Origin of the sequence: Promicromonospora iranensis (genome assembly GCF_028994805.1) — a bacterium.
Lineage (GTDB): Bacteria > Actinomycetota > Actinomycetes > Actinomycetales > Cellulomonadaceae > Promicromonospora > Promicromonospora iranensis.
The window spans coordinates 167,580-282,922 of sequence record NZ_JAJQQP010000005.1 but is presented as its reverse complement, the minus strand read 5'-3'; the positions used below and the strand labels follow the sequence as shown (position 1 = coordinate 282,922).

Annotated in this window: 98 protein-coding genes (2 of these 98 cut by a window edge); 38 read left to right on the top strand and 60 right to left on the bottom strand. The window is 71.3% G+C overall.

The window, feature by feature from the left end; genetic code table 11:
• The 4 genes in view from LUM46_RS10485 to LUM46_RS10470 are tightly spaced (each overlapping or abutting the next) and all read left to right on the top strand, a layout consistent with a single transcriptional unit that may run on beyond the window.
• Window positions 1-212, top strand: partial view of an ABC transporter ATP-binding protein gene (locus LUM46_RS10485; protein ID WP_274993803.1) — the 3' portion only. Its footprint begins 733 nt before the window's first position; the window shows 212 of its 945 coding nt (coding positions 734-945); its start codon lies beyond the left edge, outside the window; its stop codon occupies window positions 210-212.
• Window positions 209-1,045: an ABC transporter permease gene (locus LUM46_RS10480; protein ID WP_274993802.1), complete on the top strand. Its 837-nt coding sequence runs from the start codon at window positions 209-211 to the stop codon at window positions 1,043-1,045. Before LUM46_RS10485 ends, LUM46_RS10480 begins: the two co-directional genes overlap by 4 nt.
• The gene (locus tag LUM46_RS10475) at window positions 1,045-1,827 is read left to right on the top strand and encodes a response regulator transcription factor (protein ID WP_274993801.1); all 783 of its coding nucleotides are present in this window, start codon (window positions 1,045-1,047) and stop codon (window positions 1,825-1,827) included. Before LUM46_RS10480 ends, LUM46_RS10475 begins: the two co-directional genes overlap by 1 nt.
• The gene (locus LUM46_RS10470) at window positions 1,824-3,314 is read left to right on the top strand and encodes a sensor histidine kinase (RefSeq protein WP_274993799.1); all 1,491 of its coding nucleotides are present in this window, start codon (window positions 1,824-1,826) and stop codon (window positions 3,312-3,314) included. The genes LUM46_RS10475 and LUM46_RS10470 overlap by 4 nt, the downstream gene beginning before the upstream one ends.
• Window positions 3,315-3,364: 50 nt before the next feature.
• Here the strand turns inward: LUM46_RS10470 and LUM46_RS10465 are convergent, their stop codons facing one another.
• A complete protein-coding gene (locus LUM46_RS10465; protein WP_274993798.1) occupies window positions 3,365-4,012 on the bottom strand; it encodes a cytochrome b in 648 nt (215 codons plus the stop codon).
• Between the two features lie 81 nt (window positions 4,013-4,093).
• Window positions 4,094-5,608 (bottom strand): MGH1-like glycoside hydrolase domain-containing protein, encoded by a 1,515-nt coding sequence (locus LUM46_RS10460; RefSeq protein ID WP_274993797.1) that lies wholly within the window; start codon window positions 5,606-5,608, stop codon window positions 4,094-4,096.
• 176 nt (window positions 5,609-5,784) lie between these two features.
• Here LUM46_RS10460 and LUM46_RS10455 point away from each other — a divergent pair, with 176 nt between their 5' ends.
• The 4 genes from LUM46_RS10455 to LUM46_RS10440 all read left to right on the top strand — a co-directional run bounded on the left by LUM46_RS10455 (window position 5,785) and on the right by LUM46_RS10440 (window position 10,343).
• On the top strand, window positions 5,785-7,509 hold the full coding sequence (locus tag LUM46_RS10455) for an alpha-amylase family protein (RefSeq protein WP_274993796.1): 1,725 nt from the start codon (window positions 5,785-5,787) through the stop codon (window positions 7,507-7,509).
• A complete protein-coding gene (locus LUM46_RS10450; protein ID WP_274993795.1) occupies window positions 7,506-8,462 on the top strand; it encodes a TIGR03885 family FMN-dependent LLM class oxidoreductase in 957 nt (318 codons plus the stop codon). Before LUM46_RS10455 ends, LUM46_RS10450 begins: the two co-directional genes overlap by 4 nt.
• Window positions 8,463-8,527: 65 nt before the next feature.
• Window positions 8,528-10,027: a lipase maturation factor family protein gene (locus LUM46_RS10445; RefSeq protein WP_274993793.1), complete on the top strand. Its 1,500-nt coding sequence runs from the start codon at window positions 8,528-8,530 to the stop codon at window positions 10,025-10,027.
• Window positions 10,028-10,148: 121 nt separating this feature from the next.
• Window positions 10,149-10,343, top strand: a complete 195-nt coding sequence (locus tag LUM46_RS10440) for a zinc ribbon-containing protein (RefSeq protein ID WP_274993791.1) — start codon at window positions 10,149-10,151, stop codon at window positions 10,341-10,343.
• Between the two features lie 101 nt (window positions 10,344-10,444).
• Here the strand turns inward: LUM46_RS10440 and LUM46_RS10435 are convergent, their stop codons facing one another.
• The 14 genes from LUM46_RS10435 to LUM46_RS10370 form a co-directional block, all read right to left on the bottom strand.
• Window positions 10,445-12,205: an HNH endonuclease signature motif containing protein gene (locus tag LUM46_RS10435; protein ID WP_274993790.1), complete on the bottom strand. Its 1,761-nt coding sequence runs from the start codon at window positions 12,203-12,205 to the stop codon at window positions 10,445-10,447.
• Between the two features lie 211 nt (window positions 12,206-12,416).
• Window positions 12,417-12,791, bottom strand: coding sequence for a DUF2200 domain-containing protein (locus tag LUM46_RS10430; RefSeq protein ID WP_274993789.1), 375 nt, complete (start codon window positions 12,789-12,791; stop codon window positions 12,417-12,419).
• Window positions 12,792-12,863: 72 nt separating this feature from the next.
• Window positions 12,864-13,829, bottom strand: coding sequence for a hypothetical protein (locus tag LUM46_RS10425; RefSeq protein WP_274993788.1), 966 nt, complete (start codon window positions 13,827-13,829; stop codon window positions 12,864-12,866).
• Window positions 13,830-14,004: 175 nt separating this feature from the next.
• Window positions 14,005-18,402 carry an FtsK/SpoIIIE domain-containing protein gene (locus LUM46_RS10420; protein ID WP_274993787.1) on the bottom strand — a complete coding sequence of 1,466 codons (4,398 nt, stop codon included), beginning with the start codon at window positions 18,400-18,402 and terminating at the stop codon, window positions 14,005-14,007.
• A 1-nt stretch (window position 18,403) separates the two neighbouring features.
• Window positions 18,404-20,284, bottom strand: coding sequence for a discoidin domain-containing protein (locus LUM46_RS10415; protein ID WP_274993786.1), 1,881 nt, complete (start codon window positions 20,282-20,284; stop codon window positions 18,404-18,406).
• Complete coding sequence (locus tag LUM46_RS10410) at window positions 20,271-21,989, bottom strand: LysM peptidoglycan-binding domain-containing protein (RefSeq protein WP_274993785.1); 1,719 nt, start codon at window positions 21,987-21,989, stop codon at window positions 20,271-20,273. Before LUM46_RS10410 ends, LUM46_RS10415 begins: the two co-directional genes overlap by 14 nt.
• Window positions 21,990-22,052: 63 nt before the next feature.
• Window positions 22,053-22,748: a hypothetical protein gene (locus LUM46_RS10405; RefSeq protein ID WP_274993783.1), complete on the bottom strand. Its 696-nt coding sequence runs from the start codon at window positions 22,746-22,748 to the stop codon at window positions 22,053-22,055.
• On the bottom strand, window positions 22,745-23,389 hold the full coding sequence (locus LUM46_RS10400) for a hypothetical protein (RefSeq protein WP_274993782.1): 645 nt from the start codon (window positions 23,387-23,389) through the stop codon (window positions 22,745-22,747). The genes LUM46_RS10405 and LUM46_RS10400 overlap by 4 nt, the downstream gene beginning before the upstream one ends.
• Window positions 23,389-24,804 carry a hypothetical protein gene (locus LUM46_RS10395; protein WP_274993780.1) on the bottom strand — a complete coding sequence of 472 codons (1,416 nt, stop codon included), beginning with the start codon at window positions 24,802-24,804 and terminating at the stop codon, window positions 23,389-23,391. The genes LUM46_RS10400 and LUM46_RS10395 overlap by 1 nt, the downstream gene beginning before the upstream one ends.
• A 60-nt stretch (window positions 24,805-24,864) precedes the next feature.
• Complete coding sequence (locus LUM46_RS10390; protein WP_274993779.1) at window positions 24,865-25,146, bottom strand: hypothetical protein; 282 nt, start codon at window positions 25,144-25,146, stop codon at window positions 24,865-24,867.
• 4 nt (window positions 25,147-25,150) lie between these two features.
• Window positions 25,151-25,447 (bottom strand): WXG100 family type VII secretion target, encoded by a 297-nt coding sequence (locus LUM46_RS10385; RefSeq protein WP_274993778.1) that lies wholly within the window; start codon window positions 25,445-25,447, stop codon window positions 25,151-25,153.
• A gap of 254 nt (window positions 25,448-25,701) precedes the next feature.
• The gene (locus tag LUM46_RS10380; protein ID WP_274993777.1) at window positions 25,702-26,328 is read right to left on the bottom strand and encodes a DUF6580 family putative transport protein; all 627 of its coding nucleotides are present in this window, start codon (window positions 26,326-26,328) and stop codon (window positions 25,702-25,704) included.
• The gene (locus tag LUM46_RS10375) at window positions 26,307-26,750 is read right to left on the bottom strand and encodes a DUF4430 domain-containing protein (protein ID WP_274993776.1); all 444 of its coding nucleotides are present in this window, start codon (window positions 26,748-26,750) and stop codon (window positions 26,307-26,309) included. The genes LUM46_RS10380 and LUM46_RS10375 overlap by 22 nt, the downstream gene beginning before the upstream one ends.
• 77 nt (window positions 26,751-26,827) lie before the next feature.
• Window positions 26,828-28,951: a DNA gyrase/topoisomerase IV subunit B gene (locus LUM46_RS10370; protein WP_274993774.1), complete on the bottom strand. Its 2,124-nt coding sequence runs from the start codon at window positions 28,949-28,951 to the stop codon at window positions 26,828-26,830.
• Between the two features lie 200 nt (window positions 28,952-29,151).
• Between LUM46_RS10370 and LUM46_RS10365 the strand changes: the two genes are divergently transcribed.
• Complete coding sequence (locus LUM46_RS10365; protein WP_051109391.1) at window positions 29,152-29,391, top strand: DUF7455 domain-containing protein; 240 nt, start codon at window positions 29,152-29,154, stop codon at window positions 29,389-29,391.
• A gap of 108 nt (window positions 29,392-29,499) precedes the next feature.
• Here LUM46_RS10365 and LUM46_RS26620 read toward each other — a convergent pair whose 3' ends face one another.
• From LUM46_RS26620 to LUM46_RS10345, 4 genes are all read right to left on the bottom strand, one after another.
• Window positions 29,500-31,089, bottom strand: a complete 1,590-nt coding sequence (locus LUM46_RS26620) for a SpoIID/LytB domain-containing protein (RefSeq protein ID WP_310243122.1) — start codon at window positions 31,087-31,089, stop codon at window positions 29,500-29,502.
• Between the two features lie 91 nt (window positions 31,090-31,180).
• Window positions 31,181-32,857 (bottom strand): RNA polymerase sigma factor, encoded by a 1,677-nt coding sequence (locus LUM46_RS10355; RefSeq protein ID WP_274993772.1) that lies wholly within the window; start codon window positions 32,855-32,857, stop codon window positions 31,181-31,183.
• Between the two features lie 357 nt (window positions 32,858-33,214).
• Window positions 33,215-33,580: a universal stress protein gene (locus LUM46_RS10350; RefSeq protein ID WP_274993771.1), complete on the bottom strand. Its 366-nt coding sequence runs from the start codon at window positions 33,578-33,580 to the stop codon at window positions 33,215-33,217.
• Between the two features lie 40 nt (window positions 33,581-33,620).
• The gene (locus LUM46_RS10345; RefSeq protein WP_274993769.1) at window positions 33,621-34,970 is read right to left on the bottom strand and encodes a DUF4192 domain-containing protein; all 1,350 of its coding nucleotides are present in this window, start codon (window positions 34,968-34,970) and stop codon (window positions 33,621-33,623) included.
• Window positions 34,971-35,099: 129 nt separating this feature from the next.
• On the opposite strand from LUM46_RS10345, the gene LUM46_RS10340 reads away from it, so the two are divergent.
• Window positions 35,100-35,687, top strand: a complete 588-nt coding sequence (locus LUM46_RS10340) for a hypothetical protein (protein WP_274993767.1) — start codon at window positions 35,100-35,102, stop codon at window positions 35,685-35,687.
• A gap of 9 nt (window positions 35,688-35,696) precedes the next feature.
• Complete coding sequence (locus tag LUM46_RS10335; RefSeq protein ID WP_274993766.1) at window positions 35,697-36,845, top strand: polyprenyl synthetase family protein; 1,149 nt, start codon at window positions 35,697-35,699, stop codon at window positions 36,843-36,845.
• Between the two features lie 56 nt (window positions 36,846-36,901).
• Here the strand turns inward: LUM46_RS10335 and pknB are convergent, their stop codons facing one another.
• The gene (gene pknB, locus LUM46_RS10330; RefSeq protein WP_274993765.1) at window positions 36,902-38,803 is read right to left on the bottom strand and encodes a Stk1 family PASTA domain-containing Ser/Thr kinase; all 1,902 of its coding nucleotides are present in this window, start codon (window positions 38,801-38,803) and stop codon (window positions 36,902-36,904) included.
• Window positions 38,804-38,920: 117 nt separating this feature from the next.
• On the opposite strand from pknB, the gene LUM46_RS10325 reads away from it, so the two are divergent.
• Together LUM46_RS10325 and LUM46_RS10320 are read left to right on the top strand one after the other, a co-directional pair.
• Window positions 38,921-39,286 (top strand): Rv2175c family DNA-binding protein, encoded by a 366-nt coding sequence (locus LUM46_RS10325; protein WP_274993764.1) that lies wholly within the window; start codon window positions 38,921-38,923, stop codon window positions 39,284-39,286.
• A 249-nt stretch (window positions 39,287-39,535) separates the two neighbouring features.
• Window positions 39,536-41,515, top strand: coding sequence for an AfsR/SARP family transcriptional regulator (locus tag LUM46_RS10320; protein ID WP_274993762.1), 1,980 nt, complete (start codon window positions 39,536-39,538; stop codon window positions 41,513-41,515).
• Between the two features lie 18 nt (window positions 41,516-41,533).
• Here LUM46_RS10320 and LUM46_RS10315 read toward each other — a convergent pair whose 3' ends face one another.
• The 7 genes from LUM46_RS10315 to LUM46_RS10285 all read right to left on the bottom strand — a co-directional run bounded on the left by LUM46_RS10315 (window position 41,534) and on the right by LUM46_RS10285 (window position 48,172).
• Window positions 41,534-42,502, bottom strand: coding sequence for an alpha/beta fold hydrolase (locus LUM46_RS10315; protein WP_274993761.1), 969 nt, complete (start codon window positions 42,500-42,502; stop codon window positions 41,534-41,536).
• Window positions 42,502-43,305, bottom strand: a complete 804-nt coding sequence (locus LUM46_RS10310) for an SDR family oxidoreductase (protein ID WP_274993758.1) — start codon at window positions 43,303-43,305, stop codon at window positions 42,502-42,504. Before LUM46_RS10310 ends, LUM46_RS10315 begins: the two co-directional genes overlap by 1 nt.
• Entirely contained in the window at window positions 43,305-44,459 is a 1,155-nt protein-coding gene (locus LUM46_RS10305; protein ID WP_274993757.1) for an alcohol dehydrogenase catalytic domain-containing protein, read from the bottom strand. Before LUM46_RS10305 ends, LUM46_RS10310 begins: the two co-directional genes overlap by 1 nt.
• The gene (locus tag LUM46_RS10300; protein ID WP_274993756.1) at window positions 44,456-45,469 is read right to left on the bottom strand and encodes an ROK family protein; all 1,014 of its coding nucleotides are present in this window, start codon (window positions 45,467-45,469) and stop codon (window positions 44,456-44,458) included. Before LUM46_RS10300 ends, LUM46_RS10305 begins: the two co-directional genes overlap by 4 nt.
• On the bottom strand, window positions 45,466-46,143 hold the full coding sequence (locus LUM46_RS10295) for an HAD-IA family hydrolase (RefSeq protein WP_274993755.1): 678 nt from the start codon (window positions 46,141-46,143) through the stop codon (window positions 45,466-45,468). Before LUM46_RS10295 ends, LUM46_RS10300 begins: the two co-directional genes overlap by 4 nt.
• 12 nt (window positions 46,144-46,155) lie before the next feature.
• Window positions 46,156-47,349 (bottom strand): MFS transporter, encoded by a 1,194-nt coding sequence (locus LUM46_RS10290; RefSeq protein WP_274993754.1) that lies wholly within the window; start codon window positions 47,347-47,349, stop codon window positions 46,156-46,158.
• Window positions 47,350-47,437: 88 nt separating this feature from the next.
• Window positions 47,438-48,172 (bottom strand): SDR family oxidoreductase, encoded by a 735-nt coding sequence (locus LUM46_RS10285; protein WP_274993752.1) that lies wholly within the window; start codon window positions 48,170-48,172, stop codon window positions 47,438-47,440.
• A gap of 161 nt (window positions 48,173-48,333) precedes the next feature.
• Here LUM46_RS10285 and LUM46_RS10280 point away from each other — a divergent pair, with 161 nt between their 5' ends.
• On the top strand, window positions 48,334-49,035 hold the full coding sequence (locus LUM46_RS10280) for a 4'-phosphopantetheinyl transferase family protein (protein WP_274993750.1): 702 nt from the start codon (window positions 48,334-48,336) through the stop codon (window positions 49,033-49,035).
• On the opposite strand, the gene LUM46_RS10275 is transcribed toward LUM46_RS10280, so the two are convergent.
• The 8 genes from LUM46_RS10275 to LUM46_RS10240 form a co-directional block, all read right to left on the bottom strand.
• Window positions 49,036-50,646, bottom strand: a complete 1,611-nt coding sequence (locus tag LUM46_RS10275; protein ID WP_274993749.1) for an FAD-binding oxidoreductase — start codon at window positions 50,644-50,646, stop codon at window positions 49,036-49,038.
• A gap of 138 nt (window positions 50,647-50,784) precedes the next feature.
• Window positions 50,785-51,813, bottom strand: a complete 1,029-nt coding sequence (locus tag LUM46_RS10270; protein WP_274993748.1) for a ketoacyl-ACP synthase III family protein — start codon at window positions 51,811-51,813, stop codon at window positions 50,785-50,787.
• A gap of 27 nt (window positions 51,814-51,840) precedes the next feature.
• Window positions 51,841-52,905, bottom strand: coding sequence for a zinc-dependent alcohol dehydrogenase (locus tag LUM46_RS10265; RefSeq protein WP_274993746.1), 1,065 nt, complete (start codon window positions 52,903-52,905; stop codon window positions 51,841-51,843).
• An 8-nt stretch (window positions 52,906-52,913) separates the two neighbouring features.
• Entirely contained in the window at window positions 52,914-54,128 is a 1,215-nt protein-coding gene (locus LUM46_RS10260) for a sedoheptulose 7-phosphate cyclase (protein WP_274993745.1), read from the bottom strand.
• Between the two features lie 45 nt (window positions 54,129-54,173).
• Window positions 54,174-55,874, bottom strand: coding sequence for a (2,3-dihydroxybenzoyl)adenylate synthase (locus LUM46_RS10255; protein WP_274993744.1), 1,701 nt, complete (start codon window positions 55,872-55,874; stop codon window positions 54,174-54,176).
• Between the two features lie 28 nt (window positions 55,875-55,902).
• Complete coding sequence (locus LUM46_RS10250) at window positions 55,903-61,089, bottom strand: type I polyketide synthase (RefSeq protein ID WP_274993743.1); 5,187 nt, start codon at window positions 61,087-61,089, stop codon at window positions 55,903-55,905.
• A 202-nt stretch (window positions 61,090-61,291) separates the two neighbouring features.
• Window positions 61,292-62,677, bottom strand: a complete 1,386-nt coding sequence (locus LUM46_RS10245) for a class II 3-deoxy-7-phosphoheptulonate synthase (RefSeq protein WP_274993742.1) — start codon at window positions 62,675-62,677, stop codon at window positions 61,292-61,294.
• Between the two features lie 31 nt (window positions 62,678-62,708).
• Window positions 62,709-63,935, bottom strand: coding sequence for a pyrophosphate--fructose-6-phosphate 1-phosphotransferase (locus LUM46_RS10240; RefSeq protein WP_274993740.1), 1,227 nt, complete (start codon window positions 63,933-63,935; stop codon window positions 62,709-62,711).
• A 244-nt stretch (window positions 63,936-64,179) separates the two neighbouring features.
• Between LUM46_RS10240 and LUM46_RS10235 the strand changes: the two genes are divergently transcribed.
• On the top strand, window positions 64,180-64,713 hold the full coding sequence (locus tag LUM46_RS10235) for a GNAT family N-acetyltransferase (RefSeq protein WP_274993738.1): 534 nt from the start codon (window positions 64,180-64,182) through the stop codon (window positions 64,711-64,713).
• Window positions 64,714-64,898: 185 nt separating this feature from the next.
• On the opposite strand, the gene LUM46_RS10230 is transcribed toward LUM46_RS10235, so the two are convergent.
• Window positions 64,899-66,731, bottom strand: coding sequence for an AMP-dependent synthetase/ligase (locus tag LUM46_RS10230; RefSeq protein ID WP_274993737.1), 1,833 nt, complete (start codon window positions 66,729-66,731; stop codon window positions 64,899-64,901).
• 165 nt (window positions 66,732-66,896) lie between these two features.
• Between LUM46_RS10230 and LUM46_RS10225 the strand changes: the two genes are divergently transcribed.
• Window positions 66,897-67,841, top strand: coding sequence for an ROK family glucokinase (locus tag LUM46_RS10225; RefSeq protein ID WP_274993736.1), 945 nt, complete (start codon window positions 66,897-66,899; stop codon window positions 67,839-67,841).
• 147 nt (window positions 67,842-67,988) lie between these two features.
• Here the strand turns inward: LUM46_RS10225 and LUM46_RS10220 are convergent, their stop codons facing one another.
• Window positions 67,989-68,633, bottom strand: coding sequence for a hypothetical protein (locus LUM46_RS10220; RefSeq protein WP_274993735.1), 645 nt, complete (start codon window positions 68,631-68,633; stop codon window positions 67,989-67,991).
• Window positions 68,634-68,688: 55 nt separating this feature from the next.
• Here LUM46_RS10220 and LUM46_RS10215 point away from each other — a divergent pair, with 55 nt between their 5' ends.
• The gene (locus LUM46_RS10215; protein ID WP_274993734.1) at window positions 68,689-69,453 is read left to right on the top strand and encodes a lysophospholipid acyltransferase family protein; all 765 of its coding nucleotides are present in this window, start codon (window positions 68,689-68,691) and stop codon (window positions 69,451-69,453) included.
• Window positions 69,454-69,520: 67 nt separating this feature from the next.
• Here LUM46_RS10215 and LUM46_RS10210 read toward each other — a convergent pair whose 3' ends face one another.
• Both LUM46_RS10210 and LUM46_RS10205 read right to left on the bottom strand, forming a co-directional pair.
• The gene (locus LUM46_RS10210; protein ID WP_274993733.1) at window positions 69,521-70,426 is read right to left on the bottom strand and encodes a carbohydrate ABC transporter permease; all 906 of its coding nucleotides are present in this window, start codon (window positions 70,424-70,426) and stop codon (window positions 69,521-69,523) included.
• A complete protein-coding gene (locus LUM46_RS10205; RefSeq protein ID WP_274993732.1) occupies window positions 70,416-71,375 on the bottom strand; it encodes a carbohydrate ABC transporter permease in 960 nt (319 codons plus the stop codon). The genes LUM46_RS10210 and LUM46_RS10205 overlap by 11 nt, the downstream gene beginning before the upstream one ends.
• A gap of 186 nt (window positions 71,376-71,561) precedes the next feature.
• Between LUM46_RS10205 and LUM46_RS10200 the strand changes: the two genes are divergently transcribed.
• Together LUM46_RS10200 and LUM46_RS10195 are read left to right on the top strand one after the other, a co-directional pair.
• The gene (locus LUM46_RS10200) at window positions 71,562-72,890 is read left to right on the top strand and encodes an ABC transporter substrate-binding protein (RefSeq protein WP_274993731.1); all 1,329 of its coding nucleotides are present in this window, start codon (window positions 71,562-71,564) and stop codon (window positions 72,888-72,890) included.
• A gap of 11 nt (window positions 72,891-72,901) precedes the next feature.
• Window positions 72,902-74,446 (top strand): MGH1-like glycoside hydrolase domain-containing protein, encoded by a 1,545-nt coding sequence (locus LUM46_RS10195; RefSeq protein WP_274993730.1) that lies wholly within the window; start codon window positions 72,902-72,904, stop codon window positions 74,444-74,446.
• A gap of 15 nt (window positions 74,447-74,461) precedes the next feature.
• On the opposite strand, the gene LUM46_RS10190 is transcribed toward LUM46_RS10195, so the two are convergent.
• Window positions 74,462-75,859: a glycoside hydrolase family 5 protein gene (locus LUM46_RS10190; protein ID WP_274993729.1), complete on the bottom strand. Its 1,398-nt coding sequence runs from the start codon at window positions 75,857-75,859 to the stop codon at window positions 74,462-74,464.
• Window positions 75,860-75,920: 61 nt separating this feature from the next.
• Window positions 75,921-76,928 carry a LacI family DNA-binding transcriptional regulator gene (locus LUM46_RS10185; protein WP_274993728.1) on the bottom strand — a complete coding sequence of 336 codons (1,008 nt, stop codon included), beginning with the start codon at window positions 76,926-76,928 and terminating at the stop codon, window positions 75,921-75,923.
• Window positions 76,929-77,123: 195 nt separating this feature from the next.
• Here LUM46_RS10185 and LUM46_RS10180 point away from each other — a divergent pair, with 195 nt between their 5' ends.
• The 6 genes from LUM46_RS10180 (at window position 77,124) to LUM46_RS10155 (ending at window position 84,686) form a co-directional block, all read left to right on the top strand.
• The gene (locus tag LUM46_RS10180; RefSeq protein ID WP_274993727.1) at window positions 77,124-78,401 is read left to right on the top strand and encodes an extracellular solute-binding protein; all 1,278 of its coding nucleotides are present in this window, start codon (window positions 77,124-77,126) and stop codon (window positions 78,399-78,401) included.
• A gap of 2 nt (window positions 78,402-78,403) precedes the next feature.
• Entirely contained in the window at window positions 78,404-79,294 is an 891-nt protein-coding gene (locus LUM46_RS10175; RefSeq protein ID WP_274993726.1) for a carbohydrate ABC transporter permease, read from the top strand.
• A complete protein-coding gene (locus LUM46_RS10170; protein WP_274993725.1) occupies window positions 79,294-80,142 on the top strand; it encodes a carbohydrate ABC transporter permease in 849 nt (282 codons plus the stop codon). Before LUM46_RS10175 ends, LUM46_RS10170 begins: the two co-directional genes overlap by 1 nt.
• Window positions 80,143-80,152: 10 nt before the next feature.
• Window positions 80,153-81,340 carry a glycoside hydrolase family 1 protein gene (locus LUM46_RS10165; RefSeq protein WP_274993724.1) on the top strand — a complete coding sequence of 396 codons (1,188 nt, stop codon included), beginning with the start codon at window positions 80,153-80,155 and terminating at the stop codon, window positions 81,338-81,340.
• 89 nt (window positions 81,341-81,429) lie between these two features.
• Window positions 81,430-82,998, top strand: coding sequence for a glucoamylase family protein (locus tag LUM46_RS10160; RefSeq protein WP_274993723.1), 1,569 nt, complete (start codon window positions 81,430-81,432; stop codon window positions 82,996-82,998).
• A 77-nt stretch (window positions 82,999-83,075) separates the two neighbouring features.
• The gene (locus LUM46_RS10155) at window positions 83,076-84,686 is read left to right on the top strand and encodes an alpha-amylase family glycosyl hydrolase (RefSeq protein WP_274993722.1); all 1,611 of its coding nucleotides are present in this window, start codon (window positions 83,076-83,078) and stop codon (window positions 84,684-84,686) included.
• 11 nt (window positions 84,687-84,697) lie between these two features.
• Here LUM46_RS10155 and LUM46_RS10150 read toward each other — a convergent pair whose 3' ends face one another.
• On the bottom strand, window positions 84,698-85,666 hold the full coding sequence (locus LUM46_RS10150; RefSeq protein ID WP_274993721.1) for a phosphotransferase family protein: 969 nt from the start codon (window positions 85,664-85,666) through the stop codon (window positions 84,698-84,700).
• 95 nt (window positions 85,667-85,761) lie between these two features.
• Here LUM46_RS10150 and LUM46_RS10145 point away from each other — a divergent pair, with 95 nt between their 5' ends.
• The 3 genes from LUM46_RS10145 to LUM46_RS10135 all read left to right on the top strand — a co-directional run bounded on the left by LUM46_RS10145 (window position 85,762) and on the right by LUM46_RS10135 (window position 88,813).
• Window positions 85,762-86,592, top strand: coding sequence for a phosphoribosylaminoimidazolesuccinocarboxamide synthase (locus LUM46_RS10145; RefSeq protein WP_274993719.1), 831 nt, complete (start codon window positions 85,762-85,764; stop codon window positions 86,590-86,592).
• A 101-nt stretch (window positions 86,593-86,693) separates the two neighbouring features.
• Complete coding sequence (locus tag LUM46_RS10140) at window positions 86,694-88,538, top strand: DEDD exonuclease domain-containing protein (RefSeq protein ID WP_274993943.1); 1,845 nt, start codon at window positions 86,694-86,696, stop codon at window positions 88,536-88,538.
• On the top strand, window positions 88,532-88,813 hold the full coding sequence (locus tag LUM46_RS10135; RefSeq protein ID WP_116676031.1) for an Lrp/AsnC family transcriptional regulator: 282 nt from the start codon (window positions 88,532-88,534) through the stop codon (window positions 88,811-88,813). The genes LUM46_RS10140 and LUM46_RS10135 overlap by 7 nt, the downstream gene beginning before the upstream one ends.
• A 69-nt stretch (window positions 88,814-88,882) precedes the next feature.
• Here the strand turns inward: LUM46_RS10135 and qcrB (LUM46_RS10130) are convergent, their stop codons facing one another.
• From qcrB (LUM46_RS10130) to ctaE, 6 genes are all read right to left on the bottom strand, one after another.
• Complete coding sequence (gene qcrB / locus LUM46_RS10130) at window positions 88,883-90,562, bottom strand: cytochrome bc1 complex cytochrome b subunit (RefSeq protein WP_274993717.1); 1,680 nt, start codon at window positions 90,560-90,562, stop codon at window positions 88,883-88,885.
• 215 nt (window positions 90,563-90,777) lie between these two features.
• Complete coding sequence (locus tag LUM46_RS10125) at window positions 90,778-91,407, bottom strand: superoxide dismutase (protein ID WP_274993716.1); 630 nt, start codon at window positions 91,405-91,407, stop codon at window positions 90,778-90,780.
• A gap of 165 nt (window positions 91,408-91,572) precedes the next feature.
• A complete protein-coding gene (gene qcrB / locus LUM46_RS10120) occupies window positions 91,573-93,285 on the bottom strand; it encodes a cytochrome bc1 complex cytochrome b subunit (protein ID WP_274993715.1) in 1,713 nt (570 codons plus the stop codon).
• Window positions 93,282-94,352 (bottom strand): cytochrome bc1 complex Rieske iron-sulfur subunit, encoded by a 1,071-nt coding sequence (gene qcrA / locus LUM46_RS10115; RefSeq protein ID WP_274993714.1) that lies wholly within the window; start codon window positions 94,350-94,352, stop codon window positions 93,282-93,284. Before qcrA ends, qcrB (LUM46_RS10120) begins: the two co-directional genes overlap by 4 nt.
• Window positions 94,349-95,128, bottom strand: coding sequence for a cytochrome bc1 complex diheme cytochrome c subunit (gene qcrC, locus LUM46_RS10110; protein ID WP_274993713.1), 780 nt, complete (start codon window positions 95,126-95,128; stop codon window positions 94,349-94,351). Before qcrC ends, qcrA begins: the two co-directional genes overlap by 4 nt.
• A gap of 106 nt (window positions 95,129-95,234) precedes the next feature.
• Window positions 95,235-95,888: an aa3-type cytochrome oxidase subunit III gene (ctaE, locus tag LUM46_RS10105; RefSeq protein WP_274993712.1), complete on the bottom strand. Its 654-nt coding sequence runs from the start codon at window positions 95,886-95,888 to the stop codon at window positions 95,235-95,237.
• Window positions 95,889-96,066: 178 nt separating this feature from the next.
• On the opposite strand from ctaE, the gene LUM46_RS10100 reads away from it, so the two are divergent.
• Entirely contained in the window at window positions 96,067-96,504 is a 438-nt protein-coding gene (locus LUM46_RS10100; RefSeq protein ID WP_274993711.1) for a response regulator, read from the top strand.
• Window positions 96,501-97,550 carry an anthranilate phosphoribosyltransferase gene (gene trpD, locus LUM46_RS10095; protein WP_274993710.1) on the top strand — a complete coding sequence of 350 codons (1,050 nt, stop codon included), beginning with the start codon at window positions 96,501-96,503 and terminating at the stop codon, window positions 97,548-97,550. The genes LUM46_RS10100 and trpD overlap by 4 nt, the downstream gene beginning before the upstream one ends.
• Window positions 97,551-97,587: 37 nt before the next feature.
• On the opposite strand, the gene LUM46_RS10090 is transcribed toward trpD, so the two are convergent.
• The 4 genes from LUM46_RS10090 to ctaC form a co-directional block, all read right to left on the bottom strand.
• Window positions 97,588-98,445, bottom strand: coding sequence for an SCO4651 family lipoprotein (locus tag LUM46_RS10090; RefSeq protein ID WP_274993709.1), 858 nt, complete (start codon window positions 98,443-98,445; stop codon window positions 97,588-97,590).
• A 206-nt stretch (window positions 98,446-98,651) separates the two neighbouring features.
• Window positions 98,652-99,053, bottom strand: coding sequence for a cytochrome c oxidase subunit 4 (locus LUM46_RS10085; protein WP_274993708.1), 402 nt, complete (start codon window positions 99,051-99,053; stop codon window positions 98,652-98,654).
• Window positions 99,050-100,870, bottom strand: a complete 1,821-nt coding sequence (gene ctaD / locus LUM46_RS10080; protein ID WP_274993707.1) for an aa3-type cytochrome oxidase subunit I — start codon at window positions 100,868-100,870, stop codon at window positions 99,050-99,052. Before ctaD ends, LUM46_RS10085 begins: the two co-directional genes overlap by 4 nt.
• Window positions 100,870-101,781 (bottom strand): aa3-type cytochrome oxidase subunit II, encoded by a 912-nt coding sequence (ctaC, locus tag LUM46_RS10075; protein ID WP_274993706.1) that lies wholly within the window; start codon window positions 101,779-101,781, stop codon window positions 100,870-100,872. The genes ctaD and ctaC overlap by 1 nt, the downstream gene beginning before the upstream one ends.
• 270 nt (window positions 101,782-102,051) lie before the next feature.
• Here ctaC and LUM46_RS10070 point away from each other — a divergent pair, with 270 nt between their 5' ends.
• Window positions 102,052-103,248 carry a cysteine desulfurase family protein gene (locus tag LUM46_RS10070; protein ID WP_274993705.1) on the top strand — a complete coding sequence of 399 codons (1,197 nt, stop codon included), beginning with the start codon at window positions 102,052-102,054 and terminating at the stop codon, window positions 103,246-103,248.
• Entirely contained in the window at window positions 103,248-103,481 is a 234-nt protein-coding gene (locus tag LUM46_RS10065) for a sulfurtransferase TusA family protein (protein WP_274993704.1), read from the top strand. The genes LUM46_RS10070 and LUM46_RS10065 overlap by 1 nt, the downstream gene beginning before the upstream one ends.
• Window positions 103,482-103,592: 111 nt before the next feature.
• Here LUM46_RS10065 and erpA read toward each other — a convergent pair whose 3' ends face one another.
• Together erpA and LUM46_RS10055 are read right to left on the bottom strand one after the other, a co-directional pair.
• Window positions 103,593-103,946, bottom strand: coding sequence for an iron-sulfur cluster insertion protein ErpA (erpA, locus tag LUM46_RS10060; RefSeq protein ID WP_108495706.1), 354 nt, complete (start codon window positions 103,944-103,946; stop codon window positions 103,593-103,595).
• 142 nt (window positions 103,947-104,088) lie between these two features.
• Window positions 104,089-104,688, bottom strand: coding sequence for a hypothetical protein (locus LUM46_RS10055; RefSeq protein ID WP_274993702.1), 600 nt, complete (start codon window positions 104,686-104,688; stop codon window positions 104,089-104,091).
• A 41-nt stretch (window positions 104,689-104,729) separates the two neighbouring features.
• On the opposite strand from LUM46_RS10055, the gene nadA reads away from it, so the two are divergent.
• The 3 genes from nadA to LUM46_RS10040 are packed head-to-tail and all read left to right on the top strand — an operon-like array spanning window position 104,730 to window position 107,144.
• A complete protein-coding gene (nadA, locus tag LUM46_RS10050) occupies window positions 104,730-105,944 on the top strand; it encodes a quinolinate synthase NadA (RefSeq protein WP_274993701.1) in 1,215 nt (404 codons plus the stop codon).
• Between the two features lie 14 nt (window positions 105,945-105,958).
• The gene (locus LUM46_RS10045) at window positions 105,959-106,567 is read left to right on the top strand and encodes a DJ-1/PfpI family protein (RefSeq protein WP_274993700.1); all 609 of its coding nucleotides are present in this window, start codon (window positions 105,959-105,961) and stop codon (window positions 106,565-106,567) included.
• A 31-nt stretch (window positions 106,568-106,598) separates the two neighbouring features.
• Window positions 106,599-107,144: an acyl-CoA thioesterase gene (locus LUM46_RS10040; protein ID WP_374726977.1), complete on the top strand. Its 546-nt coding sequence runs from the start codon at window positions 106,599-106,601 to the stop codon at window positions 107,142-107,144.
• Here the strand turns inward: LUM46_RS10040 and LUM46_RS10035 are convergent.
• Window positions 107,141-108,520 (bottom strand): dipeptidase, encoded by a 1,380-nt coding sequence (locus tag LUM46_RS10035; protein WP_274993699.1) that lies wholly within the window; start codon window positions 108,518-108,520, stop codon window positions 107,141-107,143. The two genes, LUM46_RS10040 and LUM46_RS10035, sit on opposite strands and share 4 nt — an antisense overlap.
• 56 nt (window positions 108,521-108,576) lie before the next feature.
• On the opposite strand from LUM46_RS10035, the gene LUM46_RS10030 reads away from it, so the two are divergent.
• The gene (locus LUM46_RS10030) at window positions 108,577-109,197 is read left to right on the top strand and encodes a DUF3043 domain-containing protein (RefSeq protein WP_274993698.1); all 621 of its coding nucleotides are present in this window, start codon (window positions 108,577-108,579) and stop codon (window positions 109,195-109,197) included.
• Window positions 109,198-109,309: 112 nt separating this feature from the next.
• On the opposite strand, the gene LUM46_RS10025 is transcribed toward LUM46_RS10030, so the two are convergent.
• The 3 genes from LUM46_RS10025 to yczE form a co-directional block, all read right to left on the bottom strand.
• A complete protein-coding gene (locus LUM46_RS10025) occupies window positions 109,310-110,323 on the bottom strand; it encodes an aldo/keto reductase family protein (protein ID WP_274993697.1) in 1,014 nt (337 codons plus the stop codon).
• Window positions 110,324-110,421: 98 nt separating this feature from the next.
• Window positions 110,422-112,275, bottom strand: coding sequence for a SigE family RNA polymerase sigma factor (locus LUM46_RS10020; RefSeq protein ID WP_274993696.1), 1,854 nt, complete (start codon window positions 112,273-112,275; stop codon window positions 110,422-110,424).
• A 55-nt stretch (window positions 112,276-112,330) separates the two neighbouring features.
• The gene (gene yczE, locus LUM46_RS10015; RefSeq protein WP_274993694.1) at window positions 112,331-113,023 is read right to left on the bottom strand and encodes a membrane protein YczE; all 693 of its coding nucleotides are present in this window, start codon (window positions 113,021-113,023) and stop codon (window positions 112,331-112,333) included.
• Window positions 113,024-113,083: 60 nt separating this feature from the next.
• Between yczE and yczR the strand changes: the two genes are divergently transcribed.
• Window positions 113,084-114,601 carry a MocR-like transcription factor YczR gene (gene yczR / locus LUM46_RS10010; protein WP_274993693.1) on the top strand — a complete coding sequence of 506 codons (1,518 nt, stop codon included), beginning with the start codon at window positions 113,084-113,086 and terminating at the stop codon, window positions 114,599-114,601.
• On the opposite strand, the gene LUM46_RS10005 is transcribed toward yczR, so the two are convergent.
• Window positions 114,574-115,230 carry a TetR/AcrR family transcriptional regulator gene (locus LUM46_RS10005; protein ID WP_274993692.1) on the bottom strand — a complete coding sequence of 219 codons (657 nt, stop codon included), beginning with the start codon at window positions 115,228-115,230 and terminating at the stop codon, window positions 114,574-114,576. The two genes, yczR and LUM46_RS10005, sit on opposite strands and share 28 nt — an antisense overlap.
• A gap of 90 nt (window positions 115,231-115,320) precedes the next feature.
• Here LUM46_RS10005 and LUM46_RS10000 point away from each other — a divergent pair, with 90 nt between their 5' ends.
• Window positions 115,321-115,343, top strand: partial view of an MMPL family transporter gene (locus LUM46_RS10000; protein WP_274993691.1) — the 5' end (the start) only. Its footprint extends 2,296 nt past the window's final position; the window shows 23 of its 2,319 coding nt (coding positions 1-23); it begins with the start codon at window positions 115,321-115,323; its stop codon lies beyond the right edge, outside the window.

Genomic DNA, 115,343 nt, shown 5'->3' with positions numbered 1-115,343 from the left:
TCGCCCGCATGCTCACGGCCGCCGGGGCGACCGTACGGGACGGCCTCGAGTCCTCGCTCGTCGTGGCGGGCCTGACCGGTGCCGAGATCGGCCGGCTCGCCGCCTACAACGACATCGTGCTCAGCGAGCTCGCCCCGCAGCAGGCCTCCCTGGAGGACGCCTTCATGGAACTGACCAAGGACAGCCTCGAGTACCTGGGAGCCACCTCATGAGCACGCTCGCCGAAGCCCGCAGCGCTGCCTCGCCCGAGGCCCGCCACGAAGCCCGCACCACGCCGTTCACCCGCACCCTCCACACCGAGTGGATCAAGTTCCGCAGCCTGCGGTCCACGTGGTACACCCTGGCGGGCCTTGCCCTCGCGGGCCTCGGCATCACCGCCCTGGGTATGGGCTCCGTCGGTGCGGAGTACGCGGGTCTGACCGACGCGGAGCGGCTGGACTGGGACCCGACCAGCCAGAGCCTGACGACGTATCTCGTCGCCCAGCTCATCATCGGCGTGCTGGGCATCCTGGTCGTCACCTCGGAGTACGCGACCGGTCTGATCCAGACGTCGCTGGCGGCCACGCCCCGCAGGCACCGGCTGCTGGCGGCGAAGGCGGTGCTGGTCACCGTCGTCGCCGCCGTGGCGGGGCAGACGCTCATGTTCGCCTCGTTCTTCCTGGGGCAGGCGATGCTCGGCACGCAGGGGGTGCCGAACGCCAGCATCAGCGACCCGGGAGTGCTCTCCGCGGTGGTGGGGGGCGGCGTCTATCTCGCGGCGATCTCGCTGCTCGCGCTCGCCCTGGGGGTGATCCTGCGGGCCACCGCCGGGGCACTGGCCACTCTCGTGGCGATCATCTTCCTGATCCCCGGGTTCGCGGGCCTGCTCCCCGGGTGGCTCGGGTGGCTCCTGGACTTCTGGCCCACCCTGGGCGCCGCGGAGGTCCTGGCCACCGTGCCGGACCCGGACTACCCCGCGCCCTGGCTGAACCTGGCCGGGATGTGCCTCGGGGTCGCGGCGACGCTCGCGGTGGCGTTCGTCCTCTTCCGGCGTCGCGACGTGTGATGCTCCGTACCCTGATCGAGGTGGACCGGATCGACGGGGAGCGAAGCAGCGTGGAGCGAACAGGTGGGGCGAGCGGGCCGCCCGTGGGCGCCCAGCGCCTGCTGGTGGTCGACGACGAGGACACGGTCCGGGAGCTGCTCTCCGCGACCCTGCGGTTCGCCGGGTTCGAGGTGTCGTCCGTGGCCACCGCCGGTGCGGCGGTGGCCACGGCCCGTGCCGAGCCGCCCGACCTGGTGCTGCTCGACGTGATGCTGCCGGACATGGACGGCTTCGAGGTGGTCCGGCGGCTGCGCGAGCAGCATCCCGGTGGCCGCGGCCGCCCGGTGCCCGTCCTCTTCCTCACCGCCCGGGGCCGTCAGGCCGACAAGGTCACCGGCCTGTCCCTCGGCGCCGACGACTACGTGACCAAGCCGTTCGACCTGGAGGAGCTGATCGCCCGGATCCGCGCGATCCTGCGCCGCACCTCCGACCATCCGGCCGACCTGCTGGCGGTGGGCACACTGGTGCTCGACGCGGAAGGGCACCAGGTGACGCGGTCCGGCCAGCCCGTCCGCGTCTCGCCCACCGAGTTCCGGCTGCTCCGCTACCTGATGGAGAACGCCGGGCACGTGGTCTCCAAGGCGCAGATCCTCGACCGGGTCTGGAGCTACGACTTCGGCGGCGACGTCAGCATCGTCGACACGTACATCTCCTACCTGCGGCGCAAGGTGGACACCGAGGAGCCCAAGCTCATCCACACCGTGCACGGGGTGGGCTACGTGATGCGAGAGCCGCGGCGGTGACAGCGACGGCTGTGCGACCAGGAGCGCGGCCGCTGCGGAGACTCTCCCTGCGCGTCCGGCTCCTGGTGATCACCACCGCCCTGCTGCTGACCGGGCTGAGCCTCATCAGCGCGCTGCTGTCGGAGCACCTGGAGCGCTACCAGCTCGACCGTATCGACGACACGCTGCGCTCCTTCACCGAGCTCGCCTCGCACGCGTCCCTGGCCCCGCCGCCGGAGCTCGAGACGGCCGGCGAGCTCTTCGGGCCCGCGCTCGACCTGCTCGGTGCCCCGTACCTGGCGTACCTGGACGCGGAGGGCGGCATCACCAGAGAGCTGCGGTCCTCCGGGCTCGAGAGCGCGACCCTGCCGACGCTCGACGACCTGCGCTCCGTCCCGGCCGACGGCAAGATCGTCGACCTCCCGGGCGCCGAGGGTTCCACCCGGTGGCGCGCGGTCGCCCGGACCGCCGTCGGGTGGGACGGCACGGTGATCGCGGCCGCGCCGCTCGCGGAGAGCGATGCCACGGTCGACGCGCTCCGGCGCAGCAGCGTGCTCAGCGGTGCCGCGCTGCTGGTCCTCCTGACGGCGGTGGGCTGGCTCGCGCTCGGCCGCGGCCTCAGGCCGTTGCGCCAGATCGAGCACACGGCCGCCGCGATCGCCGGTGGCGACCTCACCCAGCGCGTGCCCGACCTCGCGCCGCCCGGGACCGAGATCGGCCACCTCGCCGGATCGCTGAACACCATGCTCGGCCAGCTCGAGCAGGCCTTCGCCGACCGCGCCGCGTCCGAGACCCGGATGCGCGACTTCGTCTGGGACGTCAGCCACGAGCTGCGCACCCCGCTCTTCGGCATCAAGGGCTCCACCGAGCTCTACCAGATGGGCGCCCTGCCCGAGCGGGCCGACGTCGACGAGACCATGCGCCGGATCAACCGCGAGGCCACCCGGCTGGCCGCGCTCACCGAGGACCTGCTGATCCTCGCGCAGCTCGACGAGGCACCCGGACAGCTCGACCGGACGCCGATGGACCTGCGCACCCTGGCGAGCGACGGCCGGCTCGACATCCGCGCGCTCGACCCCACCCGCCCCGTCGAGCTGACCGGACCCGGGGGCCACGGACCTCCTGGTCCCGCCCCGGTCCGCGCCGACGAGGCCCGGCTGCGGCAGGTCGTCACCAACCTGGTCGGGAACGCCGCAGCCCACACCCCGGCCGGCACACCCGTCCGGATCGGCGTCGGCACGGCGGGCGGCCGCGCCGTCCTCGAGATCGCGGACCAGGGACCGGGGATGAGCGCCGAGCAGGCCACCCGCGCCTTCGACCGCTTCTACCGGGCCGACCGCTCCCGAAACCGCGAGGGCGGGGCCGGCGCCGGGCTGGGGCTCGCCATCGTGCGTTCGATCGCGCGGGCCCACGACGGCGACGTCGAGCTCATCACCGGCCTCGGCGAAGGTGCGTGCTTCCGACTCACGCTGCCCCTGTCCGCGATGGGTGCCACGGACGCCCCGTAGCCGGCCGTGCGGGTCAGTGCCTACGGTGAGTCAGTGCCCCCGGTGGTGAGTCAGTGCCCCCGCGGTGCGACGAGCATCCGGCCGACGACGCGCCGACGGACGACCACGCCGACGTGCGCGACCAGCGCGACGTAGAAGCACACATGGGCGGCGATGTGGAGCGGCACAAGGTCGTCGCTGCCGACCACGAGCGCGATCCCGGTCGCCGGGACGACGAAGAGCAGCGCGAGCAGAGTGCGCTCGGCCCAGTGCAGCACCACGCGGTCGGTAGCGGTGAGCCGCGGGTCCCAGGGCGGCAGCGTCGTCGTGCGGCGCCAGACGACGCGGGCCACACCGATCGCGACGATCGCGAGCCCGAGCAGGACGTGCCAGCCGGGGAGCGTCAGCTCGCCGCCGAACAGGTCTCCGCTCCACAGGTCGGACCAGGCCGAGCCGACGGCGTCCTCGGTGTCCTCCGCGCGGGCCTCGTGCGCCTGCTCGCACCGCTCCTCGAGCGCGTCGAGGCGCTGCTCCTCGGCGTCGGACGTGTCGCCGCCGCTGCGGTCCTCACCGGTCGGGTCGCAGTCGACGTCGGGCACGTCGGGCTTGTCGTCCATCACGTACCCGACGGCGAGCTGCCCGAGCAGCAGCGCGACGGTCGACCAGTGCAGGACCTTCGTGACGATGCCGTACCCGTGCTCGCCGTTGCGCCACCTCATGCGCGCTACCTCACCGCAGATCGGCGCCGCCGTCCAGCCCGGTGCTCGGCCCTGTGCTCAGCCCTGTGCTCGGCCCTGTGCTCAGCGCCGGCCGAGCGTCAGGTCGACCGTGTGCACACCGGTGAGACCCGCCGGGACCTGCGCGGCGCCGTCGCTCACGCGCTGCGGCACACCGTCGAGCGCGAACGACCCGACCCGGTCGCCCGAGCCGTGCAGCTGGACGGTCAGCTCGGCGTCCCGGTAGCGGACGCCGCCGAGCGTGGCGTCGCCCCAGCCGCCGGGCAGCACGGGTGTCAGCGTCATGCCGTCCCGGGCCGGGCGCATCCCGAACACGCCCCCGTGGATCATCCGCAGGAACGCGGTGGCCGACCACGTCTGCTCGGGCTGCGACTCCCACACGTGACCGGACTGGTACCCGCCGTCGACGGCACCCGTGGCGGCGTCGTAGATCTCGTAGTAGCTGCTGGTGCTGGCGTACAGGCGGGCGAGGTGCGTGACCTCGGCGGCGAACGCCTCCTCGTTGCCGCTCCTCGCCATCGCCTCGGCCCAGAAGCCCTGGACGACGGGCCAGACGATGTCGTTGTGCCGGCCGGCGTGCCCCGCCCGCGCGTAGCGGTCGAACCGAGGGTGGACGTCGGTGATCCCGTGCGGCGAGACGTGGGCGCGCGCGGCGATCGAACGTGCCTGCGCCGGGTCCGCGATCCCGAACAGGATGGTGAAGGCGAGACCCGCACCCTCCTGATAGTCCTGCAGCTCGCCCGCGGCCGGCCCCTCGGTCGGGATCGTGTACCCGTAGCTGCCCCGGTCCGGCTGCCAGAAGTGACGGTTGATCGACGCCGCGAGCCGGGTCGCACGGTCGGCGTGGCTCCGCGCGCCGTCGGCGTCCTGACCGAGCTCCGCGGCCATCGCCGCGAGACCGGCGTACGCCTGGTGGTAGACGGCGTTGGTGCTCAGGGCCAGCTGGGTCGGCATGCTGGCGTGATCGAGCACGAAGCTGCTGTCCGGCTCGCCGGCACCGGCGGCGTCGAGCATCGCGTCCGGGTAGCCGGCGATCCCGTCGTTGAAGAAGGACGGGCCCATGAACAGGCCGTGGTCGGCGTTCCACTGGCCGGCCTCGCGCACGGACATGGTCGTGGCCGCCGTGTCGTACGCGTCGCCCAGGAACTCCCGGTCACCGGTGACGAGGTAGTGGTTCCAGGCCGCCGGGACCCAGACGACCTGGTCCCACCACTGGTCGTCCTGCTGGACCACGAGGTCGCCGTCCTGCTGCTGTGTCCCCCGCCTGGTCCCCCGCCTGGTCCCCAACGTGGTCCCCAACCTGGTCACGACCGACCAGAGGGTGTTCCGGGCGACGTCGGGAGCGAGCAGGCTCCCGGCGTTCCACGAGTTCACCGCCGCATCGCGCGTCCACGGTTGCTCGTACCCGCCGCCGGCCCGGAAGAACGTGCCGACGCCTGGGTCAAGCAGACCCGACGTGTCGTAGACGGCCGGGTCATAGCGCACAGTGTTGGTGTCGAGCAGGTTCATGAGAGCACCCGAGTACGCAGGGCCCAGCAGGGCCTGCGTGTCCGCATCGGTGAAGGTGAGGGTCGGCACGCGGCAGGTTTTCACCGCGCCGACAGCGCTGTCAACAGGGGCACGAGGAGGGAAGTGGTGGAGCGGGCCAGTACACCCCCGCCACCAGCCACGATGCGAGCAAAGCGGACATGTGGCACGGTGCGAGAACCCAGCGGTCCAGCATCGGCCGCACGCACGCCGAGACCGAGGTGACCATGCGTTCCTCCTGGCACTCCGACGCGATCATCTACCAGCTCGACCCCCGGCTCTTCGCCGACTCGAACGATGACGGCTGGGGCGACCTGCGTGGCGTCACCGAACGCCTGCACTACCTGCGCGGGCTCGGCGCCACGTGCATCTGGCTGCTCCCCTTCTACGTCTCCCCCTTCCGCGACGGCGGCTACGACGTCAGCGACCACCTCGCCATCGACCCACGCCTGGGCGACCTGGCCGACATGGCCCACCTGCTCGAGACCGCCGAGGACCTCGGCCTGGACGTCCTCGTCGAGCTGGTCACCCAGCACACCTCCGACCAGCACCGCTGGTTCCAGGAGGCACGCCAGGACCGGAACTCCCCGTACCGCGACTACTACATCTGGGCCGACGAGCCGAACGACGACATCAAGCCGATGTTCCCCGACGTCGAGCCCAGTACGTGGACCTGGGACGACGAGGCGCAGCAGTTCTACCGGCACGCGTTCTACTCGCACGAGCCCGACCTGGCGCTCGACAACCCGCGCGTCCGCGACGAGCTGTACCGCATCGTGGCGTTCTGGCTACGCATGGGCGTCTCGGGCTTCCGGGTGGACGCCGTCCCGATGATGCTCGAACGGGCCAGGGCCGCCCGCCCCGACACCGACGGGCAGTGGCTCGTGCGCGACCTGCGGGCCGCCGTGTCCGGGCAGCGCACCGGAGCCGTGCTCCTCGGCGAGGTGGACGTCACGCCCGACGAGTACGCCCACTACTTCGGGACCGACGGCCAGGGCATGACGATGCTGCTCGACTTCTGGTCGAACAACCACCTCTTCCTCGCCCTGGCCCGTGGCCAGGCCGAGCCGCTCGAGCGGGCGCTGCGCAGCCAGCCCGCCCCGCCCGACGGCGCCACGTACGCGCACTGGCTGCGCAACAACGACGAGCTGAACCTGGCCCAGCTCGCGGACGACGAACGCGAGGAGGTGCTCGACGTCTTCGCCCCCGAGGACTCGATGCGGGTCTACGGGCGCGGCGTCCGGCGCCGTCTGGCTCCCATGCTCGACGGCGACCCCCGCCGCATCGCGCTCGCGCACGCCGTCGCGCTCTCGCTGCCCGGGCCGCCGGTGCTGCGGTACGGCGACGAGATCGGGATGGGCGACGACCTCGACCTGCCCGAGCGCGAGGCCACCCGCACGCCGATGCAGTGGTCCACGACGCCGACGGCGGGCTTCTCGAACGCGGCACCGGACCAGTTCCAGGCACCCGTGGTGACCGGCCCCTACGGCCCCGACCGCGTGAGCGTGGACGAGCAGAGCGTGCGCGACGGCTCCCTGCTGCACCGGGTGGGCGGGCTCGTGCGTGCCCGGCTGGGCCTGAGCGAGCTCGGCCGTGACCGTCCGGAGCCCTGGGACCTGGGCGTGCCGTCCGTCCTGGCGCTGCGGTACCAGGTGACGGAGTCCAGCGTCCTCCTGCTGGCCAACCTCGCGGACGAGGACGTGGTGGCCACGCTGCCCGCCGACGAGGTCTCCGCGCTCGAGGCCGGGCTCGCGCGCTACGTCGACGTGCACGTGGACCAGGACTACGCGGCCGTGGAGGCCGACGGGCGCATCCCGATCGCCGGCTACGGCTACCGGTGGCTGCGGCGCACGATCGACGGCGACGCGGTCGGCAACTCGGCCGTCGAGTCAGCCGGCGAAGCCGCCGTCGAATCGGCCGAGCAGAGCTCTGGCGCCCAGGAGGACCGATGACCACCGTTGGCTTCCACGTGTCCCACGAACAGCTCCACCCGACCGAAGGGCTGCGCGTGGCCCAGCTCGCGCAGGACGCCGGGTTCGACGCCGCCATGTGCTCCGACCACCTCGCCCCCTGGAGCGAACGACAGGGCGAGTCCGGGCTCTCGTGGCCGTGGATCGGGGCGGCGCTCGCGACGACCGGCCTGTCGTTCGGCACGGTCTGCGCGCCCGGCCAGCGCTACCACCCGGTCATCGTGGCGCAGGCGGTGGCGACCCTCGGAGCGATGTTCCCGGGCCGGTTCTGGGTGGCTCTGGGCTCTGGCGAGAACCTCAACGAGCACGTGACCGGCGACCCGTGGCCGCCGAAGCCAGAGCGGGACGCCCGCCTGGCGGAGTGCGTGCAGGTGATCCGCGCGCTGCTGCGCGGCGAGGAGGTGGACCACACCGGCCTGGTCGTCGCGCGCGAGGCCCGGCTGTGGACACTGCCGGAGATCCAGCCGCTGCTGGTTCTCCCGGCACTCACCGTCGCCACGGCACGGCGCCACGCCGCCTGGGCGGACGGCCTGATCACCGTGAACAAGCCGGTCGCGGAGCTGCGACAGATGATCGAGACGTACCGCGAGGCCGGTGGCGCGGGCGAGGTAGCCGTCCAGGTGCATCTGTCGTGGGCGCCCACGGAGGCGGAGGCCGAGGCGACGGCGCTGGACCAGTGGCACACGCTCACCGGTCCGCCCCACGTCGCCGCGGACACCCCGACGACCGCCGCGTTCGACGCCCTCGCCCAGGACGTCACCGTCGCGGACGTACGCCGCGCGGTGCTCGTCTCGTCCGACCTGGGCGAGCTGACGGCGCACCTCGCGGGCCTGCGTGACGCCGGAGCCGACCGGCTCTATCTGCACCATGTGGGCAAGCACCAGGACGCGTTCATCGAGAAGTTCGGCGAGCATGTGCTGCCGGCGCTGCGCTGAGCTCCCCGTGCTGACGCCTGCGTGGTCCGGTGGGGAGTGGACCGGCGCCTGGTTACGGTGACCCCATGGCAGGCACGCTGCCCGACTGGCTCGGCTGGTGGTCGAGCGCGGACTACGACGTCGCGCGCACGCTGCTCCAACGCGGCTTCGGCGCGCTGTACGTGCTCGCCTTCTGGGGCGCGCTGCGCCAGTTCCGGCCACTGCTCGGTGAGCACGGCATCGCGCCGGTCCCGAGGTTCGTCGCGCGCACGTCCTGGCGCGACGGGCCGTCGCTGTTCCGCCTGCGCGGCCTGCGCTACTCCGACCGGCTGCTCGTAGCCGTCGCGTGGTGCGGCATGCTGCTGGGTGCGAGCGTCGTCGTCGGGCTGCCGCAGGCCGGGCCGTGGTGGGTGCCCGCGCTCGTGTTCCTCGTGCTGTGGTGGCTCTACCTGTCGCTGGTCAACGTCGGGCAGACCTTCTACGCCTTCGGCTGGGAGACCCTGCTGTGCGAGGCCGGCTTCCTGGTCGCGTTCCTCGGGTCCGACGCCGTCGGTCCGCCCCTCCTGATGATCTTCGCCGTGCGGTGGCTGCTGTTCCGCCTGGAGCTCGGCGCGGGTCTGATCAAGTGGCGCGGCGACACCGCCTGGCGTGACCTCACCGCCCTGGACTATCACCACGAGACGCAGCCGCTGCCCGGACCGTTCTCCTGGCACGCCCACCACCTGCCGCGCTGGTGGCACCGGTTCGAGGTGGCGGGGACCCACGTCACGCAGCTGCTCGTCCCGTGGCTGCTCCTCCTACCCCAGCCGTTCCCGTCCGTCGCGGCCCTCGCGTTCGTCCTCACCCAGGGCTGGCTCGTGATCACCGGCAACTTCGCCTGGCTCAACTGGGCGACCATCGTCCTCGCCCTCGGGGTGGTCGACGACGGCACCTGGGCGTGGCTGGGCGGCCTCGTCGGGATGCCCGACGCCGGCGCGGCGGCTTCCGCGGGTGCCGCGCGCGCCGCGGCCCCCGAACCCGCCGCGCCGCTCGCCTTCGTGGTGGTGGTCAGCGCCGTGGCCCTGCTGCTGCTCGTGCTGTCGGTGCGGCCGGCGCTGAACCTCGCGTCGCGCCACCAGCGGATGAACGCGAGCTTCGAGCCGTTCCGGCTGGTCAACGCCTACGGTGCGTTCGGCTCGATCACCCGGCACCGCGACGAGATCACCGTGGAGGGCACCCTGGCGGAGGAGCCCGGCCCGGACGAGTGGGTCGAGTACGTGTTCCAGGGCAAGCCCGGCCCCGTGGACCGGCGTCCGCCCCAGGTCGCGCCCTACCACCTGCGCCTGGACTGGCTCATGTGGTTCCTGCCGCTCGGCCACTCCGCCCTGTGGTTCACCGTGCTCCTGCGCCGCCTGCTGGAGGCCGACCCCTCGGTCCTGCGGCTGCTGGGCCACGACCCGTTCGACGGCCGGCCACCGCGCGCCGTCCGCGCCGTCCTGCACCGCTACCGGTACACCACGCCCGAAGAGCGGCGCCGCACCGGCGACTGGTGGGTGCGGGAACGGCTCCATCTCGCTGTCGACCCCGTGCGACTCCCGGACGAGTAGGTCCGCGGCACGCGGCGACGCCGGTCACCGCCGGCTCGGGACCGCCCGGCCGCCGTGCGACTGCGCGCGGCCGGGTGTCGACTGGACGGACGACGGTATTCACGAAGGAGGGAACACTGTCATGGCGATACAAGCCGGCGAAGCGGCACCGGAGTCCGGCGGTCTCTACTGCGCGAGGTGTGACGCGATGGTCCACGTCACCGAGGGTGAGCCGATCCCGGAGTGCCCGAACGGCCACCACGAGTTCGCGACGGAACCCCACGAGACCGGAGCGCCCGACCTGAACCCCCAGCACCGCCCACCACCCAACGGGTGATGGCTTCGTGGCTGGCGGCTCCTGGTCGGCGGCTCCTGACTAGCGGCTGCGTGGTGACTCATGATCGGCGGCTCCGTGGTCGGCTTGGTGCCGAGCGGGCATCAGGCGGCTTCGGCCTCGGGCGGGGGCAGGGCCTCGATGGGCTCGGGCAGGGTGATGCGGTGTCCGCGGGCGTCGGTGAAGGCCCACCCGGTCTCGATCAGGGCGCCGGGCGCGGTGGCGCTCGTGGTGGTGCCGGTGGTGCTGTCGGCTGTGGTGGTGCCCGTGGTGGTGGGTTTGCCGGTCCAGTGCATGGTGATGCCTCGGGTGTCGACGAGCTGGTGGTGGTACCAGCACAACAACGCACTGTTGGACACGGAGGTGTTTCCGCCGTGGGCCCAGTGAGTGACCGCGTGGTGGACCTCGCACCGTGATGGTGGTTGATCACATCCAGGGAAGACGCAGTGCTGGTCACGGGCGATCACCGCTCGCCGCATCTGCCCGCTCACCGTCCGTTGTGCGCGGCCGACGTCCAGGACGGCGCCGTCGGGTCCGAACACGATCCGGGTGACGGCACTGTCGCAGGCCAGGCGGCGTAGGAGTGCTCGTGGTGCGCGGTCACCGGTCTCGGTGAACACGGGGCCACCACCGGACAGCAGCGCGGACACCGTCATCGTGCCCGCTGGGCCCGGGCCAGTACCCGTGTCCGCTACGCCAGTGCCAGTGCCAGTGCCCGGTGCACCTGCACCCGTGCCCGGTGCTCCTGTGCTCGGTGCTCCTGTGCCCGTCGTGCGGCCTGGTGCGGTTTGTCCGCAGGTCAGGCAGAGGCCGTCGCGGGTACGGGTGGCCTGGGCGACCAGCTCGGTCCACGACACCGTGACGTTCAGGTGGGGTGGGATCGCGGCGCCGGGGGAGGCCTGGTTGGTGTCCAGGACGATCCGGGCGACGTCGGCCAGGCCCTGTGCGCGGCGTTGCGTCGAGGTACGCGTGTCCTCCGCCGACGGGGCGCCGAGGATCGCGTTGATCGCTGCGGTGACCAGGAGGCCGTGTTCGTCGGTCAGGAACCCTGCGAGGTGGTAGCCGCCGAAGGTCTTGGCCAGGTCGAGGAACTCGCCCAGAGCGGCCTTGTCGTCATCCACGTCATCCGTGTCGGGGTCGGTGATCGTCGCGAACCGGCGTGCCACGATCCGGAACTGGTCCGCGTTCAACGAACCCGCCTCGCGCAGGACCAGGCCCTCACCCGTGACCAAGGTCCCCTTGGTGACCGCGTCTTCGAGGACCTGGGTGATGAGCTGACGGGTGTGCGCCCCGTCGGGGTCCTGGGCCGGGTCGGGGAAGTCGACCGGCACGGTCTGCACGAACGCCTCCGGGGTCGTCCGCTCACCCGTGCGGGTGTCGATCAGCCAGGCCAACGCATCCTGACGGGTCTCGCTGGTGGGGGCGACCTTGGTCATCACACGGGCATGGTCGATCCCGAGGGTGCCCGCGACCAGGCGCTCCCGCGTCCCAGGCAGCGCCGTGGCCAGGCGGCGGGCCATCGTCATGTCCTTACCCGCCGTCGTCGCCGAGATGCCCTCCCGGATCCGCAGCCAAGTGGTGAACGCGCGCGCCATCCCGCCTGAGCGCCAGGACCCGTCCGCTTCGATCCGGGACAGCAGGGTGCACCGCACGCCGTCGAGGCGGCCGGTGAGCGAACGGATCCGGGTGTGTGCCTCCATCAGCCGGCCCACGGTCGGGGCGTCCCACCCGTCCAACACCTCAGGGTCGGTCAGGACTGCGAGCTCGTCCATCATGTTCTCGAACCGGGCCAGCGTCTCCTCGATCGACTCGGCACTGGGCAGGCCAGGGCCGGGAACGCCATCCGTCGACGTCGACTGCTCCACCGGACCCCACCCCCCTCGTCGCCTCTAGTTTTCACATCCTCGCTGCATCTATTATCTCGAACGTTCGTTCGATCTGCACGTCCAAGACAAAATCTGTGGATAACTTTTGGTGAGGTGTCGAGGCGCCCCGAAACCAGGTCTCAACCGCCACGTCAGGCGACGTCGGCGGGGGCGAGGTCGATGAGCAGGGACCCGCCGGTGGGTGGCCGACCTAGGGTCGGACGGCCGTCGGGTCGCTCCCGCGCAGGATCGTCGCCATCTTCTTGCCGCGCGCCACCTCGTCGACCAGCTTGTCCAGGTAGCGGATCTTCTGCATCAGCGGATCCTCGATCTCCTCCACCCGGTGTCCGCAGATGACGCCCTTGATCAGGACAGCATTCGGGTTCATCGCGGGGGCCTCGGCGAAAAACGTCTCGAAGTCGACCTCGCTCGCGATGGCCTGCTGCAGGCCGGCCTCGTCGTACCCCGTGAGCCAGGAGATCACCTGGTCCACCTCAGCCTTGGTGTGGTCCTTGCGCTCCACCTTCTGCACGTAGAGCGCGTAGATGCTCGCAAAGCTGGTACCGAAGATTCGATGATGCGCCATCTGGCGACCCTAACCGAGCTCGGTGACACCCGTCCGTGAGCCCTCGTCCTCGCTCGTTAGCTCCACGCCGGCTCACCGTCCACGTGCTGCACGGCGACGGCGACGTGCCTCCGCGGCGAGCTCCACCGCGTCGTCGAGCTCGTCCTCGACGACGGCCAGGTCGGCACGAGCCTCGTCCGCCGCCGTCCGTGCCTCGTCGAGCGCGCGTCGCGTCTCGTCCCTCTCGGCGGCGAGCCGGTCGAGCTCCCTCTCCAGGCGTTCCAGCTCGCTCTCGCCGTGCTCGATCCCGGCGTCTGCGGAGCGGAGCCGCTCGCGGACGTCGTCGCGGCGCGCCTCCAGGCGGTCCACCTGCGTCGCGGCCTCCTCGACGGCCTCTTCCGCGGCAGTCAGCTCCGCGGCGGCCGGGTCAGGCTTCCCACGCCCGGGTGACTTCGACTTCTCCGCTCTCGCCGGCTTCTCGACGTCGCCATCCCGGGCAGTACGCGAACCGCCGTCCGACGTCGTGGCGTGCAGCTCGACCAGCTCGGCCTCTTCGCCCTGCTCGTCCACGATCCCGAAACCGACGTGCTGCAGCGCCCGGGCAAGTCGCCCGGCCCGGACCACCCCGGCGGCGTCCGGGTCCATCACGGCGGCGGTCAGCGTTTCCGTCAGCCGGTCGAGCACGGCGGACGACACCGGTCGCCCGCCCACCTCGCCGGCCTCGCGCACGGTGCGGACCAGGCCGTCGGTGCGCTCACGCCGCAGATGGTCCAGCGCCCGGATCCTGCCTCGGTCGCGCTCCTGGGTGGCGGCGCGCAGCTCGTCGCCGAGGTCCGCGAGCGCCGCGATCTCCTCGGGGTGCTCCCGCGTGACCTGGTTGATCACCCAGGCGGCGACCGACGGTTTCGGCAGTCGCTTGACCCGCGCGGCGCCCAGGCGGTCGCCGCTGTCCGTCGCCTGCCGGACGGCGGCGTCGCGGGCAGCAATGAACTCGTCGAGCGGGCGGGTGTAGAGCGCGTCGACGGCGGTGTCGAGATCGGACTGGTCGTGCGCTGGCACTGTCCTACGGTGGCACGACGTCGCTCTTCGCGCGACCACCACACGCCTCGCGTACGGCTCGCCCCGATGTGTCGACGCGGGTCGCCCTGCCGAAGAGACCAGGACGACGAGGTGCGCCGTGTCGCCCCGAAGGTGCGGGCACGGGAGGTGCGGGGTCTATCCCGCCCGACGACCCCTACACCGTCGGGACCAGCAGCGTGAGCAGCTCCCCCGACCCGAGGTGTACCAGTGCCTTGCCCGGGCTGACCTGCGACGAGACAGCAGAGCGCGCCAGGCTCACGCCCACGAGGTCGCCGTCGAACCGGTCCTGCGGGCTGAGCAGGGCGCCTCGACGGAACTTCTTGGCGTCGACCTGCCAGCCGGAGAACCCGCCCGCGACCTCGGACGTCTCACCACCGAGGATCAGCCCGCGCTGGTTGTCCGCAGCGGTGCGCAGGTACGCCCGCAGCCAGGTCTTGGCGGGGGCGTCGGTCACCTGCTCGCCGTCGTCGACCACGAGGACCACCGGCGTCCCGTCGGGGTCGAGGTGCGGCGCGAGGTCCTCCTCGGTCACCTCGGGGTCGGTGAGCACGGCGCGGACGCCGTCCCGGCCGGCGAGGTCGCGCAGGATGCTCGGCCGCGGCGCGAGCACCACGACCTGGGTGCCGCCGCGCAGCAGGGACTCGGTCATGACCGCGAGCATCGTGGACCGTCCGGACCGGGACGGCCCGGCCACGATGAACGCCGGCGCGTCGCCGGCCAGGTCCATGCCGAACGCCGCGAGGTCGTCGCCACCGACGCCGAGCAGCGCCCACATCGGCCGGGCCGCCTCCCGGCCCACGTACTGGTACGCCGCGTCCACGGTGATCGTGGAGGGCAGGTCGTCCACCCGGAACGGCCCCGTCCCCGGTGCCACGTCCTCCCGTTCGCGGATCGTCGCGGCGATCTGGCGGGCCGCGGCCGTCTGGGCACGACCGGCCGGGTCGTCCCCGAGGACCGCCACCTGCACCTCGAGCCCGCTCCCGGACTTGAAGGCGCGCCCGGCCTGGATCTCCTCGGGCAGCTTCTTGTGGTTGATGCCGGCCATGCCGTAGTCGAACCGGTCGGTCAGCCGCAGCACGAGGGAGTCGTCGGTCAGCACGCTCATCCGGCTCGACAACAGGCTGCGGTCACCGGCGATGAGCAGGTGGATGCCGGCGCTCGCCCCGTCCCGCAGCAGCTCCTGGACCTGTTCGACCAGCGTGCCGCCGTCGACCTCGCCGTAGCTGCTCATGAAGCTCTCCCAGCGGTCGATCAGCAGCAGCATCCGCGGCAGGCGTGCCTCCGGTTCGGCGAGCTCGCGCTGTTCGGTGACGCTGGCGTAGTTCCCGGCAGCGAGGACCTGCTGCCGCCGTCCGAGCTCCGCCTGGAGGCGGCCGAGCAGACGGCTGAGCCGATCGGCCTGCCCACGCTGCACGACGGCGCCCGTGTGCGGCAGCTCGCCCAGCACCGTCAGGGCACCGTTGCCGCAGTCGATCGCGTACAGGTGGAGGTCGGCCACGGGCATGGCGGTGGCGGCCGCGAACGCCGTGGTGCGCAGCGTGGTCGAGCGTCCGCTGCCGGGTGCGCCGACCACGTAACGGTGCCCGAAGCCGTCGAGGTCGATCACCGCGGACCCCTGGCGCTGGTCCGCCGGCGAGTCCTCCATCGCCCAGGCGAACGCCGACTCCTCTGCGGGCTGGGCCACCTCGGAGAGCTGGAGCAGGTCCGGCAGCGGCGGCAGCCACGGCCGGCGCGGGCTGGGCCACTCGCCCAGCCGGGACGCCTCGCGCAGGGTCGCGACGAGCGCGGCCAGGTCGGTCTCGACGTCCTCCCGGCGCTTGACCTTCGGGCGGCTGGGCGGCGCGGCGCCCAGGTCGGCCACGGGCACCCGCGCGACGAACGGGGCTTCCACCTGCCCGACGTCGGACAGGGAGAGGCGGCGGCCGCCGACCCGGGCGGACTGGAAGGGGATCACCGACGCGTGCCCGAGCCGGGCGTAGGCCCGGCCGGGCTGCGACTTGGCGATCTCGGCCGCCTCGGTGGCGTCGATGACGTCCTTGGACTCGCCCTTGTCCGTCATGCGGAGAGCGACGCGCAGGTTGGTGTTGGCGCGGATCTCCGGTGAGATCACGCCGGAGGGCCGCTGGGTCGCGAGGACGAGGTGGATGCCGAGGGAGCGGCCCCGCTGCGCGATGTTGACCAGGCCGGCGACGAAGTCGGGCAGCTCGCGCGCCATCGAGGCGAACTCGTCGATGACGATCATGAGGCGCGGCAGCGTGGGACCGACATGCCCGCGGCCCTGCGCGTCGAGGTAGTCCTCCAGGTCCTTCGCGCCGGCGTCCGCGAGCACGTGCTCCCGGTAGGTGAGCTCGGCACGCAGCGAGTCCAGGGCGCGTTCCACGAGGTGGGAGTCCAGGTCGGTGACCATGCCGACCGTGTGCGGCAGCTGCTCGCACTGGCTGAACGCGGCGCCGCCCTTGTAGTCGACCAGCACGAAGTTCATGGTCTCCGGCGTGTTCACCACGGCCAGCGACGCGACGACCGTCTGCAGGAACTCCGACTTGCCCGACCCCGTGGTGCCGCCCACGAGGGCGTGCGGCCCGTCACGCACCAGGTCGAGCGTGAACGGTCCGTCGAGCGAGACGCCGACGACGGCGGCCGTGCTGCCCTTCGACACCCCCCGCCAGCGGGAGACCATCTGCTCGGCGTCGAGGTCCTCGATGCCGAGCACCTCGACGAGCCGGGCCGAGTCCGGGATCAGGCCGTCGCCCTCGGACGCCGTCACGTCGTGCACGGCGGCCACCGCGCGGGCCACGGGTTCGAACCAGTCGTCGGCCACCTCGTCGACCAGCACCGACCGGAGGTCGTCGGCGTCCTGCCGGCGCAGCGTCATGCCGCCGTCGACGCGAGCCAGCGCCACGGCCGTGCACTCCTCGGGCAGGAGCTGCTCGTCGCCGTCGAGGCACACGACGCTCACCCCGACGCCGGGGCCGTCGCGCAGGATGGACACGACGCCGGGCAGCGCGCGCAGCCGGCGTGCACCGTCGAGCACCACCACGACCTGCGGGCCCGACATGACCTTGGCGCTCGACGCGTCCATGGCCGCCCGGCGCTGGGTGATCAGCGAGCTCACCTCGGCGACGCGGGCCGCGAGCGTCTCGGTGGTGGTCCCGAGCAGGGCCACCGCCGTCTGACCGAACGAGGGCCGCACGTGCGGCAGCCACGCCGCCCACGCCCACTCCTGCACGTGCTCGGAGCTGGTCAGCACGTAGACCTGCACGTCGCGCGGGCTCTGCAGCACCCCGAGCTGGCCCACCATCCAGCGGGCCCGACGGCGCGGCCAGTCTCCCGGGCCCGCCAGCCCGACGACGCCCGCCTCCCGCAGGGGCACCGTGATCGGCACCGACCGCACGGTCGCGCGGGTCTTGCGGCGGTGCTCGGGCTCGGCGCTGTCCTCCACCTCGACGCGGCTGGTGGCGTCGGCGAGCCCCAGCCGGACGGTCAGGTGGTCCGAGTCGGTGCTGCGCCGCTCCCACAGGCGGCGCGTCGGGGTGGTGGCGATGAGCCGCAGCTCGGCGGCGCCCGGGCTGGAGACCCGACGGCGGTGCTGCTCACGCCGTACCGCGTCCAGCACCTCCTCCTCGAGCGCCGCGCGTTCCTCGGCGTGCTCCTTGAGCCGCTCCTTGTGCGTGGTCACGCCGTTGCGCTTCTGCATCCACCAGTGCCCGAGGCCCATCAGCGGCGAGGCCAGCGCGAACATCAGGTAGTACGGCGACTGGAAGACGAACGCCATGGTGATGCCCAGCACCGCCGGCATCGCCATGGCCAGCCACGGCAGCGGGTTCCGCGCGGGCGGCTGCGGCTCGGCGGGCAGCCGGAAGTGCGTCGCGGGCATCGGCGGCAGCAGGCGCGGCGGCCGGTTGTAGTCCAGGTGCCCCGGCTCAGCGGCGGGACGCAGGTCGGCGTCGGGCCGCGTGGCCGGCTGGACCGTGAGGACGCTCGGCCCGATCCGCAGCTGGGTGCCCGTGGCCCACGGCGCCTCGTCCTCGCCCAGCGGCTCCTCCAGCCGGTCCAGGTGCACCAGCCGGCCGGCGGAACGAGGATCCGGGACGCGCCGCACCCGTACCCCGCCGTCCAGCGCGACGACGACGGCGATCGCGGCCAGGCCGCCCTCGCGCGGCTCGTCCACCCGGACACGGCCGTCGTGCCCTACCTGCACGGTGGACTCGCCGACGCCGAGCCGGACCACCGCGCCGGCGCCGGTCCCGCCCGTGACGCACAGGTCGACGGGGCCGCCCGCCATGGCGTTCGAGCGGCCGTCCGTCAGCCGCGCGTCGCCCGCGAAGGTGACGACGGCGCCGTCCCGGACACCCGAGTCCGCCACGTGCACCTCCTGACCGGTGCCGTAGCTGGTCGGCACCGGCCGCCCGTCCACGTACATGGTGCTGCCCCGCGGAGCGCCCACCTCGGCGGCCAGCCGCTCGGCCAGGTCCGCCGCGGTGGTGCGGTCGTCCAGCTCCAGGGCCAGCAGCGCCTCGCGCGCCCCGTGGCGCGCGGTGATCAGAGCCTGCACGTCACTCGCCTCCCCGCCGTACGGCGGTCTGCTCGTCGTAGCGCACGTCGGGCAGGAACCCGCTGCGCAGCCAGCCGTCGTCGCCCGCGGTGAACCGCCACCGTGCCGACGGCGACGAGCCGAGCACGATCACCACCCACGTGAACTCCGGGCTCGCGAACCGGGCGGCGAGCATGTCCTGCTGCGCCGCCGTCGGCGCCTGGGACAGCACCAGCACGCCGCCCTCACCCATCACCAGCTCGGGGACCACCTGCTCGATCCCCGCGAGGTGCTCCACCTGCTCCGGCTGCGGCAGGCCGTTGCCGACCATCACCACACGCGGGTCGTCCGACCACGGGTTGCCCGTGAGCTCTCCCAGCCACCGGCGCAGCACCTCGTGCCGCGCCTGCGTCGGGCCGTCCAGGCTGATCACGCCACGCGCGGAGGCGAAGTCCACCAGCACCCGGCCGGTCTCGCCCATGCCCAGGTTGACCAGCCGGGCGAACCGCGCCGTCGAGTCCTCGGACGCCGCACCCGACTGCAGCTTCGCCAGCGGCGCCACCCAGCTCTGGCCGTCCTCGCTCACCACCCACGGCTCAGGGGCCGGGGCCGCCGGGTTGGTCAGCCGCAGCCGCAGCGAGCTGCCCTCGATGAACACCGCGGTCACGCCGGGCAGGTCCAGTCCGTCCCGCTCGCACGCGGTCATCAGCACGCGCAGCGACCGGTCGACGGTCCACGCCGCCGACGTGTCGGTCCGCAGCAGGCTGTCGTCGAACGGTTCGTGGCGCCTCCGCCGCCGCACGAGCCAGATCCCGAGACCGACCAGCAGCGCCAGCAGCAGTGCCGCCCCCGTCGCGTACACGACCGGACCCAGCGGCCGGGAGCTCCCCGCATCCTCCACGCCCGCCACCTCCACCGCCGGGGTGGCCGACGGCGACACCGTGGGCGACGGCTCGGCCGACGGCGGTCCGAAGCCCGGGAGCGGACCGAACGTGAGCCCCTTGCCCGTGGCTTCCTTGGGCATCTTGAGCACCCAGCCAGGCCGCAGGGTCCTCGGGTCCGTCATGTACGCACCGTCAGGCTGCCGGTGCCCCTCGGTCAGCTCCGCGATCTCGGGCCAGCGGTCCCGGTCGGCGAGGAACCGCTCGGCGATGTCGTTGAGCTTCTCCGACTTGCCGTCCGGCGCCTTGCGGACCACGTAGTACAGGACCGACCCGGGCGGCCCGGTGCGCTCCGGCACCGGGGCCGACGTCGGCGGCACGGAGGGCGGGACCACCGGGGCGGACCTCGTCGGTTCCGGCTCCTTCGGCTCGGACGCCTTCGGCCGCGGGGTCGCCGCCGGCTTCTTGGACGGCTTGGGCGCCGCCGGCTCCGGCTCGGGCTCCGGCTCGCCGAAGATGCGGAGCTCCCAGATCGAGTTGCCCGCCGTACCGCTCCGGGCGCTGGAGTGCATCCGCACGTAGCGGCCCTCACCGCGGATGTTGATGACGTCCCGGCCGCCGTCGGCCGCTTCCGTGAACCAGTGCGTCTCCCAGGTCTCGCCGTCCTGCGACAGCTGGACGGAGAACGCCGTCGAGTGGGCGACCTCCCAGTCGATCTCCACCCGGTGCACGACGGTGGACCGCTCCAGGTCGATCCGCAGCCACTGCGGGTCGCTGAACCCGCTGGACCAGCGGGTAGCCGGGTTGCCGTCCACCGCCTGGCGTGCCGGGAAGTCCGGCTTCTCCAGCGACGACGCCACCGCCGGCTTGCCGCGCGACAGCAGGACCGGCTCCGGCTCGGCGGCCGCGGCGGCGGGCCCGACGAGCGGAGCCAGCACCAGGGCTGCCACGGTGAGGCACGTCAGTGCCGCGAACACCACCGGGTGCGACACCCGCGGCCCGTAGGCCTCACTCCCCCGCACGACGCACCGCCGCCTGCTCCGTGTAGCGCACGTCGGGCAGGAACCGGCTGCGCAACCAGCCGTCGTCGTCCGCCGTGAGGCGCCACCTGGCCGACGGCGACTCGCCCAGCACGATCACCACCCAGCCGAACCCCGGCGAGGAGAACCGGGCAGCGAGCAGGTCCTGCTGCGCGACGGACGGCGCCTGGGACAGCACCAGCACGCCACCCCCCGCGGCGTCGAGCTCGGGGATCACCTGCTCGATCGCCGCGAGGCGCTCCGCCTGCTCCGCCTGCGGCAGGCCGTTGCCGACCATCACCACACGCGGGTCGTCCGACCACGGGTTCCCGGTGAGCTCTCCCAGCCACCGGCGCAGCACCTCGTGCCGCGCGCGGGTGGGGCCGTCCAGGCTGATCACGCCACGCGCGGCGGCGAAGTCCACCAGCACCCGGCCCGTCTCGCCCACACCGATCGTGACCAGACGCGCGAACCGGGACGTCGGTGCCTCCGACGCCGGCGCCGACTGCAGCTTCGCGAGCGGCGCGGACCAGCTCTGCCCGTCCTCGTTCGCCACCCACGGCGCCGGTGCCGGCGAGACCGGGCTCGCCAGCCGGAGCCGCATGGCCGAGCCCTCGATGAACACGCCACTGACCATCGGCAGGTCCTGGCCGTCCCGCTCGCACGCGGCCATCAGCACCCGCAGCGCCCGGTCCACCATCCACGCCGCCGACGTGTCGGTGCGCAGCAGGCTGTCGTCGAACGGTTCCTCCCGGCCCCAACGGCGGCGGCGCACCAGCAGGATCACGCCGAGCACCACGGGCACGGCCAGTGCCACCCCTCCGACGGCGATCAGGGCCGGCACCAGCCAGGACGGCTCCGCACCGGTGGCCGCATCCTGACCGTCGGTCGCCTCGGACCCCGCCTCGGACGGCGGACCGCTCGCCTCGGCCACCGGGCTCGGCCCCGGGAGCGGGCCGTGCTGCAGGCCCTCACCCTCGGCGTCTTCCGGCAGCTGCAGCACCCAGCCGACCTCGACCACCTCCGGGTCGGTGAGCGCACCACCGTCCGGCTGGGTACGGCCCTCGTTCAGCGCGAAGATCTCGGGATTGCGTTCACCGTCGCCCAGGAACCGCTCGGCGATCAGGTACAGGTACTCGGTCTCGCCCTCCGGCGTCCTGCCCACCACGTAGTACGGCACGGCGGGTGCGGACGCCTCGGCCGACGGCGCCCCCGTGCCGCCGGTGTCTTCTCCTGCCACCACCGGCGCCGCCGGCAGCACGCCGACCTCGATGCCCGGGCCCTCGGCGTCGTCGGGCAGCTGCATGATCCAGCCGGGCAGGACGGAGGCGGCGTCGGTCAGCGTGTTCCCGTCCGGCTGGGTGCGCCCCTCGTTGAGGTCGAAGATCTCCATGTACCGGTTGCCGTCGCCGAGGAACCGCTGAGCGATGTCGAAGAGGAACTCCGGATCGCCGTCCGGCCTGGTCTGGATCACGTAGTACTTGACCTGCTCGCCGCTCTTGTCCATGGACCGCCCGGTGGACGGCTCCGCGGTGAGGGTGCCGAGGGCGCTGTGGGCCGCGCCGGCATGGACCGGGCCGGTGCCGGCCGCCGCGGGCGCGGCCAGGGCCACCGTTGCTGCGGCGAGGAACGGCACAGCCGTCAACAGCGCTGTCGTGAGCAGCGCGGCCGCAGCAGGTGCGGCGGCGGCGCGTGGGGCGTGATGCACAGTTGCTCCGTCTTCAGATGTGTCGCGTCGGTCAGGGGTGTACGTGCGTGCCGGCGCCCGGCCTCAGACGGTGCCGGGCACGGTCCCCTCCGAGAGGTTCAGCGGGTTCGCGCCAGGGCCTGCCCACCGGAAGGTGGTCATGACGGCGTCGAAGAAGAAGATGAGTGCCTCGGCGAGCTTCTCGGTCTCCTCGCTGTTCCAGACGGTGCTGAACGAGAGGACGAGCCATTCGCCGTCGGCCGCGTCGCGGGACACGACGTACAGGACCTGGCGGGTCGACGCGTCGGGGAGGTCGCCCTCGGGGTGCGCGTCGACGGTGGTCTCCACGACACGTACGCCCGGCCGGCCGTCGATCTCGACGAGCTCGCTCTCCTCGTAGCTGTCGGAGAGGACCTCGGACACCACGGAGAGCGGGTCGGCACCCGGGTCGCTGACCAGCTCCAGCTCGGTGAGGGACGCAGGGATGATCACCCCGTTCATCGGCTCCGTCGGCAGGTACACGGCCCCCGCCCCCGCGGCGCGCGCGTCGGACAGCGACGACCGGAGGCTGTCGGCGAGCATGCGCCGGTGCGGTTCCGCAGAGTCCCGCGGCAGGTCGGCGGGCAGGGCACGGGCGACGACCTCCTCGATCGCCTCGTCCAGCTCGCGGACCTGCTCGTCACTGGTCGGGAAGCGCACCCAGCCCGGTGGGAGGAGGAGCGCCCACGCGTCGGTGGGTCTGCCCTCCACGGGTCGGGCGGTCGCGGTCGGGTCGGTCACGGAGTGCTCCTGATGATGTGCACAGCGGGCAGCAGCTCGTCGAGCAGCTCCGTCATGGAAGGGCCGTGCAGCAGGTCCTGGGACCGCCACTGCAGCACGGTGTCGACGACGGCGTCCGCGTGCTCGGTTCGCCGGCCGAGGCAGACGCTCACCCACGCGCCGCCGGTCTCCGGATCGAGGTCGAGTCGCGTCACGCGCATCCCGTCACCGTCAGGCAGGTCGACGTACTCGATCTTGGGTGGGGCGACGGGGTTGCCGCCGGTGGCGCCGAGCGCGGTCATGAGGTCGTCGCCGGGGTCGCCGGGAGGCTCGATGCCGACCGTGGCGAGCACCGGCACCGGCGCCGAGTCAGGCACCCGGAAGGTGGCGACGACGAGTGCGCCGCCGTCGATCACGCCGTCGGCGAAGGCGCGCAGGTTGGCCACGGATTCCGCGGCGACGCCGTCACGCACCGCGTCCAGGACGGCGTCCGGATCCTCGTCGACCCCGGACTCCTGGTCGTCGAACAACGACGACCGGACGAGGCCGGCGACCTCCAGCTCCCACGCGGCGAGCAGGTCGGGCGGCAGGGTCGCAGTCGTGGGGACGAGCAGCCAGCCCTCGGGCGGTTCGACCCGCCAGGTCCATCCTTCGCCCGCCATCAGACCGGGTTCTCGCCGGTCAGGCCGGAATAGGTCGCGTCGTGCCAGGCGGTGTTGGTGTTCCGCTGGTCGAACGGGTTCAGGAACGAGGGGTTCAACATGCTGAACGGACGACCGAACCAGCCGATCCCGTAGGCGATCGGCCCGACGTACATCCACGGCTTGATCTGGAAGATCGGACCGAACAGGCCGATGTTGCTCGCGATCTTGCTCACGTCCCTGATGTCACTGACGCCGATGAGACGGTCCCACCGGTAGTCGCCCTTGGGCCACGCCTTCGTGAGGCGGCTCCAGTCCTCCTTGAGGACCCATTTCGGATTCTTGAAGATGTGCCACCAGCCCGGGCTCACCTTGGTCTTGTCGAGGAAGGTCGCGATGTTCTTGATCTCGAGGCTCACCTTCGAGAGCCTCTCGCTGAAGATCTTGCTGGCATCCAGCCTCATGTTCTTGTTGCTGATGTTGAGGAGGCGCAGGTTCTTCGCGAAGTCGATCTTCAGCCTGTCCAGCTTGGCGGGCCCGCCCTTCGCCAGGCCGAGCCCCTGGACGCCCTTGAGGTTGTTCGCCATCTTCGCCGCGATGCCGATCCCGACGAGGCTCAGCACACCGAGGATGACGCCGAGCCAGCTGCCCTCACCCTGGGCGGCCAGGATGACGCTCGCGACCACGGAGACCACGGCGACGCCGATGCCGATCAGCGCGATGACGTTCAGCCCGGGTATGAGGATCGCCAGCACGGCGAGGGCCAGCCCGATGTACGTCAAGATCTCGACCAGCGCCTTGAGGAACTTGTTGAGCCGGTGCTTGAAGGCCTCCCAGCCCGTCGTGTGCAGGCCGTCGACCTTCCAGTTCTCGCGGATCTTCGCGGCAGCGGCCTCGGCGGCGGCTCTGAGCGCTTCGAGGGCGCCTGCCATCTTCTGCTTCGCTCCGGCGAGACCGGCGCCGGCCGCGTCGATCGCCGCCTCGCGGTCGGCCGACTCCTTCTTCTCCGCCGCGGTCAACGGTTCGGCGCCATCGGGCCGGGTGGAGTTGACCGGGTCCGGCATGGACTGCGCGCCGCGGAGCGAAGCCTGTGCGTTCTCCGCGTCGGCAAGGGCCTCCCCGGTGGCGGTCCGCGCCGTGGCCAGCGCCGGCCGGTACCCGTCGAGCGCTGAGTGCACGTCGGCGTACCGGCCGGCCGCCTTGTCGAGGGCACCGGCGCTCTCCCGGGCGCGCTTGCGCAGGGCGTCGGCGGACTGCCCCTTGAGCAGGCGGACGTCGCCGTCACCGATCCTCTTGAGCAGGCCTGCCTGCTCGGTCATCGCCTCCGAGATCTTCTTGTAGTGGGCGATGACCTCGTCCAGCTCCGAGGGATCAGCCGGGACCGGGTCCGAGTCGTGATCGACCAGTGGCCAGTCCCCTTGGCGGGCGGCGCTCATCCGTTTCCTCTTCTGCTGCTGTCACTGGGGCGGTGGCTGCCGGTGCGGTGGCCAGGCGCCCTACTTCTGGTCGAAGGTCGAGCTCAGCTGGTCCTCGGTGTCGGTCCAGGTCTTCGCGGCCTCGTCCATCTTCTTCGTGAGGTTGTCGAGCTGCTGCTGGAGCTTTTCCCGCTTGACCCACCAGTCGTCGATGAAGTCGTCCATGGCCTGCTTCAGGACCTCGTGGCCCCAGACCGTGCCGCCGTCCCACAGCTTCGACATGTTCTTGAACTCGTCGTTGATCGCCTTGAGATCCCTGGCGGAGTCCTCCAGGACCTCTTTGGTGACGACAAGGTCTGCCATCGCGTTACTTGTTCAGCGCGTTCGCGAGTTCCTCGTCGGTCTTGCGCAGCGCCTCGGCTGCCTGCTTGAGGTACTCGCCGATGCCGGTGAGGCCCTCGAGGATCTGCTTGCCGCCCTTGTCGAGCTCCTGGTACGACTCGTCGAACCGCTTGGACGACTTGTCGGTCACGTAGCCGTCCGCCACCAGGTTGCTCACCATCGAACGCAGCTGGTCCAGCTTGCTGCGCATGTCGTCCGACTCCTGCTTCATCCGCTGAGCGGCGTCTTCCATCTCCTGGAATGTCACCTTGATGTTCGACATGGTGGAACCCTTCGTTCGCGCGTCGTGGACTCGTGCTCTGCGGTGCTGGGCAATCGTCACCAATCGGACCAACCGGGCGGCCACGTGCAGGTGAACGTCGGCCAAACGGCGCACGACGCACGAAAGACGGGCCCGGGTTTTCACCCGGGCCCGTCGCGCTATTCGAAAAAGTGCCCCTTACCTGGGGCTTTCCCCTCCGCTGAGGGTTGGCTCCCCGTGCTGTCGGGGCCTCCGACCGCGTCGGGAGCCAGCACTCAACGGGGCGTGTGGAGCTGGATCGGCGCAGGGGCGGCGTGGAGCTCGGCGCGCTCCACGAGGGAGGCGACCAGGGCGGCGAGCGGCACCAGCACCAGGTTGCCCAGGAGCATGGTGCGCAGGAACGGCAGGCCCGCCACGTAGCTCGCGAGCAGCCCGTCCAGGGTCGCCGGGTACATCCCGTCCATCAGCCAGACGCCGAAGTTGGTCCACGCGAAGAACCACAGCGAGCCGCCCACGCCCACACCGAGCGCAGCGGCGTACCGGCCAGGGCCGCGCAGGTGCCGCGCGAGGATCGCGCCGAGGCCCACGACCGCCCACGCCGACCAGGTGAACCACATGATCTGCGTGTTGCCGATCACGGCGTCGCTCACGGCCACCACGGCGAACGGCACGACCGCCGCCCACCGGTTCCGCAGCAGCAGCACCGCGAGGAAGGTCGCGGCAGTGGCGATCTCGAGGTTCGGCGGCGCACCCAGGTCGGGGGCGACCAGGCGCCACACCACCGCGGCGGTCAGCACCAGGACGACGGTCGCCGGGCGCCACCAGCGGTGCGCGAGCTCGCCCACCGTCAGGTCGCGCCCCTGGTCGCCGGCCGCTGGGGTCAGTACGTCTCGAGTGTCCACGTGATCTCCTGACCGTCCTCGGTCTCCAGTGTGCCCGCCCCGACCTGTGCCGGCTCACCGTCCACGGACAGCGCCCAGAACTCCTGCTTCGAGTCGTCCGCCGCGCGGCCGCCGATGGCCGTCACGAAGGCGTTCTCGCCCTCGCCGGTGACCTCGGCGGACGGGTCCGCCTCGAGGAGCAGCTCCAACGCGGTGGCACCGGTACGTCCCGGGTAGCTGAGCGTCTCGACGTCGCCGGACGGCGACGCGGTGTCGGACGCCGACGCGCCGGCAGAGGCCGTGTCCGACGGCGCGCTCAGCGTCGCCGAGACCATCGGCTCAGGCTCGGCCGTACCGCCGCAGGCAGCGAGCAGGCCGGCCAGGAGAAGTGCGGCAGTCGCCGCACCGAGCGCCCGGAGCGGGCGGACAGAAGTCGTGTTCACGCTGGCGAGTGTAGGTCGGCGCGCGCAAGCAGGCGCGGCCGTCCCAGCCTTCGGCGGACGGCCGTCGCGTCCTCCGGTCAGATGTCGATGCGCGAGCGGTCCAGCTCGGCGGCGCCCGCGATGAGGAACTCCTTGCGCGGTGCCACGTCGGTGCCCATCAGGAGCTCGAACGCGCGCTCCGCCGCCTCCGCGTGCTCCGCCGTGACGCGGCGCAGCGTGCGGTGGCGGGGGTCCATGGTCGTCTCCGCGAGCTGGTCGGCGTCCATCTCACCCAGGCCCTTGTACCGCTGGATGTCGGGCTTGTAGCGGCGCCCGGCCCGGTCGAGCTTCTTGAGCGTGCTGTTCAGCTCGGCCTCCGAGTACGTGTAGATGTACTCGTTCTTGCGGCGGCCGTTGCCGATCACCTCGACGCGGTGCAGCGGAGGAACCGCCGCGAACACGCGGCCCGCCTCCACCATCGGCTTCATGTACCGGTAGAAGAGCGTCAGCAGGAGCGTGCGGATGTGCGCGCCGTCGACGTCGGCGTCGGTCATCATGATGATCTTGCCGTAGCGAGCCGCCTCGAGGTCGAACGACCGGCCGGATCCCGCACCGAGCACCTGGATGATCGCCGCGCACTCCGCGTTGCGGAGCATGTCGCTGATCGACGCCTTCTGGACGTTGAGGATCTTGCCGCGGATCGGCAGCAGCGCCTGGAAGTCGCTGGACCGTGCGAGCTTCGCGGTACCGAGCGCGCTGTCGCCCTCGACGATGAACAGCTCGGACCGCTCCACGTCGTTCGAGCGGCAGTCGGCCAGCTTGGCGGGCAGCGAGGAGGTCTCCAGCGCGTTCTTGCGGCGGGAGATCTCCTTCTGCTTGCGGGCGGTGATGCGCGCGCGCATCTCGGCGACGACCTTGTCGAGCAGCAGCGAGGCCTGCGTCTTCTCGTCACGCTTCGTGGAGTTCAGGCGGGCCTGGATCTCCTGCTCGACCACGCGGGAGACGATCTGGCGCACCGGGCCCGTGCCCAGCACCTCCTTGGTCTGTCCCTCGAACTGCGGCTCGGAGAGACGCACGGTGACCACGGCGGTGAGGCCGGCCAGCACGTCGTCCTTCTCGATGCGCTCGGCGCCGTCCTTGGTGGAGACCTTGAGCTTGCGCGCGTTGGTCTCCACGCCCTTGCGGATCACCTTGAGCAGGCCCTGCTCGAAACCCGTCAGGTGCGTGCCGCCCTTGGGCGTCGAGATGATGTTGACGAAGGAGCGCACCTCGGTGTCGTAGCCGGTGCCCCAGCGCAGCGCGATGTCGACCTCGCAGTCGCGCTGCAGCTCGCGCGGCGACATGTGGCCGCGCTCGTCCAGCACCGGGACGGTCTCCTTGAACGTGCCCGAGCCCTGCAGCACCCAGGTCGCCGTGACCGGCGAGTCCGGTGCCAGGAACTCGACGAAGTCGGCCGCGCCGCCGCTGTGCTTGAAGACCTCCTCGTGCGGCCCGTCCTCGGCGGGCGTGCCCGGCAGCCCGCGCTCGTCCCGCACCGTGATCTCGAGACCGGGCACCAGGAACGTGGTCTGCCGCACGCGGGTGACCAGCTCGTCGTAGCTGAACACCGCCGACTTGGGGAAGATCTGCCGGTCGGCCCAGTAGCGCACACGGGTGCCCGTACGGCCCCGGGGCACCTTGCCGACCACGGCGAGCTCGGAGTGGTCGACGAAGGGCTGGAACGGCGCGTCCGGGCCGGGCCCGGAGGCCGGATCGGAGAACGTGCCCGGCTCACCACGGTGGAAGGTCATGCCGTACGTCTTGCCGCCGCGGTCCACCTGGACGTCGAGGCGCGCGGACAGCGCGTTCACCACGGAGGCGCCGACGCCGTGCAGACCGCCGGACGCCTGGTAGGAGCCGCCCCCGAACTTGCCGCCGGCGTGCAGCTTGGTGAAGACCACCTCGACGCCGCTCAGACCGGTCTTGGGCTCGACGTCGATCGGGATGCCGCGGCCGTCGTCGGTCACCGTGACGGACGTGTCGGCGTGCAGCACGATGCCGATCTTGCTGGCGTGCCCGCCCAGGGCCTCGTCGACGGAGTTGTCGATGATCTCCCAGAGGCAATGCATCAGGCCACGGGAGTCCGTGGTCCCGATGTACATACCGGGACGCTTGCGAACCGCCTCGAGACCCTCGAGGACGGACAGGTGGCGAGCGGTGTACGACTCGGACGTTGCGGTCACGGCGACAGCGTAGACGAGGTCACCGACAACTCTGGTGAGGCGCTCCCGGCGGGCGACGTGACGGCGCTGTGAGAGCGACGTGACGAACCAGGATTCACCCCATGACGGAAATTACCCTTTCAGCGCAATTGGGGGCGGATGGGGCCCGACACTGTGAGCCACGCCGCTATGCTCGCAGCGAACCGGCCACCCGGGCTGGCATGAACCGCGCGAGCGAATGGTTGGATGGAGATGTGACGACCTTGACGACCGAACCGCTCACCGCCCTCGACCGCTGCGACCGCTGCGGCGCGCAGGCTTATGTGCGCGTCGTTCTGCCCGTGGGCGAGCTGCTCTTCTGCGGCCACCACGCCCGCGCACACGCGTCCGCCTATGCGGACGTCGCCACCCATGTCCAGGACGAGACCGACCGGCTCCACGCGGAGCACGGCCAGGCCTGAGCCCAGGCCGGACACCCACCGGATCTCTGAGAACGCAGACGGCGGTGAGTCACCCTGTGAGGTGACTCACCGCCGTCGTCATGCCCGGACGGGGGTCGGCCGACCGGGTCACTTCCGGGCGGTGACCGTGTCCGCCCAGGAGCCGCGGAACCCGAGGGTCGTGCGCCACCCCTCGGCCGTCTTGGTCAGCGTGCGCGTGGTGCCCTGGGTCGAGACCGCCTGCATCGTCTTGATCTGCCCGCTCGAGTAGCGGGCGGTGACCTTGAGCGACTTGACCCAGCCCAGCTGAAAGACGCTCTTCGCCTTCTTCTGCGTGAGCGTCCCCGTCCACGACGTGTTGGGGTTGCTCGGCGCCCGCGCCGAGTAAGGGTCGGCCACGTGGGCGAGATGGGACTGTGCGGCGGTGCCGAACGCGTCCCGGTTGTTCGCGGTACCGGAGAAGATGCCACCGCGGCCCGACGACGCGAAGTACGGCGTCTCCGCGATGCCGCCGGAGGCGTTGCGCACGACCGTGACCGTCGAGGCGCTGTCCTGCCGGGTGGCGTCGACGGCGGCACGCCAGGTCGCGCCGGCCTCGCCGCCCTCCTTCTTCCAGCCGGTGTAGTTCTGGCTGCTGGTGTCGTCGTAGAGGTGGCAGTCGCACGAGGCCTTCAGGCCCTCGGTCTTGTCCAGGATCGCGTAGTTGCGGGCGACGATCGCCTGCGCCTGGAGCGCCGCGGCGCCCCCGAAGCTGCTCGTGCCCCACAGCGACGGCATCTCCTCGATGCCGTACAGGTACTCGTCGTTGATGACGACCTGGTTGACGACGTTGGGCCGGGCGTTGGGACTGCTGATGCGCAGGCGGCCGTGGCGGTAGCTGCCCTGGGCCCCGGACACGGTCACCGTGCCTGCGCTGCCGGCCCAGTAGCTGGTCCCCGTCCACTCCAGGTAGAAGGCCGGGCGCGCACCGATGGTCTGGCGCACGGTGCCGTTCTCCGTGACCTTCGCGGTGACACCTGCCGTGGTGCGAGAGATGGTGATCTTGCGCGCCGACGTGCCGGTGGCGAGCTGGCTCCCCGCGCCGTCGAGCAGGCGCCACGACCCTGCCGACAGGCTCAGGGTGGTGGTGGCCGGGTCTGCGGACCTGCCGAGCACCTGGACGTCGATGGAGGTCCGGGGGTTGGGGGCGGTGCTGACCGTCGCACCCTGGTAGTAGTAGCGCAGGATGTCGGCGGCGGACTTGCCGTCGCGCGACATCTGGTACGCGCCGTACTGCGACATGCCTACGCCATGGCCGTTGCCGGAGCCGGCGATGCTCCACGATCCCGGCACCACGGTCACCGTCAGGGTGGCGCTGGTCGCGCGGGTGGTCTTGAACCGGTACTTGGTGGTCACGCTCGGCTTGACCGAGGCCGTCGCCCTGCCGGTGGAGCCCGTGATCACGGACCTGACTCGGACCCAGGAGCCGCCGCTGTACTTCTGCAGCGACACCGTGGCGTTGGCCCGCGGCGCGCCGTTGTAGCGATAGACCACCGAGAGCGTCTTCGAGACCGACGCCGTGGTCGTCGACGTGCCGGACGCCGTGAGCGTGTAGCCGGCAGCGGCGGCCGGCGCCACGGACAGGCCCGACGTGATGAACGGGGCGAGAAGCAGGGCGAGGACCGAAGCGACAGTCCGTGCCAGGGCCGCTCGCGGAGCCACGCTGGTCAGTGAGGGCACAGCAAGCACATTCCCACACGACGACGCCGGGCGGGGAACCTTCCGAGGAAAGTTCACCCGCCCGGCGTCGATGTGCTACCTGGTCGACGTTCTAGTCGAGGTAGTCGCGCAGCACCTGCGACCGCGAGGGGTGGCGCAGCTTCGACATCGTCTTGGACTCGATCTGGCGGATGCGCTCGCGCGTCACGCCGTAGACCTTGCCGATCTCGTCGAGCGTCTTGGGCTGGCCGTCCTGCAGGCCGAACCGCATGGAGACCACTCCCGCCTCACGCTCGGAGAGCGTGTCCAGCACCTGGTGGAGCTGCTCCTGCAGGAGCGTGAACGACACGGCGTCCGCGGGGACGACCGCCTCGGAGTCCTCGATGAGGTCACCGAACTCGCTGTCACCGTCCTCGCCGAGCGGGGTGCTCAGCGAGATGGGCTCGCGGCCGTACTTCTGGACCTCGACCACCTTCTCGGGGGTCATGTCCAGCTCCTTGGCCAGCTCCTCCGGCGTGGGCTCACGGCCCAGGTCCTGGAGCATCTGACGCTGCACGCGGGCCAGCTTGTTGATGACCTCGACCATGTGCACCGGGATACGGATGGTGCGGGCCTGGTCGGCCATGGCACGCGTGATCGCCTGCCGGATCCACCAGGTGGCGTAGGTCGAGAACTTGTAGCCCTTGGTGTAGTCGAACTTCTCGACCGCACGGATCAGACCGAGGTTGCCCTCCTGGATCAGGTCCAGGAACAGCATGCCGCGGCCCGTGTAGCGCTTGGCCAGCGAGACCACGAGTCGGAGGTTGGCCTCCAGCAGGTGGTTCTTGGCCCGCTTGCCGTCGTGCGCGATCCACTTGAGGTCGCGCTCGAACCGGCGCTGGTCCTTGTCGTTCCGGTCGAACTCGGTGGTGGCGAGACGCTCCTCCGCGAACAGGCCGGCCTCGATGCGCTTCGCGAGCTCGACCTCCTGCTCCGCGTTCAGCAGCGCGACCTTACCGATCTGCTTCAGGTAGTCCTTGACCGGGTCGGCCGTGGCACCGGCCGTGACGACCTGCTGCGCGGGCTGGTCGTCGTCATCCTTGTCGGAGACGACGAACCCGGCGCTCTCGTCGCCTTCCTTCGCGGCCTTGCCACCGCGGCCACGGGTGGCCTTGGTGACGATCTCCGGACCGGTGTCGGCCTCTTCCTCGGGGTCCTCGACGGCGACGCCGTCGGGCTCGATGTTGTCGTACTTCGACTTGCCGCGAGCGGCGGGCTTCTTGGCGGCGGCCTTCGCCGCCGGCTTCTTCCGCGTGCTCGTGGCGGCCTCGTCGAGGTCGACGTCGACGTCGACGTCGTCGCTCAGCTCGACCTCGTCGGCGTCGTCCTTCGACTTCGCGGCGGAGCGCGCCGGAGCCTTCTTGGCGGGGGCCTTGGCGGCCGCAGAGCGGGTGCGTCGAGCGGGCTTCGCCTCGGCGTCACCGTCCGCGGGCGCCTTGGCGGCGACCGCGCTGGAGCGGGTGGCCGCGGCGGCGGCAACCTTGGTCACGGTAGGCAGACCGACCTGCACGCCGGCGTTGGCCAGCGCGCGCAGCACCGCCTTGAGCCGCTTGGCGTCACCAACCTCCGCGGTCTCGCATGCGCGCCGGAAGCTCTCGGCGTCGACCGAGCCGTCGGCGGCGCCTCGAGCAAGGAGCTCCTGCAGGGCAGGATGCTCGAACTCTCGGGGCAGGTTGTCGCGTGCAGGGACAGGAGCGATGTCCTGGGAGGCTTTCAGCGGAGTGGGCGCCACAAACCGACCTTTCGGCATTCGAGGGGGCGGTGTACCGCCGACGGGGCCTTCACTGGACCTTCTTCTTCCGCCGGCGAACATATATATTGTACCGTCGGCCTCCATGTACGCCGCGACGAACGCGGCGATATGGGCAAAGTCAGTGCGAAGTCACGTCGGGCGGGGCAGCCCCGCGGGTGTATCTGATTTCGCGTGCCAAGAGTCAACGAACCAGACGGCCCGACCATTCCCGGCTCCGCGGATTCGCCGTGGACCAGGCTCGGGACCAGGATCGGGACCAGCAGAGTCCCAGGACAGAGCCACGGAGCAGCGCAACAGACAGAGCTGCTCGCGAGGGCGGGTCAGACCTTCACTGCCAGCTCAGACCTTCACAGCTCAGACCTTCACGGCGAGCACCGGGCACGGCGCCTCGACGAGAATCCGCTGCGCACCCGCGCCCAGGATGAGCTTGCCGACAGGGCTGCGCTTGCGCAGACCGATCACGATGAGCTCGGCGCCGGTGCTCGTGGCGATGCGGATCAGGTCCTCGGCGAGGTCGCCGGTCCCGTGCTCCACCCGCACGTCGACATCGCCGGCGAGCCTGCTGACGAGCTCGTCGGCCTCGGCCCGGCACTCGTCCTCCGGTCGCTTGCCGTTGGTGACGACGACCAGCGGGATGTTGCGCTCCCGGGCCTCGGAGACAGCGGAACTGAGAGCCTCTTGGCCCTCGGGCGTGGCGAGGTGGCCGACGACGATCGTCATGTCCACCGACGCTACCGCACGCGGCGACCCCGGCAGTGCCTCACACGGCGGCCGCCTCCTCCGGTTCGGCTTCGCCGTGGGACGAACCCTGCTCCCGCCGGACCCAGCCGGGCGGGACTCCGCCGACGATCGCCCCGTGCAGCAGCAGCGCGAGCCGGTACTCCGGGTCCACGCCGAGCGCGTCGGAGACCCGCTCGGTCGCCAGCCCGCCGTCACCGTGCCACCACGCGACGAGCGCCAGCAGCAGGTACGCCGGCGCCCGCCGGTTCCGCGGCACGTGCGTGACCACCGCCTCCAGCACCTGGCGTGCCGCCTCCGTGATGGTCCCGTCCGGCGGTACGCCCTGCTCCGGGTCGACGATCCGGGCGAGCACCGCCCCCGTCGCCGTGTCCGTGTCGCCGTCCGTCTGTCGGCGCGCGGTCCGCAGCGCCGTCTCCTCGGTGCCGGGTGCCAGGCTCAGCAGCACCGCATCCCGCACGGGCGTGTCCGCGAGCGCCGCACCGATCTTGCCGAGGTCGACCGGTGACAGCGTCAGGGGCTGTCCCGGCCGGACGTCGGCGGCCTGCCGCACGGCGGAACGCCACAGGCCCAGGCTCTCGGCGCCCCACTCCCCCAGGGCTTGCTCGGCGCGGAGAGCCTGCGCCCCGACCGCCCGCCGTCCGCCCCCGTCCGGGAACCTGGTGTCGAACCTGGTGTCGTTGAGCAGCCGCCGGTAGGTGTCGGTCCAGCGGGCTGCCGCCTTCCGGGCCTGGGTGCGAGCCGTCTCGGGCGCTGCGCGCAGGGAGTACCGCTCCTCGCGGGTACCGGCCACCGTGCGGCCCTCCAGCACCATGTGGGCGGCGACCCGGCTGCTCTTCAGCACGGACAAGGGCCGACCCTCGGCCGGGCAGCACATCGGGTCGGCGCAGTCGAGCGCCCGGAAGCCCGTGGGGGCCACGAGCCACACCTCCGTCCCGGGGAGCCTGCGCTCGAGCCGCGCCCGCAGCAGGTCGACGCCGCGGCGCGCGGCCCCCGACGGCGCGGCCGGGTCCGTGGCGGTGTACAGCACGACCACCGCGCGGTCCGCGCCGTCGGCCACCACGTGGTCGGCGAGCCAGCGGGCCGTGGCCGCGCCGTCGGGTCCCTGCGGGTCGTCCGGCTGCCGCAGGCGGAGGTCGTCCAGGTCGACGCGGGCCACGAGCCCTACCCGCTGGCGCGGCCCGGTCAGACTGACGGCGACGACGGACTCGGCGGGCTCGAAGCCGAGCCGGTACGGGATGTAGGCGAGCAGGTCCTCGGGCCCTGCGACGCGGACGACCGTGGCGTTCGGCACGGCCGGTCGCCGACCGAGGTCCTTCGAGGTCATGCTCTTCGAGGTCGTGCTCTTCGAGGTGAAGTCCTTGGGGTTCATGCGTCGATCCCAACCGCCCCGCGAGACCGTGGCACGCCCAGGACGGCCGTGTGGACAACGGATCTCCTGTGGTCGGGCCAGGACCCGCGCGCTGTCCACGCGAGGGTCTCTCCCGCTACGGTGTGCGACGTGCCTCACCTCGCCACCGCCCGCCGCACGGCAGCGCTCGCCGCCGCTGTCGGTCTGGCGCTCGCGACCGGGGGGTGCGGCACCGAGGCGGGGCCCGGGGCGTCGGCCACCACCACGGAGAGCACACCGGAGCCCCGCGCCGCGGTGTCCAGCGGGCCGGCCGAGCTGCCCACCTTCGACCCGTCGTCGGCCGTCGCGACCTACGCGGAGGGCTTCCCCACCGAGCTGTTCCCGATGCCGAAGGGCGCCATCCTCCTCGCCTCGTCGGCGAGCCCCGTGCCCGCCCCGAAGGGCGCGAAGGGATCAGCGGGCTCGAAGGGCAAAGGTGTCCCGATGACGCAGGTGACGCTCAACCTGGCCTCGAGCCTGCCGGCCAAGAAGGTCGTCGCGCAGGCCAAGCACATCCTGGTGGAGCAGGGCTTCAAGCAGATCCCGGCGGCGGAGTCGAGCGGCCTGACCGCGCAGACCGCCTTCCTGCGGGTCTCCAGGACGAAGTCCGGGGAGGTCCAGGAGTCGCTCGTCGTGGGCGTGCTGGACGACGGCGAGCGCCGCCTCGTCTCGATCAGCGGCACCGTCCGCACCCCATAGGCTGGGGCCGTGTCCGTCTCATCCACCCGTGCCGGTGCCCTGAACCCCGCAGCCCTGCTCGACACCGAGAACCTCCGTGCCGACGTCGACGCCGCAGTGACCACTCACCTCGACCGGCTGTCCGCCGAGGTCGGCGCGATCAGCCCGAGCGCCGAGGCCATGGTGGAGGAGGCGGCGGGGCTGCTGATGGGTGGCAAGCGCCTGCGGGCCGCGTTCTGCTACTGGTCCTTCCGCGCGCACGGCGGCTCCGCCGACCCCGCCGACCCGGCCCGGGTCGCCACGGTCCGGGTGGGCGCCGCGCTCGAGCTGTTCCAGGCGGCGGCCCTGCTGCACGACGACGTGATGGACAACTCCGACACCCGTCGCGGTCGCCCCACCACGCACCGGGCGTTCGCCGCCAAGCACGCCGGTGCGGGCTGGTCCGGCGAGCCCGTGCGGTTCGGCGACGCCGCCGCGATCCTGCTCGGCGACCTCGTGCTCCTCGCCGCCCAGCGTGAGCTGTCGGCCGCGCTCGCGCCGCTGCCCGCGGAGGTCGCCGAGGCGGCCCGCACCCGGTTCGACGCCATGCAGAGCGAGGTGGTCGTCGGCCAGTACCTCGACGTGCTGGTCCAGGCCGAGCCCTGGGGCGACGACCCCGCCTCGGACGAGCAGCGCGCCCGAAAGGTGCTGCGCGCGAAGTCCGCGAGCTACTCGGTGGCCGCGCCGCTCGCGCTGGGCGCGCTGCTGGCCGGCCGGGGTACGCAGGCTTCGGCCGGGATCGAGGCGGCCGGCCTGCCCCTCGGCGAGGCCTTCCAGCTCCGGGACGACGTGCTCGGCGTCTTCGGCGACCCTGCGGTCACGGGCAAGCCCGCCGGCGACGACCTGCGGGAGGGCAAGCGCACGGTGGTCGTGGCGCGCACCCTTGCCCTGCTCCACGACCCGGACGGGCCGGAGGCCGCGACGCTGACCGCCGCGCTGGGCGACCCCGACCTCTCCGAGGAGGACGTCGCCCGGGTCCGTGAGGTCATCGTCGGCTCCGGTGCCCTGGACGCCGTCGAGCAGCTCATCGCCGACCTCGCGGTCCGTGCCCACGCGCTGCTGGACCTCGCCCACCTGACCGAGCCCGGCCGGGCCGTGCTGACCGACCTCGCCCACGCCGCCGTCGACCGGGCAGCCTGAACGGGTCCGCTCCCGTCATCCGGGGCTGTCACCCGGGACTGGTCACGAAGGACCGGTCACAGCGTCCAGATGGTGACCTTGCCGCCCTGCTTCAGCTGCTCGCCCGCGACCGGTTCGGTCTCCAGCACGCCCTCGCCGAACAGCTCGCCGAAACCGCGTACCTGGACCTTGTAGCCGGCCTTCTCCAGCACCTCCTGCGCGTCCGCGACGGACATCCCGGCGACGTCCGGGACCGTGCCCTCCGGGCCCATGCTGACGAAGACCGTGACGGTGCCGCCCTCCTCGGCGCCCTTGCCCCCGCCGGGGTCGGTCCGGATCACCGTGCCGGCCGGCGTCTCCTCGTCGAAGACGTCCTCCCGGGCGACGTCGAACCCGTCGGCGCTCAGCGTGTCGGTGGCGTCCGCGACCTCCTGCCCCGTGACGTCGGGGACCGTGACGGGTGGTGGCCCGTCCGACACCGTGAGCCGCACCTGCTCGTCGGTGGGCACCATGTCGCCGTCTCGGACGGAGGCCCAGATGACCTCGTCCCGCGGGCCGTCGTTCGTGTACTCGCGCGAGACCTCGACGTCGCTCAGGCCGACGCCCTGCAGGGCGTCCCGCGCCTCGGGCTCGCGCATCCCGACCAGCCCTGCCGGGACCTCGGCCAGCTCCTGTCCGAGCGAGACCACCAGGCGCACCTGCTGGTCCCGGCGCCAGCGCTGCCCCTCGTCCGGGACCACCGAGATGACCTCGCCCTCCGGCACCTCCGAGTCGTGCTGCTCCGTGCTCGACGGCTTCAGCCCTGCCTCGGTCAGGGCCTCCTCGGCCGCCTGCGCGGTGACGCCGACCACGCCGTCGGGCACCACCGCATAGGCGCCGGGGCCGCTCTCGGTGTACCACCAGGCGCCGAGGAGGACCGCCACCAGCGCGAGGGCGAGCAGGACCTTGCCGCCCCGCCGCGGCTTCGCCGCCGGCGGCAGCGGAGGCTGGGCCTGGGGGTAGGGCTGAGGATGGGCCGCCCAGCGCCCGGCCGCCGGCCGCTCCACCACGGCAGTACGCACCGCCTTCACCGCGGTGGCCGACGGCGGCGGCGCCGCGCTGGCGGGGATGTCCAGCACCTCGTTCGGGATCTGCTGGAACGTGTTCCGGAGCGCGTCCAGCGCCACGGCGGCGTCGCGCGGACGCCGGTCCGGGTCGCGGGCGGTGAGCGCCCGGACGAGCAGGTCCAGCGGGCGCCCCAGGTGGCCTGCGAACGCGCTCACGGGCGGCACATCGCTGTTGACGTGCGCGTACGCCACCTGGATGGGCCCCTCCCCCTCGTGGGGCAGGCGGCCGGTGAACAGCTCGAACGCGAGGATGCCCACCGCGTACACGTCGGCGCGCATGTCGACGTGACCGGTCGAGATGGTCTCGGGGGCAAGGTAGGCGACGGTGCCCAGCACGGTGCCCGTGGTGGTGTTGGACACCTCGGAGACCGCGCGGGCCAGGCCGAAGTCCGCGACCTTGGGGCGGCCCGTGCCCTCCTCCAGCAGCACGTTCTCGGGCTTGATGTCGCGGTGCACTATCCCCTTGGCGTGCGCGGCGGCCAGCGCCGACAGCACCACGTCGAGGACCGCGAACGAACGGCGCAGGGTGAGGCTGCCGTCCCTGATCAGCTGGCGCAGGTTGGTGCCCGGCACGTACTCCATGGTCAGGTAGCGCATGTCGCCGTCGGTGCCCTGGTCGTAGACCGCCACGACACCGTGGTGCTGCAGGCCGGCCGCCGAACGGGCCTCCCGTTCGAAGCGCTGCCGGAAGCTCGCGGCCTGCTCACCCTCCGCCAGGTGGGGGTGCATCACCTTGAGCGCGATCTCGCGGTTCAGGCGGCCGTCGTGCGCGCGGTACACCGTGGCCATGCCGCCGCGCGCCACGCGCGCGACGATCTCGTACCGCCCGTCGACCAGGCGGCCGATGAGGGGGTCTACCGTCACCTGAGCCACGGTGGGAGTGTACGGGCGACCACCCACGCCCAGAATGAAACTCTCAGGGTGAACGGTAGGCCGTTGCCGGATCGTTGCGGCGTCTCGGTTCCGCGCCCGGTCGCATACCCTTCTACCGTGACAGATCTCGACGCCCTCGTGGGCGAATGGCTGAACCTGCCCGACCTGGCCGACATTCTCGGCATCGAGGTCGGCAAGGCGCGTGGCCTTGTCCGTGACCGGCACGTCGTCGGCGTCAAGCGCGGCGAGCGCACCATCTTCCAGGTGCCTGCCAAGTTCGTGCTGCCGGAGGTCGACGGACGCCCCGGGGTGATCCCGACCCTGCGCGGCACGGTGATGGTGCTGGCCGACGCCGAGTTCACCGACGAGGAGATCATCGAGTGGCTCTTCACGCCGAACGACGAGCTCGGTGAGCTGCCGGTCGACGCCTTGATCAGCGGCAAGCGCGCCGCCGTGCGCCGGGTGGCGCAGACGCTGCTCTAGCGCCGAGGGTCAACGGCGAGGCTTGGTTGCCAAGGCCAACGGCGCACGGGTGATTTCTTCCCCGAAGGTCAAAATTTCGTTGCGGATCTACATAGCGCTCCTTACCTTGTGACCTGAGCTCGCCACGGTAGTCGCGCTCAGCCCACCAGCCCGCGGGTATGCGTCGTGCTGACCGACTCTGGCCGTTCAACGGCCCGGCGGTCAGACGACGATTCACGGGGGCGTCGCGACGACCGCAGAGGAGGAAGCATGAAGTTCCAGATCCTGGGGCCTCTTGAGGCCGAAGGCCCGACGGCATGCGGAACTATCTCGGCGGCCATGCCCCGGCGGGTCCTCGCCCTGCTGCTGCTCAACTACAACCGGACCGTCACGGTGAGCTCGCTCGTGGACGAGCTCTGGGACGATCACCCGCCGAAGCTGGCGCGGAAGACGGTACAGACCTATATCTATACGTTGCGGAAGCACCTGGACGGCCCCGGCGCCGGAGCGAGCAGGATCGAGTCGTCACCGCTCGGGTACAAGATCCGCGTCCAGCCAGGAGAGCTCGACTACTGGGAGTTCGAGACCGCGGTCCAGCAAGGGCTGACCGAGCTCCTTGGCGGCAACCCTCGTGGAGCGCTGGAACGGTGGCGCGGGACGCTGGGGCTGTGGCGCGGTGCGATGCTGGCCGACGTCCGACTGGGGTCGCTGCTGCAACCGATCGTCACGCGGGCCGAGGGAGACCGGCTCAGGCTGCGGGAGCAGCTGATCGACGTCGCCCTCGGCCTCGGCGAGCACCGGGACCTTCTTCCCGAGCTGGAGCTGCTCGCCGCATCCAACCCCTTGCACGAGGGTTTCCATGCCCAGCTCATGACGGCCCTCTGCGGAGCCGGCGACCGCAGCCGCGCTCTCAGCGTCTTCACGGACCTGCGTGACCGGATGGTCACGACGCTCGGACTGGATCCGTCTTCGCGGCTGGTGGAGCTGCAGAAGCAGATCATCGAGGGAACTCTCGACCCTGCGCCCCTGGTGCACGCCGAGGCGCCGCCGCCTGCCGATCCGTTCCTGACCATCGCTCCCGCACAGATTCCCCCGGACAGCGGGGACTTTGTGGGACGGCGGGCCGAACGTCGCGAGCTGGCGGCACTCGTGCGCCGCGGATCCGCTGGGAACGCGCCTCGTGTAGTCGTTCTCAAGGGGGCAGCCGGCGCAGGCAAGACGATGCTCGCGACGCATATGGGACACACTCTTCGTCCGGAATTTCCCGACGGACAGCTCTTCGCCGCTCTTGGTCCCGTCGTCGATCCCTTCGACGTGCTCGAGCACTTCCTGCTCGCCTTCGGCGTACCGAAGGGCCAGGTCCCGGACACGTTGTCCGAACGCACAGGCCTGTACCGGAGCTGGACCTCGGGGCGGCGCGTACTCGTCGTCCTCGACGACGCCGTGCACGTCGAGACGCTGATCCATCTGATCCCGGCGGGTCCGGCGTGTGCCGCTCTCGTCACCACCAGGGTCGGCCTTCAGGGTCTGGCGGGCGCACAGCGCGTCAAGGTCGGTCCGCTTCCTGTCGCCGACGGCGTGCACCTGCTGCGCCAGGTGGTCGGTGACTCGCGGGTCGCCAAGGAGCCGGGTGCGGCGAACGAGCTGGTGCGCCTGTGCGACAACCTTCCCCTGGCGATCAGGGCCGCCGCTGAGAAGCTGGCCGCACGTCCCTCGTGGCGGGTCGTGGAGCTCGTCGACCGCATGCGCGACCGCGACCAGCGGCTGCAGGAGCTCGTCACGCGACGTCTGGATCCGAGCGCCTCGCTCGAGGACGCCTATCTCCGACTGGCGCCCGCGTATCGATGGGCTTTCCGGCGGCTGTGTGCCATCGACGGCCCGGACTTCACCATGCAGGACGCCGCGCGATTCCTCGGTACAGGGCTCGCCAACGCGGAGTGCCCGGTGGCCGAGTTGGTCGACGCCAGCCTCCTCACCGTCACGGAGCCACGCCCGACCGGTCAGGTGACATACCGCTTTCCGGAGCTGGTCAGGTTGCACGCGCTGCTGCGCCATGAGCCCGCGCACGCCCTCGATGTCCCGGTCGACGTACGGCAGTGGACGTCGCTCGGCGCCCGATGGAGCGCGCCGGCGTCGGACGACACGCCTCGCGTGCTTGCCACCGAGGAGGCCCGGACCGGCACGGCGTCGGTACCCGTCGCGACGAGGCCCGGTTCCCGCTCACCGGCGCACCCCTCTCACGTCGCGTGAAGCGCGGGGAGGTGGCGCTCACAGACGCAGCTGCGCGTACCAGCCGGTAATCGTCTCCGCGAACCGCTCGGGATCGATGCGATGCATAGCGTGCGGTGCGTCCGGGAACGACTGGTACGACACGCGTTGACCGGCCGACTCAACCAGTTCGCAGGCTCTGGCAGCCTGCTCGTCGGAGAGCGCACCGAGCAGCCGGTCGGAGACGGGATCGAGCTGTCGGACGTGGTGTGTCAGAAGGATCGGCGCGGTGACGCACGACAGCATGTGCTCGTGGTTGACGGCGGCCGAGACGCTGCCGCTGACGAAGGCGCGCCCCCACTCAGGGTCGTACTCGAGCAGGTTCTGCGGCGCCGCCGCCCCCGTGTCCTCCGACGGCGGCTCCATCACCGCCAGCCCGCGCAGCAGCTCGGGCGGGAGACCGGTCGCAAGCGACCGCCGCGCGCCCTCCCAGTCACCGCGGGACCACTGGTCGCCGAGCCAGATGTTCCAGTGCTCGAACAGCGGCCCGATACCCCCCGAGATGCCGGGGCCTACCGCCGGGTCGATCTCGGAGGCGAACAGGGGAGGGTCCTCCAGGGCGGCGGCGAGCACCTGACCGGGCTTGGCGTAGGCGGTCAGCCACGCGGCGAGCACCCCGCCGGACGAGTTGCCGCTCACCAGGACCGGCTGCCCGACGACCAGGTCGATGAACCGGACCAGATCGTTGCCGAAGTTGTCCAGTGTGTAGCGCCCCGGCGTCCAGGTCGAGCGGCCCTGCCCGCGCAGGTCGACCGCGTAGAGGCGGAACCGGTCCTTCAACAGCTGCATCAACCGCTCGTACCCCCACCACGACTCGGTCTGGCCGGGGACCAGCAGCAGCGGCGGCAGCGCCGGGTCGCCGGCGACCGCGTAGTTCATGCGGATCTCGCCGAGGTCCACCACCAGCTCGGGGAACGCGTGCGAGACGAACCCGCCGTCCCGGTCGGCGGCTTCGAGCGCCCGCCACATCAGCCGGCTTCCGGGGAGCCCACCGGCGTCGGCGTCGGCAAAACGTTTGCGTCCGCCGCGACGAGCTCCAGCCCGCCGTCGATCACGAACGACTGGCCCGTGACGTAACCCGCGCCCGGGGAGCACAGGTAGGCGATGAGCGTGGCCACCTCGTCCGGGTCGCCCGGACGCCCGGCCGGGAGTGCGGGCCGTGCGAGCTCGTGCGGGTCGGTCCCCTCCGGTTGGCCGTTCATGGGCGTCGCGGTCTCCCCCGGCGCTACCGAGTTGACAGTGATCCCGTGCGTGCCGAGCTCGAGCGCCATGACCTTGGTCAGCATCCCGAGACCGCTCTTCGCCACGCAGTACGAGGTACCGCCGGTGATCGGGATGCGCTCGTGGACGCTGGTCACGTTGACGACGCGGCCACGGATCCCGGCGTCCACCATCTGCCTGGCCACCTGCTGCGCAAGGACGAACGGCCCGACCAGGTCGATGTTCAGGACCTCCTGCCAAGCGGCGAGGTCCTCGTCGAGGAAGCTCGCACGGCGGTTGACGCCCGCGTTGTTCACCAGGACATGGACGGGCCCGTGCGCGTCGAGCACCCGACGGCCGGCCGCGAGCGCACGCTCCGGTGTGTCGAGCGGGACGTGCACCGCCGTGGCCACGGGCCAGCTCCGCGCGGCGATCAGAGCGGTGACCTCCTGTGCGGCCCGTTCATTGCCGCCGTACCCCACCAGGACGTGGTACCCGGCCGCGGCGAGAGCCAGAGCCGTCGATCTCCCGATGCCGGAGCTGGCACCCGTGACGAGCGCGGTCTCGACCATCAGATCTCCTCGGAGTGTTCCATGGCCGGCGCGGGTGTGCGCAGATCCGGGTTGACCATGACGACCAGACGTACCACGAGGCGGTCGTCGATGTGGCGGGAACGCGCCGAGACCATCCTGTTCATCAGGTCCGCCCCGCCCCGGAGGTCGGTGCGGTGCGTGATCAGCGGAGCCAGATCCGGCCCGTACGTCACGAGCTCGGCGGCGGCCACGGCCAGCGCCGCGCTCGTGACCCCGCGGTTCCCCGTGAGCCGGATCTGCCGCTCGCCGGACTCCCAAACGGTCCGCCGCGGCGGCCAGGGTCCCCCGGTGTTCGCGGCTCGGACGCCGACGAGGTCCACACCCGGCAGGTTTACCGGACGGGCGTCGGCGGGTACACCGCCTGTGACGTGCATGGCTGTCGTGCTGTCTCCCAGGTGCCCCGCCAGCAGGTCCACGAGGTCCAGCGTCCGGTCACGGTGCGTGGCGACCAGGGCGTGGAGGCGGTCGCCGCCGACGGCCGCCGGGAGGTCGTCGACCAGCACGTGCTCGATGGCGTGCTCGCCCCACGTGTCGACGGACCACTGCAGCCCGGCCATCGACGTGTGCGCGAGCACTACACGCGACCACGGGCCGCGGGCGGCTCCGCGGATCGCGGCGAGGTTGCCGACGAGCCCGTCGCCGAGGACCGCCAGGACGTCGGCCGTCGATCCGGGTCGGACGGATGCGTCGGCAAGACAGTCCAGGGCGTAGTCGGTGATCGCGAGCGGCTCGATCAGCGTCGCGGTGGCCGAGTCCAGGTCCTCACCGATCGGGACCAGGAGCCCAGCCGCGACCGCAGACGCGGCGATCCGCACCCGCTGCTGGAACAGCCCCTCGACGTTGTGCCCGAGCAGGAAGGTCGGGTCGCCGGGATGGGTGGGGTTCACCGTTACCCGGTCACCGACCGCGAGAACGGTGACGCCCGGACCGACGTCGGCCACGCGGCACGCACCCTCGTGGCCCAGCACCGCTGAGGGGTCGTCGCGGATCCCGCGCAGCATCTGCAGGTCGGTACCGCACAGGCTGACGGCTTCCGGCGCCAGGACCACCTCGCCGGGACCCGGAGCGGGCACCGGCTGGTCGACGACGGCGCTCGCGCCGTGGAAGCGCCGGATGGCCAGGTTCTTTGTCATGATCGGTGATCGGCCTCCTGAGCCCTGGTGATGGCGAGTGATCCTTCGGCGAGGAGCTGAGCCCCGCGCAGCACGTCGACGCCGGGGTGGTCCAGGAGCCGGACACGGCGCTCCCAGGCATCCGGCGCGCCTGCGGCATAGCTGCCGGCTCCCCGCAGGTGTTTCAGGAGAGCCGTCCGGTAGGGCTCACCGAGCCCTTCGGCGACGCCTCCTCCGATCCCGATGACCGTGACCCACGGCTGGGTCACCCAGATGGCGCGCAGCACCTCGGCGACGGGGCGGGTGACCGTCGCGAGCAGGGCGGACGCGTCGTCGTCCCCCTGGGTGACCGCCTGACGGAACCACTCGGTGCTGTAACGGCCGATGCCGAGGGTCCCCGCCACCCGAGCGATGCCCGGGCCGGAGCTGACCGAAGCCACGTGCCCTGTCCCGCCGCACTCGCAGGACAGGTGGCCGAGCCCGGCGGTCTCCGGGGCGAGCGCGACGGGAAGGTGGCCGACCTCACCCTGCAGCCCGTCCTCGTCGACCTTGACGGTTCCCGTGCCGAGTTCTGCGATCTTGAGCCCGATACCGCTGCTGACGGTCAGGTAGCCGACGCTCGCCGGCGACTCCTGTGCCACCGAGTCGGCGAAGTCGGCCAGCCCGCACGTGACGTCGTTGAAGACGTGCCATGCCACGCCTGGCCGTGCCCGCCGGAGCACGCCGACGAGATCACGGTCCATCAGCCAGTCGCCCCACAGGGGCCCGGAGCCGCGGACCGTCCCGGTGACGTCGTCCATCGCGGCCCCGAGCGAGACGACGACCCGGCCGGCCCTCGGCGCGACCGAGACCAGTTGGTCCACCAGCCGGTCGACCAGGACCGTCGCCGGCACGTCGGGATGGTTGATCCTGCTCGGGGCGGGCATCCGCCGCCGGACACCATCGGACTCGGTCCTGATCCAGGTGCCGCCCACGTCGATCCGCACCGTCGGTGTACGGGTCGACGGGTCCGGCGCTGCGCCGTCGGTCACCGCTCCTCGCCGAGGCGCCACCGGATCCCTTCCCCTGTGAACTCGAGTCCGGTGAACGAGAGCAGGTCGGACACGACGGCGTCGGCCCCCTGCCCACCGGGCCCGATCCCGATGACCCGGGCTCCCGCGGCACGCCCCGCCGCCACCCCGACGGCGGCGTCCTCGAGCACGACGCATCGCTCGCACGGAAGGCCGAGGCGCTCGGCGGCAAGCCGGTAGCCCTCGGGGCTCGGTTTGCCAGAGGTCACCGACTCCGCGGTCACGAGCACCTTCGGTTCCGGGAGGCCCGCCGCCGCCAGCCGGGCGCGAGCCACCGCCCCGGGGGCGGCCGTGACGACCGCCCAGCGGTTCGCGGGCAGGCCGGAGAGCAGCCGGTGTGCACCGGGGATCGGCCCGACCCCGGGCGCCGCGAGCTGACTGCGCTCGACCCGGGCAGCCTCCTCCTCGATGACCCGGACGTCGTCGAGGAAGAGCCGCAGGATGTCCCGGGCGGTACGCCCCGGAAGAGCCGCGAGCACCTCGGAGCACGGCAGGTCGTGGCGTACGGCGAGCTCGGTCCAGACCTGTTCGATGGCTCGCGCCGAGTCGACAAGGGTCCCGTCCATGTCGCAGAGCAGAGCGGCGGCGGACCACACCGCCGCCCCGTGCTCCTGCGCGCGGCTTAACTGCTGCATCCGACGGGCCTCCTAGTGGGCGGGTGTGCTCTGCACGTCCGCGACCTGGGGCGCGGTCCGGTTCCGGTCGCGCAGCAGCTCGATCCCGGCCACCAGGAAGCCCACCGCCGCGACGGCGGAGCCGGTCAGGACCACGGCCTGCAGCCCGAGGCCGGCCTCCAGCACCCGCCCGCCCAGCCACGAGCCCAACGTGATCCCGACGTTCATGGCCGCGATGTTCACGGCGAGCGCGAAGGTGGGCGCCTTGATGTCCGCCGCCTGCATCACCCTCGCCTGGAGCCCCGGCAGGATCGCCCCGAAGGCCGCGCCGAACAGGACGAGACCCACCGCCGCGGTCCACGGGTTCGCGACCAGCACCGAGAAGAGCCCCAGGACGAGGGCGAGCGTGCCGAACAGTCCGGTCAGCGCGGGCATCAGCGCACGGTCGACCAGCCTGCCGCCGACGACGCTCCCCGCGAACGTCCCCAGGCCGAACAGCAGGAGCAGGAGGCCGACGGCGCCGCTGCGGAACCCGCTCACGTCCTCCAGCAGCGGCGCGATGTAGGTGTAGGCGGTGAACGTACCGCCACAGCCGAGCGCGCTGATGGCCACGGCGATCAGCACACGGCTGCGGCCGAGCGTACGGATCTCGGCCCGCACGCCCGCGGGCGGCTCGGCCTTCTGGTCGGCCGGGACGAGGACCGCCACGAGCCAGGCGGAGACCACGCCGCACCCCGCGAGCACCCAGAAGACCGACCGCCAGCCGAGCTCCGTGCCGAGCAGCACACCGAGCGGCACACCAAGGACGTTGGCCATGTTCAGGCCGATCGCCAGCTTGGCGATCACCGATCCCTGACGGTCGGGCGCGACCGTGCTGGTGCCGACGACGAGCGACAGCGCGAAGAAGGTGCAGTGCGCCAGAGCACTCAGGACGCGCGACACCATCAGAACCGCGTAGTCCTGCGCGAACGCCGCCAGCAAGTTGCTCAGGGCGAACAGCACCATGAGCCCCACCATCACGTGCTTGCGCCGCATCCCGCTGGTCAGCAGGGTCAGCGCCGGGCCCGCGACGACCACCGTCAGTGCGTACGCGCTGACCAGCAGGCCCGCCGAGGCGATCGAGACGTCCAGGTCGTCGGAGATCCCGGGCAGCAGGCCCGCTATGACGAATTCCGCACTGCCGATGCAGAACAACGAGAACATCAGGACGGCAACTGCTCGGTTCATGACTACCTTTCCCCCGGTACTTCCCCCAGCGCGCGCACGGCCGGCAGGCGGCCGTGCGCGGCCCCTTCAAGACGGACGGACGTGCAGGTCAGGAAAGGCCACCCGAGGCGCCGATGGCCTGGCCGGTCACCCAGCGGGCCTGCTCGGAGGCAAGGAACGCGACGACGTCGGCGATGTCCTCGGGACGCCCCATCCGGCCGAGCGGCGTCATACCGATGATCCCGTCCGCGTTCGCCCGGATCTCCGGGCGCAGGCCCTCGGTGTCGGTGAGGCCCGGCAGCACCACGTTGACCGTGACACCCCGCGCCCCGACCTCCTTGGCGAGCGAGTACGTCATCTGCTCGACCGCGGCCTTGGTCGCGGAGTACACGCCGATCATCGGCATGGTCACCCGGGTGTTCCCCGTCGAGATGCTGATGATCCGGCCGCCGTCGGAGACGATCCGAGCGGCGTTCTTCAGCACGAGGAACGAGCCCTTGAAGTTGACGGCCACGGTCCGGTCGAAGTCCTCCTCCGTGGTCTCCGCGAGCGGCGCCACGAGGTTGATCCCGACGTTGTTCACCACGATGTCGAGTCCACCGAACGCCTGCTCGGCCTCCTCGAAGAGCCGGGCGACGTCCTCGGAGACGCCGAGATCAGCCTGGACCGCCACTGCCTTGCCCCCGCGAGCGCCGATCTCCTCGACTACCTCATTTGCCGCATCGGCGCTGGCGACGTAGTTGACCACGACGTTGGCACCGCGTTCCCCCAAGGCCAGGGAGATAGCGCGGCCGATGCCTCGCGAGCCAGCGGTGACGAGCGCGTTCTTGCCTTCGAGTTCCATGGCCCCAGTTTCTGGCGCGCCGACCAAGGCCTGACCAAGAAGCGCCCAATCCTCGCCGTCACCAGGAGACATACCTTCGGACGGCCCTGCGGACGTGCCATCATCGCCCTGTCCCTGCCAGTCCCTGCTTGTCCCTTCCGGTCCAGCCTGAGGCGGTTTGCGTGGTTGAGCTCAGCGATCCGGCGGGCCTCGTCCGCCGGGCCGTCGGTCCCGGGCCTGCGGTGCGCACCCTCTGGGGCACCGCTACGCCGTCGTCGCCGCTGACTCCGCCGGAGGCTCGCGTCATCGCCGCGGCAGTGCCTTCGCGCCGTCGGGAGTTCGCGGCGGGCCGCGCGTGCGCGCGCGCGGCGCTCGAAGAGCTCGGGCACCACGACTGGCCCCTCCTGCCCGGACCGCGCAGGGAGCCGCTATGGCCCGACGGCGTGGTGGGGAGCATCAGCCACTGCCCGGGTCTCGCGGTGGCGGTGGCGGCCCGTTCGGCCGACACCCTCGCGATCGGGATCGATGTCGAGACCGACGCTCCCTTGCCGGCGGACGTCGTGGGGTCCGTCATGGACGCCGGTGAGGCCGATGCGATCGAGCGGCTCGCGGTGCAGGACGCGGTGACGCCGTGGGGACGGCTCCTGTTCAGCGCCAAGGAGTCGGTCTACAAGGCGTGGTATCCGCTGCGGCACGAATGGCTCGGCTTCGAGGAGGCGGGCATCGAGCTGAGCACCAACGGCACGTTCCTGGCCCGCATCCGCCGGGCGGACACCGCTCCGCTCCCCCGGGCGGTCAGTGGCCGCTGGGCCCGGGGGAACGGCGTGGTGGTCACCGCGCTGGTGCTGCCTGCCGCAAGGGCTGCGGGGGCGTCCACCGGCTGATCAGCGCCGGATGGACTGCGTGTGCCGGAAGACGTCTCGCGGGTCCCAGGTCCGCTTGGCCGCCTGGAGGCGCGGGTAGTTGCCGCCGAAGTACAGGGCGTGCCACGGCACCTCGGACGTGTTCCAGGCCGGGTCGTTCAGGTCCTTGTCGGGGTAGCCGATGTAGCACCCGTCGGTCACGTCGTCCGATACCGGGACGCCCCCCGTCGCCGCGTACACGTCCGCGTAGGTGGTGCGGACCCAGTCGATGACCTCGGCGTCGTCCGCGCGCTGCTCCCAGAGGCCGATGTACTGGAGCTTCATGATCGAGTCGCGCGCGACGGTGGCAGTCTCCGCAGGGTCGACGACGTTGATCTGGCCGCCGTACGAGGCGATCGTCACGAGCGTGGTGCCATTCGCCGGGCCGGGCGCGGAGAGGTTCCGCCAGAGCGCGGCCACCTGCTCGGGCGGGAAGCCCGAGCGCATGTACGCCGACTTGATCTTGAAGCGCATGACGGTGGGGTTCTTGGGGCTGAACCCTTCCCACTGCAAGGAGTGGTGCCACGGCCGGCGCATCGTGGGTGCCCCCAGCGCGGTCCCGACGCCTGCCGAGACCGCCGACACGAACCGGTCGAGGACCGTCTCGGCGCCGGCGACCGACGCGTCCAGCTGGACCGACAGCGCCACGACTCCCTCGCTCACGTCGAGCAGCTTGAGCTGGGCGAACAGTCCACACTCCGGCGTGCCGGGGCGGCTGTTGGCCTCGTGCCAGGAGCCGAAGTTGGTGACCAGCCGGGAGAAGGTGCGCTCGTCGAGGGTGGCCCACGGCCACACCACGGTCCGCAGCAGCACCTCGGCCGGCGACTGCGGCAGCGCCTGGGCGGCGACGTCCGGCGAGCGAAACAGGTAGCGGGTGGCGATGCCGAAGCTCCCGCCTCCCCCGCCGGTGTGCGCCCACCACAGGTCCCCGAGGTCGCCGACGTCGTCGCGCGTGGCGAGCACGACGCTCGGGTCCCCCGCGGAATCGACGACGACTACCTCGACCCCGTACAGGTGGTCGGCCGTCAGGCCGTGCCGGCGAGACAGCGGACCGTAGCCGCCGTTCGGGACGAAGCCGCCGATCCCGACCGAGGGACACGACCCCGCCGGGATCGTCACGCCCCGCTCCTTGAACAGGGATCCGTACACCGCGCCCAGCGAGGCGCCGGCGCCGACCGCGTACGCGCCGTGCTCGGCATCGTAGGAGACGCCGGCCATTCTTGACATGTCGATGACGTCCTTGACCTGGGCGTTCGCCACGAAGTCCTCGTAGCAGTGCCCCCCGCTGCGCACGGCGACCCGCCGGCGGCCGCTGACCGCCTCGCCGACGTACCGGGCGACCTCCTCGGCGTCGGACGGGAGCACCACCCGGCCGGGCGAGCCGGCGAACCGCTGGTTGGCGCCACGCACCAGGCTCGCGTAGCGCACGTCTCCCGGGCCCACGACGACGGTGCTGCCCGCCGTGGCCGAGCTCCGGCCGACTGCCGCCGACGGACTGCCTACTGCCGGGAGCGGCGCGGCGACCACCGCCGCGCCGCCCACCAGGGCGCCACCCACTCCGGCCAGAAATCCACGCCGCGTGGTGTCTTTCATCTTGCTACCTCGATCCTTGGGGGGACGAACCGATCTCCACGCTCCAGGAACGTGGTCAAGAAAGGTTCGAACCACCGCCAAAGGGACAAGTCCCGCGACAGGGTCAGCGCGTCACCAAACGCTTCACCACTGCGCACATCACCACGACGGCACGTCCGAGATCTCCGCCACGAGGCACGTCCAGTTGAAGCCGCCCCCGACGCCGATGACCATCACGCGGTCCCCCGGGCCTACCCGCTTCTGCTCGACCAGGTGGTTCAAGGCCCCGAACTGGTCGGACGCGCCCACATGACCGATCTCGGAGCCCCACGCGTGCGTGGTTCGCTCGAGCGGGATCCCGAGCGGACTGAGCACCTGGCTCCGCAGCAGGCTCGCCCCGAAGTTCGGGACGACGTAGACGGACGCTTCGTCCAGGGCCATCCCGGCATCGGCGGCCGCCCGCTCCGCCGCTCTCCGCAGACCCGCCCAGCTGATCTCCCGGATCTGGTCGAGCTCCATCTCGTCGATGAAGTCCACCGCCCGCGAGTGCAGGTCCAGCGGGTAGTCGGACGGGTCCGGGCTGGACCGGAACGGTGCGTTCCCCCGGTGCAGGCCCTCGAGCTCTGGTGCGCTCTCGCTCGCGCTGGACAGCAGGCGGGCGAACCCGCGCTCTGTCGACAGCAGGATCGCGCTGGCGCCGTCGCCGAAGATCAGCCCGGAGTCCGCGCGCCAGCGGTCCCAGGCGGGCTCGGCGAAGCGCTCGGCCGACGTGATGAGTGCGGCAGCGCAGTCGGACGACCTCAGGAACGGCACCGCCAGCTCGACGGCGCCGACCGCGCCGTTGGACACCTGGCGGATCTCAAACGCGATCCCGGCGCCGTCCAGGATCTGGTGCTGCAGGTAGGAGCCGCAGTTCCAGCCGTCGAGGCCAGAGTAGACCGCGACCGCGTGGAGCAGCAGGCCGACGCTGTGCGGGCTGTGCGACGAGCGCTCCAGGGCGCTCCGGCCCGCGCGCACGGCCATCTCGGGCTGGCTGTCCCTCTCGTCGGTGGCGATCGCCACCGACTGCTGTGCGGTGGCGTTCCGCGATGCGGCGTCGTACCGGCCGCTCGCGATCGCCTCGTCCACGGGGACCGACTTCGGGAAGTAGGCGCCGAGTCCCGCGATGTAGATGTCGTCGTATCGCATGGTGACCCTCCTGGGTGTCGTCGGGAATCAGGCTCGGGTGGACAGCAGGACCTTCGGCTGACCCGTGGACCGGTTGGCGAGGGCGTCGAACGCCTCGTCCGGCCGGGTCAGCGGGTGCCGGCTGTGGATGAGCGGCTCGGCCGACAGGATTCCGTCGGCGAACAGCTGCAGGGTCTGGTCGTAGTGGTCCAGACCGTGCCGGATGCCGTACAGGGTCAGCCCGCGCAGGGTGACCTCGCCGGCCGGGAAGTCCCGCAGGCCGCCGCCGACCACCCCGACCGCGGCGATCCGCCCGCCCGTCCGCGTCACCCGGACCGCCTCCAGGAGGCCCGCCGCGGTACCCGACGCCTCGATCACCAGCGAGAACCCCTCGGCCGGCGCCGCCCCGCTGCGCAGCGCGCGCCGGGCACCGACCTGCAGTGCAAGGTCCAGCCCGGCCGGGTCGACCCCGATAGCGGTCACGTCACCCGACACCGCGTTCGCGAGCATGACGGCGAGCAGACCGATCGTTCCGGTGCCGATCACGGCCACGCCGTCGGTCAGGGAGCATCGTGTGTCCGCGAGCGCCCGGGCGACCGTCACGGCTGGTTCCACCAGGACCGCCGCCGTGTCGTCCACGTCGTCCGGTACGGGCACCAGCGCGTGGACCGGCACCCGCACATACTGCGCCGCGGCACCGTCGATCCCGTACAGACCGATCTCCTGCATGTCGGGGCACAGCCCTCGCTGCCCCGAGCGGCAGGTCCGGCACGCCAGGCAGGCGACCATGGTCTGTCCTACCACCCGCGTGCCGGGGCTGATCTCGCCGGTCGCCCCAGGGATGGTCCCAGCGGTCGCGACGACAGTGCCGGTCCATTCGTGACCGAACGTCCAGGGCAGCTGGATCCGCCCGTCGGTGATGTACGTGGCCTCGCCGTGCAGCAGCTCCAGGTCCGTGCCGCACAGGCCCACCAGCTCGACCTGGACCAGAGCGTGCCCCGCCATCAGGCCCGGCACGGGAACCACCGCTGCCTCGACCTTGCCGACGGCCGTGATCCGTGCGGCGGTCATCGTCCCCGAGGGCCACGTGCCCTCCGTCTGCGGGCTCGGCATCCCAGTACTCACTGGGCGCCGGTCGGGACGGTGCGCGCGGCCCGGACGACCGACTCGGCGGCGATCGCCAGCTCGTCGGCGGAGACGTCGTTCACGAAGGTGGCGTCGCCGATCCCGACCGGGAGCGGCAGCCGCTGCAGGCCGTCCCGGTGCCTGGTCGTGTCGACGAGCGCCCTGACAAGCAGCTCCGGAGTGCACGACACGTGGTGGACGGGCAGCTCGAGCAGGCGCATGACGTTCATGACCCGGCCGAGCTCGGTGTCCGAGACCAGTCCGCGCCGGTGGGCGATGTGCGTGGTCATCGCCATGTCGATGCAGACGGCCTCGCCGTGCAGCAGGTCCGGGAGCCCAGCCATCTCGATCGCGGGGCTGAACGAGTGCCCGTAGTCGACCAGCCGCTCCAGCCGCGTCTCCCAGAGATTTGGCTGGAGCTCCTCCAGCATGCCGTGCACGGCGCGGCGCAGGACCTCACGCGCCGCCAGCTCGGTAGCTGGCGTAGCCCCCTGCATGTGCTCGTCGAGCAGCACGCCGCCGGACTCCTCGAGGCGAACGAAGAGCTCCGGGTCCTTGATGAGCGCGATCTTGAGGATCTCGGCGAGCCCGTTCGACAGGTGCCGCCGGTCCAGCGACCGCAGGAAGTTGCGGTCCAGCAGGGCCGTCGTGGGTGCCTCGTAGGTCCCGAGCCGGTTCTTCTGGCCGTTGAAGTTCACACCGGTCTTGACCCCCACACCGGCGTCGACGAGCCCGATCAGCGTGGTCGGGACGCGGACGAACGGCGTGTGGCGGCGGTAGAGGCTGCTGGCCAGGCCGACGAGGTCGAGCAGCACACCACCGCCGATCGCGATGACCGGCTCCCGACGCCGGTCGATGCCGAACTCGTCGAGCCCGTGCAGGATCTCCGTGGCGGAATCGAGGGTCTTCTGCTGCTCGGTCGCGTCCAGGATGCAGAGCCGAGTGGTCATGTCGTGGTGGCGCAGGTAGCGGTCGAGCTGGTCGCCGTAGATCTCGTGCACCACCTTGTCGATGACCACGAAGCGCCGCCGGGTCTCACCGGCCCCTACGGTCCCGGCGGTCGCGAGCGAGGGATTGTCCAGTGCGAACACGTCACGTGAGACGGAGACCGAATAGCTGACGGTTCGGGTCGCTTCCACCAACCACGACGTGGTGGGCGGGCTGGTGAGGTCGTCGTCGTTGCGCGCGACGGTGAGGTTTCCGGGGATCATTGGTCCTCCTGGGTCCGGTCATCCTGGTCAGGCAAGGCAGGCTGGTCAGGCAAGATGGGTCCGCGAGGTGACGATGCGGGACAGTGCGTTCTTGTCGGTCTTTCCGACGGAGGTCTGCGGCATCTCCCGCAGCACGAGCAGCGACTCGGGGATCTTGAACTCGGCGACACCCGCCGCCCGCAGCGCCCGGCCGATGTCCTGGAGGGTGACCGTCCGGCCGGACCGGGGCACCACACAGGCACACGCCCGTTCGCCCAGCTCCGGGTCGGGCACGGCGATCACCGCGACGTCGGCCACGCCGTCCACAGCCTGGACGAGGCGTTCGATCTCGTCGGCGGAGATCTTCTCTCCGCCCCGGTTGACCACATCCTTGGTCCGGCCGACGACGACGAGGTTGCCGCCCGGATGCCGTTGCACGAGGTCACCGGTGCGGTACCAGCCGTCGGTGAAGGCCTCGCGGTTCTGCTCGGGCGCCTGGAAGTAGCCGCGCGGGGTGTAGGGGCCACGCACGAGGAGCTCCCCGGACTCGCCGTCGTGCACCTCGACGCCGCTCGGGTCCACGATGCGCAGCTCGTCGTGGTCGCTGATCGGCCGACCCTGCGTGGCCGCTGCGACGTCGTCCGGGTCCGTCTCGCGGACGTAGCAGAGGAGGCCCTCCGCCATCCCGTACACCTGCTGGACCCGGCACCCGAGCGCGTCCACTGCCCGGCGGTAGGCCTCCTTGGCGAACAGGGACCCGCCCACCTGGACGAGCCTCAGGCTCGTGAGGTCGGGTCGGGCCGACTCGACCGCCGCGACCCACCGGCTCAGGACCGCCGGCACCGCCGCGACGACCGTCACCCGCTCTGCGGCGATCGTCTCGAACACACGCGACGGCGAGGGCGACGGCACCAGCACCACGGTCCCGCCGACCATGAGCGTCCCGAGGATCCCCGGGCTGGCCAGTGGGAAGTTGTGGCCGGCCGGCAACGCCGCCAGATAGACGGTGCGCGCGTCGAAGCCGCACACCTCGGCACTGCGGCGGGCGTTGTACTCGTAGTCGTTGTGGGTGCGTGCGATCACCTTCGAGAGCCCGGTCGTGCCGCCGGACAGCAGGAAGACCGCGACGTCGGACGCCGCCGGAGGCGTCGCGTCCAGGTGCGCCCGGCGGGCGAGGACGTCGTCGGCCGACACGTCCTCGACGGCCGCCCGCACGTCGACATGGTGCGCGCCGACGTCGTCCCCGCAGACCAGTACCTCGGACAGCGAGGGCACCTGGTCGCGGACCCGGTCGGCCATGGCCGGGTGGTCGTACTCCCGGAACATGCCCGGCACCGCGATCGCCGCCGCGCCGGCCCGCCGGCCGATGGCCGCGAGCTCGTGGTCACGGTGCGCCGGCAGCATCATCACCGGCGCGACGCCGGCCCGCAGGCACGCCAGGAACAGCACCACGAGCTCCCAGCCGTTGGGCAGCGCGACCAGCAGGACCGCACCGCGCCCCAGCCCTCGCTCGCGGAGCAGGACCGCCACCCGGTCGGCCGCGCACGCGAGCTCCCGGTACGTGAACCGGGTGTCGCCGTCCACGACCGCGAGCCCGTGCGGGCGCGCCTCCGCCCACTCCCACACGAGGTCGCCGAGGGGACGGTCCCGCCAGTAGCCCGCCGCGCGGTAGGTCTCGGCGAGGTCGTCGGGCCAGGGTGTGACACCCCCTCGCAGGATCGTCTCCGCCAGATCGTCGGTCACTACCGACGTCGTACGTTCAGCCACGTGAGTTCCTCTCTCTCGTAGGTGAGGCTCAGGCGCCCGCGACGAGCGCGGTCTCCTCGAGCCGTCCGGCGAGGTGCCCGGAGAACGAGCCGACGTCGGGGTGGTCCCACATCACGGCGGCCGGCAGCCGGACGCCGAGCTTCTTCTGCAGGCGACGCCTGATCGCCATCGTCATCACCGAGTCGAGGCCCAGGTCGGTGAACGAGCTGCGTGCGTCCAGTGCCTCCGGGGCCTGCCCGGTCTCCTGTGCGGTCTCCCCGATGACCAGCGTCGTGACGGCTGCCACCAGGTCATCGCCGGCCAGCTCGCGAAGGGTGCCGCCCCCGTCGTCGGCCGTCTCGGCCGGTTCGGCCACCAGCCCACGCAGGACCGCCGGGCCGTCCGAGGTCACCTCGAGCACCCGGACCACTGCCGCGTGGGGCTCACCGCTGCGGACCACCGCGTCCCAGGACCGGAACGCCTCGTCCTTGGTGATGTCCCCGGCGCCCAGCCCCGCGAGCTCCTCCTCGACGGCGGTGCTCGCCGCCATGCCCATCGCGCGCCATGACGTCCAGCCCAGGCTGACCGTCTCGGTACCGCCGCGGGCGTGGCGCTCCCGGGCCAGGCCGTCGAGGAACGCGTTCGCGGCGGCGTAGCTGGTCTGCCCGGTCAGTCCGAGCAGGAGACCGATCGAGGAGAAGTAGGCGCAGAAGTCCAGCTCCCCGGGCTGGAACACCTCGTCGAGCACGAGCGCGCCGTCCACCTTGGGCCGCAGCACCGTCCGGAGCGAGTCCTCGTCGAGGTCGGCGAGCGTACGGCTGTCCAGCACACCGGCCGCGTGCACCACACCGCGGATGGGCGGCAGACCCAGTGCCTCGGCGGTCAGCGCCGCCGCGACCTGGTCGCGGTCGGTGATGTCGAGGCTGATGACCCGGACCGTGACGCCGCGCGCCTCCAGGGCACGGATCGCGTGGATCCTGCGGCGGCCCGCAGGGTCGGAGAGGTCGTCCCACTCCGAGCGCGGGGGCAGCGCCGAGCGTCCGGCGAGCACGATCCGGGCGGCACCACGGCCGGCGAGCCACGAGGCGATCTCCAGGCCGAGCACACCGAGGCCGCCGGTGATCAGGTACGTACCGTCCGGCGAGCAGGTCACGGCCGGACGGGCCGACGCGGACGCCGCGGGGCGCAGCCTCCGGTACCACGCCGTCTCGCCGTCCAGCCGGACGACCGGCTCGTCCGTCGTGGCGCCGCCCAGGAGTGCGGGGAGCGTGGCGGCCGACGCCTCGACATGGCCGGGATCGAGGTCCACGACGCCGCACCAGACGTCGGGGTGCTCGGTAGCGAGCACCGCCGACATGCCCCATACCGGAGCCTGCTCGACGACGGCGTGGTCGTCACCGCGGCTCGTGACCGCCCAGACCCGGGCACCGGCCGGAGCCGCGTCCGCCATCACCTGGACCGTGCGGGCCACCTGCCACGCGGCTGCCACCGCGAGGTCACCGACCGGCAGGTCCGGGGCGCTCGCCGGGGGAAGGACGAGGATCGAGCTGTGGTCGAGAGCCGACCCGAGAGCTGAAAGGGCGTCCGGGGTCGGGACGCTGGTCACGGATCCGTCCGCGTCGGTGATCGCGGCCTGGACGGCAGCACCGAGGGCACCGTCCGCCCCGACCAGCACGACCCGGGCCCCTGCGCGCTGCGGCGGGAGGGCAACGCTCTCCCACGCGACCCGGTGCACGAGCGTCCCGCTCGACGTGCTCGGGGGGTCGATCTCCGTGAACCGCAGGTTCACGAGCTCGGCCGCGACAACACCTTCGGCGTCGGCGATCTGGACGTCGACCGTCGTCGGGTCGGACGTGTCGGCAGCGTGGCGCACGACGAGCTGCGCCTCGAACGGCGCGGGGCCGTACAGCCGGAGCTCACCCACGCGCGAGGGCATCCGGAGCGCCGGGGTGCCCGTGAACGCCATCGGTGCCACGGAGAGCACGGCGTCGAACAGGGAGGCCCAGTGGTCCGGCTCCTCAGCACCCTCGGTGTCGCCGCTCGCGACGACCCGCGCGTACATCTCGCCGTCGGCCGTCCGGATCTCCTTGAACTCCCACGGGAAGCCGATGTCCGCCACGCCGATGTCCTTGAGGCGCTGCGCCACCGATCCCGGGGCCGACTGCTCGCCACGACGCGCCGCGGTGTAGGCCAGCCCGATCGGCTCGGCTCCCTCGACTGCCGCCGGGCCGCGGCGCGCGAAGGTGTGCTGGGTCGGAGCCTCCTGGTCACCGTCCAGCCGGCGCGACGTGAGGCGCACCGAGTCCTGTACCCGGATGACCTGGACCTCACGCGTGCCGGTCACGGGCACCGGTGAGCGCAGCTCGACGTCGCGGAGCCCTGACCCGTCGAACGCCGACATGAACGTGGTGAGCAGCACCGCAGCGGGCAGCACCTCGGTTCCGCCGATGGGGTGCTCGCCCGGGTACGGGCGGGTCTCGAAGTCGAGCTGGGTCTGCCAGACGCGGGTCCCGGACCCGTCCGCAAGCTCGACGAGCGTGCCGAGCAGCGTGCGCGAACCGGGGTCGTGCCGCTGTGCCACGGCTGCAGCGGTCGGTGCCCGCCAGTAGTCCCGGTGCTGCCATGCGGTGGTCGGCAGCGTGACCGGTCCCGCGTGCTCCTCGGCTGCAGCCGCCCAGTCCACGGTGACGCCCCGAACGTGCGCGGCCGCCACGGCCTTCAACAGCTCCGCGACCTCCGGGCGCTTGCGCCGCAGCGTGCCCGTGACGAAGAACCCGGTCTCGGCGGCGTCACCCTCGGCGGCCTCCCCGACCGTCTCCTCGATAGAGTGCGCGACCACCGGGTGCGGCGCCAGCTCGATGAACGAGCGGTGACCGTCCTCGACGGCGGCCCGGACCGCGGAGGTGAGCAGCACCGGGTTCCGCAGGTTGGCCGCCCAGTAGGCGCCGTCCCGCGGAGCGTCCGAGCGCGGGTCCGCGAGCGCTGTGCTGTAGACGGGTACGGCGGGCGCCTGCGGCTCCAGGTCGCGCACCGAGGCCGCGAGCCGCGGGCACAGCGGGTCCATCTGCGGGCTGTGGAACGCCACGTCGGACGCGACCTCGCGGACCCTGATCCCCTCTGCGGCCCAGGCCGTGCTCACCTGCTCGACGGCATCCGGGGTGCCGGCTATCACTGTCGACGACGGCGAGGAGGAGATGGCCGCGTGGGCGTCGTGGTTGTCCGCCAGCCGCCGCTCCGCCTCGTCGAAGGGCAGCGAGACCATGGCCATCGCGCCCCGGCCGGCTACCTCGGGGAGCAGCGCGGACCGGCGGCAGACCAGGCGGGCGCCGCTCTCGAGGTCCAGTACTCCCGCCGCGACGACCGCCGCGATCTCACCCACCGAGTGGCCGATCACGGCGGCGGGGCGCAGGCCCCGAGCGCGCAGCGCCGCGGCCAGAGAGACCTGGATCGCGAAGATCATCGGCTGGATCCGATCCGGCCCGCCGAGGTCACCGCTGACGATGACGTCACGCGGGGAGAAGCCTGCCTCTTCCTGGAAGACCGGGACGATCCGGTCGATGACCCGTGCGAACTCCGGCTCGTCCGCCAGCAGGTCGCGGCCCATGCCGGCCCACTGGGACCCGTGACCGGAGAAGACCCACACCGCGTCGTGCCCGCCGACGGCGGCGGCCGGACTGTGCTCGGCCTCCTCACCTGCCGCCAGGCGCTCGAAGCCGGCTGCCGCCTCCTCGACCGTCCCGGCCACCACTGCCGCGCGCACCCCTGCATGCTCGCGGCGGGTCGTCAGCGTGTGGGCCACGTCGGCGACGTCGATCTCGTCCGCCGTGCGCAGCCGGCCGGCGAGCCGGGCCGCGTACTCGCGCACCGCGTCGGTGCTCGCCCCGGAGACCGGGAGGACCCGTGGCCGGTGGCTCTCGACGGCGGGCCGGCCCTGCTCCTGGCCCTGCTCCTGGCTCTGCTCGGGCGCCTGTTCGAGCACCACGTGCCCGACCGTGCCGCCATAACCGAAGCTGGAGACGCCCGCGCGCCGCGGCTCCGAGCCCTCCGGCCACGGAGTCCGTCCGGCGACCACCTGCAGGCCGGACGACGCCCAGTCCACCGCCGGGGTCGGCTCCTGGTGGCGGATCGTGGGCGGGATCTCGGCGTGCACCAGCGACAGGACGGCCTTGATCAGGCCGGCGATCCCGGCTCCTGCCTCCAGGTGCCCGATGTTGGGCTTCACGGACCCGATCAGGCACCGCGCGTCGTCGGCCCGACCCACGCCGTACACGCTGCTCAGGGCGTTCGCCTCGATCGGGTCCCCGGCACGGGTGCCGGTGCCGTGCGCCTCGACGTAGCCGATGGTCAGCGGGTCGACGCCGGCCACGCGCAGCGCCTGCCGGGCCACGGCGGCCTGGGCGTCCCCGCTCGGCGCCATGATCCCGTTGGTCCGGCCGTCCTGCTGTACGGCGCTCCCGCGGATCACCGCCAGGACGGTGTCTCCGTCGCGCTGGGCGTCGCTCAGCCGCTTGAGCACGACGACGCCCGCGCCCTCGCCGCGGCCGTAACCGTTCGCCGACGCGTCGAACGACTTCGACGTGCCGTCCGGGGACGTCGCGCCGGCGGCGTCCAGGACCATGGTGAGGCTGGGGCCCGCCATGATGTTCACGCCGCCCGCGAGTGCTACGTGGGCCTCACCGGAACGCAGCGCCTGGCAGGCCTGGTGGACGGCCACGAGCGACGACGAGCAGGCGGTGTCCACCGCGACGCTGGGGCCCCGCAGGTCCAGGTGGTACGAGATCCGGTTCGCAGTGGCGCACATGGAGGCGCCGATACCGGTCCAGGCCTCGATACGTGGCAGGTCCTCGAGCATCTGCCGCCCGTAGTCGTCCGACCCGACCCCGATGAACACCCCGGTGTTGCTGCCGGCGAGCGACATCGGCGGGACTCCGGCGTTCTCGAGCGCCTCCCACGCCGTCTCCAGCAGGATGCGCTGCTGAGGATCCATCTGCTCGGCCTCGCGCGGGGTGATACCGAAGAACGCCGCGTCGAACGCCGCGGCGTTCTCGATGAAGCCCGCCCTCTTGGTCGTCGCGCGCAGCTGGGCCGGGTGGGCAGCGGCGTAACCCTGCCAGCGCTCCTCCGGTACGTTCCGGATACCGTCGAGACCGTTGATGAGCATGTGCCACAGGTCGTCGGGCGAGTTCACACCGCCCGGAAGCCGACAGCCCATACCGGTGATGGCAATCGGTTCCACGGTGGGAGCCGATACTGCGTTCGTCGCAGGGTCAACGACAGTCTTGGTGCGCGTCATGGGGCCTCCTCGTCGCTACGGATGCCTCCGAGGAGCGCACGCGACAAAGCCCGTGCGGCTCCATCGCTTGGCACGGACGAGGATGGTCGGCGACGACCAAGAACTGCCCAAGAACTCGCCTAAGACCGCAGTCCCGGCGCCGGTGCTATGCGCGCAGCATCTCCGCCACCTGGAACGCCAGCTCCAGGGACTGCTGGTGGTTCAGACGGGGGTCGACGAGCGTCTCGTAGCGCAGCGCGAGGCCGGCGTCGGAGATCTCCTCGGACCCGCCCAGCACCTCGGTGACGTCGTCGCCGGTGAGCTCCATGTGCAGCCCACCGGGGACCGTGCCCAGCGTCTTGTGCACCTCGAAGAACCCGGCGACCTCGTCGAGCACGTCCGTGAGGCGGCGGGTCTTGTAGCCGCTGTCCGACGTGATGGTGTTGCCGTGCATCGGGTCCGTCACCCAGGTGACGTTCGCCCCGGACCAGGTCACCGCCTCGACGATGGACGGCAGCACGTCGCGGACCCGGCTCGCGCCCATGCGCGTGATGAACGTGAGCCGGCCGGGGAGGTTCTCCGGGTTGAGCCGCTCGGTGAGGGCCAGCGCGTCGTGCGGCGTCGTCGTCGGGCCCAGCTTCACGCCGATCGGGTTGGCGATGCGGGACAAGAAGTCGACGTGGGCGCCGTCGAGCTGGCGCGTGCGCTCCCCGATCCAGAGGAAGTGCGCGCTCGTGTCGTAGGCCCTGCCGGTGCGCTGGTCCGTGCGGGTCAGTGCCCGCTCGTAGTCGAGCACCAGGGCCTCGTGGCTCAGGAAGAACTCGACGGAACGCAGCGCGTCGAAGTCGGCACCGCACGCGTGCATGAACCGGATCGCGCGGTCGATCTCGTCCGCCGTCTTCTCGTACCGCGCGTAGGCGGGGTTGCGCATGAAGCCGCGGTTCCACTCGTGCACCTGGCGCAGGTCGGCGAAGCCGCCCTGCGTGAAGGCCCGCACCACGTTCGCCGTGGCTGCCGAGATCCGGTAGGCCTGCTCGAGGCGCTCCGGGTCGGGTGTGCGGTCCTGCGGCGTGAAGGGGAACCCGTTGATCATGTCGCCGCGGTAGGCGGGCAGTGTCACGCCGTCGCGCGTCTCCGTGTCGCTGGAGCGCGGCTTGGCGTACTGGCCGGCCATCCGGCCCATCTTCACCACCGGCGTGCTCGCGCCGTGGGTGAGCACCACCGCCATCTGCAGGATGGTGCGGACCTTGTTGCGGATGCGGTCGGCGTTCGCCTCGGCGAACGTCTCCGCGCAGTCCCCACCCTGGAGCAGGAACGCCTCACCCCGGCCGGCGGCGGCGAGCCGCTCGGTCAGGGTGTCGGCCTGTGCGGGCACCACGATGGGCGCGGCCTGCGCCAGGCGGCCGGTCGCGGCCGCCAGCGCGCCCGGGTCCGGCCACGTGGGCTGCTGGAGCGCCGTGAGCGTGCGGTAGTGGTCCAGACCAGCTGGACCAGCCGGACCAGCCGACCGTTCGGCCGGATCTGTCTGGGCCGGGTCTGTCGCAGTGCTCATCGGCTCGCCGGTCGTGGTGCCCGCACCGTGCTCAGTGCTCCGCCGGGGCGGCCGGCACGAGCGGCTGGCCGATGTCCGCGAGGATCTCGCCGAACCACTCCTGCGAGACGTCGAACGCCTTGCCGCCGGCGATGCGCGGGAACGCGATCGCCTTGAGCTTGTCGCCGTCCTCCTCGTCGTGGCCGATGACGCCGGACTCGCCACGCAGCGCGCACTCCACCGCGTAGTCGGTCATCGACTTGATGAGGCGCAGGTCGTCGCTGTTCGCGGCGGCGGCGCGGGAGTAGTAGCCCGACTTCTGCACCATCGTCTTCTCGGCGCCCAGCTTCTCCGCGAACTGCTTCGCGAACCACTGGCCGGGGTTGATCGTGTCGAGCTTCACGTGCCCGAACGGGTCGCGCTCCACGGTCTCGCCGGCAGCCTCGAGCTGGGCCACGATCTCGTGCATGCCCGCACCCTCCGACAGGAAGATGTTGACGTTGCCGATCTCGTCCATGACGCCGCGCAGGCGCTTGGCCTCGCCCTCGAGGTCGATCTCGAGCTCCGGCAGGAACACGGCGTGCACGTCCCAGCGCTCACGGGACAGGCCGAGGGCCGGGGCCCACTCCTGGGCGTCGAGCCACTCGCGGTACGACTTCGCGGTGGCCGCCGTCAGCCAGCCGCAGTGCCGCCCCATGACCTCGTGCACGATCAGCATGCGCGGGCCGACCCGGTTCTCACCGATGACGTTGGCCGCGAACTTCGCGCCCTCCTCGGCCGCGGTCCACGCGCCCAGGGACTGCTTGATCGGCACCACGTCGTTGTCGATGGTCTTCGGCAGGCCCACGACGGTGAGCTCGTAGCCGTTCTCGTGCAGGTAGGCGGCGAGGTCGGCGGCGGTCGTGTTGGTGTCGTCGCCGCCGATCGTGTGCAGCACGTCCACGCCGTCGGCCTTCAGCTGCTCCGCGGCGACGTGCAGCGGGTCCTGACCCTCCTTGACGAGGCCGCGCTTGACCGCGTCCTTGACGTTGGTCAGCTTCACGCGGGAGTTGCCGATCGGCGAGCCGCCGAAGCGGTGCAGGATCGGGGCCTGGGCGCGCGCCTCTTCACCGATCTCTATCTTGTTGCCGGTCAGCAGGCCGTGGTAGCCGTGCAGGTAGGCAATGATCTCGATCTCGGGGTCGAGCTCGGTGTAACGCTCGATCAGGCCGCCAACCGAGGACGACAGGCAGGGCGCGAAGCCGCCGGCGGTCAGCAGGGCCACACGACGAACAGCCATCGGAGGAGCACCTCTCATCAGGGAAAGTTCACGGGCGCCCCAGCCGGCGATCGCCCGCGCGGCACCCTTCGTCGTCATCCTACTGAGGGTCGACGACCGCGCCCGGCACGTCCGGTGAGTGAGCACGCCGCCGACCGGGAGCGCGGGCACCTGTGACCAACTAGCGTCTCGACTCGGGCTCGCGGCGCGTGAGAGAATTGCAGTGAGCCTCCCGGTTGCCTAATGGCCCGGGAGGCTTTCTGTTATGACCGAATCGCCCGCTTCCGCGCCCGCACGACTCATCGTCCGCCCGACGACGCCCGCCGACCGCCCGGTCCTGGAGCGGCTCTGGCTCCTGTTCCGGCACGACCTGTCGGAGGTCACGGGGGCGCTCCCCGACCCGACCGGTCAGTTCCGGCGTGACCGGCTCGACGCCACGTTCACCGACCCGGGCCGGCGCGGCGTCCTCGCCCACCTGGAGCCCGAGGGCACCCCGCCGTCGCCCGTCGGCTTCGCGCTCGTGCGCGGGCTCGACGGGCCGACCCACGTGGTCAGCTCGTTCTTCGTGGTGCGCGGGGCCCGACGGAGCGGCGTCGGGCGCGAGCTCGCGGCACACGTCCTGGCGAGCTTCCCAGGCCGCTGGGAGGTCCCGTTCCAGGACGCCAACCCGCCTGCCGTGCGGTTCTGGCGGGCGGTGGCCACCGACGCCGTCGGGCAGGCGTGGACCGAGGAGCACCGGGCCGTACCCGGCCGGCCGGACCTGCCACCCGACACCTGGATCTCGCTGACGGCGGGATAGCGGGCACCGGACACGGCACGACGGCGGAGCGAGGCCGTGCGACGTCGGTCGGTTGCCTCAGCACCGCAACGACTTCGGTCCGTTGCTCTGAGATCGGTCGTTTGATTGACCGATCTCAGAACAACGGACCGAAGTCATGACGCCCCACCAGCAACCGACCGAAGTCACCAACCGGCCGAGGAGCTTCAGCCGATGAGGTGCAGGCTCTCCCTGTTCTTGTCCGCGTACAGGCGCTCGACGTCCTCGTCGAAGTCCTTCAGGAACACGGACCGCTTCACGCTCTGCTTCGGTGTGAGGTACCCGTTCTCGATGGTCAGGTCGGTCGCCAGCACCGTGTACTTGCGGATCGACTCGGCCTTCGAGACCGCCTTGTTCGCGCGCTGCACCGCCTCGTCCAGCGCGGCCAGGACGTCGGGGTCCTTGCGCGCCTCGTCCACGGACAGCGCGGGCTTGCCGTGCATCTTCAGCCAGCCCGGCAGCCCCTCGGCGTCGAGCGTCACGAGCGCGCCGATGTACGGCTTGCCGTCACCGACCACCACGCACTGGCTGACCAGGGCGTGCGACCGGATCCGGTCCTCGAGGTTCGAGGGCGCCACGTTCTTGCCGCCCGCGGTGACGATGATCTCCTTCTTGCGACCGGTGATCGTGAGGAACCCGTCGTCGTCCAGAACGCCCAGGTCGCCGGTGAGGAACCAGCCATCCTCGGTGAACGACTCCGCGGTGGCGGCTTCGTTGTTGTGGTATGCCCGGAAGATGTTCTGGCCCTTGAGGAGGATCTCGCCGTCCGCCGCGATCTTGACGGAGCAGCCCGGCAGCGGCGGGCCGACCGTGCCGATCTTCGTCGCCGTCGGGCGGGTCACGGTTGCCGGGGCCGTGGACTCGGTGAGGCCGTAGCCCTCGAGCACGGTGAGGCCCAGTCCACGGTAGAAGTGGCCGAGGCGCTCGCCCAGCGGGCCGCCGCCCGAGACAGCGAAATCCGCCTGGCCGCCCAGCTTGGCCCGCAGCTTCGAGAACACCAGTGCGCTGGCGACCGAGTGCTGGAGCTTCAGGCCCAGGCTCGGGCCCGACGGCGTGTCGAGCGCCCGCGACCACGCGATACCCGTCGCGGTGGCCCAGTGGAAGATCTTCGACTTGCCGCCGGCCGCCGCCGTCTGCTCGGCGGTGTTGTAGACTTTCTCGAACACGCGCGGCACCGCGAGGATGAACGTCGGCTTGAACTCGCCGAGCCCGTCGACCAGCGTCGTCGTGTCGGCCCAGTGCCCGGTGACCACGCCGCCGGCCACGCCGAGCACGTGGATGTACCGCGCGAACACGTGGGCCATCGGGATGAACAGGAGGGTGCGTCCGCCCTCCTTGGCGAACACCTCCGGCACCGCCTCGACGGCGTTCACGGCGAGCGACGCGAAGTTGCGGTGCGTCAGCTCGGCCCCCTTGGGGCGACCCGTGGTGCCCGAGGTGTAGATGATCGTGGCGAGGTCGTCGAGGTCCGCCAGAGCGCGGCGCCGGATGATCTCGGCGTCGGGCACCTCCACGCCGTCGGCCACCACCGCGTCCAGCGCGCCGTCGTCGATGACGAGCACGTCGGTCACGAGCGGGCAGGCGGCGCGCACCTCTTCGACGGTGGCGGCATTGGCCGCGGTCTCGGTGAAGACGAGCTTCACGTCGGCATCGGACAGGATCCACTCGACCTGTTCGGCCGAGGAGGTCTCGTAGACGGGTACGGGCACGGCGCCCGCGGCCCAGGCCGCGAAGTCCAGCACGGCCCACTCGTACCGGGTGCGGCACATGATGCCGACCTTGTCGCCGGGCTCGATGCCGCGGGCCGCGAGGCCCTTCGCCACAGCAACCACCTGGGCGTCGAACTCTCCGGCCGTGACGACGCGCCAGGGCTCGCCCTTGCCGGCCGGGACCTCCATCATCGGCTTGTCGGCACCGGCGCCGACACGATCCGCGAGTACATCGTTGAGATTGGAGGTGGGGGGCAGCTCGATGAGAATCGCGCTGTTGATCTCGTCCATTCTGACTCCAGTGGCAGTACTGACCGTGCCTGCAAAGATACCGGGAAACGGACGCCGTGTGTTGCACTCCTGGCGGTCGCTACCCTGGTTGTGCGCACCTACTCGGTGCAGCCTCCTTTTCGACGGTCCGTACGACCGTCGTGCAACGAGAGAACGTGAGGACGAATGCACGCCATCGGGGTCGACATCGGCGGCACCAAGATCGCTGTGGGAGTCGTCGACGAGGAGGGCAAGATCCTCGCCCAGGTGCGGCGGGAGACCGACGCCGACGACGTCGCGCACATCGACAGGGCGATCGCCGACGCCTGCAACGAGCTCGTCAAGGAGCACGAGGTGAGCGCGATCGGCCTCGCCGCCGCGGGCTTCGTGAGCCCCGACCGGACGTCCGTGAACTTCGCCCCCAACATCGCCTGGCGGGAGTACCCGCTGGCCGCGAAGGTGGCCGAGCTGGTCGACGCCGACCTGCCCATCGTGGTGGAGAACGACGCGAACGCCGCCGGCTGGGCCGAGTTCCGGTTCGGCGCGGGGCGCGACGCCACCGACATGCTCATGCTCACCGTCGGCACCGGCCTCGGCGGCGCGGTCATCTCCGAGCGGGAGCTCGTGCGCGGCAAGTGGGGCATGGCGGCAGAGGTCGGGCACATGCGCGTGGTGCCGGAGGGGCACTACTGCGGCTGCGGCCACGAGGGCTGCTGGGAGCAGTACGCCTCGGGCAGCGCGCTGGAGCGCGACGCCCAGCACGCCGCCGTCGCGCGCGTCGACCAGGCCGCCAGGCTGCTGGAGCTCTCGGGCGGTGAGCCTGCTGAGATCAGGGGTAAGATGGTGACCGAGGCCGCCCAGGAGGGCGACCCGCTGTCCGTCGAGCTGCTCGCCACCCTCGGGCGCTGGATCGGTGAGGGGTCCGCGTCGGTGGCGGCCCTGCTCGACCCGGAGCTCATCGTCATCGGCGGCGGCGTCGGCGCGGCCGGCGACCTGCTGCTCGGCCCGGTGCGGCGAGGCTTCGAGGCCCAGCTGTCCGCCATGGGCCACCGTCCGGTCGCGAAGATCGAGCTGGCCGAGCACGGCAACGAGGCGGGCATCGTGGGCGCCGCGGACCTCGCCCGTCGCTGAGCGCTCCCCCGGATATCGGAAAGCCCCCGAGATCTCGGGAGCGACCTGTCAGAAGCTCAGTTCACCCGGGTGAACTGAGCTTCTGACCTGTCGGCGTCGCGTGTCGGGCTCGTGTGTCGGACTCCGGCGGCCTCACACCGGCCCGGATCACACGACGGCGCCCGGCCCGTCGTCGTCGGGGTCCCGCTGGTGGGGCATGCGCCAGATCAGCACACCGAGGCCCGCCACGAACAGGCCGAGGCTGATCTGCCCGGCCAGCGGGGGGATCGACACGGCCGGCATCGCCGCCGACACGATCATCCCGATCACGGCCAGCGAGGGCACACCCACGACGAAGCTCCAGGCCATCGTGAGCAGCGGGTCGCGCGACAGCAGGGGCGGCGGCTCGGGCGGCGTGAAGTGGGACTCCTCCTCCTCGAGCGCCTCGATCTCCGGCGTCAGCGGCCAGTCGCGCGGGCCGGCGGGCAGGATCACGCGCGACCCGGTCGCCGAGTCGTCGTCCGAGTCCTCGTCCGAGCCGTCCGCAGAGCCGTCACCACCGTTGCCGGCGCGAGCGCCGGAACGGTCGCCGGCGGCGGCGTCGGCGGTGCTCTCGTCATCGGGCCGCGAAGTCTGAGAGGATTCGGCGGGCTTCTCGGGGTCGCCGGCCGTGCCGTCGGCCCGCGAGACGTCCATGTCGCCGAGGGTTGCGACGATGTCGGCCCAGCGCGAGGCCACGTCGTCGTCGCCCAGCTCGCGTGGGGTGTCGCCGGGCACGTCGTCGTCTCGGTCGTCGGTGTTCGATGCGGCCATGGGCACACTCTATTGTCGTCGGGGGGCCCGCGGGGCCGGGTCTGGAGGAGGAATCTTGTTCTACTGGGTGATGCGGAACCTGCTGGTCGGCCCCTGGCTGCGCCTCGCGTACAAGCCGTGGGTGATCGGCGCCAAGAACGTGCCGCGCACCGGCCCGGCGATCATGGCCAGCAACCACCTGGCGGTGATCGACTCGTTCATCCTGCCGCTCCTGCTCACGCGCCGGGTGACGTTCCTCGCCAAGTCCGACTACTTCACGGGCAAGGGCCTCAAGGGCAAGTTCGTGGCCTGGTTCATGACGGGCATCGGCATGATCCCGGTGGACCGGTCCGGCGGCGCCGCGAGCGAGGCAGCGCTGCGCACGGGGTTGCGCGTGCTGCGTGAGGGCAACCTGTTCGGCATCTACCCCGAGGGCACCCGCAGCCCCGACGGCCGCCTGTACAAGGCGAAGACCGGCGTGGCCCGGATGGCGCTCGAGTCCGGCGCCCCGGTCGTCCCCGTCGCCATGGTCGACACCGACGTCGCCCAGCCCCCCGGGCGCGGCCTGCCCACGTTCATGCCGCTCGGCGCCGTGATCGGCGAGCCGCTCGACTTCAGCCGGTACAAGGGCATGGAGACCGACAGGTTCGTGCTGCGCGCCGTCGCCGACGAGATCGAGTACGCCATCCTCGCGCTGTCCGGCCAGGAGTACGTCGACGCGTACGCGGCGAGCGCGAAGGAACGCGCGGCCCGCGGCGAGCCCCCGATCCCCGCGTCGGAGGAAGGCCCCGGTGGCCTGCCTCTCCCGGAGGTCGAGAAGCCGAAGCGCCCCAGCCGCTGAGCCGTCCCCGGCCCGCCGGCCGGCGGGCCGGGCGTCTCCTGGGCCCGGGACGTCCGCTGGGTGCGGCCTACTTGATCCCGGTCGTCGCGAACCCCCTGACCAGATACCGCTGGCCCAGCAGGAACGCCAGGAACAGCGGGAGCAGGGACAGCACCGACATCGCGAACATGCCGCCGAAGTTCGACTCCGACGTCGCGTCGAGGAACGCCCGCAGGGCGAGCGAGACGGTCCAGTTCTCCTGGGACGTCAGGTAGATCAGCGGCCCGAAGAAGTCGGACCACGTCCAGATGAACGTGAAGATCGTGGTGGTGGCGAGGGCGGGCACCATCAGGGGCAAAATGATCTGCCCGAAGATGCGCAGGTGGCCTGCCCCGTCCAGCCGCGCGGCCTCGTCCAGCTCGCGGGGGATGCCGCGGATGAACTGGACCATGAGGAACACGAAGAACGCGTCCGTGGCCAGGAACTTGGGCACCACGAGCGGCAGGAACGTGTTGATCCAGCCGAGCTGGGCGAAGATCACGTACTGCGGCACGATCACCACGTGCACCGGCAGCATGATCGTGGCGAGCATCGTCGCGAACCACAGGGTGCGCAGCGGGAACCGCAGGCGCGCGAACGCGTACGCCGCCAGGGAGCACGAGATCAGGTTCCCGAGGATCGCCCCGATCGACAGCACCGCCGAGTTCAGGAAGTACCGCGTGAACGAGTGCCGGTGCGCCTCCCAGCCGGAGGCGTAGTTCTCGCCCGTCGGGTCGGTCAGGACGATCGAGAGGTCGCGGAAGATCTCGTCGTCGGGCCGCAGCGAGGCGACCACGAGCCAGATCAGCGGGTAGATCATCAGGAGCGAGAGCGCCAGCAGCCCGGCGTGCTTGAGGACGCTGCGCAGCCTGCGGCGGAACGTCGGTGGTCGTGCGACCACGTGTCGCACGGCCGGCGGAGCGGCGGTGGCGGGACCTGTCGTGTCAGTCGTCATAGAACACCCAGAACCTCGACAGCCAGAAGTTGAACGCCGTGAAGGCGCAGATGATGGTCAGCAGGAACCACGCCATGGCGCTGGCGTAGCCCATGTTGAGGTTGCCGAAGCCCTCCCGGTACAGGTACAGCGTGAAGAAGAGGGTGGAGTCGCTCGGTCCCCCGGTTCCGCCCGAGACGATGAACGCCTGCGTGAACGTCTGGAACGCGAAGATCACCTGGAGCACCAGGTTGAAGAAGATGATGGGGCTGAGCAGCGGCAGCGTGATGGACACGAACCGGCGTGCGGGCGAGGCGCCGTCGACCTGCGCGGCCTCGTAGTAGACCGCGGGAATCTGCCGCAGACCCGCCAGGAAGATCACCATGGGTGACCCGAAGGTCCAGATGTGCAGCACGATGATGGTGCTCAGCGCGGTGGAGGGGTTCGAGATCCAACCAGGGCCGTCGATGCCCACCAGGGCCAGCACCCAGTTCACCAGCCCGTCGGTGCCGAACACCTGCCGCCACAGGATCGCGACGGCGACCGAACCGCCGAGCAGGGACGGCAGGTAGAACACCGACCGGTAGAAGGCGAGCCCGCGCATGCCACGGTCCAGCAGCAGGGCGATGGCCAGCGCCACCGCGAGCTGCAGCGGCACCGAGACGACCACGTAGGTGACGGTGACGCGCAAGGACGCCCACAGTCTGCGGTCGCCCCACATGTCGACGTAGTTCTCCAACCCGATGAAACGGGCGGGTTCCAGCAGGTTGTAGTCGGTCAGCGACAGGTAGGCGGACGCCAGGATCGGACCGATGGTGAACGTCACCAGCCCGATCAGCCACGGCGCCAGGAACGCGTAGCCCGTCCGTGCGTCGGGATAACGGATCTTGCGGGCGGCGGTGCCGTCGGGTCCCGGCACCGGACGACCTCGTCCGCGCGCCAGGATGCGTAGTTCGCCGATGCTGCTCACGCAGGACCTCCTCGTCCTCGAAAGCCACGTCCTCGACCCGGCCGAGCCCCAAGAGGCGACCAGTTCGAAACCGTTCTGCAAAACGATTGCCGGAAGTGAAGCACAGATCGTTGACACGATTCAATAGCCCCGCGTACGTTGACGCCCACCATCACGGACCCGATCGCAATGAAGCGAGGCACAGGGATGCGGACAACACGTGCACGTTCCAGCCGCACGACGGCGGCGCTCGTCGCCGCGGGCGCGGCACTCACCCTCCTGACGGCCGGCTGCGCCGTCGATCCCGGCTCCGACGGCGGAGGCGGTGGCGACGGCTACGACCCCGAGGAGGAGGTCACGCTCCGGCTCAGCTGGTGGGGCGAGGCCGAGCGCAACGCCACCACGGACGACGTGGTCGCCGACTTCATGGCCGAGCACCCCAACATCACCGTCGAGACCGAACCCAGCGACTTCGAGTCGTACTTCGACAAGATCGCCACCTCCACCGCCGCGAACGACGCACCCGACGTCATGGCGCTCGGCGGCGCCTACCCGCAGGAGTACGGGGCCAAGGGCGCGCTCGTGGACCTCGGCACGCTGGGCGAGCAGCTCGACATGTCCCCCTTCAACGAGGCCGCCCTGTCCGGCGCCACGTATGAGGACGCCGTCTACGGCGCACCGACCGGCGGCAACGCGATCGGCCTGATCGCCAACCCGCGTGTCTTCGAGGAGGCCGGTGTCGAGCTGCCCGACGACGAGACGTGGACGTGGGACGAGTTTGCCGACCTCGCCGCCGAGATCTCGGACAAGCACCCCGACGACGGCACCTACGGCTTCGAGATGCAGGTGACCGACATCCTCGGCAGCTACGCCGGGCAGCGTGGGCTGGGCGTGTACGACTGGGACGGCAAGCTCGCCGTCGAGACCGACACCCTCGTGGACTTCTGGAACATGGAGCTGGACCTCGTCGAGTCCGGCGCGCAGCCGAACGCCGAGGTCACCACGGAGTTCCAGGGCCAGTCCCCCGAGCTCACGCTCATGGGCACCGGCAAGGCGGCGATGGGCTTCATCTACTCCAACCTGCTGGGCACCTATGCCGACGCGTCGGGCGACGACATGGTGCTGCTCAAGATCCCGGGCGAGCAGGAGTTCGAGCACCCCGGCGTGACCGTGCTGCCCTCGCAGTACTGGGCGGTCTCGGCGCAGTCGGAGCACCCGGAGGCCGCGGCCATGCTCGTGGACTACCTGGTCAACAGCCCCGAGGCAGGCAGCAAGATCCTCGCTGACCGCGGGCTGCCGTTCAACGCCGAGGTGTTCGCCGCCATCGAGGACCAGCTCAGCCCGAAGGACGCCGAGTCGGGCGCCTACGTGCAGGAGATCGGCGAGACGGCCGAGCCCGCTCCCCCGCAGCCGGAGGGCGGCTCGATCCTCAACGACACCACCATCCTGTACGACTCGGAGGTGCTCTTCGGCACGATGACGCCGGAGGAGGCCGCCCAGGCCTGGACGGCCGACATGTCCGCGGCGCTCGAGTAACGGCCGCCGCAGTGCCGCTCACCCCGGACCAGCTCGCCGCCGGTGCCACCCTCCAGGTCACCGGCGGCGAGCGTGCCGCCGCGATCACGAGCACCTGGCGCGCCGCCCTGGCCGACGTCGCCGCGTGCGTGCGGCCGCTGCCCGGTGCGCCCTCCGGCGCGCTCACCGAGGGCGGCCCCTACCCGGGCTGCTGGCTGGAGAGCACGGGCAGCATCAGTACCGAGGTCCTCGCGCGGTTCGCGCCCGGCGTCGCGCGCGCCACGCACCTGCTGCTGGCGCACGGGGCGCGCGCCGACGGCCTGCTGCCCTACAAGGTGACGGACGACGGCGCCGCCCACGCCCAGATCCAGCGGGTCACCCCGCTCGCGCGCAGCGTCTGGGAGCACTACCTGCGCACGGGCTCCACCGCCGCCGACCGGGACGCCGTCTACCTGCGCGAGATGTACGAGGCCCTCGCGGCCGACGACGCGTGGGTCGCCGCGCACCGCGACACGCGTGGCACCGGCGGGGTGGAGGCGTTCTGCACCTACGACACGGGCCACGACGCCTCGCCCCGGTTCTGGCACGTCCCCGACACCTGCCCTGACGGCGACCCCGCCCGCTTCGACGCGGGGAACCCGCGGCTGCCGTTCGTCGCGCCCGACCTGACGGCCGAGGCGTACGCCCGCCGCGCCTACCTCGCCCGGGCCGCCGAGGCGCTGGGCGAGGACCCGCGCCCGTGGCGGGCGGCGGCGTCGGACAGCCGCGCGGCCCTCGACCGACTGTGGGACGTGGCGGACGCCGCCTGGTACGACCTGGACACGACGGGTGAGCCGGTACGCCTCCGGTCGGACGTGCTGCTGCGGGTCCTGGCGTGCGAGGTCGGTGACGACGCGCTGTTCGACGATCTGCTCCGGCGGCACCTGATGAGCCCGCAGGGGTTCCTGTCCCCGGCCGGGTTCACCTCGGTCGCCCTGGACGACCCTCGCTTCGACCGGGACGCGACCCGGAACTCCTGGGGCGGGCCCGTGAACTTCCTCGCGCTGCTCCGCGCGCCGCGCGCGTTCGAGGCGCACGGGCGCACCGTCGAGCTGGCCCGGGCGCTGCGCGGCGCCTTCGACGCGCTGCTGCGCACCGACCGGTTCCCCCAGACCCTCGACCCGTGGACCGGCGACGCCGGGTACGGTTCCGGCTACTCCCCCGCCGCGCTGTTCTTCCTGGACGCGGTCGAGCGGTTCTTCGGCGTGCTGGAGCTGCCCGACGGCGGCGTCCGGTGCACCGGTCTGTCCACGGCGGACCCCGGCCGGTGGCCCGGCGTCGAGTCGCTGACCTACGAGCGGTCGACCCGCACCGGGCTCTGGTCACAGACCGTCGCGGACGGCCGGGTCACCGTCACCCGGGACGGGACGCCCTGGCTGGCCTTCCCGGTCGGCTGGCGGGTGGAGCTGGCGCCGTCGGGCGAGGTGGTGGCCGTGGCCGGCGTGGCCGGCCGGCCCGTCCGGGGCACGCTCACCCTGCCCGACGGCGGCCGCGCGGACCTGACCCTGGCCCCGGACCAACGGGAGCTGCGCGCGTAGGTCGGGTCGGGCGGGTCACGTCAGGTGTGAGCGCAGGAGGTCCGCGAGGGCCGCCCTGCTGTCGCAGGCATCGAACCGGAATGACGCCGCGAGCGCCCGGGCCTGGTCGGGCAGGACGCCGCGGAACGTGTCGGCGAACCTCTCTGCGAGCGGTTCGGCCAGGAGGACGTGCCGCACCAGCAGGGCGACGTGCGGCGCACGGCCCCAGGGCCAGGGGGCGTAGTCGGGGAACTCGCGGTCGAACAGGGCGTCGATGGGGTCGAGCACGTCGCGGACCCCCGCGTCCGAACCGCCCCACGAGTCGACGCCCAGGCGCTGCTTGTCGGCGAGCACCTCCGCGATGCGCCGCACGTACGGCGAGTCGGCCCGGGCGGTGACCAGGCCCTGCAGGCCGATGTCCTTGTAGGTCCACAGGGCCCACGACGCTCCGTGCGCCGCATAGACGTCGAGCTGGTCGCGCAGGATCTGCAGGCGCCAGGAGTCCTGGGCCGGGTCCGGGTAGGCGGGGCCGAACTCACCGATCCAGATCGGCGTGCCGGTCTCACGCTGGAACTGGGTGCGACGCAGGAACGACTGCTCCAGCACGTCGCGGTCGAACCATTCGCCCCGCACCTCGCCGGGGTAGGCCCGGGCGTCCCGGGCGATGCCCGGCAGGGCGTAGTCGTGGGCGGTCCAGACGGTGTTCTCGCCCGCGCCCTCGGCTCGTGCGGCAAAGGCGCTGAAGTCGGTGGAGTACTTGTTGCCGTCCAGGAACAGGACGTGCCGGGCGTCGACGGCGCGGATGGCGGCGGTCAGGCGGGCGTAGAACGCCGGGAGCACCTCACCCGTCGGGTCGGACGGCTCGTTCAGCGGGTTGAACCCCGCCACCTCCGGCCGGTCGCGGTACCGGTCGGCGAGCGCCTCCCAGAGGTGCACCACGCGGTCCTGGAAGTGCCGGTGCACCCAGAGCTCGGCGACGTGGGTGGGGTTGTCGCTGTGCCAGTGCTGGTTCTGCCGGCCGGGCGCCGCGTGCAGGTCGAGGATGCTGTAGATCCCGTGCCGGGCCAGGAGCCGGACGACCCGGTCGAGGCGCTCGAAGCCCTCCTCCTTGAGCTCGAAGGGCCGGTCGTCGTCCTCGAAGTGCCGGTAGTGGAACGGGATGCGCACGGAGTTGAGCCCGAGCGCGGCGAGGTGGGCGGCGTCGGCGTCGTCGAAGAAGTCGGTGTAGAAGGCGTCGAAGAACGCGTCGTAGGACTCGCGGCCCATCCGGTCCAGCAGCAGGCGCCGCAGGTTGCCCTCGGTGCCGGGGTACCCGGTGATGAAGTTCTCGAGGTTCATCCAGCCGCCGAGGCCGACGCCGGCCAGGCGGACGGGCGTGCCGCCCTCGTCCACGAGATCCGTGCCGCGGACGGTGAGGAAGGGCAGGTCGGACATGGTGGCGCCTCCTTGCGCGGTGCGTGATCAACGTGCGCGACAAACGGTTTCGCCCGGCAGCCTAGCGAGCGGGCGCCGCGCTGGAGGCCCGTACCACGAGGCTGGTCGCGAGCTCGGTGCGGAGCGTGTGGCCGCTGGCCGTGCGGGCCCGGTGCACGAGGTCGACGGCGGTGGCGCCCATCTCGGCCAGCGGCTGGCGCACGGTGGTGAGCGCCGGGTCGATCCACGGCGCGATCGGCAGGTCGTCGAAGCCGACGAGCGAGACGTCGCGCGGCACCGAGAGGCCTGCCTCGCGCAGGGCACGCAGCGCGCCGAGGGCGGTGTCGTCGCTGCTGGCGAAGATGGCGGTGGGCGGGTCGTCCAGCGCCATGAGCCGCTGGGCGCCCTCGTACCCCGAGGTGACGCCGTACGCGCCGACGTACACGAGCTCGTCGTCGGTGGTCACGCCGGCCCGGATCATCGCGGCGCGGTAGCCCGCGAGCCGGGCGATGGCGTTGTCCTGCTCGAGCGCGCCGGTGATGGTGGCGATGCGCCGGTGGCCCAGGCCCAGCAGGTGCGCCGTCGCCTCGAGCCCACCCTGGAAGTTGGTGGCCCCGACGCTGAGCATCCCCTCGGGCGGGCGCTGCCGCGGGTCGACGACGACGAGCGGCGTGCCGGACTTCTCCAGCGCGCTCCGGGCGTCGGCGTCGGGCACCGCGACGATGCTGACCAGGCCGTCGGTGCCGCGCTCCAGCGCGTGCCGGACCCAGGAGCTGCAGTCGTCGGGGTCGGGCTCGACGGCCAGCACCACGTCGAGGCCGAACCGCCGCGCGCCGGCGACGGCGCCGCGGACCACCGCCTCTGACCACGTGCCCTCGAAGTCGACGATCCGGACGTCGATCATGCCCGTGGGCTTCGCCGACGGCGGCCGGACGGCGTAGCCATGCCGTTCCAGCACCTCGGTGACGCGGGCGCGGGTGACGCCTGCGACGTCGGGCCGGGTGTTGAGGACCTTGGAGACCGTGGGGACCGAGACGCCCGCCTCAGCCGCCACGACGGCGAGCGGGGTGCGGGGCTGGTCCTGTGTCATCTGTCCTCCGTGGGCGTGGGCGACCTGGTGTTTCCGAAATCAGGATCGTAGCGGAGACGCAGTGGACCCGGCGCGCAGCCCGCTACTTCCGGGCACGATCCCATTGACACGCGATCCGGTCGCGTCTAACCTCCCGGGGTCTTTCCGAGATTCGTCTTCGAAATTTCGGAACAGCGGATCAACAAAGGAGTGATCGTGAACAGGACACCTCGCCTCGCCGTCGCGGCGACGGCGTCGACCCTCGCGTTGGCCCTCGCCCTCACGGGTTGCGGACGCAGCGACGAGGCCGGCACCACGGCCGCAGGCTCCAGCAGCATCACCGACGGCCCCGCCACGGGCACCATCGAGGTCTGGGCGATGGGTACGGAGGGCGAGCTGCTGCCCGAGCTCGCCGAGCAGTTCGAGGCCGACAACCCGGACGCCACGGTGAACGTCACGCCCGTGCCGTGGGAGTCGTCCACCGAGAAGATCAACACCGCCATCGCCACGGGCGAGGTGCCCGACGTCATGCAGGTCGGGACGACCCTCCTGAGCGGTTTCGTGGAGCTCGGCGGCCTCGCGCCCACCCCGGAGGGCATCGACTCCGAGGCGTTCTTCCCGGGCGCGTGGGACACCACTGTCGTCGACGGGACGTCCTACGGCGTGCCCTGGTACGTCGAGTCGCGCGTCCTGTACTACCGCAAGGACCTCGCGGAGCAGGAGGGCCTGGCAGCCCCGAAGACCTGGGCGGACCTGACGGACTTCGCGGCAAGGCTGCAGGACGCCGGCGCCGAGCACGGCATCGCGCTGCAGACGCGCGGCAACTCCACGGCGCTGATGTACCTCCCGTTCTACTGGCAGGCGGGCGGCGAGATCATGGACGACGCCGGCGAGTTCACCCTCGACAGCGACGCCCAGATCAAGGCGCTGGAGTACTACTCCTCGTTCATGCGCGACGGGCTCGCCCCGCCGGTGCTCGTCGAGGAGGAGAAGGTGCAGAACTTCATCGACGGCAAGCTCGGTTCGTTCGTCTCCGGCCCGTGGGAGCGCGCGAACCTGCTGACGACGGCGGGCGACGACTTCGCCGACTCGTTCGGCGTGGTGCCGCTGCCCGCGGACGAGGCGACGGGATCGTTCATCGGCGGCTCCAACCTCGCCGTCCTGGCCGACGCCGCCAACCCCGACGCGGCGTGGAAGTTCGTCCAGTTCGCGACCGACCCGGCCACCCAGGTCGACTGGTTCGAGATCTCCAGCGACCTGCCCGCCGTCCAGGCCTCCTGGGACGACCCGGCCCTGGCCGACGACGAGGCCGTGGCCGTCTACCAGGACGTGCTCACCACCGCGCGCTCGACGCCCGCGATCCCGAGCTGGGCCGAGATCGAGCACGAGCTGGACCTCCTCATCGAGCAGGTCATCGCCGGTGACCTGAGCGCCGAGGACGCGGCGCAGCAGATGCAGGACGCCGCCACCTCGATCGGGACGGGCCTGGACTGACCGTGACCGTCTCCGCACGCCGCCGCCGCACCGGCCTCGCCGCCTGGGGCTTCGCGCTGCCCTTCGCGGTGCTGTTTGCCGTGTTCATGCTGCTCCCGGTCGCGTCCTCCCTGTACATGGCGTTCACCGACATGCACGGGGCGGACCTCAAGAGCCCGTGGGCGGTGAACTTCGTCGGGCTCGACAACTTCGTCGCGGTCCTCGGTGACCCGAAGTTCCAGCAGGCCGCCGGCAACACGCTCTACTTCGTCGGGGTGGCGATGCCGCTGACGCTCGGGATCGCGCTGCTCCTGGCGGTGCTGCTCAACTCGGGCCTGGTGTGGTTCCGGTCGGTGTTCCGGGTCGGGTTCTACGCCCCCGTGGTGACCTCGATCGTCGCGGTGGCGGTCGTGTGGCGGTTCCTGCTGCAGCCCGACTTCGGGCTCGTGAACTCAGGTCTCGGCGTGCTCGGCATCGACGGGCCGCGCTGGCTCACCGACGAGGTCTGGGCCATGCCGTCCCTCATCGTGATGGCCACCTGGCGCAACGTCGGGTACTCGATGGTGATCCTGCTGGCCGGTCTGCAGGGCATCCCTCGCGACCTGTACGAGGCCTCGGCCATCGACGGCGCCGGCGCCGTCCGGCAGTTCCGGTCCATCACGGTCCCCCTGCTGCGGCCGACGCTGCTGTTCTGCGCGGTCATCACCGGCATCGGGTACCTGCAGTTCTTCGAGGAGCCGTTCGTGATGACGCAGGGCGGGCCGCTGGGCGCCACCAACTCGGTCGCCTACGAGATCTTCAACCAGTTCGGGTTCGGCAACTACGGCGTCTCCGCCGCGATGAGCTACGTGCTGTTCGTCGCCATCGTGATCCTGTCGTACCTCCAGTTCCGCCTGCTCAGGACGGAGAAGTGATGGCACACGACGACGCGCCCCGTCGGCGCCGCTTCACCCCGCGCGCGGTGGCTCTGAACGCCGCACTCCTGGCAGGCCTCACGGCCTCGATCGGGCCGCTCGTCTGGATGGTGGTGTCCTCGGTCAAGCCGGAGGGCGAGATCCGCCAGTTCCCGCCCACCTTCCTCCCCGACCAGCTGACGTGGGCGAACTACACCGAGCTGTTCGCCACCCTCAACTTCCCGCGGTACTTCCTGAACTCGGTGGTGGTGGCGCTGGTCGTGACCGTCGGGTCGGTCCTGTTCAGCGCGATGGTCGGCTACGCCCTGGCGAAGCTCGACTTTCCCGGCCGGCGCACGCTCTTCGCGCTGGTCATGGGCACCCTGATGGTCCCGGGCATGGTCACCTTCGTGCCGCTCTTCGTGCTCGTGGCCAACCTGGACCTCATCAACACCTACGCGGCGCTCATCCTGCCGTTCCTGGCGGCGCCGTTCGGCGTGTTCCTGATGCGGCAGTTCATGCTCGACATCCCGGACGAGCTGCTCGACGCCGCGCGCGTCGACGGCGCCGGCGAGTTCCGCACGTTCTTCGCCGTCGTGCTGCCGCAGACCCGGCCCGCGCTGGCGACGCTCGGCATCCTGACCTTCCTCGGGTCCTGGAACAACTTCCTGTGGCCCCTGGTCGCCGTGCAGTCGGCCGACAAGTACACCCTGCCGGTCGCCCTCGCCCTGTACTCGACGGGCCAGAACACCGTGCAGTACGGCCTGCTCGTCGCCGGCGCGACGGTCATCGTGCTGCCCATCCTCATCGTCTTCCTGGCCCTGCAGCGGCACATCGTGCAGGGCATCTCCACCACCGGCCTGAAGTAGGAGTCCTTCCGTGACCGAACAGATCACGCTGCCCACCGCACCCGGCTTCCTGTGGGGCGCGTCGACCGCCGCGCACCAGATCGAGGGGGGCAACGTCAACAGCGACTGGTGGGCGAAGGAGCACGTCCCCGGGACGCTGTGCGCCGAGAGCTCCGGCGACGCCGTCGACAGCTACCACCGCTACCCGGAGGACGTCCGGCTGCTCGCCGACGCCGGCCTGAACGCCTACCGCTTCTCGGTCGAGTGGGCGCGCATCGAGCCCGCCGAAGGTGAGATATCCCGGGCCCAGCTCGCCCACTACCGCCGCATGATCGACGTGTGCCTGGCGGCGGGCGTCACGCCGGTCGTCACGCTGCTGCACTTCACGCTGCCGCGGTGGTTCGCCGAGCGGGGCGGCTGGTTCGCGCCCGACGCCGTCGACACGTTCAGCCGGTACGTCGAGACCGTCACGCAGATCCTGGGCGACGTGCGGCACGTCGTCACGATCAACGAGCCCAACATCACCTCGATGATGCTGGGCGCGAGCCGGCGCACCAACCTCGACGCCGCGGGCCTGGCCGCACCCGACCAGGCGGCGTCCGAGGTGCAGGCGACGGCCCACCGGCGGGCCGTCGAGATCCTGCACGGCCTGGGGCACGTGCGGGCCGGCTGGACCGTCGCGAACCAGGTGTTCCAGGCGGCTCCCGGCGCCGAGGCCGCGCGGGACGCCTACGCCTACCCCCGCGAGGACTTCTTCCTGGAGGTCGCGCGCGGCGACGACTTCGTGGGCGTGCAGAGCTACCTGCGCACCATCATCGGGACGGACGGCGAGCCCGTGCCCTTCGGCGACGACGTCGAGCGCACCCTGACCGGCTGGGAGTACTACCCGCAGGCGCTGGGCGAGGCGCTGGAGTACACCCACCGCATCACCGGCGGCGTGCCCATGATCGTCACCGAGAACGGGATGGCCACCGCCGACGACGCCCGCCGCATCGACTACACCCGCGGCGCCCTGGAGAGCATGGCCCGGGCGATGGCCGGCGGCTGCCGCATCGAGGGGTACCTGCACTGGTCCCTGCTCGACAACTACGAGTGGATGAGCGGCTTCGCCCCGACGTTCGGCCTGATCGCCGTCGACCGCACGACGTTCGAGCGCACGCCCAAGCCCAGCCTGGCCTGGCTCGGCGACGTCGCCCGCACGGGCAAGCTGCCCGCCTGAGCCCCGGGCCGCCTGGGCGACACCGACCGCACGACCGCACGACCTGCAACGACGACGACCACGGCTACGACGACGTAGAGGAGTCACAGATGAGCACGCACATCCCGAGCAGACGCAGGGCAGCGGTCGCGGCGGCGGCCGTCGCCGCACTGGCGCTCACGGCGGTACCAGCGAGCGCCGGCACGGGCACCGGCGACGACGGCGTCGAGGCGCACCGCGGCGCGGGCGGTGACCAGCGCACGCTGCGTACCTGGACGGCGGACACGTGGCGCTCGTTCGACGCCCTGGTCGTCGAGGAGACCGGGCTGCCCGACGACAACATCGGCGGTGACCTCAGCCCGGGCAGCCGCGGCGGCTACACCTCGCCGACGAACATCGGCGCCTACCTGTGGAGCACGGTGGTCGCCCGCGACGTCGGGCTGATCGAGCGCGCCGAGGCGCGCGAGCGCCTGGCGACCACGCTCGACACCGTCGCCGGGCTCGAGAGGCACGAGCCCAGCGGCATGTTCTACAACTGGTACGACCCGGCGACGGGCGCCAAGCTGCTGGAGTTCCCCACGAGCGGCGACCCGGTCAAGCCGTTCCTGTCCAGCGTCGACAACGGCTGGCTGGCCACCGGCCTGCTGCTGGCGAGCCGCGCGGAGCCGTCCCTGGCCGACGAGGCGGACGCCGTCCGCGAGCGCATGGACTTCGGCTGCTACTACGACGCCGCACAGAACCAGATCCGCGGTGGGTTCTGGGACACCGACCCGCAGGAGACGGCGCCGGTCGCCGGTGACTACTGCGGCATGGGCGCGGACGTCTGGTACACCGGCCACCACTACGGGGCGTTCAACACGGAGCCGCGCATCGCCTCGTACCTGGGCATCGCCGAGGGGCAGATCCCGCCGGAGCACTACTTCGGCACGTACCGCACGTTCCCGGACAGCTGCGACTGGGACTGGACGGAGACGCGGCCGACCGGCGAGTGGGCCGAGTACCTGGGTGTCCCCGTCTTCGAGGGTGCGCTGCCCTACCGCGGCATGCGGGTGGTGCCGACGTGGGGCGGCAGCATGTTCGAGGCGCTGATGGTGCCGCTGTTCGTGCCCGAGGAGACGTGGGGACCCCGGTCCTGGGGCCGCAACCACCCGCTGTACGTGCGGGGGCAGATCGAGCACGGGATGCGGGAGGCCCGCTACGGGTACTGGGGCTTCTCGCCGTCGAACGACCCTGCCGGCGGGTACCGCGAGTACGGCGTCGACCAGCTGGGGCTCGACGGTCCCGGCTACACCTCGGACCAGGAGCGCACGACGGTCGACCAGCCCTACGAGGGCTGCCGGGAGGGCTCCCCCGCGCCCACCGGGTACGGCGACGGCGTGGTGACGCCGCACGCCTCGTTCCTCGCGCTGCGGTACGCCCGCGGCGAGTCGATGGCGAACCTGCGGAGCATCGCACGGGACTTCGACGCCTACGGACCAGGCGGCTTCTACGACGCCGTGGCGGTGCGCAGCGGCCAGGTCTCCCAGCGTTACCTGGCGCTGGACCAGGGCATGATCATGGCGGCGCTCGGGAACGAGCTGGCCGACGACGCGATGCGGCGTTACGTCGCGCCCGGCCCGCTGGAGCAGAAGGTCCGCCCGCTGATGGCGATGGAGACGTTCAACGTCGGCCGGAGATAGCACCACCCGACGTGCCGGTCGTCCGTTCCACCTCCGACATTCCACCTCCGACATTCCACCTCCGAAGGAGCAGGCCGTTGACCTCCGACCTCGCCTCGCGCCTGGGGCGCACCGTGCTGTACCAGATCTATCCGCAGTCCTTCGCGGACGCGAACGGTGACGGGATCGGCGACCTCGCCGGCATCACCGAGCGCCTGGACTACCTCGCCTGGCTGGGAGCCGACGCGCTCTGGCTCAGCCCGTGCTTCGTCTCCCCGTTCGCCGACGCCGGGTACGACGTCGCGGACTTCTTCCAGGTGGCCCCGCGCTACGGCACGAACGAGGACATGGCCCGGCTGACCGAGGAGGCCGGCCGGCGAGGCATCTCGGTGCTGCTCGACCTCGTGGCCGGCCACACCTCGGACCAGCACCCGTGGTTCCGGTGGTCGGCCGATGACCCGGACGACCACCGGTTCGTCTGGAGCGACGTGCCGGTGGACGGGTTCCAGCCCGGGACCGGCGCCCGCGGCGGGTACTACCTGCCCAACTTCTTCCCGGTCCAGCCCGCGCTGAACTACGGCTACGCCCGGCTCGACCCGGCCGAGCCATGGCGCCAGCCGGTCGACGCTCCAGGCCCGCGGGCCAACCGCGCCGCGCTGCGCCAGATCATGGCGCACTGGTTCGACCTCGGCGTCGCGGGCTTCCGCGTCGACATGGCGTCGTCGCTCGTGAAGGACGACCCGGGCCACGTGGAGACGAGCACGCTGTGGCGCGGGATGCGCGAGTGGCTCGACCGGGAGTTTCCTGGCCGTGTGCTCATCAGCGAGTGGGGCGACCCGCGGGTGTCCGTCCCCGCCGGCTTCCACGCGGACTTCTTCCTCCAGTTCGGCGGCGACGACGACGGGCTGCCCCTGCGCTCGCTGTGGAACGACGGCGCCGGGACGGTGAACCCGTCCTGGGCCGAGGTCCCGGCGTGGGCCGCCGCCGAGGCGCGCGGCGACCTGGCCACGTTCGTCCGGGCCTGGCGCGCTGCGGCCGACGCCATCGCCGCGGACGGCCGCGGCGGCGTGGTGGGGCTGCCGACGTCGAACCACGACTTCACCCGGCTGGTGTCGGGCGTGCGGGACGCCGAGCAGGCCCGTGTCGCCCACGTGCTCACGATGACCTGGCCTGCCCTGCCGTCGGTCTACTACGGGGACGAGATCGGCATGCGGTTCGTGCCGGGCACGCCGACCCTCGAGGGCTCACGCCTGAGCCCGACGTACGACCGGGCCGGCTCCCGCACCCCCATGCAGTGGGGTGACCTTCCTGCGGGCATGCTCGGCCCGGGCAGCCCCGCGACCCCCACCTACCTGCCGCAGGATCCCGACCCGGACCGTCCCACGGTCGCTGCCCAGCTCGACGACGACGACTCGCTGCTGCACCTGGTCCGCGAGCTCATCGCCCTGCGGCACGGGGACGACCGTCTCGACGTCGCCTCGCCGGTCGAGGTGCTCGCCACCGGGTACCCCGTGGCGTACGTCCGGGGCGGAACGCTCGCCGTCGTGCTCAATCCGGGACGCGCGGCAGTGCGTCAGCTGCTGCCGGGCGCCGCGGACGCGCGGCCGGTGCTCGCCCGGGGGTGCCGTACGGAAGCCGGCACCGACGGGGCCGACGTGGTGCACCTCGACGGATTCGGCTACGCGGTGCTCGACCTGGCGGGCACGTAGCGCTCGAACGGTCAGCGGCCGGTCGGCGCCACCAGCGACCGCAGGCCGACCTCGATCCCACCCAGCGGCCCGGTGGTACCGATGCCCGCGAACCAGTCCCACAGCTCCAGCGCGTGGTAGAGACGGTAGAGGCTGATGCGCTCACGGCCGTCCTCGCCCAGCGGCCCGTATCCGTCGACGAGCGCCTCGAAAGCGTCGTCCGGTCGCCGGAACTCGTACTGGATGGTCTTGGCCAGGTCCATGAGCGGGTCGGCGGCGACCGCGTTCTCGACGTCGACGAACCCGCTGACACGACGGCGGTCGCCGTCTGTCGCGACGAGGATGTTGCCCGCGTGCAGGTCGTTGTGGCAGAGCACCGGCTGGTCGCATCGGTCGAGCAGCTCGGTGCGGTCCTCCACGGAGCGGCGGATCGCGTCGTACAGGTCCCGGTCACCACCGAGGTCCACGAACTCCGCGAGCTTCTTGTCGAACTGCCGCGTCATGTAGGCGCGGTTGGTCGGCAACGGGTCGAGGACCTGCGTGGTGAGGTAGCCGAAGGCCGGCTGCCGAACCTCGTGCAGCGCACGCGTCAGGGAACCCACCTCGGCGAGGGTCCGACGCTCCGCGGCTCCTTCGAGCGGTACGTCGGAGAGCGGCCGGCCGGGCAGAAGCGTCAGCACCGTCACCGCTCGCTCGGCGTCCACGTGCACGACCTCGGGCACGCGGCCGTCCAGTGCCCCGGACCCGTTCAGGAGGCCGAGCACGTACACCTCCTTCGCCTGCTTCCACCGCCACTCGGCGGTGTACCGCTTGACCACGAGCGGCGGCCCGTCGGCCTGCCGAACCTCGTGCACCGCGCTGAGGGCACCACCGCTGCGCGGGATGACACCGGTCAGCACAGCGTCCCCGGTCAGCACCGTGCCGAGCAGGTGCGCGGCGACGGCACTCTCGTCCCACCCTGCCGGCTCCTCCGCTGCCGGCTCCCACGCTGTCGACGCCATCGGGCCAGCCTGGCAACACCCGACCGGACCCGTCCAGCACATTCCGCTCGGACCGCTGCCCGGCGGCGTCCGGCCGGCGGGTTAACCTTGGCCGCGTGGAACTGATCCGTAAGGGCAAGGTTCGCGAGGTCTACGCGGACGGCGACGATGTGATTCTGGTGGCTTCCGACCGCGTGTCGGTGTACGACGTCGTGCTGCCGACGCCCGTGCCCGACAAGGGCGCGATCCTCACCCAGATCTCGCTCTGGTGGTTCCGGCAGTTCGCCGACCTGGTGCCCAACCACGTGATCAACGAGGACGTCCCCGAGGAGTGGAAGGGCCGCGCGGTCCGTTGCAAGCGCCTGGACATCGTGCCCGTCGAGTGCATCGTGCGCGGCTACCTCGCAGGCGGGGGCCTGGAGAGCTACCGCGCGTCGGGCAGCGTGTCCGGTGTCGCGTTCCCGCCCGGGCTGGTCGAGGCCGACCGGCTGCCGCAGCCCGTCTTCACGCCGTCGACGAAGGCGGACGAGGGCCACGACGAGTACATCTCCGTCGAGGAGATCGCCAAGAGCCTGGGCGAGGAGACGACGGGCCGCCTGCGCGACCTCTCCCTGGAGATCTACGACCGCGGCGCCGAGATCGCCCGCGAGCGCGGCGTGCTGATCGCGGACACGAAGTTCGAGTTCGGGACCGACGCTGACGGCGTCCTGACGCTCGCCGACGAGGTGCTGACGCCGGACTCCTCGCGCTTCTGGAAGGCGAGCGAGTACGAGCCCGGCCGCGGGCAGTGGTCCTACGACAAGCAGTTCGTGCGCGACTGGTCGTCGACTCTCACCAACTGGGACCGCACCTACCCCGGCCCGGAGATCCCGGCCGACGTCGTCGCGGAGACCCGCGCCCGGTACATCGAGATCTACGAGCAGCTGACGGGCGACACCTGGACCTGACCCGTTGAGTGCTGGATATCTGTGGGTCCACGAGCCGTTCTCCCACAGATACCCAGCACTCAACGAGGTGGGTGGCGGGAGTGTCAGTGGTGCCCGCTAGCGTGCACGCCGTGAGCACCACCGCATCCGCATACCAGGCCACGTTCGAGGAGCTCGGCACGCCGCTGCGGGACGTGACCTTCGTGGTGGTCGACCTCGAGACCACCGGCACGAACGCCACCGAGGGTGGCATCACCGAGATCGGCGCCGTGAAGGTGCGCGGCGGTGAGGTGCTGGGCGAGTTCCAGTCGCTCGTGAACCCCGGGCAACCCGTTCCGGCGTTCATCGCGCGCCTGACAGGGATCACCAACGCCATGGTCGCGACCGCGCCGGACATCGCTCTGGTGCTGCCGAGCTTCCTCGAGTTCGCGCGTGGTTCGGTCCTGGTGGCGCACAACGCACCGTTCGACGTCGGCTTCCTCAAGGCGATGTGCGCCCGGCTCGACTACGAGTGGCCAGGGTTCGACGTCGTGGACACGGTGCCCCTGGCCCGGCGCCTGGTCACCCGTGACGAGGCGCCCAACCACAAGCTGTCGACGCTCGCGAACCTGTTCCACGCGACGGTCTCGCCCGAGCACCGTGCCCTGGCCGACGCGCGCGCGACCGTCGACGTCCTGCACGCCCTCTTCGACCGCCTCGCACCGATGGGCGTCACCCACCTCGAGGATCTGGCGACGGCCGCCGACCCCGTGCCGCCCGAGGTGCGCCGCAAGCGGCACCTCGCCGACGACCTGCCCGACGCGCCAGGCGTCTACCTGTTCCGCGGTCCCGGCGACGAGGTCCTGTACGTCGGCACGTCCGTGAACATCCGCAAGCGGGTGCGCTCGTACTTCACCGCCGCCGAGAAGCGGAAGCGCATCACGGAGATGGTGCGCATCGCCGAGCGCGTCACGCCGGTGGCGTGCGCGACACCGCTGGAGGCCCAGGTGCGCGAGCTGCGGCTCATCACCGAGCACGCCCCGCGCTACAACCGGCGCTCGAAGTTCCCGGAGCGGCACTCCTGGGTGCGGCTCACCGACGAGGCGTACCCGCGGCTCTCCGTGGTGGGCGCCGTGGTGGCCGGCGCCGCGCACATCGGCCCGTTCGTGTCCCGGCGCACCGCGCAGGACGCCGTCCACGCCCTGCACGACGCTCTCGACATCCGCCAGTGCACCGCGCGCCTACCGTTGGTCTCCCGGAAGGCCGGCAGTCCCTGCGCCCTGGCGGGCATGGGCCGTTGCTCCGCGCCGTGCGTCGCGACCCAGGCTCCCGACACGTCGTACGAGCAGGTGGCCGACGCCGCCCACCGTGCCCTCACCGGCGATCCCTCCCCCGTGGTGCGCGCGCTCTCCGACCGCATCGCCACGCTCGCCCACCAGGAGCGGTACGAGGAGGCGGGCGAGGTCACGCGACGGCTGCGCGCCTTCGTCTCGGGCGCCCACCGGGCGCAGAAGCTGGCGCCGCTCGCGGCGTGCGCCGAGCTCGTGGCAGCACGGCCCTCCGGTATCGGCGACGCACCAGGCAAGCCGGGCGGCTGGGAGATCGTCGTGATCAAGCACGGTCGGCTCGCCGCCACCGGTGTCTCGGGCCCCGGGGTCAACCCACTCCCCTTGGTCTCCGCGCTGCGGACCACGGCCGAGCACGTCGAGCCCCCGGTTCCACCGTCGCCCGCCGCTCACCCGGAGGAGACCGACCTCCTGATCGCGTGGCTCGACTCCCCCGGCGTACGCCTCGTGCATCTCAGCGACACCTGGGCCTGTCCGGTACGTGCGGCCGGTGCCCACGCGGAGCTGACGTGGGCGTCCGAGCGGGTACGCACGGAGATCGCCACCGAGGTACCTACCGGGATGCCTACCGAGATCCGTACCGACGGCGGCGTTCCGGCGCCCGAGAACCCCCGGCACGTGGATACGATGACGGCATGCTGACCGCGATCGTCCTCATCGACGCCGAGACGTCCCGCATCCCCGAGGTCGCGCAGGAGGTCGCGAACATCGACGGAGTGAGCGAAGTCTTCTCCGTGACCGGCAAGACCGACCTCGTGGCCATCGTGCGCGTTCCCGAGCACGAGCAGCTCGCCGGCGTCGTGTCCGACGCGGTGAACAAGGTGCCCGGCGTACAGAACACCGAGACCCTCATCGCCTTCCGGGCCTTCTCGAAGGCGGACCTGGAGCAGGCGTTCGCGCTGGGCCTCGACGACTAGGCACCGCGCCCCCGACCGCGGGCGACAGCCGGCCAGGTGGGCCCCGCTCGCTTGGTGGGGCCCACACACCTAGCGGCGACGCCGCTGCCCGGCGACGGAGCCGGCACCGGTCGGCTCCTTCGCCTCGATCGTGTCGTGCTGGCCGTGCGAGTGCGCCGCCTCGAGCTCTGCGGGCGTGACCGGCGAGACGCGGTCCTCGTAGAAGAACCGGGACACCTTCTGCCAGCGACGGTCGGACCTGTAGCCCTTGCGCCGCACGCCGCGTGCGTCCGTGAGGGGCGTGATCTCCAGCGGCGCGGGCGAGTCGTAGTTGACCCGCAGCCAGCGCTCCTCCTCGTCCAGCGGAGTGTGCACCTCGACGTACTCACCGTTCGCGAACCGGACGATGCGGCCGGACTCGTGGCCGTGCAGCACCAGCTCCCGGTCCTTGCGCTGCAGCCCGAGGCAGACGCGCTTGGTCAGCCAGAACGCGAAGACCGGCCCGACGAACAGCAGCACGCGCAGCACCCACGTGATCGCGAAGATGTCGAGCGAGAAGTGCGTGGCGATCAGGTCGTTCGTGGCCGCCAGGGCACAGACCACGAACGCGACGAGCAGTGCGACACCCATCGCTGTGCGCACCGGGCGGTTGCGCGGCCGGTCCAGCACGTGGTGCTCCCGGTGGTCACCGGTGACCTTCGCCTCGAGGAACGGCCACCCGAACAGCAGCGTGAACAGGATGCCCGGCACGATCAGGGCCGGGATCAGCAGGTTCATGCTGAGCGTGTAACCGCCGATGACCCACTCCCAGCCTGGCCCCGGCATGAGGCGCAGGGCGCCGTCGACGAACAGGATGTACCAGTCCGGCTGCGTGCCCGCCGAGACGGGTGACGGGTCGTAGGGCCCGTAGTTCCATACGTTGTTGATCGACATCGTGGCGCCCATCAGGGCCAGCACACCCGCCACGATGAAGAAGTTGCCCGTCATCTTGGCCACGTACACCGGCATGGCCGGGTAGCCCACGACGTTCTTGTCGGTACGGCCCCCGCCCGGGTACTGCGTGTGCTTCTGCAGCACCATGAGGAACAGGTGCAGCGCGATCAGTGCGATCAGCAGGCCGGGGATCACGAAGATGTGCAGCGTGAACAGGCGCGGGACGATGTGCTCACCCGGGAACTCCCCACCGAAGACCAGGAACGACGTGAACGAGCCGATCACCGGGATCGACTTCACGACGCCGTCGATGATGCGCAGGCCGTTGCCGCTCAGGACGTCGTCGGGCAGCGAGTAGCCGGTGAAGCCGGCCGCCAGCGCCAGGACGAGCATGACGGCGCCGACCAGCCAGTTGATCTCCCGGGGCTTGCGGAACGCGCCGGTGAAGAAGACCCGGAACATGTGCACCACGATCGAGGCCACGAAGATCAGGGCGGCCCAGTGGTGGATCTGCCGCATGAGCAGACCGCCGCGCACCTCGAACGACATGTCCACCGTCGAGTGGAACGCCGCCGACATGAGCTGGCCGTGCATCGACGCCGGGTGCTCACCCTCGTAGCGCACCAGCGCCATGGACGGCTCGAAGAACATCGTCAGGAAGAAGCCCGACGCGATGAGCACGACGAACGAGAACAGCGCGATCTCGCCCAGCATGAAGGACCAGTGGTCCGGGAACACCTTGCGCGCGAACTCCTTCACGGCAAGGCCGATGGAGGTGCGCTGGTCCAGGTAGTCGGCGGCCTTGCCGAGTCCGGTAGGACGTTGCTGCTCTGCCACGTCGTCACCCCTGAGGTAGGAGATACGCGCCCATCGATCGGTGCAACTCCAGTAGACACCGACCGGGCACTGCTTTCCACCGATGACGACGAGATAGCCGAACGATCCGTGACACGACAGATCCGGCGCACTCCCGGAGGTTCGCTCCCGGGGTGCGCCGGATCTGGTCCGACGATCAGGCGGTCAGACCGTCAGGCGGTCAGACCGTCAGGCGGTCAGACCGACGGGACGACGAGGCCCGCGGTCTGCGTCTTGGCCCGGCCCAGGCGCTCGGAGACGTTGCTCCAGGACACGAGGTTCCACCAGGCCTTGATGTAGTCCGGGCGCACGTTCAGGTAGTCGATGTAGTAGGCGTGCTCCCAGCAGTCCAGCATGAGGACCGGGGTGAGCGCGAAGGGGATGTTGCCCTGCTGGTCGAACAGCTGGACCACGACCAGCTTCTGGCCGATGGAGTCCCAGGCCAGAACGGCCCAGCCGGAACCCTGGACCCCGGCCGCGACGGCGGTGAAGTGCGCCTTGAACTTCTCGAACGAGCCGAAGTGCTCGTCGATCGCGGCGGCGATGTCGCCGGTCGGCTCACCGCCGGCCTCGGGCGCCATGTTCGTCCAGAAGATCGAGTGGTTGATGTGACCACCGAGGTTGAACGCGAGGTCCTTCTCGATCTTGTTGACGTTTGCCAGGTTGCCCGTCTCGCGGGCCTCCTCGAGCTGCTCCAGGGCAGTGTTCGCACCCTTGACGTACGTCGCGTGGTGCTTGGAGTGGTGCAGCTCCATGATCTTGCCCGAGATGTGCGGCTCGAGCGCGGCGTAGTCGTAGGTCAGGTCAGGGAGCGTGTAGACAGCCATTGCTGAGGTACCTCCAGGATCGGTCCGCACACCGGACGGTGCACGGGGGAAGACGCCGTCCTGGTCGCGCGCCGGTGTGGTGCCCGCCGGGACGGCAATGGCCCGTGTCCCCGGCCGCAGATGCGGACCGGGAGACACAGGCCATCGCTTGGGGTCGCAGGTCGCTCAGTGCTCCCGCGAGGTGGTTCCTGCGCCGGCCTCGACGGCCTGGCGCTCGGACCCGTTCAGCTGGTCGTGCTCGCCGTGCGAGTGCGCGGCCTCGACCTCCGCCGGGCTGACAGGGGCCACGCGGTCCTCGTAGAAGAACCGGGACAGCCCCTGCCACCGCTTGTCGGAGGCGTAGCCCTTGCGCTTGACACCACGCGCGTCGGTCTTCGGAGCGATCTCCAGCGGAGCCGGCGCCTCGTAGTTGACCCGCAGCCAGCGCTCCTGCTCGTCGAGCGGAGTGTGGACCTCGATGTACTCACCGTTCGCGAAGCGGACGATGCGGCCCGACTCGTGGCCGTGCAGCACCAGCTCGCGGTCCTTGCGCTGCAGCCCGAGGCAGATGCGCTTGGTGATGTAGTACGCGAACACCGGCCCCACGAAGATCAGTACGCGGAAGACCCACGTGATCCCGTTGATCGACAGCGCGAAGTGCGTGGCGATGAGGTCGTTCGACCCGGCAAGGGCCAGGATGATGAACGCCGTCAGGAATGCGACACCCAGGCCGGTCCGCACCGGCTTGTTCCGGGGCCGGTCCAGCACGTGGTGCTCCTCGTCGTCCTTCGTCACGCGCGCCTCGAGGAACGGGTAGACGAAGAGGAACGTGAACAGGATGCCCGGGACGACGACCGCGGGAATGAGGACGTTCATCGACAGCGTGAACCCACCGATGACCCACTCCCAGCCCGGCCCCGGCATCAGGCGCAGCGATCCCTCCAGGAACAGCATGTACCAGTCCGGCTGGGCACCCGCGGTGACGGGCGACGGGTCGTAGGGCCCGTAGTTCCACACGTTGTTGATCGACATCGTGGCGCCCATCAGGGCCAGCACACCCGCCACGATGAAGAAGTTGCCCGTCATCTTGGCCACGTACACCGGCATGGCCGGGTAGCCCACGACGTTCTTGTCGGTACGGCCCCCGCCCGGGTACTGCGTGTGCTTCTGCAGCACCATGAGGAACAGGTGCAGCGCGATCAGGGCCAGCAGGATGCCCGGGATCACGAAGATGTGCAGCGTGAACAGTCGGGGCACGATGTGGTGCCCCGGGAACTCGCCGCCGAAGATCATGTACGACATGAACGAGCCGACCACGGGGATCGACTTGACCACGCCGTCGGTGATGCGCAGACCGTTGCCGGACAGGACGTCGTCGGGCAGCGAGTAGCCGGTGAAGCCGGCCGCCAGGCCCAGGATCATCAGGATGAGACCGACGATCCAGTTGATCTCGCGCGGCTTGCGGAACGCGCCGGTGAAGAACACGCGCATCATGTGCACCACGATCGAGGCCATGAAGATCAGGGCCGACCAGTGGTGGATCTGCCGCATGAGCAGACCGCCGCGCACCTCGAACGACATGTCGAGGGTCGAGGCGAAGGCGACGGACATGAGCTGACCGTGCATGTTGGCCGGGTGCTCACCCTCGTACGTCTCGAGCGCCATGGACGGCTCGAAGAACATCGTCAGGAAGAAGCCCGACGCGATGAGCACGACGAACGAGAACAGTGCGATCTCGCCCAGCATGAAGGACCAGTGGTCCGGGAAGACCTTGCGCGCGAACTCCTTGACGGCGAGGCCGATGGAGGTGCGCTGGTCCAGGTAGTCAGCGGCCTTGCCGACGGTCGTCGTCGGCGTGGCCGGTGCCTCGCGCTTGGTGTCGGGGGTCGCGGTGCTCACTTCAGGCGCTCCCAGAAGCTCGGGCCGATGGGCTCGGCGAAGTCGTCCTGCGCCACGAGGTAGCCCTCGTCGTCGACCGTGATCGGCAGCTGCGGCAGCCGGCGGTTGGCCGGGCCGAAGACGACCTTCGCGCTGTCCGCGATGTCGAACGTCGACTGGTGGCAGGGGCACAGGAGGTGGTGGGTCTGCTGCTCGTAGAGCGCCACCGGGCAGCCCACGTGCGTGCAGATCTTCGAGTAGGCGACGATGCCCTCGTGCGACCAGGTCTCGCCCTCGGGGGACTGGTCGGTCCGGAGGTCCTCCGGGTTGAGGCGCACCATCAGGACGACGGCCTTGGACTTCTCCGTGATCCAGTCGTGCGTCTCGCGGTACGCCTCGGTCGTCTCCGGGACGACGTGGAACACCGAGCCCACGGTGACGTCGGACGCCTTGATGGGCCGGCCCGACGGGTCGATCGCGAGGCGCATGCCGCGCTTCCACATCGTGTGCTTGAACTGGGAGATGTTCCAGTCGCCGCCCACGGAGCCGATCAGCGGCACGGCGATGGCGATCGGGAAGAGCGCCAGGGCACCGAAGAACGCGCCCTTGAGCACACCACGGCGGCCGACGACGCCCGAGTCCTCGAGGCCCTCGTTTAGGTCCTTGATCGCGGTCTCGCGGTCCTCGCCCTGCGTCGCGAGCGTGTGCCGCTCCTGGACGAACTCGCGGTCACCCATGAGCGCCTTGGCCCAGTGGATGCCGGCGATACCGATGCCGAGCAGCGACACCGTGAGACCGAGGCCGAGCAGCAGCGTCGACAGCCGGACGCCCGACGTCGTGCCGTCCGGCGGGACCATCACGTAGGCGACGATCGAACCGATCGTGCCCAGGATGGACGCGACGAACAGGATGGTCACGGTCCGCTCGGCGCGCTTGGCCGCGTGCGGGTCCGTGTCGGTGAGGCGCTTCTTGTGCTCCGGCACACCCGGGTCGGGGAACCGGTCGGCCGGACCGACTGCGGTGCCTGCCTCGGGGGCGGCCGTCACGTCCTTGGACGTACCGGCCGGGGGGTTCTGGTTCTCGCTCACGAGGACTTCGCTCCGATCCACACTGCGGCGCCGATGAGCAGGCCCAGGCCGATCACGAAGGCCCAGAGGCCTTCGGACACGGGGCCGAGGGCGCCGAGCGCGTTACCGCCCGCAGAACCCTCCCGCTGCTCGACGAGGAACGAGACGATGTCGCGCTTCTCGTCCGGCGTGATGTTCGCGTCGTTGAAGACCGGCATCGACTGCGGGCCGGTCTGCATCGCCTGGTAGATGTTCCGCTCGGACGTCTCCCACAGCGCGGGGGCGAACTTGCCCTCCGACAGCGCTCCGCCGGCGCCCACGGCGTTGTGGCACATGGCGCAGTTGGTGCGGAACAGGGCCATGCCGTTGGAGGGGTCTCCCAGGCTGGCATCCACCTGCTCGTCCGTGGGGATCGCCGGACCCGCGCCCAGCGAGGCGACGTACCCGGCCAGGGCCGCGGTCTGCTCCTCGTTGAACTGCGGAGGCTTGGCCAGCGCCTGCGGACCGTTCGTCTGCATCGGCATACGACCGGTCGACACCTGGAAGTCGACGGAGGCTGCGCCGACGCCCACCAGGGACGGCACGCCGTCGGTGCCCTCAGCGTTCGGGCCGTGGCACGTCGCGCAGTTGGCCTGGAACAGCTTCTTACCGGTCTCGATGTCCGCGGTGCTGACGGTCTCGGCCTTAGCCGTGCTCGGAGCCAGGGCGGCATAGATGCCGCCCGTGGTCAGCAGCGCCAGCAGCAGGAGCACGACCGGAGCCATCCGGTGGTGCCTGCGGGCGGCGAGTGCCTTCACGAAAATGTCCTCGTCTCGAGTTAAGTGTTTGAGCTTCTCTGTCTTGAACCTATGCCACCGCACGTGGCCATGTTGCACACACGCCCGGGGCGTCGGCGCTACGAGGTCACTGCAGCAGGTAGATCACCGCGAACAGCGCGATCCACACCACGTCGACGAAGTGCCAGTAGTAGGACGTGACGATCGTGGTGGTGGCCTCGTGGTGACCGAACCGCTTGGCGGCGAAGGAGCGGCCGAGCACGAACAGGAATGCGATCAGACCGCCGGTCACGTGCAGACCGTGGAAGCCGGTGGTCAGGTAGAAGACCGAGCCGTACGCGCTGGACGAGATCGTCAGGCCGTGCCCGACAAGCTCGGCGTACTCGAAGATCTGGCCGCCGATGAAGAACGCGCCCATCAGGTAGGTCATCGTCATCCACTCGTGCATGCCCCAGGACCCGACCTGGTACAGCTTGCCGGAACGCGACGGCTTGAACTGCTCCGCCTTGAACACCGCCGCCTGGCAGGTGACCGAGGACAGCACCAGGACGATCGTGTTGATCGTCGAGAAGGTGATGTTCAGCTTGTCCGCCTGCAGCGCCCACTCCTCGGCCGGCATGGTCTGCCGAACCGTGAAGTACATCGCGAAGAGCGCTGCGAAGAACATGAGCTCACTCGCGAGCCAGACGATCGTCCCGACCGAGACCGGGTTCGGACGATTGACTGTTACGTGCTGGTGCGTGGGGTTGGCTGCAGCCGTTGCGGTCGACACGACAGCCATTATGGCCGACGTTGGAGCGTCCCGAACGCCGAAGCGGCAGCGACGCTCGCGTGGAATCTCACAAAGTCCTTCCAACGCCCTACCTGCGACGTCTCTTGCTGACGCGATCGAACAGAGTGCCATCAAAAGCACACGGACAAATCTGCCGTGGAGGCGAGGACTGTGCCACGATCGACGCATGACCGGCATGACGACGGATGTGACCAGCGCAGGTGCGGACGGTGTGGCGACGTCGAGCCCGCGAGTCCTCCTGTACAGCGACGACCGCACGGTGCGTGAGCAGGTCCGACTCGCCGTCGGGCCCCGCCTGCACGCAGGCGCGCCCGACATCGAGTGGACCGAGGCCGCCACCCCCGCAGCCGTGGTGGACAAGGCCGACAACGAGACGTGGGACCTGCTCGTCCTCGACGGTGAGGCCGACCAGACCGGCGGCATGGGACTGTGCCGCCAGCTCAAGAACGAGATCTACGAGTGCCCGCCGGTGCTCATCCTCACGGGACGGCCCGAGGACGCCTGGCTCGCCTCCTGGTCCCTGGCCGACGGCGTGGTGTCCCGCCCGCTCGACGCCATCAAGGTCCAGGAGGCAGTCGCGAAGCTCCTGGCGGGTTCCGCGTGAACCTCGAGGCACCCACCTGGTCCGGCCTGCTCGCCGGGCTGATCACCGGGGCCGACCTGAGCCAGGCCGAGGCCACGTGGGCGATGGACCAGGTGATGACCGGCGAGGTCTCCCCCGTCCAGCTCGGCGGGTTCCTCGTGGCGCTGCGCGCCAAGGGCGAGACCGTCGAGGAGCTCGCCGGCCTGACCGAGTCCATGGTGCGGCACGCGACCCGTATCGACGTGCCAGGCCCTTCCGTCGACATCGTCGGCACCGGCGGCGACCGCGCGCACACCGTGAACATCTCCACGATGGCGTCGGTGGTCATCGCGGGCACGGGCCTGCGCGTCGTGAAGCACGGCAACCGGGCGGCGTCGTCGTCGTCGGGCAGCGCGGACGTGCTGGAGGAGCTGGGCATCCGGCTGGACCACCCGCCGGAGCGTGTCGCGCAGATCGCGCGCGAGGCGGGCATCACCTTCTGCTTCGCCGCGGCGTTCCACCCCTCGATGCGCCATGCGGGCGTGACCCGCAGGGAGCTGGGTGTGCCGACGGCCTTCAACTTCCTGGGCCCGCTCACCAACCCCGCCCAGCCTCGCGCGGCCGCCGTCGGCTGCGCCGACGCCCGGATGGCCCCGCTGATGGCCGGGGTCTTCGCGGAACGCGGCAAGTCGGCGCTGGTGTTCCGTGGCGACGAGGGCCTGGACGAGCTCGCGGCCACCGCCGGCTCCACCGTGTGGGTCGTGGCCGACGGCGCGGTCACCGAGCACCGGCTCGACCCCGCGGCCGACCTGGGCCTCACGCGCATCAAGGTGGAGGACCTCCGCGGGCAGGACGCCGCCTACAACGCCGCGGTCGCCCGCGCGGTCCTCGCCGGCGAGAGCGGGCCGGTCCGCGAGACCGTGCTGCTCAACGCGGCGTCCGGCCTCGTCGCCGACGGCACGCTCCCCGGGACCGGGTCCGGGACGCTCGTCGAGCGTCTCGCTGCCGGGATCGACCTCGCGGCCCAGGCCGTCGACTCGGGCGCGGCGCAGGAGACCCTGCGCCGCTGGGCCGAGGCCGCGAGGTAGCACCGGAGCGCCGGAGCGAGGGCCGGCCCGACGGCCGTCAGCCGGTCGTGAGCTCCATCATCTCGTCCAGGGTGGTGAGCTCGTCCCCGCTCGGCGCCGCGACGTCCACGGGTTCGCCCCAGCCGGAGAACGTGCTGCTCATCACCAGCTCGTCTGCGTCGGCCCCCATGGTGAGCACCAGCTTGCGCGCCAGGTTGTCCTCGCCCACGTTGTAGACGATCTCCATCTCGCCGACCTGCGCCAGAGCCTCCTCCGGGAGGCTGTCGACCTGAGGGCCGGACATCTTCGTCGCGTCCACGAGGATCGTGTAGACATCGGTCTCCACGCCGTCGACGGTCTCCGTGCCGGTCTTCTCGAAGGACGTGATGGCGCCGTCCATGCCTTGCAGCTGCGCGGACGGGTCCATGTCCTTCAGGCTGCTCTGCATGAGGTCACCCATCCCCTGGAAGAGCGGGGCCATCGGGTTGTCGCTCTTGCCGGCCTCGGCCAGGCTGAGGTACTTGCCGGACGTCGACTCGCCCATCTTCATGTAGAAGTCGCCGTCGACCAGGACCATGTCGGTTGCCTCCCCCTCCAACTCCATCTGCATGGCCATCGCAGGGTTCTTCGGGTCGGAGATGTCGACGTCCGCCTCGAGGGGTGCACCGGCGAGGCCTGCTGCCTCAGCCCCCGCACCGGAGTAGGTCATGGTCATGTGGACCGTCCCGGCCTCGCTCTGCGCCGCCGACAGGTCGTCGACGAACGACGCCTGGGTCAGCTCGACCGGCGCCGGCGGCTGTGCTGATGCTGTCGCGTCGGAGGCCTCACCGGGACCACTCGCTGCCGCTCCGCATCCGCTCAGGCCCAGGGCGAGCACGCTCGCCGTCGCGAGAGCCGCCATCTTCGAATAACGCACTAGTTGCCTCCCTGCCACCCCCGGTTCGCGCACACCATGCGCTCGGGAACCGGTCGGCGGAGGTCCGATCTCACCATGAACAGCGCTCGGGCAGCCCGCAGAAGACGGGTGAAACTGCGGGTGAAATGACGGAGCGGAGTGCCCTCGGAAGCACGACGTCCCGCCACACGTGTGTGTGACGGGACGTCGTGCGCAACCTGTACGGATCAGTGCGAGTGAATACCTCGCGAGTACTCGAACACCCAGCCCACCAGCGCGATCACGGACACGCAGAAGCCGATGTAGACCACCCACCAGCCCACGGCCAGGCCGAGGAAGCAGATCGCGGCCGATCCGGCGATCGCCAGCGGCCACCAGCTCCAGGGCGCGTAGACACCCTGGTCGCCGGCAGCGTCCTCGATGTTGCCGTTCGGGTCGTCCTCGGGGCGGGCGTCGATGCGCCGCGCCGTCAGGGCCAGGTACGCGCCGATCATCGCCACCAGGCCGCCGACGAGCGGCATACCGAGATAGCCGACGGGCTCGGTCCAGTCCGTCATGAAGCCGTAGACGATGCCGACACCGACGAAGATGGGCGTTCCCCAGAGGAACAGCCGGGTCTCGATCTTCACTTGCTGGTCCCCTCGTCCGGCTCGTCCACGATCGTCGTGCTGCTCTGGCCCGAGTCGCCGCCGCCGTTCGCGGCGCGCTCCTGCCCCTGCTTCTCCTGGCCGCGCCGGTCGGCCTCGCCGTAGATGTTCTCGAGCACCCCGCGGTCGCCGTTGTAGTCCGGGCGCTCCATCGCGACGACCTCGGGGTGGTGCAGGTCGAACGCCGGCGACTCCGAACGGATCCGCGGGAGCGAGGCGAAGTTGTGGCGCGGCGGCGGGCAGGACGTGGCCCACTCGAGCGAGCGGCCGTAGCCCCACGGGTCGTCGACCGTGACCTTGGGCGCCTTGCGCCAGGTGACGTACACGTTCCACAGGAACGGCAGGGTCGACGCCGCGAGGATGAACGCGCCGATCGTCGACACCTGGTTCTCCCAGGTGAAGCCCTCCTGGGGCATGTAGTCCGCGTAACGACGCGGCATGCCCTCGACACCCAGCCAGTGCTGGATGAGGAACGTGGTGTGGAAGCCGACGAACAGCAGCCAGAAGTGCCACTTGCCCAGGCGCTCCGACAGCATGCGCCCGGTGAACTTGGGCCACCAGAAGTAGAAGCCCGCGAACATCGCGAAGACGACGGTGCCGAACACCACGTAGTGGAAGTGCGCCACCACGAAGTACGAGTCGGAGAGCTGGAAGTCCAGCGCCGGGCTCGACAGGATGATGCCCGTCAGGCCGCCGAAGAGGAACGTCACGAGGAAGCCGATGGACCAGAGCATCGGTGTCTCGAAGGTGAGCTTCCCGCGCCACATCGTGCCGATCCAGTTGAAGAACTTCACACCGGTCGGCACCGCGATCAACATCGTCATGAAGGCGAAGAACGGCAGCATGACCGCACCCGTCACGTACATGTGGTGCGCCCACACCGTCACCGACAGCGCGGCGATCGCGATGGTCGCGTACACCAGACCCGTGTAGCCGAAGATCGGCTTGCGGCTGAAGACCGGCAGGATCTCGGACACGATGCCGAAGAACGGCAGCGCGATGATGTACACCTCGGGGTGCCCGAAGAACCAGAACAGGTGCTGCCAGAGGATGGCACCGCCGTTCTCCGGGTTGAAGACCTGCGCGCCGAGGCGGCGGTCCGCGCCGAGCGCGAACAGGGCGGCCGCCAGGGGCGGGAACGCCATCAGCACGAGCAGGCTGGTGATCAGCGTGTTCCACGTGAAGATCGGCATCCGGAACATGGTCATGCCCGGTGCGCGCATCGTGATGATCGTGGTGATGAAGTTGACCGCACCGAGGATCGTTCCGAAACCTGCCAGCGCGAGGCCGAACACCCAGAGGTCACCACCGAGCCCTGGACTGTAGGTGGTGGTCGACAACGGCGCGTACGCGAACCAGCCGAAGGACGCAGCACCCTGCGGGGTCAGGAAGCCCGCCACCGTGATGAGACCGCCGAACAAGTACAGCCAGTAGGCGAACATGTTCAGGCGGGGGAACGCGACGTCGGGCGCGCCGATCTGGAGCGGCATGATCACGTTCGCGAAGCCGGCGAAGAGCGGCGTCGCGAACAGCAGCAGCATGATCGTGCCGTGCATCGTGAAGAGCTGGTTGTACTGCTCCTTGCTCTGCACGAGCTGGATGCCCGGCTCGAAGAGCTCGGCCCGGATCAGCAGGGCCATCAGGCCGCCGATGCAGAAGAAGATGAACGACGAGATCAGGTAGAGATACCCGATCGTCTTGTGATCAGTGGAGGTGATCCACTTGATGACGGTCCGGCCGAGCGTCTGCCGTCCGGGCGCGAGGCCCGGGATCAGCTCGGTCGTGGTCGCTGCGGCCATCAGTGCCCAGCCTCCTCTTCCTCGGTGTCCACCGGGCCGGTCGTGCGGGCGAGGTCCATGCCGAGCTGGCCGGTCTGACCCTTCGCAGCCAGGTCCGCCAGGTGGGCTTCGTACTCCTCGGCGGACACGACCTTCACGTTGAAGAGCATGCCGGAGTGGAACTCACCGCAGAGCTCTGCGCACTTGCCGGCGTACGTGCCCTCACGGGTCGGTGTCACCTGGAACGTGTTGGTCCGCCCCGGGATCATGTCCTGCTTGTACAGGAACGCAGGGACCCAGAACGAGTGGATGACGTCGCGTGAGTCGAGCGTGAACTCCACGGTCTCGTTCACCGGCAGGTAGAGCGTCGGGAAGGACGTCGACGTACCGATCGCCCCGTCGAGCTCGTCCTCGGCGGTGACGCTGCCGGGGTCCGCCTCGTGCTGGCCGGAGTCGTAGACATCGCCGTCGAGGTAGTTGAAGTCCCAGCTCCACTGCTTGCCGATGACCTGGATGTGCTCGGTCGCGGTGCCGTCGACGTTCTGGATCTCGCTCACGTCCCGGTCGGTGTACCAGAACAGCACCAGGACCATGATCAGCGGAACGGCCGTGTACATCAGCTCCAGCGGCAGGTGGTAGCGCGTCTGGACCGGGAGCTGATGGTCGTCCTTGCGCTTGCGGTACGCCGCGATGCACCACAGGATCAGGCCCCACGTCACGATGCCCACCAACAGGGCAGCGATCCACGAGCCCACCCAAAGATCGGTGATGCGCGCAGTCTGGTCAGTCACCTCCCCGTCGCTGTAGCCGGGCAGGTATCCGCGCTGGACGGATTCGCTTGCGCAGCCGGTGGCCACAACTGCGACAGCGACGGCTAGAGCCGACGCACGCAGGATGGCCCGCCGGGTGCGGGTAGGTGACTTCGAGTGCAAGGGAGGCCTTTCACGTCTCGTCCGGCGCGTCGCACCGGTTTCCTCCCGAGCTCCACGCAGAACCTTCGTCCTCGATGGGATGCAGCCTAGCGCGCCCGGAGGCCTGATGATGCCCGCAAGGCGCCCTCGGCGACGTGACGCACTACGCACCGCGGGCACCCATCGACGCTGTTCAGGACACGCACCCAAGTCGTGTCAGAACAATGGTGGCGGCGGACCGGTCCGTGCGGGTGCGAGGATCAGACGGACGACACAGGAGCAGGAGGACGTGTGAGCCACGCCACCCCCGGCACCCCCTCCCGGGTGCACCTCGACAACGGCGGGCGCGCCCCGTGGCACCCGCTCGCCCGGCAGGCGTTCGAGCAGGCGCTCGGCGACGGGTGGGCCGATCCACGCCGCCTGCACGCCGAGGGCCGCCGCGCGGCCCGCCTGCTCGACGGCGCCCGCGAGGCCGTCGCCGCCGTGCTCGGCGCGCGGACGCAGGAGGTCCACTTCACGCCGGGCCACACCGCCTCGCTCCAGACGGCCGTCGCGTCGGCCGCGGCCGGCCGGCGGCGTGCGGGCAGCACCGTCGTCACCAGCGCCGTCGAGCGGGCAGCGGTGCTGCAGGCCGCCGCGTACACGGCGGCCGCAGCGGGCGCGCACCCGGCCGGCGTGACCGAGCCCGCCGCCCGGCCCGGCGGCCCCGTCCCGGTGGACCGGCTGGGGCGCGTGGACGCGGACGCGATGATCGCCGCGATCCGGGCGCCGGGTGTCGCCCTAGCCGCACTGCAGCACGCGAACGGCGAGGTGGGCACGGTCCAGCCGGTCGAGGTCGTGCACGACGCCGCGCGCGCAGCCGGCGTCCCGCTCCTGGTCGACGCCGGGGCGAGCGTCGGACACGTGGCGGTGCCCGGGGCCTGGGACCTCCTGGCCGCCGACCCCGCCGACTGGGGCGGGCCCGCCGGGGTCGGGGTGCTCGCCGTCCGGCAGCGGGTCCGCACCGCGTCGGCCGGGCCGGAGGACGAGGACCCGTGGGCACCGGGCGGGGTGAGCGTGCCGCTCGCCTTCGCCGCCGCGGTCGCGCTGCAGGCGGTCGAGGCCGACCGGGTCGAGCAGGCGGCGCGGCGCCGCGCGCTCGTGGACCGCGTGCGGGCACAGGTGTCGCACATCCCGGACGTCGAGGTGGTGGGCGACCCGGAGGGGCGGCTCCCCCACGTCGCCACCTTCTCGTTCCTCTACGTGGACGGCGAGGCGCTCGTGACCGAGCTGGACCGGCACGGCTTCGCGGTCGGGTCGGGCTCGGCGTGCACGTCGAGCACGCTGGAGCCCTCCCACGTGCTCGCGGCGATGGGCGTGCTCACGCACGGCAACGTGCGGATCGCGCTGGACCGCGCCACCACCGCCGACGAGATCGACCGGTTCTGCGCGGTCCTGCCCGGCGCCGTGGCCCGGGTGCGGGAGATGCTCGGGGTGGGTGGCCTCTGATGTCCGGCACGCTGGTGGATGCCAGAGGGCTGCACTGCCCGCTGCCCGTGATCCGGCTCGCGGCCGCCGCGAAAGGGCTGCCCGCCGGCACCGAGCTGACCGTGCTGTCGACCGATCCGGCCGCGAAGCTCGACGTGCCCGCGTGGTGCCGCATGCGCGGCCACGAGCACGTCTCGACCGTCGAGCACACCGGCGACCGGGACGGCTGGGCCGTCACCGTCCGCCTCGCCTGACCCGGAGCCTCGTTCGACGCGGAACGAGCGGCGGGCCGGTCACCGCGTAGGTGACCGGCCCGCCGTCGTGCAACGTCTGTCGTGCAACGTCTTGTCGACGCAGAGCTCAGATCAGGAGAACGACCCGCCACAGGCACACGCGCTGCCTGCGTTCGGGTTGTCGATCGTGAAGCCCTGCTGCTCGATGGTGTCCTTGAAGTCGATCGTCGCGCCCTCGAGGTACGGCACGCTCATCTTGTCCACGACGACCTCGACGCCGTCGTAGTCGCGCAGCGCGTCCCCGTCGAGCACACGCTCGTCGAAGTACAGCTGGTAGATCAGCCCGGAACAGCCACCCGGCTGCACCGCGACGCGGAGGCGCAGGTCGTCGCGGCCCTCCTGCTCGAGCAGGCTACGGACCTTGCCCGCGGCGACGTCAGTGACGTTGACGCCGTGGGTTCCGATGTCCGTGGTCGTGTCGGTCATGTCATCTCCCGATCGTGTTCGACATACCGGTAGTCGATGTCTCAGCGGTGCCAACCCATCGGGCCGTCCGTCTGTTCCCGTCGCCGGCCTGTTCTGACGATCGTACGCCCACGGACCGGCCGGACCCATCACCCGTCCGTGCTCAGTGCGCCCAGCCCGGTGTCCACGTCCGGGCCACGCGGGCGACGTCGCCGTCTGCCGCCTCGTGCACCCCGCTGAGCCCTGCCGTGGACCACTCGCGCCTGCTCACCTCGCTGCGCTCCGTGACCACGACGACGGGAACGGCGTGCGGTGCCGCGGCAGCGGCCGCCTCGACGACCACCCCGCGGTGCAGCCGGTCGCCGTCGAGCCGCGTGACGTACGCCACGACGACGTCGGCCCCCGCTGCCGCCTCCGCGAGCGCTACGCCCTCCCCGCGGGGCAGGGCGGACGGCGCGGGGCCGGGCGCGGTGGGTCCCGGGTGGGCGGGGCCCACGTCCTGCGGCCCGACGGCGGCCGGGCGGCCCACGGGGATCGCGGTTCCCGCCAGCAGCACGCCCCCGCCGGCCGGCCCCGCCAGGTGGCCGGGAGCGGCGGGTGCGCCGCCGTCGCCCGACCCTCCGTCGGAGGTCCCGGAGGAGCCGGGAACCCGCACCTCGCGGGCCTCGGTGGTGGCGTGGGGCGCGGCGGCGCGCCACGCGGAGGCGAGTCGCTCGGCGTCGGGCAGGGTCTCGGCAAGCAGCAGCACGTGCACGGGACGCATCGTGACACCCTCTTGTCTGCGTGTCACCACCGCGTGTCATCATGGTGACTGTGAGCACCCTGCTGGCTGAACAACCGGGCTTCTCCGAGCCCGCCCCCTCCCCCCTGCTGCTGCTCGGCCAGGGCCGTGACCTGGCCTCCGAGCGCGGCGTGGAGTGTACGGGCGAGCTGCCCGCGCCGAGCGACCCGAACCTCGTGGAACGGGCCCGAGCCGCTCGGGCCGCGCTGGGCAGCCGGGCGTTCGTGCTCGGGCACCACTACCAGCGCGACGAGGTCATCGACTTCGCCGACATCACCGGCGACTCCTTCAAGCTCGCGCGCGAGGCTGCCGCCCGCCCCGAGGCCGAGTTCATCCTGTTCTGCGGCGTGCACTTCATGGCCGAGAGCGCGGACATCCTCACCTCCGACCAGCAGCAGGTGGTGCTGCCGGACCTCGCGGCCGGCTGCTCCATGGCGGACATGGCGGCGATCGGCCAGGTCGAGGAGGCCTGGGCGGTGCTGCAGGACGTCGGTGTCGCGGATTCCACGATCCCCGTCACGTACATGAACTCCTCGGCCGCGATCAAGGCGTTCACCGGGCGGCACGGGGGCACCGTGTGCACCTCGTCCAACGCCGAGGTCGCGCTGCGCTGGGCGTTCGACCAGGTCGGCGGTATCGACGGCACCGGCAAGGTGCTGTTCCTCCCCGACCAGCACCTCGGCCGCAACACCGCGGTGCTCGAGCTGGCGCTGTCGCTGGACGACTGCGTCGTCTTCGACCCGCGCAAGCCGAACGGCGGGCTGACCGACCAGGAGCTCCGGGACGCCCGCATGATCCTGTGGCGCGGCCACTGCTCGGTGCACGGGCGCTTCTCGGAGAAGAACGTCTCCGACATCCGCGCGGCGGTCCCCGGCGTCAACGTGATGGTGCACCCGGAGTGCAAGCACGAGGTCGTCACGGCGGCCGACCACGTGGGTTCGACCGAGTACATCATCAAGCAGCTGGACGCGGCGGAGCCCGGGTCCTCGTGGGCGATCGGCACCGAGCTCAACCTGGTGCGCAGGGTCGCCAAGGCGCACCCCGACAAGAACGTGCACTACCTCGACTCGACGGTGTGCTTCTGCTCGACCATGAACCGCATCGACCTGCCCCACCTCGTGTGGGCGATGGAGTCGCTCGTGGAGGGACGCATGGTGAACCGGATCGTCGTGGACGCCGACGACGCCCACTGGGCCCGCGTGGCCCTCGACCAGATGCTGGCCCTCCCGGGTATCTGACACGGACTGAGCACATGACCGGCAACGGTGGACTGCGGATCGGGATCTTCGTCTTCGACGGGGCGGAGGAGCTCGACGTCGTCGGGCCCTTCGAGGTCTTCGCCGAGTGGGGCTCCCACTCGCAGGAGCTGCGCCCGTCGGTGAGCACGTTCTCCTGGGACGGCTCCGGGGTGCGGCTCGCGAAGGGCCTGCGGATCCTGCCGGCGCACGGTGCGGACGACGTCGGTCCGCTGCACGTGCTGGTCTACCCGGGCGGCCTGGGCACCCGGCCGCTGCTCGCCCAGGCCGGGCACCTCGAGTGGCTGCGCCAGATCCGCAAGCAGACCCCGATCATGGCCAGCGTCTGCACGGGCGCCCTGTCGTTCGCGGCCGCGGGCCTGCTGGCGGGGCGGCCGGCCACCACGCATCACCACCACTACGACGAGCTCGCCGAGCTGGACCCGAGCGTCCTCGTGGACACCGAGGCGCGGTTCGTGGACGACGGCGACGTGGTCACCTCGGCGGGCGTCTCGTCGGGGATCGACATGGCGCTGCACCTGGTCGAGCGGCTCGAGTCGGCGGACGTCGCCCAGACGGTGCGGAACGAGATCCAGCATCCGCCGACCGGTCCGACAGGTATCTGATACTGCCGGTTCCCGGTATAACCTTCGACGCATGGCTCGCATGTTCCAGCTCACCTGGACCGGACTCTTCCCGCGCAAGGCCCGCCCCGGGCAGAAGCTGCTCGACCCGTCCGTCACCCGGATGCGTGTCGGCCTCCTGGACCTCGACTCCAACCTGCACGTCAACAACGGCACGTACCTGCAGATGATGGACGTGGCCCGGAACAACCAGATCGCCGACCTCGGCATGTTCCCGATCGCCCGCCAGAAGGGCTGGGCTCCGGTGGTGGCGGCGTCGACCATGAAGTACCGCCGGTCCCTGCGACCGTTCGACCGGTTCGAGATCACCACCCGGATCATCGGCTGGGACGAGCGCGTGTTCTACCTGGAGCAGGTGTTCACGCGCGGCGACAAGCTCTGCGCCCGCGGCATCGTGGCCAGCCGGTTCCTGGACCGCAAGGGCAACCGGATCTCGGCGCTCGACGTCGTGCGGGACGTCATGGGTGAGGACCTGCCCTCCCCCGAGCTTCCCGCGGACGTCGCGGCCTGGGCTCGCGCGCTGGACGTCGCACCGCGCGAGCCCGCCACCAGGAGCTAGAGCCCCTCGCCGACCTGCGTCAGCAGCAGGGCCTCCGCCAGGACGACCTTCTGCAGCTCACCCAGGTGCACCGACTCGTTCGCGCCGTGCGCCCGCGAGTCCGGGTCCTCGACCCCCGTCACGAGGATCGCGGCGTCCGGGAAGACCTCCAGCAGGTCCGCGATGAACGGGATCGACCCGCCCACGCCGACGTCGACCGGTGCCGTACCCCAGGCCTCGGTGAACGCGGCGCGCGCCGCGCGCATCGCCGCCGTGTCGCCGGGGGCGAGGAACGGCTTGCCCTGCTCGCCGGACCGCCAGGTGACCTGCGCGCCGAACGGCGCGTGCTTCGCGACGTGCGCGGCCAGCGCCTCGTCGGCCGCCGCCGGGTCCTGACCCGGGGCGAGCCGCAGCGAGACCTTCGCGGTGCAGCTCGGCGCGATCGTGTTCGACGCCTCCGCCACCGACGTCACGTCCATGCCGATCACGGACAGCGCGGGCTTGGCCCACAGCCGGCCGGAGACCGTTCCGGTCCCGGCGAGCGACACACCGTCGAGCAGCGAGGAGTCCGCGCGGAACGCGGCCTCGTCGTAGTCGACCTCCGGCTCGGGAGCGGCGACCAGGCCCTCGATCGCCACGTCACCCGCCTCGTCGTGGAACGTCGCGACCAGCCGCGACATCAGGGTCACGGCGTCCAGCACCGCTCCGCCGAACATGCCCGAGTGCACCGCGTGCTCCAGGACCTTCAGCTCGACCACGCCGTCGACCAGCCCACGCAGCGACGTCGTGAGGGCGGGGACACCCACCTTCCAGTTCGTCGAGTCGGCGACGACGATGACGTCGGCCGCCAGCAGGTCCCGGTGCGCCTCCAGGAACGCGCGGAACGACGGCGACCCCGACTCCTCCTCACCCTCGAGGAAGACCGTGACGCCGACCGGCAGGTCCGCGCCGTCCGGCAGGCCGAGGGCCCGCAGCGCCCCCAGGTGCGCGACGATGCCCGCCTTGTCGTCGGCCGCGCCCCGGCCGTAGAGCCGCTCGCCCACCTGCGTGGGCTCGAACGGGTCGGTGTCCCAGGTCGCGGCGTCGCCCGGCGGCTGCACGTCGTGGTGCGCGTACAGGAGCACGGTCGGCGCACCCTCGGGCGCCGGCCGGCGCGCGACGACGGCGGGCGCACCCGGCGTACCGTCCGGCCGCGGTGCGGACAGGATCTGGACGTCGGGCAGACCCGCGTCCCGCAGGAGCCGCTCCGTGGCGGCGGCGCTCGCGGCGACGTGCGCCTGGTCGAACGCGGCGGCCGAGACGCTCGGGATGCGCACGAGCGCCTCGAGGTCGGCCTGCAGGGCGGGGAACAGCTCAGCGACGCGGGCGCGGAGGGCCGCGGTTGTATCAGAAGTCACCGCCCCACGTTAACGGCTCGCAGCAGGGAACTGTCCCGAGCCATTAGGCTGGGGAGGTGTTCTCCCGCAGCAAGACTCCGACCCCCGACGGCGTGACTCCCGTAGGCGACTCACCCGACGAGGTGACGTCCGCGTCCGCGACGACGCCGGAAGGCGCCCCCAAGAAGGGGCGTCCGACGCCCAAGCGCAACGTCGCGCAGGCCGCGAACAAGCGACCGCTGGTCCCGGACGACCGCAAGGCGGCGAAGAAGGCGCAGCGCGAGAAGTCACGTATCGACCGCGAGCGCGCCTACCAGGCCATGCAGACGGGTGACGAGCGCTACATGCCGGCCAAGGACAAGGGCCCGGTGCGGCGGTACGTGCGCGACTTCGTGGACGCCCGCTGGAACCTCGGCGAGTTCTTCCTGCCGGTCGCCTTCATCTTCCTGTTCGCGACGTTCTTCACCGCGCAGTATCCGGAGCTCAGCATCGTCGTGATGCTCGGCCTCTACGGGTTCCTGTTCCTGACGATCATCGACGCATGGCTCCTGTGGCGGTCGCTGAAGAAGCGCCTGACCGCGAAGTTCGGGGAGGTGCAGCGCGGTCTCCTCATGTACACGATCACGCGGGCCTACCAGCTGCGCCGCTCGCGCCTGCCGAAGCCGATGAGCAAGAAGCGCGGCAACTACCCGGAGTAACCAGCCCTTTCGCCGAGGTAGTCACTTGGCGAGGTAGACAAGCAGCGAGGTAGTCACCCGGTTTCCGCTGGTGACTACCTCGCTGCTTGTCTACCTCGCCCGGGGGTGCGAGTCAGACCGGGCGGGTCTTCGGCATGTTCGCCAGCGTCTTGCCCGGGTCCCGCTCGATGACGCCGTCGAGGGCGTCGTCGATCTGCTTCATCAGCTCGGCGGGGATGGTCACACCCGACGCCTTGACGTTCTCCGCGACCTGCTCCGGGCGGGATGCACCCACGAGCGCCGCTGCCACGTTGTCGTTCTGCAGCACCCACGCGACGGCAAGCTGCGCCATCGACAGGTCAAGCTCGGCGGCCACCGGCTTGAGGTTCTGGACGGCGGCCAGGGTCTCGTCGGTCATGAAGCGGCTGATCGTCTGCGCGCCGCCCTTCTCGTCCGTGGCGCGCGAGCCCGCGGGCGCCGGCTGGCCCGGCAGGTACTTGCCCGAGAGCACTCCCTGGGCCATGGGCGACCACACGATCTGCGAGACGCCGGCATCCTTCGAGGCTGGCACCACCTCGTCCTCGATGACGCGCCACAGCATCGAGTACTGGGGCTGCGAGGAGATCAGCTGGAAGCCGAGCTGCTTGGCCAGCGCGGCACCCTCGCGGATCTGGTCGGCGGTCCACTCCGAGACGCCGATGTAGAGGGCCTTGCCCTGGCGCACGATGTCGGCGAACGCCTGCATCGTCTCCTCGAGCGGGGTCTCCACGTCGTAGCGGTGCGCCTGGTACAGGTCGACGTAGTCGGTGCCGAGGCGGGTCAGGGAGCCGTTGATCGACTCCATGATGTGCTTGCGGGACAGACCCACGTCGTTGGGGCCCTTGGGGCCGGTGGCCCAGTACACCTTCGTGAAGATCTCGAGGGACTCGCGGCGCTCACCCTTCAGCGCGTCACCGAGAACCTGCTCCGCCGCCGTGTTGGCGTACGCGTCAGCGGTGTCGAAGGTGGTGATGCCGGCGTCGAGCGCGGCCCGGACACATGCCGAGGCGACGTCGTTCTCCACCTGCGAGGCGTGGGTGAGCCAGTTGCCATAGGTGATCTCCGAGATCTTGAGACCACTGTTACCGAGGTACCGATAGTTGACCATGGCCCTACCCTATGACAGACATTCGAATCGAATCGACCCCCTTCTGCGCACCAAACCGATCAAGCACACGCAGAAGTTGATTCAGGTCACCGCCTCGCTCACCGCTCGAACCGAGCTCGGTGCAGCACCGCCGTGCCGGTGTCCGCGGCCTCCACCCGCCAGGCGACGAGGTCTCCCGCGATCGCGACCGAGACGAGGCCCTCGCCCTGCGCCAGGACCTCGGGCCGCCCGTCGCCGAGCGCGTCGGCGGCCAGGTACGCGGTGTTCCCGTCGTCATGCGCCGTGCTCCACACCACGTCGCCCCCCGCCACGTCGATGGAGGTCACGACACCCCGGGGCGTTCCCGGTTCGAAGGTTCGCTCACGTCCCGTCCCACGGTCCAGCACATGGACCGTGGCACCGTCGTTCCAGGCCACGACGGTGTCCGACGCCGCGAGCTCGCCGCCCCAGCCGGAGCCCTCCCCGCCGCCGGCCGGGGCGCGCCTGACGACCTCCGTGCGTCCGTCGTCCCGGAAGGACGTGATGACGTGTCGCGTCCCACCGTCGGAGCCCCTGGCCACGGCCGTGGTGAGCACCTCGTCGTCGTGGGTCGCGAACGTCCGCACCGCCGTCGCGACGACCTGCTCGGCGCCCACGCCACCCGCGTCCTTCGCCGAGAGGGTGCGCACCTGGTCGCCGCCGGGCCCCGCAGCGGTGGTCAGCCAGACGACCCGGCCCGCCGTGAGGCCGACCCACGGGTCGCCGAGGAGCTCGTCGTCCGCCGACCGGGCAGCTGCGCGGTGCTCGACCACCGTGACCGGCGCCGCCGCACCCTCGGACACTCTGATCGCCCAGACGGCCGGGTCACCGCCGTCGACCACCGGCGACTCGGCCCAGGCCAGCCGGTCGCCCTGGCGCACGGCCGCGAGGATCACGGCGTCCCGCCCGTCGACCGTCCCGGAACCCATGTACTCGCCGGCATGCGCGATCCCGTCCTCCTGGATCTCCACGAGATCGACCACCGACGTGCCGGCGGCCTCGGGCGTCCCGGGCTCCCCTGATCCCGGGAAGGTCTTGACCATGAAGTACGAGCCGTCCTCGGCGAGCGTCGCCGTCGAGGTGTCGTCGCCCGGCACGGCGAAGGTCTCGGGCAGCGGCTCCACCTCCACGGCGGGAACCGTCGGGGCAGCGGTCAGACCGGGCGCGGGCTCCTGGTCCTCGAGCAGCCGCTCGATGCCCGTGACCTCCCGGAACCACTCGCTGCCCGGCAGGGCGACCTCCCCCAGCCCCGGCACCCGCACCGGTCCCAGCAGGAACCACACCAGCAGGAGCGCCGCGACGCCCGACGTCGCACCCTGCGCCACCCGACGACGGCGCAGCGCCGCCCGGCTACCCCGCAGCACCGCGTCGGCGTCCACGACCGGCGCGTCGACCACCTCGAGATCGGCTCCCGCGACGAGGCCGCGCAGACGTTCCAGCGCGCGGGCGTTGGTCGCCTTGACCGTGCCGACGCTCCGGCCGAGCTCCGCCGCGACGTCCGCCTCCGAGAGATCCAGCAGGTGCCGGAGCACGACGACACGCCGCTGCTGTGGTGCGAGCCGTGCGAGAGCCCGCACGAGCGCGTCGCGCAGCGCCACCTCGCCGGACCCGTCCATCGCGGCGCGCACCGGGATGTGGTCGTCGCCCGGTAGCACCTCGCGCCGGATGTGCCGCCAGGTGTCGATGCGCTGGTTGACCAGGATGCGCCGGGCGTACGCACGAGGTTCGCGGTCTCGCACCCGGTCCCAGACACGATAGGTGCGCTCGAACGCGGTCTGCACCAGGTCCTCCGCCCGGTACCTGTCGCCGGCCAGGAGGTACGCGGTGCGGTAGAGGTAAGGTCCGGCCGTCTCGACGAACGCAACGAAGTCGTCGTCGCGTGACCGCGCCACGTGGACCGTGGCGCGGTCGGTCTCTTCGGTATCGATGCTCATACCCCCCACCACGTGCGACGAGGGTCCCAGGTTTATCCGCTGACGGCGAGAGGGCCTACCCCGCGAGGCCACGCGGCGCGAGCCACCGCGCGGAGACCTGCACCACCGGGCCGACGCCGAAGGCGAAGACGATCGTCGCCCAGCCGAACGTCCCGCCCAGCAGCACGCCGAGCACGACCACGGAGACCTCGATGCCGGTCTTGATCAGCCAGACCGGCCATCCGGTCACCTGAACCAGGCCGGTCATCAGCCCGTCCCGCGGGCCCGGGCCGAACCGGGCTCCCACGTAGGCGGCGGTACTCACCCCGAGCAGCACGATCCCGCCCAGGGCCAGAGCGATCCCGGCGAGCAGCGCCGGGTCCGGGAGCATCCGCTCGAGGACCCACAGGGTCGGGTCGATCACCAGGCTGATCACGATGATGTTGGAGACCGTGCCGATGCCCGGCTTCTGGCGGAGCGGGATCCACGCCAGCATCACCAGCAGCCCGACCCCGAGCACGACCCACCCGTAGGCCAGGCCCGTGCGGTCCACGATGCCCTGGTCCAGCACGGCCCACGGCATCGCACCCTGGCCCGAGTGCAGCATCAGTGCCGTCGCCACGCCGAACCCCACGAGTCCCAGCGCGAGCTGTACGACGCGGCGCGCGAGGGACATCACGACGGGTGCGGGGACATCGGCGGGGAGTGCGGCCGGCGTCTCGGCGAGCGGGGGGACGGTGTCGGCCGGGTGGCCGGTGCTCGTGGTCATGCCTCCATGGTGCCGTTGATTGGCCTTGTCATCCATGGCCAATCGGAGAAGAGTGGACCCATGTCCGCTGCGACTCCCACCGCGTCTCGCACTGCGTCTCCCACTGTGCTGCGCCAGCTCTCCCCCGCGGCCACGGCCCGACTCCTCGGCGACTGGCATGCGGGCGGACCCGCCTACGTGGCCCTCGCGGACGCACTGCGAGCGGCGGTCCTGTCGGGGAAGCTCGCCCCGCACACCCGCCTGCCCAGCGAGCGCGAGCTCGCGGCGATCCTGCGCGTCTCGCGCACCACCACGTCCGGCGCGTACGCGCGGCTGCGCGAGCTCGGGTTCGCGGTGAGCCGGGTCGGGTCGGGTACCGTCACGACGCTGCCGCAGCGCTCTGTCGGGCCGGTTCCGGGCCGGCCGGCCGGCGGCGACGCGCCGGTGGCCGGCGAGACCCTGCGGGGCGCCGTGCGCACGGTGGGCACCTCCGGGATCGAGCAGATGGACCTGTGGCAGGCGACGCCGCCCGCACCGCCCGAGCTGCACGAGGCCTTCACGCGAGCACTGGAAGAGCTGCCCGCCTATCTCGACTCGGGCGGATACGAACCGTACGGACTCGCCCCGCTGCGTGAGGCCGTGGCCGCGCGCTACCGCGAGCGCGGCGTGCCGACCACTGCCGACGAGATCCTCGTGACCACCGGCGCCCAGCAGGCGATCGCCCTGCTCGCGCACACCCACCTGCGCCCGGGCGACCACGCGGTCGTGGAGTCCCCCACGTACTTCCACGCCATGGAGGCGATGCGCAACGCCGGCGGCCGCGTGGTGGGCGTGCCCGCGGGACCGCTGGACGTCGACATGCTCGCCTCGACCGTGCGACGGGCACGGCCGCGCCTCGTGTACCTCGTGCCGGACTACCAGAACCCGACCGGTTCCGTGCTGTCCGCCGACGAGCGCGCGGCGGTCCGCGAGATCGCCGACCGGTACGGCGTCACCGTCGTGGGTGACGAGACGCTCGTCGAGCTCGGGCTGTCCGACGACAAGACGCCGCCGCCGTTCGCGGGCGACGGCACGTCGCCGCACGTGGTGTCGGTCGGGTCGGCGTCCAAGTCGTTCTGGGGCGGCCTCCGCGTCGGCTGGGTCCGAGCACACCCGCAGGTGATCGCCCAGCTCGCCCGCGCGCGGCAGTCCGCGGACATCGCGACGGCGGTGCTGGAGCAGCTGGCCGTGACGGAGCTCCTCGGGCGGCGTGCCGAGGTGATGGTCGGCAGGCGTCGCATGCTGCGTGAGCGCCGTGACCTGCTCGTCGGCCGGCTCCGGGTGGCGTTGCCGTGGGACGTGCCCACGCCGCCGGGCGGGCTCTTCTGCTGGGTCGACCTCGGCCTGCCGGTCGCCCAGGCCTTCGCGGCGGCGGCAGCGTCGGAGGGCGCGCTCGTCGCCGCCGGCCCGCTGTTCACCCCGGACAACACCGGCGCCGCCTCGCACGTGCGGCTCACCTACACGCGGTCACCCGCGGAGCTGAGCGACGCGGTACCGCGCCTGGTCCGGGCGTGGGGACGCGTGGCGGGCCGTCAGCGTTCCGCCAGCTCCCGGACATAGGCGCCCAGCATCCGTTTCACCTCGGTGATGATCACCGGTCGCTCGTCCGCGTCGGCCGTGGTGATCGAGGGCATCGCCGCCTGGACGACCTGGATCATCAGCTGCGCGGCCAGGTTCCGCTCCACGGCGGACCGCTCCGGAAACCGGGTCTCCAGCAGGCCGACCACGCGGCCCCGCAGCGCCTCGTGGATGGGCCGGGTGGCCGCTGCCAGGCCCGGCGGCATGTCGGGCCGGGCGTGCAGCGCCTTGAAACCGGGGTTGGCCACGTTGAAGGCAAGGATCGGGTCGATCACGCGGTCGATCGTCTCGGCGGGAGTCAGACCCGTGACGTCGGTGAGGTCGAACGCCGCCTCGTGCGCCGCGCGCAGGCCGGCCGCGTAGGTGGTCGCCAGCTCCGCGGCGATCTCGTCCTTGTTCCGGAAGTACTGGTACAGGGAGCCGGGCGAGATCCCTGCCTCGGCCGCTATCGCGTTGGTCGTCGTCCTCTCGTAGCCCTGTGCCGCCAGGACCCGGGCCGCGGCCGTGAGGATCTCGGCGATCCGCCGCTCGCCCCGCGCCTGCCGCTTCCGCGGGGCCGTGCGCTGCGCGGTGGCGCCGGCGGCGGCCTCTGCCTCCAGCTGATCTTCCATCCGCCCACCTTACTGTTGACAAACACGAGCGATTGCTCGCATTCTTTACGCGAGTCATTGCTCGCATTCATCCTAGACCCGGGAGCGCCCGTGCTCGGTCGCCTTGTCACCCA

What these genes read in the sequence shown, in the direction of transcription:
- LUM46_RS10480 (WP_274993802.1), top strand. Translation starts at nt 209, where the DNA reads ATGAGCACGCTCGCCGAAGCCCGCAGCGCTGCCTCGCCCGAGGCCCGC.
- LUM46_RS10475 (WP_274993801.1), top strand. Translation starts at nt 1,045, where the DNA reads ATGCTCCGTACCCTGATCGAGGTGGACCGGATCGACGGGGAGCGAAGC.
- LUM46_RS10465 (WP_274993798.1), bottom strand. Translation starts at nt 4,012, where the DNA reads ATGAGGTGGCGCAACGGCGAGCACGGGTACGGCATCGTCACGAAGGTC.
- LUM46_RS10455 (WP_274993796.1), top strand. Translation starts at nt 5,785, where the DNA reads ATGCGTTCCTCCTGGCACTCCGACGCGATCATCTACCAGCTCGACCCC.
- LUM46_RS10450 (WP_274993795.1), top strand. Translation starts at nt 7,506, where the DNA reads ATGACCACCGTTGGCTTCCACGTGTCCCACGAACAGCTCCACCCGACC.
- LUM46_RS10445 (WP_274993793.1), top strand. Translation starts at nt 8,528, where the DNA reads ATGGCAGGCACGCTGCCCGACTGGCTCGGCTGGTGGTCGAGCGCGGAC.
- LUM46_RS10440 (WP_274993791.1), top strand. Translation starts at nt 10,149, where the DNA reads ATGGCGATACAAGCCGGCGAAGCGGCACCGGAGTCCGGCGGTCTCTAC.
- LUM46_RS10430 (WP_274993789.1), bottom strand. Translation starts at nt 12,791, where the DNA reads ATGGCGCATCATCGAATCTTCGGTACCAGCTTTGCGAGCATCTACGCG.
- LUM46_RS10400 (WP_274993782.1), bottom strand. Translation starts at nt 23,389, where the DNA reads ATGGCGGGCGAAGGATGGACCTGGCGGGTCGAACCGCCCGAGGGCTGG.
- LUM46_RS10395 (WP_274993780.1), bottom strand. Translation starts at nt 24,804, where the DNA reads ATGAGCGCCGCCCGCCAAGGGGACTGGCCACTGGTCGATCACGACTCG.
- LUM46_RS10390 (WP_274993779.1), bottom strand. Translation starts at nt 25,146, where the DNA reads ATGGCAGACCTTGTCGTCACCAAAGAGGTCCTGGAGGACTCCGCCAGG.
- LUM46_RS10385 (WP_274993778.1), bottom strand. Translation starts at nt 25,447, where the DNA reads ATGTCGAACATCAAGGTGACATTCCAGGAGATGGAAGACGCCGCTCAG.
- LUM46_RS10365 (WP_051109391.1), top strand. Translation starts at nt 29,152, where the DNA reads ATGAACCGCGCGAGCGAATGGTTGGATGGAGATGTGACGACCTTGACG.
- LUM46_RS10355 (WP_274993772.1), bottom strand. Translation starts at nt 32,857, where the DNA reads ATGCCGAAAGGTCGGTTTGTGGCGCCCACTCCGCTGAAAGCCTCCCAG.
- LUM46_RS10350 (WP_274993771.1), bottom strand. Translation starts at nt 33,580, where the DNA reads ATGACGATCGTCGTCGGCCACCTCGCCACGCCCGAGGGCCAAGAGGCT.
- LUM46_RS10345 (WP_274993769.1), bottom strand. Translation starts at nt 34,970, where the DNA reads ATGAACCCCAAGGACTTCACCTCGAAGAGCACGACCTCGAAGAGCATG.
- LUM46_RS10320 (WP_274993762.1), top strand. Translation starts at nt 39,536, where the DNA reads ATGAAGTTCCAGATCCTGGGGCCTCTTGAGGCCGAAGGCCCGACGGCA.
- LUM46_RS10315 (WP_274993761.1), bottom strand. Translation starts at nt 42,502, where the DNA reads ATGTGGCGGGCGCTCGAAGCCGCCGACCGGGACGGCGGGTTCGTCTCG.
- LUM46_RS10310 (WP_274993758.1), bottom strand. Translation starts at nt 43,305, where the DNA reads ATGGTCGAGACCGCGCTCGTCACGGGTGCCAGCTCCGGCATCGGGAGA.
- LUM46_RS10305 (WP_274993757.1), bottom strand. Translation starts at nt 44,459, where the DNA reads ATGACAAAGAACCTGGCCATCCGGCGCTTCCACGGCGCGAGCGCCGTC.
- LUM46_RS10295 (WP_274993755.1), bottom strand. Translation starts at nt 46,143, where the DNA reads ATGCAGCAGTTAAGCCGCGCGCAGGAGCACGGGGCGGCGGTGTGGTCC.
- LUM46_RS10290 (WP_274993754.1), bottom strand. Translation starts at nt 47,349, where the DNA reads ATGAACCGAGCAGTTGCCGTCCTGATGTTCTCGTTGTTCTGCATCGGC.
- LUM46_RS10285 (WP_274993752.1), bottom strand. Translation starts at nt 48,172, where the DNA reads ATGGAACTCGAAGGCAAGAACGCGCTCGTCACCGCTGGCTCGCGAGGC.
- LUM46_RS10275 (WP_274993749.1), bottom strand. Translation starts at nt 50,646, where the DNA reads ATGAAAGACACCACGCGGCGTGGATTTCTGGCCGGAGTGGGTGGCGCC.
- LUM46_RS10270 (WP_274993748.1), bottom strand. Translation starts at nt 51,813, where the DNA reads ATGCGATACGACGACATCTACATCGCGGGACTCGGCGCCTACTTCCCG.
- LUM46_RS10265 (WP_274993746.1), bottom strand. Translation starts at nt 52,905, where the DNA reads ATGCCGAGCCCGCAGACGGAGGGCACGTGGCCCTCGGGGACGATGACC.
- LUM46_RS10260 (WP_274993745.1), bottom strand. Translation starts at nt 54,128, where the DNA reads ATGATCCCCGGAAACCTCACCGTCGCGCGCAACGACGACGACCTCACC.
- LUM46_RS10245 (WP_274993742.1), bottom strand. Translation starts at nt 62,677, where the DNA reads ATGAGCACTGCGACAGACCCGGCCCAGACAGATCCGGCCGAACGGTCG.
- LUM46_RS10240 (WP_274993740.1), bottom strand. Translation starts at nt 63,935, where the DNA reads ATGGCTGTTCGTCGTGTGGCCCTGCTGACCGCCGGCGGCTTCGCGCCC.
- LUM46_RS10235 (WP_274993738.1), top strand. Translation starts at nt 64,180, where the DNA reads ATGACCGAATCGCCCGCTTCCGCGCCCGCACGACTCATCGTCCGCCCG.
- LUM46_RS10230 (WP_274993737.1), bottom strand. Translation starts at nt 66,731, where the DNA reads ATGGACGAGATCAACAGCGCGATTCTCATCGAGCTGCCCCCCACCTCC.
- LUM46_RS10225 (WP_274993736.1), top strand. Translation starts at nt 66,897, where the DNA reads ATGCACGCCATCGGGGTCGACATCGGCGGCACCAAGATCGCTGTGGGA.
- LUM46_RS10220 (WP_274993735.1), bottom strand. Translation starts at nt 68,633, where the DNA reads ATGGCCGCATCGAACACCGACGACCGAGACGACGACGTGCCCGGCGAC.
- LUM46_RS10210 (WP_274993733.1), bottom strand. Translation starts at nt 70,426, where the DNA reads ATGACGACTGACACGACAGGTCCCGCCACCGCCGCTCCGCCGGCCGTG.
- LUM46_RS10200 (WP_274993731.1), top strand. Translation starts at nt 71,562, where the DNA reads ATGCGGACAACACGTGCACGTTCCAGCCGCACGACGGCGGCGCTCGTC.
- LUM46_RS10190 (WP_274993729.1), bottom strand. Translation starts at nt 75,859, where the DNA reads ATGTCCGACCTGCCCTTCCTCACCGTCCGCGGCACGGATCTCGTGGAC.
- LUM46_RS10185 (WP_274993728.1), bottom strand. Translation starts at nt 76,928, where the DNA reads ATGACACAGGACCAGCCCCGCACCCCGCTCGCCGTCGTGGCGGCTGAG.
- LUM46_RS10170 (WP_274993725.1), top strand. Translation starts at nt 79,294, where the DNA reads ATGGCACACGACGACGCGCCCCGTCGGCGCCGCTTCACCCCGCGCGCG.
- LUM46_RS10160 (WP_274993723.1), top strand. Translation starts at nt 81,430, where the DNA reads ATGAGCACGCACATCCCGAGCAGACGCAGGGCAGCGGTCGCGGCGGCG.
- LUM46_RS10150 (WP_274993721.1), bottom strand. Translation starts at nt 85,666, where the DNA reads ATGGCGTCGACAGCGTGGGAGCCGGCAGCGGAGGAGCCGGCAGGGTGG.
- LUM46_RS10135 (WP_116676031.1), top strand. Translation starts at nt 88,532, where the DNA reads ATGCTGACCGCGATCGTCCTCATCGACGCCGAGACGTCCCGCATCCCC.
- LUM46_RS10125 (WP_274993716.1), bottom strand. Translation starts at nt 91,407, where the DNA reads ATGGCTGTCTACACGCTCCCTGACCTGACCTACGACTACGCCGCGCTC.
- ctaE (WP_274993712.1), bottom strand. Translation starts at nt 95,888, where the DNA reads ATGGCTGTCGTGTCGACCGCAACGGCTGCAGCCAACCCCACGCACCAG.
- LUM46_RS10100 (WP_274993711.1), top strand. Translation starts at nt 96,067, where the DNA reads ATGACCGGCATGACGACGGATGTGACCAGCGCAGGTGCGGACGGTGTG.
- ctaD (WP_274993707.1), bottom strand. Translation starts at nt 100,870, where the DNA reads ATGGCCGCAGCGACCACGACCGAGCTGATCCCGGGCCTCGCGCCCGGA.
- LUM46_RS10065 (WP_274993704.1), top strand. Translation starts at nt 103,248, where the DNA reads ATGTCCGGCACGCTGGTGGATGCCAGAGGGCTGCACTGCCCGCTGCCC.
- erpA (WP_108495706.1), bottom strand. Translation starts at nt 103,946, where the DNA reads ATGACCGACACGACCACGGACATCGGAACCCACGGCGTCAACGTCACT.
- LUM46_RS10055 (WP_274993702.1), bottom strand. Translation starts at nt 104,688, where the DNA reads ATGCGTCCCGTGCACGTGCTGCTGCTTGCCGAGACCCTGCCCGACGCC.
- nadA (WP_274993701.1), top strand. Translation starts at nt 104,730, where the DNA reads ATGGTGACTGTGAGCACCCTGCTGGCTGAACAACCGGGCTTCTCCGAG.
- LUM46_RS10045 (WP_274993700.1), top strand. Translation starts at nt 105,959, where the DNA reads ATGACCGGCAACGGTGGACTGCGGATCGGGATCTTCGTCTTCGACGGG.
- LUM46_RS10040 (WP_374726977.1), top strand. Translation starts at nt 106,599, where the DNA reads ATGGCTCGCATGTTCCAGCTCACCTGGACCGGACTCTTCCCGCGCAAG.
- LUM46_RS10025 (WP_274993697.1), bottom strand. Translation starts at nt 110,323, where the DNA reads ATGGTCAACTATCGGTACCTCGGTAACAGTGGTCTCAAGATCTCGGAG.
- LUM46_RS10020 (WP_274993696.1), bottom strand. Translation starts at nt 112,275, where the DNA reads ATGAGCATCGATACCGAAGAGACCGACCGCGCCACGGTCCACGTGGCG.
- yczE (WP_274993694.1), bottom strand. Translation starts at nt 113,023, where the DNA reads ATGACCACGAGCACCGGCCACCCGGCCGACACCGTCCCCCCGCTCGCC.
- yczR (WP_274993693.1), top strand. Translation starts at nt 113,084, where the DNA reads ATGTCCGCTGCGACTCCCACCGCGTCTCGCACTGCGTCTCCCACTGTG.
- LUM46_RS10005 (WP_274993692.1), bottom strand. Translation starts at nt 115,230, where the DNA reads ATGGAAGATCAGCTGGAGGCAGAGGCCGCCGCCGGCGCCACCGCGCAG.